Here is a 114,310-nt window from a genome sequence, read left to right as displayed (position 1 = left end):
GTGAGGTCATGGTGCCCTTCGTCGAGGCCATCGTGCCCACGGTCGATGTCCCCGGCGGGCGCGTCGTCGTCACCCCGCCGGCGGGGCTCTTCGAAGAGCTCCCACCCGCAGACGCCCCCGGCGCCGAGTGACGCTCGTTAGCATCGAGCAATGAGAATCGATGTCGTCTCGATCTTCCCGTCGTACTTCGACGGGCTGACCCTCTCGCTGCTGGGCAGGGCCCGCGACTCGGGCATCCTCGATCTGCACGTGCACGATCTTCGCGACTGGACGCACGACCGGCACCGCACCGTCGACGACACGCCCTATGGCGGGGGCGCGGGCATGGTCATGAAACCCGAGCCCTGGGGCCTCGCGCTCGATGAGCTGACCTCGAACGACACGCGTCCCACCATCATCTTCCCGTCGCCGGCCGGCGAGGTCTTCACCCAGGCGACCGCGCGCGAACTCGCGAACCGCGAGCACCTGATCTTCGGATGCGGACGGTACGAGGGCATCGACGAGCGCGTCTTCGAGTACGCCGCCGCGCTCGGCGAGGTGCGCCTGATCAGCCTGGGTGACTACGTGCTGAACGGGGGAGAGGTCGCCGTCATGGCGATGACCGAGGCGATCGGCCGGCTCATCCCCGGGGTCGTCGGCAACCCCGAGAGCCTCGTCGAGGAATCGCACGAGGACGGGTTGCTCGAGTACCCGTCGTACACGAAGCCCGCGGTCTGGCGCGATCATGAGGTGCCGCCGATCCTGCTCAGCGGCAACCACGGCGCGATCGCGACGTGGCGCCGCGAACAGCAGCTCGAGCGCACCCGCGCCCGGCGCCCCGACCTTCTCGAGGGCTGAGCCGCCCAGCATCCGCTCCACATTCCTGCACGCGCACCATCGTTCGATGGCGCGTATGCAGGAACCTGGCGCCGATACGCTGAATACATGGCAGATCAGACGCTGGCGAGTTCCTTTCTGAACGCAGGGGAGGACTACGAGCGCTTCCGTCCCGGCTTTCCCGAGGCGGCGGCGGATGCCATCGTGCCGACGCCCGTGAGCGCAGCGCTCGACCTCGGGGCGGGCACGGGGAAGTTCACGGAGCGGCTGATCGACCGCGCATCGCGGGTGATCGCGGTGGAGCCCTCTGAGCAGATGCTCGCGGTGCTGCGCACGAAGCTGCCGCAGGTCGAGGCGCACATCGGCACGGCGGAGGGCATCCCGGCATCCGATCACTTGGTCGATGTCGTGACGGTGGCGCAGGCGTTCCACTGGTTCGACCGCGACCCCGCCTGCGCCGAGATCCACCGCGTGCTCGTCCCCGGCGGCACGCTCGGCCTGCTGTGGAACCACTCCGACGCGACGTGCAGCTGGGACCGCGCGTGCACGCGGGTGGCGCATCCGGCACTGCGTGAGGGGCTGACCGCTTCCTCTGAGGCCACGCACGAGCTGCCCGGCTTCGAGGCACCCTCCTTCGTTCAGGTGCCGTGGTCGGAGACGATCTCACGCTCCGACTACATCGCGCGCTGGCTCACCGTCAGCAGCTTCATCGCGGCATCCGAAAGCGAGCGCGCCGACATGGTCGCCGAACTGGAGCGCATCCTCGACGCCGATCCGGCGACCGCAGGCCGCAGCGAGTTCGAGCTGCCCCAGGTCACCGATGTCTACGTCTACCGCGCGGCATGAGGCTCTGGTCGGTGCATCCGCGCTACCTCGACCGCCAGGCACTGGTGGCGTGCTGGCGGGAGGCGCTCCTCGCGCAGGCGGTGCTCGCGGGCGCCACGAAGGGTTACCGCAATCATCCTCAGCTGATCCGCTTCCGTGCCGCCGCCGATCCGCTGGCGGCCGTGGGCGGCTTCCTGCGCGGGATCGCGGACGAGGCTGATGCTCGCGTCTATCGCTTCGACCGGTCGCGCATCCTGCACGACGGCGACCGACTGGACGGGATCGCAGTGACCCGCGGTCAGCTGGACGTCGAGTGGCGGCACCTCATGGTCAAGCTCACTCAGCGCAGTCCCGAACTCGCCGAGCGCTGGCACGATGTCACGGCACCCGATCCGCATCCGCTCTTCACCGTTGTTCCCGGCGATGTGGCGGAGTGGGAGCGGGCGCGCTGAGGTCGACTCAGTCCACGCCGAGGAAACTGCGGTCGGTCAGCACGATCGGGCCATCCTTCGTGACGGCGACGGTGTGCTCGGAGTGCGAGCCGCGGGACCCGTCGGCGCTGCGCAGCGTCCAGCCGTCGGCATCCGTGATCAGCTCGTCGGTGGTCGCCAGCAGCCACGGCTCGAGTGCGAAGACGAGTCCCTCACGCAGCGGGACACCGCGACCGGCGCGGCCGTCGTTGGGGATGTGCGGGTCGCCGTGCATGATCCGGCCGACACCGTGCCCACCGAAATCGGTGTTGATCGAGTACCCCTCGCCATGCGACACGGCGGCGATCGCGGCCGAGATGTCACCGGTCTTGTTGCCGACCACGGCCGCGGCGATCGCCGCCTCGAGTGCGCGCTCGGTGGTGCCGATCAGGCGCAGGTCCTCGTCGCGCGCGGACCCGACGACGAACGAGATCGCAGAGTCGGCCACCCAGCCGTCGACGGAGACGGCGAAGTCGAGCGAGACCAGGTCGCCGTCGCGCAGGACGTAGTCGTGGGGGAGGCCGTGCAGCACGGCATCGTTGACCGAGGTGCAGATCACCTTGCCGAACGGGCCGTTGCCGAAAGAGGGCGCGTAGTCGATGTAGCAGGACTCGGCTCCGGCGCTGCGGATCAGATCGTGCGCCCTGCGGTCGATCGAGAGCAGGTTCGTGCCGACCTTGGTCTCGTCGCGCAGCGTCGCCAGGGTCTCTGCGACGAAGCGTCCTGCGGCGCGCATCTCGTCGATCTCGGCAGGTGTGCGCAGTTCGATCATGGAAGTTCCTCTCGTCAGCATCCATTGTCGCCGATGCGCGCTGTCCGGATGCCCACAGCGAACGCACGCCCACGCGCCCGCCGGCCGACGTACCATCGAAGGATGGTGTTGCGACGGGCATTCTTCCGCTGGCTGCTGCCGGCCGCATTCGTGCTGCCGCTGTGGATGATCGTCGGCTGGGCGATCTTCGGACAGTCCGGCTGGGGGTTGCTGTGGGTGCTGCTGATGGCCGTGCCGTCGGTGTTCATCGGGCAGCTCGTGCTGACGCTGCTGACCAGATCCCGTCCCTCGGTGCGTGCGGAGCGGGCTGTGTCGTGGTGGGACGTGGCCGGTTTCACCGTCTGGCACGGCCTCACGATCGCCGTCGCGTGCTTCATCGACGGAGCCTTCCCCTGGCTGCTCACCGGCGCGATCATCGCGGTGCTGGGGCTGTTCTGGCTGCAGCTGTGGCAGCTGTGGAGCGAGGCGCGCGGCTCGGGGGCGCGCATCCGCGAGACGATCACGTGGTCGAGCATGTCGTCGCACGACCGCACCTCGCCGTCATCGACGCCCGCTGAGGTGATCATCGTCGAAGAGCACCGCTTGCGCGACTGACCGTTCGGCGGCACCGCGCGTTTTGAGAGGCGATGCGGTTCATGGCAGAATAGATTCTTGTGCCGCGAACCGGCTCTGCCTCAGGGGAGCTGCGGACGCCTTGCGCGCCGCTCGGCACACATCCATTCTTGAACCTTTGAAATCATGCACCCGACCTGTGGCGAGTGCAGAGAGAGACGATCATGCAGATCCTCGACGCCGTCGACGCGGCTTCGCTCCGTTCCGACATCCCAGTCTTCCACCCCGGTGACACCGTCAAGGTGCACGTCAACATCACCGAGGGCAGCCGCTCGCGTATCCAGGTGTTCCAGGGCGTCGTCCTCGGCCGCCAGGGAGACGGGGTTCGCGAGACCTTCACCGTCCGCAAGATCAGCTTCCAGGTGGGCGTGGAGCGCACCTTCCCGGTGCACTCCCCGGTGATCGACCACATCGAGGTCGTCTCGCGCGGTGACGTGCGCCGCGCCAAGCTGTACTACCTGCGCAACCTGCGCGGCAAGAAGGCGAAGATCCGCGAGAAGCGCGAGAACTGACGCACAGCGACACGCACAGAACCCCGGGACACGTCCCGGGGTTCTGTCGTTGTGGCCAGGGTGTGGGAACCTGGTAACTGCCGTCACGCGCGGCGAGCCCGATCACGAAGGAAGCACATGACTGACGCCGCTGAGGCAGCACCACGGCCATCGCGACGCAGGGGTGCACTGGTCTTCGTCCGCGACGTGCTGGTCATCATCCTGATCGCGGCGCTGGTCTCGTTCGTGGTGAAGACCTTCGTGGTGCGCTCTTTCTACATCCCGTCCGGTTCGATGGAGCGCACGTTGATGATCGACGACCGCATCCTGGTCGACGAGCTGACCCCGCGCTGGACCGGATACGACCACGGTGACGTCGTCGTCTTCGAGGATCCGGGCGGCTGGCTTCCGCCCGCTCCGCAGCGCCCCTCGCGTCCGGCGCTCATCGAGGCGGTCGACTGGGTGCTCACCTTCGTGGGCATCTCCACCTCCGACACACAGGATCACCTCGTCAAGCGGGTGATCGGGATGCCGGGCGATCACGTCGTGTGCTGCAACGCGCTCGGCCAGATCACCATCAACGGCACGCCGGTCAACGAGCTGTCGTACCTCAACCTTCCCGAGGGCGACACCGCCGCATCCAACACCGACTTCGACGTGACCGTCCCGGAGGGGACGATCTGGGTCATGGGTGACAACCGCGACCGCTCGCAGGACTCGCGCGCGCACCAGGAGCTGCCCGGCGGTGGCTTCGTGCCCCTCGAGAACGTCGTGGGGCGTGCCTTCCTCACCACGTGGCCCCTGGACAGGCTCGGGCTCATCGACACGCACGATGAGGTCTTCCAGGCGGTGCCGGAGCCGGAATGACCGTCGTCGCGCCCACACTGACCCTCGAGCGCAGGCTGCTCAGGGATTTCGACCTCATCATCGCGCTCGACGAGGTCGGGCGCGGTGCGCTGGCGGGACCGGTCGCGGTCGGGGCGGCGGTGATGGATGCCGCCGGCTCGCGGCGACGGGTTCCGGAGGGCCTGCGTGATTCGAAGCTGATCACCGAGCGACGCCGCCCGCAGATGGCAGAGCGCGCGCGTGGCTGGGTGCCGGCGTCGGGCGTCGGGTGGTCGAGTGCCGCCGAGGTCGACGAGGTGGGCATCATGCGGGCGCTGGGCCTTGCGGCCTCGCGTGCGGTGCAGGCCGTCGTCGAACAGGGCGTGTCGCTGGAGCGCACGCTCGTGATCCTCGACGGCAATCACGACTACATCTCGCGGGTGCATCCCGAGGTGCTGACCGTGCGCACGGTGGTCAAGGGCGACCGGGACTGCGCATCGGTGTCCGCCGCCTCGGTGATCGCGAAGGTCGCACGCGACACGCTGATGATGACCCTGCACGCCGACCATCCCGTCTATCAATGGGAACGCAACAAGGGGTACGCGAGCCTCGAGCATCGACAGGCCATCCGCGAGCAGGGGCTGTCGCCGTTCCACCGGGCATCGTGGGCGATCGCCGACGCGCCGACGCTGTTCTGAACGATGCGGCTGCGTGCGCGCTGTTCCGCCGTCCGCTCTCGCCTAGGATGGAGGCACCATGGATGAGGACGCCTTCGACGACTACGACCGCGAGCTCGAACTCGCGCTGTTCCGCGAGTACCGCGACGTCGTCATGCAGTTCCAGTACGTCGTCGAGACCGAGCGGCGGTTCTACCTCGCGAACGAGGTGAACGTCGTGCGCCGCGACACGGAGCACGACTTCTACTTCGAGATCTCGATGTCGGACGTCTGGGTCTGGGACATCTACCGCGCCGATCGCTTCGTGAAGGCGGTGCGGGTCCTGACGTTCAAGGACGTGAACGTCGAAGAGCTGCAGCGGCGCGAATTCGAGATCCCCGACGAGTTGTCGCTCGACGGGCAGTGACCGCACTCCTGTCCACAACTCGCACCTTGCACTGACCTTTCCACACCTGCCGGGATAAGGTGCATCGGGCGTCCGCGCCACGCACCAGGCTGTCGTCATGGCAGCGAAAGACGACTTCGGACGAGCGGGTGAAGAGCGGGCCGCATCGCATCTGCGTGCAAGCGGTTACGCGATCCTCGAGCGCAACTGGCGGTGCGCGCAGGGCGAGATCGACATCGTCGCCGCGCACGGCGAGATGCTCTGCATCGTCGAGGTGAAGGCCCGGCGCAGTGACGCCTTCGGGCATCCCTTCGAGGCGATCGACGAGCGAAAGCGTCGCCGGCTGTGGCGGCTCGCGTACGCATGGGCGGCAGAGCACCCTGACGCCGCGCGGCGGCGCACGATCCGACTCGAGGTCGTCGGCCTGACGGGGGCGGATGCTGATTCCGCCCTTCTCGAGCACCTGGTGGACCTGCGATGAGCACGGCGCGCACCTGGGCGGTCGCCCTGACCGGGGTCGACGGGCACCTCGTCGAGGTCGAGGCCGACCTCAGCAACCAGACGCCGGGATTCCAGATCATCGGTCTTCCCGACAAGGCGCTCGGCGAGGCGGCACAGCGCGTCCGCAACGCCTGTGTCAACGCGGGTCTGGACTTCCCCCGACGCCGCGTGACCGTGAACCTCTCGCCGGCCAGTCTGCCCAAGCACGGATCGGGCTTCGACGTCAGCATCGCCGTGGCGACCCTCGCGACCGAGGGGGTGGTGCCGCCGCGTGCGATCCGCTCCGCCGTGCACATCGGCGAACTGGGTCTGGACGGACGCCTGCGTCCTGTTCCCGGCGTGCTGCCCGCGGTGTTCGCCGCCGCACGCGCGGGCTTCGAGCGCGTCATCGTGCCGCACGGCAACGCCGAGGAGGCGCGCTTGGTGCCGGGCATCGAGGTGCACGCCGCGATCTCGCTGGCCGAGGTCGCGGCGGTACACGGCGCCGACGTCGAGGTCGCCGACCTGGAGCCGGTCGCCATGCCGTCGGACGATCAGGTCGCCGCCGCGTCTCTCGACCTCGCTGATGTTGTCGGACAGGACGAGGCCGTGGAGGCCCTGGTCGTCGCGGCGGCCGGCGGGCATCACATGATGCTGAGCGGACCGCCGGGGGCGGGCAAGACCATGCTGGCGCGTCGGCTGCCCGGCATCCTCCCGCCGCTGAGCGACGCAGAGGCGCTGGAGGTGGCGGCGATCCGCTCTCTCACCGGGCGGTCCGTCACACGCCTCGACTCCGTCGCACCCTTCGAAGCGCCGCACCACAGCGCATCGGCCGCCGCGTTGGTCGGCGGCGGCTCGCGCGTAGCGAGACCCGGCGCGATCGTGCGTGCGCATCGCGGTGTGCTGTTCCTCGACGAGACACCGGAGTTCCAGAGGGTTGCGCTCGACGCCCTGCGCCAGCCACTGGAATCCGGGCGAATCGAGCTGATCCGCTCGGGATTCACCGCCACCTTCCCAGCACGGTTCCAGCTGATTTTGGCGATGAATCCGTGCCCGTGCGGGCAGTACGGCGTGCGCGGTGAGGAGTGCACCTGCCCGCCCATGATGATCCGCCGCTACGCGGGCAGGCTCTCGGGCCCGCTGCGCGACCGGATCGACATCGACCTGCGCGTGGCCAGGGTGGCCGCGTCGCGTGCGACGTCGGGGGAGCGATCGACACTGACCTCGGATGCTGCGAGGGCGCGCGTGCTGGCTGCGCGAGGCGCCGCGCAGGAGCGCTGGCACGGTTCGCCGTGGCGCGTGAATGGCGACGTGCCCGGCGAGCGCCTGCGGCAGGGGACGATGCGTCTTCCCGCGGCCGTGCGCGCGCCCCTGGACCGTGCGCTCGAACGCGGCGCGGTGACGCTGCGCGCCTACGACCGCGTGCTCCGGATCGCCTGGACTCTCGCGGACCTCGCCGGGAGCGGGATGCCCGGAGTCGACGAGCTCGGCAGAGCACTGTTCCTCAAGAAAGGACTGCTGGCATGACCACCACAGTGACAGGACGGATCACGGTGATCGACGATGATGTGCGGCGCGCCGCTGAGCGGCTGAGGCCCGATGCCGAAGTGGCCGAGACCGCCGCGCGTGCTGCCTGGTCGGTGCTCGTCGAGCCCGGAGACGGCGTCGCGGGGGCATTGATCGGCGCGCTCGGGGCGAACAGAGCGCTGCGTCTTGCGATGGACGACGAGGAACTGCTGCCCCCGGGACTGTTCGAGCCGAGGGCGTTCACCGAGGCGCAGGCGCGGTGGCGTCCGCGTGCACACGCACGCGCAGTGCGCGACGCCCTGGAGTCGTGTCTGGACGTCGGCGGCAGCCTGCTGCTGCCGGGCGATGAGCACTGGCCGCTCGGGCTCGACGACTTGGGACCGCACGCGCCGCTGGCCCTGTGGGCGCGTGGCGACCTGAACGTGCTGAACGGCAGCACGACGGCGTCGATCGTGGGTGCCCGCGCCGCCACTCCGTACGGCGAGGCGGTCGCCGCCGAGATCGCCGGTGACCTCGCAGCCGGCGGGACGGTCATCATCTCCGGGGGAGCGTACGGCATCGACGGAGCGGCCCACCGCGCCGCACTGGGAGCGGGCGGCGCCACCGTCGCCTTCCTCGCGGGCGGCATCGACCGCGCCTACCCGATCGGACATCAGCAGCTGTTCGATCGGATCCGCCGTTCGGGGGCCGTGCTCAGCGAGGTGCCGTGCGGATCCGCCCCGACGAAATGGCGCTTTCTGAGCCGCAACCGCGCGATCGCCGCCGCCGGCATGGCCACCGTGGTCGTCGAGGCCGGCTGGCGCAGCGGCTCACTCAACACGGCTGGGCACGCCGCCGACCTCGGCAGGCCACTCGGTGCCGTGCCGGGACCTGTCAGCTCCGCCGCATCCGCCGGATGTCACCGTCTGCTGCGCGAGTACGACGCGGTGTGCGTGACGAGCGCGCGGGAGGTGCGGGAGCTGTGGGGCGAGTCGGATCAGACACCCGCTCCGTCCACCAAGGAACATCCCGATCACGTGCGTCTGCGAGACGCGCTGAGCACCCGCACACCGCGGGAGCCGCTCGACATCGCTCGCAGGAGCGGGCTGTCGATCGACCGCGTGCGCAGTCTGCTCGGGCTGCTGGCACTGGACGGCACCGTCGTCCAGCGCGACGACGGATGGCAGCGGAGCGGGTGAGGGCCGCCACCTGCGAGCCGCCCTCTGTGGGCCTTCCGCGATCCAGACCGACCGCGGCGCGGCAGCACGGTGGGCGCGGAGGACGGGGCATGCTGGAGCAGTGCGGTACTCCGAAGCGATCGCGACCTTCGCCACGCACCTCGAGCGGGTGCGGCGGCTCTCGCCGGCGACGGTGCGCGCGTACCGTTCGGACCTCGCCGACCTCGGGCGCAGCCTCGCCGCCGACGATCTCGGGGCGATCGATCTCGAGACGCTGCGCGATTGGCTCTGGCAGGCCACGCAGCGGGGTGACGCGCGCTCGACCCTGGCCCGCCGTGCCGCGTCTATACGGTCCTTCTTCGGGTGGGCCCACGAGAGCGAGCTGATCAACACCGACCCCAGTCTCCGGCTGATCACACCCAAGCGCGCCAAGACGCTCCCCGTGGTCGCGTCCAAGGACGGGATCCGTGATCTGCTCGACGCACAGCGCAGCGCAGCATCCGATGGCGACCCGATCGCGCTGCGCGACCATGCGGTCCTGGAGATGCTCTACGGAACCGGTGTGCGTGTCTCAGAACTGTGCGGCATCGACGTCGATGACCTCGACCTGCAGCGAGGAACGGTGCGGGTACTCGGCAAGGGGGCGAAGGAGCGTGTGGTGCCGTTCGGACGTCCGGCCGCCGATGCTGTCGGCGCGTACCTAACGCGCGCCCGAGTCACGCTGCACGCACGTGCATCGCGACCGACCGCCGCGGTCTTCCTCGGCGCCCGCGGGGGACGCATCGCACCCCGCACCGTGTACGGCCTCGTGGCCAGGGTGCTCGGCCCCATCGTCGGCACCGACCACGTCGGGCCGCACGCACTGCGACACTCCGCCGCGACGCACCTGCTCGATGGGGGAGCCGACCTGCGCGCGGTACAGGAGATCCTCGGTCACGCCAGCCTCGGCACCACGCAGATCTACACCCACGTCTCCGCGGAGCGGCTCACCGCGAGCTACCGGCTCGCACACCCCCGCGCGTGAGGTCCCGCGTGGACGTCACTCGCAGCATGGCAGCAGGACCGCGCGCGGCACCTCGCCGAACAGCGGTCGCGGATTGATGTAGGCGCCGTCCATCCGCACACCCACGTGCATCGCGCCGCGCACCGAGTGCCCGCCCGCGGCGACCGTGCCGATCACCTCGCCGGCCGTGACCACGCCACCGGCCACCAACGACGAGATGACAGGTTCCCAGGTCGTCACGTACCCGCCGCCGTGATCGATGGTCAGCAGCGGCCGATCGACGACGGTCCCGCGGAACGCGACGACACCGTCGGCGGGTGCCCGCACCTCGGCTCCCGGCGCCGATGCGATATCCATGCCGCGGTGTCCGGGGCCGTACTCGTGCGCGGGCGCGCGGAACGGGGCCACGACCCGTCGCGCCCCGTTCACCGGCCATGCCCACGGGTAGCCGGGCGCATCTGATCCGGGCGCCTCGTGCACGGCGGGTGTCGCGCCGAGGCCAGGTACGGCAGTGGGCGAGTCCGCCGGCACGGCCACCGCGGGTGAGGTGCCGTTCAGCACCAGCGTCAGCAGCAGGGAAGTCGCAGCGGCCGTGACGATCCGGTGCCGACGCCCACCGCGCGTCGGCACCGGGATGGCAGAAGGTCGAGGCACCATCCGCCCAGCCTGCCCTCTCGGCACCGCTGCCCACCGCCTCGAACCCACGGACCGGGGATAACCTGCGGCCAGAGCAGCGCTGGGGACAACGGTCGATCGGCGGCTCTCACGTCAGCCGGTACCCCACGCCCCGCACGGTCTCGATCAGGTCGGCTCCGAGCTTCTGCCGCAGGTACCCGATGTACACATCGGCGACATTCGAGCCCGGGTCGAAGTCGTATCCCCAGACGCGGCTGAGCAGCTGCTCGCGACTCAGCACCTGTCCCGCATGTCTCACGAGCTCCTCGGCCAGCGCGAACTCGCGTGCCGACAGCTCCACCGCGCGGTCGCCGACGCGTGCTCGCCTGCTGCGCACATCGAGGTGCAGGTCGCCATGGCTCAGGTCGAGAGCCGCGTCCGGCACCTCGCGGCGCATGCGCAGGCGGATCCGCGCCAGCAGCTCGTCGAACCGGAAGGGCTTGCCGAGGTAGTCGTCGGCACCGCCCTCGAGTCCCGCGATCGTGTCGCGCAGCTCGACGCGTGCAGTGAGCATGATCACGGGCAGGGTCGATCCCGATCCGCGCAGCTGCTCGAGCACGTGGAACCCGTCGAAGCCCGGCAGGTTCACGTCGAGCACCAGCAGGTCGAACTCATCGGTGAGCGCGAGCTCCAGAGCTTCGGGACCGGTGGCGGCGATGCGCGTGGCGAACCCCGCCGAGCGCAGGCCCTTGTCGATGAATCCCGAGATGCGGGGCTCGTCGTCGGCGATGAGGATGGATGCCATCATCACTCCTTCTCAGTGCGCGGCGAGCCACCGGGGCTCTCGTCCGAGGTCGGCGTGGCGGGGCCGTCCGCCGGCCTGGCCGACAGCGTGATCGTGAACAGGGCACCGCCGCCGGCGGCGTCGTCGACGCGCACGGACCCGCCGTGGGCGCGGGCGATCAGCTGCACGATGTTCAGTCCGAGTCCGCTGCCGTGCACGCCTTCGGCGGTGGTCCCGCGGCGGAAGCGATCGAAGATGGTCTCCTTGGCGTCATCGGGAACCCCCGGACCGAAGTCACGGACAGACAGCTGGAGCCAGCGGCCGCTCAGTCGGCTGCTGATCACGATGCGTCCACCGCCGTAGGCGACGGCGTTCTGAGCCAGCTGCAGCATCGCCTGCGTGATGCGGTTCGCATCCAGGGCGACGACGCCTTCGGCTGTCTTGCCGCGCTCGACCTCGGCGCCGGCGATGCCCTGTGCCTTGCGGGCGATCTGCTTGATCAGGTCACCGATGTCGACGGGCTCGAGATGCACGGGCGCCGAGCCGTGCAGGGCTGCGGCATCGGAGAGATCCTGAACGAGCCTGCCCATGCGATCCAGCTCGTCGAGGGTGAGCGCCTGCGTGCTGCGCACATCGTCGACGTCGGCGGGATCCATCACCTCGAGGTGACCGTGCACGATGGTGATCGGGGTCTTCAGCTCATGACCGACGTCGCTGAGCAGGCGCCGCTGCGAGTCGAGCGCGTCATCGAGGCGGTCGAGCATCGCGTTCATGGTGCGGGCGAGGTCGGCGACGTCGTCCTTGCCGACGACCGGGATGCGCTCGTCGAGCGATCTCGCCGACACTCGGGTGGCGATCTCGCGCATGTGGCGCAGCGGTCGCAGCAGGCGTGTGGCGACGATGATCCCGACCAGGGCCACGATCGCCAGCGTGATCAGCGACGCGACGACGAACACCCTGGCGGTGCCGTTGAACTCGGCCAGCTCGGCATCGATGTCGTAGACCATCACGAACATCGCCGGCGTGGAGACGGTCGTCGTGCCGTCCTCGACGACGAGCGGCGCCGCGAGGTATCGCCACGCGACACCGTCTTCGGCGTAGGTGCCGATGATGGGCTCACCGCCCGCGGTCTGGTCGAGCAGATAGGCCGCGAACTCGTGCGCACCGCTGAGGTCGACGTCCAGCCGTACACCGGGCACCAGGCTGATCTCGTCGGCCACCATTCCCATCACCCCGGTGTTGTCATCGGGGCTCATCCGCTCGACGACAGCGCGGAGCGCCTCGGGGGCCGAATCCCACGGCCGCCGGTCCGCAGTGTCGTCGGCGGCCTCGCCTTCGGAGACGATGAACCGTGCTGACTCGAGGTTGGCCCGCAGGCGGTCGTCCATCTGATCGAGGTCGGATTGGCGTTCGACGATGTAAACGGCGGTGCCGACCGCGAGCAGACCGATCGCCAGGGTCGCCGTGATGGCCGCGACGATGCGCGTGCGCACGGACACCAGCTGCGGACGCAGAGCATCCGCGATGCGGCTGCGGCGGTTCGCAGAGGACGAGGGGTCGGTCACCCCATCAGTATCCCCGGAGTCGTGCGCCTTCGAAGGCTGTGTAAGAGATGTCTCATCGAACGCGGCTCGCACTCGTGATGCAATGAGGGCATGCCCGACGAGCCTGACGCCGCATTCGCACCCGCACCCGCACACGAGTCCGACCTGGCGATGCTGCGCGATGCGCTCGGATACGACGACACCGACTCGGATGATCACGCTCTCCCGGAGCCCGGCCTGCGCAGTCGGGAGCCGCTGGGGCCGGGAGCCGTAACCGGCTTCGATCTCGACCACGCCGGCGGCATGCAGACCTGGTTCGTCGACACGTCCCGTCTCGCGGTGCAGGCGGAGACCGGTATGAGCACGGGGGAGGACCCCGTGCATCCTGACGCGCGCATCTGGCTGCACCCCGCGGATCCCCACCTGCCCGCACTGGCGGCTGCGGCATTCGGGCATTCGGCGGCGGCTCTGCTCGCGCGACTGGGCATGACCGCGACCGGCGACATCGCGATGATCGGGTACCGACCCGGCCGTCGTGCGGTGCTGCGGGTGGCGACGAATGCCGGGGACGCGTGGATCAAGGTGGTCCGCCCGAGTCGGGTCGACAGGCTGGTGTCGGCGCATCGCGCGTGCGCCGACGGCGGACTCCCGGTGCCGACGCTGCTCGGCTGGGCATCGGAGGGACTGATCGTGCTGGACTCGGCCATCGGGACGCCGGCCGCGGAGGTGCCCTGGCGGCCCGGGCAGCTGCTCGATGAGGTGGATGCGCTGCGCGAGCGGATCGCCCACGTGGCGTGGGACCGGCCGGCGAAGTCGATCGCCGACCGTCTCGACTGGTACGCCGGCCATGCCGGCGACGATGCGGATGCTGCTCGGCTGGTGCGCGGGGTGCGTGCGCTGCTCGCCGGCGCCCCGCAGGCACCGCGCAGCATCGTGCACGGTGACCTGCACTTCGGGCAGGTCTTCCTCGACGAGTCGCACCGGGTCAGCGGGGTCATCGACGTGGACACATTCGGGGTCGGAGTCCCCGCAGAGGATTCGGCCGCGTTCATCGCGCATGCGGTCGCCAGCGCCCGGCTGACCGGCGCGATCGACTCCGCGCGGGTGTGGCGGCTCGCGGATCACGCGCTGCGGCGGTGGGATGCCGCTGATGTGCGCGCCTTCACGGGCATCCATCTGCTGGGTCAGGCCAACGCGGCTCGCGACAACGGCGACGTCATCGGAGCGCGAGAGCTGAGCGCGGCAGCCCTGCGGATCGTCGACGGCGACGGCGCATCACCTTTATAAGAACAGCCTCATGATTCCTTTCGATCCCGCTTAGGACCGCTCGGGAGGATGGAATCACACGCGGATCGGCGACAGGCTGATCCCACGACAGCGAAGGACTGGACGATGACCAAGAAGAAGTGGATCGCGTACGGCGTCGGCGGACTTGTGGGCCTCAGTGTGATCGCGGGTGCCGCGACGGCCGCAGCCGACACGATGAAGCTGCGCACGACGGACGGCGCCGTGGTGCCCGGTGGAGCAGTGTCCGAGCGCAATGGAGTGCTCGACGTGCCCACCGTCCACCTGCAGCAGGCGAACTCGTCGGTGACCGTCGTCAGCGCACCGACCGCGGCGACCGTCGCGTCGGCGGCGTCGGCCGCATCGGCGCCCAGCGCGGCGTCCGCCCCGAGCGCCGCGTCAGCGCCCAGCCCGGCATCCGCTCCGAGCCCTGCCTCGGCACCCAGCCCGGCATCCGCTCCGAGCCCTGCCTCAGCCCCCAGCCCGGCATCCGCTCCCTCAGCGGCGTCGGCCCCGTCGGCCGGATCGGTGGCATCCGCTGCCTCCGACTGAGTCGATTCTGCCTGCGCGGGTCCCGGGTCATCCCGGGGCCCGCGCTCTGCGTGCGAACGGTGAGCACGAGGCGATCCTGTACACTGGGAGAGCACCTCGATCTCGAGGTGACTACGCGTGCCCACAGCGACTTCGGTCGTGGCATCCACATCCACAGGTCCCGCCTCTGCGCGGGTGGGTGTGCGCCGGGCGCCAGGATCATCGGCCACTCGGCCGAGGATGACAACCTCAACGGCGCCCAGGCGCCAGAACCAGGAGACGACCATGGCTGTGGTCACCATCCGCCAGCTGCTCGACAGCGGCGTGCACTTCGGACACCAGACCCGCCGGTGGAACCCGAAGGTCAAGCGCTTCATCCTCACCGAGCGCAGCGGCATCCACATCATCGACCTGCAGCAGTCGCTGGCGTACATCGACAACGCCTACGACTTCGTGAAGGAGACGGTCGCACGTGGCGGCACGATCCTCTTCGTCGGCACCAAGAAGCAGGCGCAGGAGATCCTCGCCGAGCAGGCCGACCGCGTCGGCCAGCCGTACGTCAACCAGCGCTGGCTCGGTGGACTGCTGACCAACTTCTCGACCATCGCGAAGCGCCTCGCCCGCATGAAGGAGCTCGAGGAGCTCGACTACGAGAACCCCGCCGCCTCGGGCTTCACCAAGAAGGAGCTGCTGCTCAAGAAGCGCGAGCTCGACAAGCTGCACAAGTCGCTCGGCGGCATCCGCAACCTCTCGAAGACCCCGTCGGCCCTGTGGGTCGTCGACGCCAAGCGCGAGCACCTCGCGATCGACGAGGCGAAGAAGCTGGGCATCCCCGTCATCGGCATCCTCGACACCAACGCCGACCCCGACGACTTCCAGTACCCGATCCCCGGCAACGACGACGCGATCCGTTCGGTCTCGCTGCTGACGCGCATCATCGCCGACGCTGCCGCCGAGGGCCTGCAGCAGAAGCACAACCCCGACGCCGGCGCGGCTGAGCCGCTCGCCGAATGGGAGCGCGAGCTGCTCGAGGGCGGTGCCGAGGCTCCGGCCGCCGAAGAGGCTCCGGCCGCTGAAGCTCCCGCTGCCGAAGAGGCTCCCGCTGCCGAAGAGGCTCCCGCCGCCGAGGCTCCCGCCGCTGACGAGGCTCCCGCCGAGCCCGTCGCCGACGCCGACGCCAAGTAAGTCACCCCTACACGCACAGACACGAAGCAAGGAGCCACCACACATGGCCAACTTCACCATCGCCGACATCAAGGCGCTGCGCGAGCAGCTCGGCACCGGAATGGTCGACACCAAGAAGGCGCTCGAGGAGGCTGGCGGAGACGTCGAGAAGGCCACCGAGATCCTGCGCCTGAAGGGTGCCAAGGGCAACGCGAAGCGCGCTGACCGCTCCACCAGCGAGGGCCTGGTCGCCGCGCGTGAGATCGACGGCGGCGTGACGCTGATCGAGCTCGCCTGCGAGACCGACTTCGTCGCGAAGAACGAGCGCTTCATCGCGCTGGCAGACAAGGTCGCCGACGCCGTCTCGGCCGCAGGCGCCGACTCGCTGGAGGCCGCACTGGCCGCTCCGGCAGGCGACGTCACGGTCGAGCAGCTGATCTCCGACGAGGCTGCGATCATCGGCGAGAAGGTCGAGCTGCGTCGCGTCCGCACCCTCAAGGGTGACGCGTTCTCGGTGTACCTGCACCGCACCAGCAAGGACCTGCCGCCGCAGATCGGCGTCGTCGTCGCCTACACGGGTGACGACGCCGAGACCGCTCGCAGCATCGCGCAGCACATCTCATTCGCGAACCCGTCGTACCTCACCCGTGAGGACGTCCCGGCAGCCGACGTCGAGAAGGAGCGCGAGATCGTCACCGAGATCTCGCGCAACGAGGGCAAGCCCGAGGCCGCCCTGCCGAAGATCGTCGAGGGTCGTGTGACCGCTTACTTCAAGCAGGTCGCGCTTCTCGAGCAGGACTACGTGAAGGACAACAAGCAGTCCGTGGCCCAGGTGACGAAGGATGCCGGCATCGCCGTCACCGACTTCGCCCGGTTCAAGGTCGGCGCGTAACACCTCAGAGGGGGTTCGGATCCGTGTGATCCGGACCCCCTTCTTCATGCCCACGAGGCACTATCTTGAGACGGGATGAGAGGACACTCCCCATGACCGAACACACCGGACGCCGTCGCGTCCTCCTGAAGCTCTCCGGAGAGGCATTCGGCGCAGGTCAGCTCGGCGTCAACCCCGATGTGGTCAGCCAGATCGCCCGCGACATCGCAGCCGCGGTGGATCGCGTCGAGATCGCCATCGTCGTCGGGGGCGGCAACTTCTTCCGCGGGGCGGAACTGAGCCAGCGCGGCATGGATCGCGGACGCGCCGACTACATGGGAATGCTCGGCACCGTGATGAACGCCCTCGCCCTGCAGGACTTCCTCGAGCAGGCGGGTGCGGCGACACGCGTGCAGTCCGCGATCTCGATGACCCAGGTCGCCGAGCCCTACATCCCGCTGCGCGCGGAACGTCACATGGAGAAGGGGCGCGTGGTCATCTTCGGTGCCGGCGCCGGCCTGCCGTACTTCTCGACCGACACGGTGGCCGCACAGCGTGCGCTGGAGATCGGCGCCGACGAAGTGCTCGTCGCCAAGAACGGCGTCGACGCGATCTACACCGCCGATCCGCACAAGGACGCCAACGCCGAGCGCATCGAGCGCGTCACCTATCGCGACGCGCTGCAGCGGGGACTGAAGGTGGTCGATTCGACGGCATTCAGCCTGTGCATGGACAACAACATGGACATGCGCGTGTTCGGCATGGAACCGGCCGGCAACGTCACGCGCGCTCTGCTCGGCGAGCAGATCGGTACGCTCGTGACGTCCTGACCACCGTCGCTCCCCGTCCGGAGCGACCGCGCCGGATAGAATTGCTGAAACCCTCGACGTAAGGAGACACCGTGATCGCGGACGTCCTCACTGACACCACTGCACGAATGGGGCGCGCTGTCGACGCCGCCAAGGACGATTTCGCCACGGTCCGCACCGGCAGGGCCAACCCGCAGCTCTTCCAGAAGCTGATGGTGGAGTACTACGGCACACCTACGCCGATCGCTCAGCTCGCGTCGATGGCCAACCCCGAGGCACGCACGCTGATCGTCACCCCGTACGACAAGAGCGCGCTCAAGGCGATCGAGCAGGCGATCCGCGACATGCCGAACCTCGGCGCGAACCCGACGAACGACGGCAACATCGTCCGCGTCACGATGCCCGAGCTGACCGAGGAGCGCCGCAAGGAGTACGTCAAGCTGGTGCGCTCGAAGGGTGAGGACGCGAAGGTGCAGCTGCGCGGCATCCGCCGCAAGGCGAAGGACCAGCTGGACGCTCTGAAAGCCGACGTCGGCGAAGACGAGATCGCGCGTGGCGAGAAGGAGCTCGACGCTCTGACCCGTCAGCACGTCGACGCCATCGACGAGGCGCTCAAGCGCAAAGAGGCCGAGCTTCTCGAGGTCTGAACCGAATGTCTGACGACAGCGAATCCGGGGATCGCCCGCTCACGCGGCGCGAGGCGCGCATGGCCGAGCAGGCCAGGGCATCCGCCGCCTCGGATGCGGGTGCGGCGGATGCCGACGGCGGTGTGATCCCGTCCCCGCCGGCGACGGATGCGACTCCGGTGACGGGTCCGACGCCGGCTTCGGCGGTGCCGCTCACGGATGCAGCGTTCCCGTCGTTCGACGCGGCCAGCGTCCCGCCGCGCCCGCCGATGCCCGCAGAGCCAGCGCCGGGGGTGCACCCTGGCAGGCCCGACACCGGCGACCACAGTGCGATCCGCGACCAGTGGCGCGCTGCGCGCGATGAGCTGGAATCCCAGGTATCGCAGGCACGTGAGCAGTTCGATCAGGCGAATGAGCGGATCAAGCAGCGCACCGGCCGTGACCTCATCGTCGCGATCCTGATCGGCGTCGCGATCGGCGCCGTGCTGTTGGCATCGCTGCTGTTCGTCAAGGCGCTGTTCATCCCGTTCGCCGTCGCCGCCGGCCTGCTGGGCACCTATGAGCTCTGCCGTGCGCTCCGTGGCGGAGGTCGGCGCATCGACATCGTTCCGCAGATGATCGGCGGCCTGGCGATCCTGCTGGTGGGCTACTTCGCCGACCTCTGGCTCAGCTGGGTCGTGCTGTTCGCCGCCGTGGTGTTCGTCATCGTGTGGCGGATGGTCGCGCAGATGATCGCGCAGGACGGTCGCACCTACGGTGACGTCCTCGCCGACGTTCTCGTCGGTGCCTTCGTGCAGGTGTACGTGCCCTTCCTCACGTCGGTCGCGCTCATGCTGCTCAGTCGCGAGAACGGCGAGTTGTGGGTGCTGTCGTTCATCGGGATCGCCGTCGCCGCCGACACCTGTGCCTATGCGGCGGGGCTCGCGTTCGGCAAGCATCCGATGGCGCCGCGGATCAGCCCGAAGAAGACCTGGGAGGGCTTCGGCGGCGCCGTGGCCGGTGTGCTGATCGTCGGGGTGCTCCTGGCGGTCTTCCTGCTGCAGCTGCCATGGTGGGCAGGGCTCATCCTCGGCGCGTCCGTACTCATCTCCGCGACCCTCGGTGATCTGGGCGAGTCGATGCTCAAGCGCGACCTCGGCATCAAGGACATGAGTTCATGGCTGCCGGGCCACGGCGGACTGCTCGACCGGCTCGACAGCATCCTGCCCTCGACGGTGCCTGCCCTCGCACTCTCGTTCCTGCTCGCCCCCTGGATCGGATCGTGATGACTGACAGTGACCTCGACGCGCTTACCGCAGATGACGATGAGCAGACGCCGCCCGCGTTCCCGCTGACCAGCGGACGCCGCCGCGGCTACCACCGCGCCGCCGTCGACGCGTTCCTCGAGTCCGCCCGTGCGGCGTTCGAGGATGACCGCGGCGACTTCGGCGCAGAGGACGTGCGCTTCGCGTCATTCCCTCTCGTCAAGCACGGCTATGTCGTCTCGGATGTCGACGCCGCGCTGTCGCGCGTGGAGGATGCCTTCGCATCGAGATCACGGGAGCGGGCGGTGCGCACGCTGGGCGTCGACGCCTGGGTGGCGCAGGCGCGCGAGGAGGCGCAGCGGGTGCTCGATCACCTGACCCGCCCAGCTCGGCACCGCTTCGCCCGCACGGGCATCCTCACCTTCGGCTATCGTCTCGACGAGGTCGACCACGTCGCCGATCGCATCTCGGCCTATCTCCGTGAAGGAGAGGCGCTGACGGTGGAGCAGGTGCGCGGAGCCGCGTTCCGGATGCAGCGCGGTGGCTACCGCGAAGAGCAGGTGGATGCCCTGCTGGATGCGACCGTCGAGGTGATGCTCGCTGTTCGCTGATATTCTCATGAATGTCTCAGACAGCTGTGCATAGACTGATGCCCATCGTGACTCCCGATAACGAACTGATCTCGACGCGCCCGTCGGCACCGCGGCCGCAGAAGCGCACGTCGACGCGCCGACGCGGCAGCGCCGTGCTCGCCGGACTCGCGGTGATCGGCTTCTCCGCGGCGATGATCGCCCCGACCGGGATGGCGATGGCTGATCCCGCGGTGACGGAAGACACCCAGACGGCATTCTCGCTGGCTGCCGGTGAGACTCAGAGCATCACGGTGAGCGTCGAGGGCTCCAAGATCGAGCCCATCGTGCGCAGCGGCTTCGACGTATACGTCAAGCCGAAGCCCAAGCCCAAGCCGAAGCCGGTCGTGGCCTCGTCCGACTCCGATTCGGGTGGCAGCGGTGGCGGCAGCGCTCCGCCGCCACGGTACTCGGGCGGTGGCTCCAAGGAGGACTGGATGTCGGCCGCCGGCATCGCGCAGAGCGACTGGGGCTACGTCGACTACATCGTCTCGCGGGAGAGCGGCTGGAACCCGAACGCGACGAACTCGTCGTCCGGAGCGTGCGGTCTCGTGCAGGCTCTGCCCTGCAGCAAGGTTCCCGGCAACGGCTACAACCCCGTCGACAACCTGCGCTGGGGCAACGGCTATGCCGTGGGCCGTTACGGCAGCTGGGCGAGCGCGTACGACTTCTGGACGCGCAACCACTGGTGGTAGACCACCGGCATGGCACGATCACGATCACGATCACGCAGACGGGAGCCTGACCGCTCCGGCGGCGAGGACTCCTTCCAGAGGCTGCTCGCGGGGTGGAAGCGCAGCGAGACCAGGGGCGGTCGAGAATGGACCGTTCAGCCCGTGTCGACGGTGCAGGCGGTGAAGGAGTACACCTGTCCGGGGTGCCACCGCACGATCGCGCCACAGACCGCTCATGTCGTGGTGTGGCGCGCCGACGGCGTGCTGGGGGAGTCCGCCGATCTGGCGGCCCGGCGTCACTGGCACTCGCACTGCTGGCGCATCGCCTGATCGTGCGGAGGAGCGGGATGTCGGCTAGCGCTGGTCCATCCGCGGGATCAGCACCTGACGATAGATGATGAGGATGCTGGCGGCGACCGGGATCGCGATGAGGGCGCCGAGCAGACCGAGCAGTGCACCGCCGGAGAGGGCTGCGATCACGACGACGGCGCCGGGCACCGAGACGGCACGACTCATGATGCGCGGAGCGAGGAAGTACGCCTCGACCTGCATGTAGATCAGGTAGTAGATCGCGGCGGCGAGTGCCGTGGCGGGGGAGCCGACTCCCGGCAGAAGACACGCGAGCACGATGATCGTCGATCCGGTGAGCGTGCCGACCAGCGGGATCAGCGAGAAGAAGAACGCGATGACCGCGAGCACCGCCGTGAACGGCGCGTTGATGATCGACAGGAAGATCGCACTGAGGATGCCGTTGATGACCCCGAGTGAGACCTGGCCCATCACGTAGTGGCCGACGGAGTCGGTGATCTGATCGGCGATGTCGATGAAGCGCTCGCGCTTCGACGCCGGCACCAGCTGGTACGCGGAGCGCTTGAGAGACGGCGTCGAGGCGGTGAGGTAGATCGTCAGCACGAGCACGATGAACGCGCCGAACAGACCTGCCAGTACGGCACCGCCGATGACCAGCACGCCCTGTCCGATCGTCTCGGTCCACCCGGCGACGTTGTTCTGCCAGTCCTCCTTCGCCATCCAATCCGTGACATACGCGAACACGTCGTCGACGGCGAGGTTGGGGAAGGTCTCGGTCATCCACCCCTTGAGCGACTCGATCGTCTGCTCGCCGTTCTGCACGAGCGGGGTGATCTGATCGACCAGTTCGGAGATCTGCTCGATCAGCACGGGCAGCACGATCAGCACGACCGCCGCGAAGATGCTGAGCACGGCCAGGATGGTGATCAGCACCGCGGCCCAGCGGGGAAGCCCGCGACGCTCAAGCATCGTGACCACGGGGTCGAGACCGAGACTCAGGAACAGGGCGGTGCCGATGTACAGGATCACGGTCGACAGCGTCTGTATGCTCGTGATCATCAGGATGCCGAGGCCCACCCCGAGCGTCGCCACCAGCGCAGTGCGGAACGGATTGTGGATCTTCATTGCTCTCCTGATCGACCTCAGAAGAGCCTAATGGCTCGCGTTCCCAGCTTCGTGCGAACTGCCGCAAAGGCGCCGTGCATGTCGCTCGTGGTCAACGCACAGGTGGTTTCGCTAGTGTCGAATGTCGAGCGGAGACCGTCGGGGAGGGCCCGAGGGCGCGTAAGGAGCTGATTCGTGCGTTTCGTATGGGCCGTCGTGGCCTTCGTGCTGGCCACGGTTCTGATCGGAGCCGGGATCGCCCAGCGCACCATCTTCATGGGACCGTCCGAGCAGCGGATGGAGCTGAGCATCGACGAGTCGGCACCCTTCGTGCTCGTCGACGCCGATGTTCTGGCCGCCCACGACGGGCTGCAGACCCTGCTCGTGCGGGGCGATGGCGACATCTTCGTCGCCTACGGCAGAACTGCAGACATGGAGGCGTGGCTCGCCGACGCGGAGTACACCCACGTGACGCTGACTGACGAGGCGGAGCCCAAGTCGACCGCCGTCGACGCGCAGCAGGCGCCTGCCGAGGGCGGCGAGACCGCGGGACGCAACCCGGCCGGCTCCGATCTCTGGCTGGACTCGTTCAGCGAGACGGACTCGCTTGTCGCGGGCCTCGAGCTCACTGAAGGGCTCAGCGTGCTCATCGCACGCGATGGCGTGCAGCCGGCACCCACTGACATCCTGATCTCGTGGCCGCTCGACACCCGCACCCCGTTCGCCGGCCCGCTCATGGCCGCCGGCGGCCTGCTGCTGCTGGTCGGACTGGTCCTGTATGTGCTGGCGATCCGTCATCAGCGCCGAGGGCGCGGACCTCGGCGCAAGGGCACCGGACCGCTTCCCGAGACCCAGCCGATCGGGATCGACGAGGTGCATGCCGCCGAGGCGATTGACGGTGGTATGCCGGCATCCGACGCTCAGGGCCGCCGCGGGACCGACGGCGGGCCGGAGTCCGGCGCGGAGCCCGGGCGCGCGCAGCGCAGCACCGGCGCGCGCCGCCTCGCCGTCGGACTTCCCGCTCTGGCACTGACGGCGGTGCTCGCCACCGGTTGCTCGGCCGAGTCGTGGCCGCAGTTCGGCGGCGACACGCCATCGCCTACCCCGACGCCGACCGTGGTCGCTCCCGAGGACCAGAAGCCGCCGGTGGTGACCCAGAAGCAGGGGCAGCGCATCGTCTCCGAGATCGCCGAGACGGTCGCACAGGCCGACACCGACCTCGACATCGATCTCGCGGCGACCCGACTCACCGGCGCAGCCCTGGAGGGCCGCCGCACCGAGTACACCCTGCGCAGCAAGATCGCCGAGCGCGAGGGCGCGCTGACCGCTCCGCGCGACAAGGTCAAGGTGCTGCTGCCCGAAGCCACCGACAGCTGGCCGCGCACCGTCATGGTGCTCACCGTGTCCGAGAACGATGACACGGTGCCGCCGGTCCTGCTCACCATGACGCAGGCCGACCCGTGGGCCGACTACAAAATCGCCGAGATGGCGGACATGCCGGCGTCGTCGGAGTTCCCCGACGTGGCTCCGGCGTGGCTCGGCGCCACGCGCGTGCCCACGGAGTCGCCGTTCCTTTCGCTGCCGCCGGCGGAGCTCGCCGCAGCCTTCGCGGACTTCGTCGATGCGGGCGACAAGAGCGAGTACGCCGGCAGCTTCGATGAGATGGCGCAGCAGCTCGCTCAGACGGTGCGTGACAGCCGCGCGGCGGTGGTGCAGGGACTGAAGGACAAGAACGCCGACAAGACGTCGAAGGCCGCGTTCGACATGACCGCGGCCGATGCGGATCCGCTGGCCATGGCGACCCTTGACAGCGGAGCTGTCGTCGCGGTCAGCGTGCTCGACTCCGAGACGATCACGCCAACCAGCAAGGACGCCGTGATCAGGATCGGCGACAATGAAGAGGCCAAGGTGCTCACCGGCGCCAAGGAATCGGCCAAGGGCTTCCAGACGACCTACTCGATCCAGTTGTTCTTCGCTGTTCCGGCACAGGGTTCGAACGAGCAGATCCGTCTGCTCGCGTACCACCAGGACCTCCTCAGTGTGAAGGTGATCAAGTGACTGAAATCTCCCCCACGGCACTTCGCGGTGCCGTCGACCTCTCGTCCCTCCGCGGTCGTGACTCGCAGCACGCGCCGGCGCCCGCCGGTGCCGCAGCAGCGGGAGCGCCTGCGGGCGGAGTCGTCGTGGATGTGACCGACGCCTCCTTCGGCGAGATCCTCGAGCTCTCCCGCAGCGTGCCGGTCGTCGTCGATCTCTGGGCCGAATGGTGCGGACCGTGCAAGCAGCTGAGCCCGATCATCGAGAAGGTCACTCGCGAGCAGAACGGTCGCGTCGTGCTGGCGAAGGTCGATGTCGACGCCAACCCTCAGATCGCCCAGGCGTTCCGCGCGCAGTCGATCCCCATGGTCGTCGCCCTCATCGGCGGACAGCCGGTGCCGATGTTCACCGGCGCCGTGCCCGAAGAGCAGGTGCGCGAGGTCTTCGCCCGGCTCCTTGAGGTCGCAGCACAGAACGGCGTCACCGGCAGCGTCCCCACCGATGGCGCCGAGCCCGAGGGCCAGGGCGCCGACGAGCCGGAGGAGGCGCCACTGCCGCCGCTGCACGCCGAGGCCTTCGAGGCGATCGAGGCGGGCGACTACGCGCGTGCGGTCACCGCATACGAGAAGGCGCTGGCCGAGAACCCTCGTGACGAGGACGCGAAGGCGGGCCTCGGGCAGGTGCGTCTGCTCGACCGGGTGCAGGGGCTCGACCTGCAGCAGGTGCGGACGGCCGCGGCCGCGGCGCCGCACGACATCGATGTGCAGTTCCAGGTCGCCGACCTCGACGTCGCGGGCGGGCACGTCGACGATGCGTTCGGTCGGCTGCTCGACCTGTTCACCGAGGTCGAACCTGACGAGCGCCCCCGAGTGCGTGAGCGGCTCGTCGAGCTGTTCGACCTGGTCGGTTCCGCCGATCCGCGGGTTGCATCGGCGCGGACGCGCCTGGCATCCCTGCTCTTCTGAGCACCGCGCCGCGCTGATGGCGCGCGGGTGTTCGCGGCGCGCCGCAGGTCACCACTGGCTGGGCGTCGGCAGGTGCGGATCCGACTGATGGCGGAACCACAGGGTTGACAGCGCCGGCAGCGTGACGGACGCGATCGCCGGTGAGTCGTCGGCGTCCCGGTGGGCGGCGATCATGCCGAGGTTGCCGGTGTCACTGCCGCCGTACTCCGCGGCATCGGTGTTCAGCACCTCCTGCCATGCCCCCTCGACGGGCAGTGCGAGCCGATACCCGGTGCGCGTCGCGCCGGCGAAGTTCGTGACGACGACCAGGCGTCCTCCGTGGGCGTCACGCCGCTCGAACGCGATCACGCTCGGGTCCCAGGTCGGCGCGCCGAGGCGCGAGAAGGACGTGCTGTCGTTGTCGCGCTCCCACAGCGGCGATTGTGCGCGGTACACCGTGTTCAGCGCACCGACGAACCGCTGCAGCTGCGCGTGCGATGGCTGATCGAGCAGCCACCAGTCCAACTCGCGATCGACCGACCACTCGGCGATCTGCCCGAACTCCTGCCCCATGAACAGCAGCTTCTTGCCCGGATGACCCCACATGTGGCCCAGGTAGGCGCGGATGTTGGCGAGCTTGTGGCCGTGGTCGCCGGGCATCCGCGAGACGAGGCTGCCCTTTCCGTGCACGACTTCGTCGTGACTGATCGGCAGCATGTAGTTCTCGCCGAAGGCGTACACGAACGAGAACGTGATCTCACCCTCGTGGTGCGAGCGGTGCACGGGATCGCGCTGCATGTACTGCAGCGAATCGTTCATCCACCCCATGTTCCACTTGAACCCGAACCCGAGGCCGGCGTGGTCGGTCGGAGCGGTGACTCCGGGGAAGGCCGTCGACTCCTCGGCGATCATGACGACGCCCTTGTGCAGGCGGTACGCCGTGGCGTTGACCTCCTGCAGGAAGCGGATCGCCTCGAGGTTCTCGCGCCCGCCGTGGACGTTCGGCTCCCACTCGCCGTCGCTGCGCGAGTAGTCGAGGTACAGCATCGACGCGACCGCGTCGACCCGCAGCCCGTCGACGTGGAACTCGCTCAGCCAGAACAGGGCGTTGGCGACGAGGAAGTTGCGCACTTCGTTGCGTCCGTAGTCGAAGATCAGCGTGCCCCAGTCCTGGTGCTCGCCGCGCCGGGGGTCGGGGTGCTCGTAGAGATGCCGCCCGTCGAAACGCGCGAGAGCGAAACCGTCCTTGGGGAAGTGCCCCGGGACCCAGTCCATGATCACGCCGATCCCGGCCTGATGCAGCTGGTCGATCAGGTACCGCAGGTCGTCGGGGGTGCCGTAGCGGCTGGTCGCCGCGTAGTAGCCGGTGACCTGGTATCCCCACGACCCTCCAAAGGGGTGCTCGGCGAGGGGCAGGAACTCCACGTGCGTGAAGCCTGTGGCCTTGACATGCTCGATCAGCGGCCCCGCGGCGTCGCGGTAGCCGAGTCCTCCGCGCCACGAGCCCAGATGCACCTCGTACACCGACAGCGGCTGCGCGACGGCGTGCGTCGCGGCGCGGCGGGTGAGCCAGGCATGATCTCCCCATTGATATGTGCTGCGGGCGACCACCGAGGCCGTGGCCGGCGGGATCTCGGCCTGCTGGGCCATCGGATCGGCCTTGAGCACCCACCGGTCATCGGGGGTGAGCAACTCGTACTTGTACCTGCTGCCGACCGCGACGTCGGGGATGAACAGCTCCCAGACGCCGCTCGCGCCCATCGAGCGCATGGCATGACCGGCACCGTTCCAGTCATTCCAGTCGCCGCAGACGCGCACGGCCTGCGCGTTCGGCGCCCACACCGCGAACTCCACGCCGACGTCTCCGTCGAAGACGCGCGGGTGCGCGCCGAGCACTTCCCAGAGTCGTTCGTGCCTGCCCTCGCCGATCAGATGCAGGTCGAGGTCGCCGATGGCCGGCAGATGCCGGTAGGGGTCGCCGGCGAGCGTCTCGTCGTGTCCGGCGTACACGGTGGCGAGCTGATAGGGCACCGGAGGCCCGGCGTGCGTGCCCTCCCAGATGCCGTGAGCCACATGCGTGAGATCCAGACGATCGCCGTCGACGAAGACCGCCTTGACCGACTCGGCCAGCGGTCGTCGCGTGCGGATCACGGTGGTGGTCCGACCGACGGCATCCGTGGTCGGATGAGCGCCCAACAGCATATGCGGGTTGTGGTGCGCGCCGCCTGCGGCGCTGCGCCACTCGTCGGAAACCGAGACATCATCAGTACGGCTCATGATCGCTCCTTCACCCTCAGGATGTGCACGGGCTCGGCGAACGCGTCGAGTCGCACATAGTTGTGGTCACGCCAGGTCCACGTCGCTCCGGTGAGCAGGTCCTCGACCTCGAACTCGTCGCCAGGGGCGACCCCCCAGATGCGGGTGTCGAGGTGCACCGTGGTCTCCCGCACCGAATGCGGGTCGACGTTCGCGACGACGATCAGCGTGTCGGCCCGTCCGGTGCCGGTGAACGCGGCGTCAAGATGTTTCGAGTAGACCAGCACCGCGTCGTCATCGCTCCAGTGCACGGACAGGTTGCGAAGCTGCCCCAGCGCCGGATGCGCATCGCGGATGGCGTTCAGCCGGCGCAGCAGCGGCGCCAGCGACTCGCCGCTCTCCTCGGCTCCGGCCCAGTCGCGCAACTTGTACTCGTACTTCTCGTTGTCGATGTTCTCCTCGGAGCCGGGTCGGGCGACGTTCTCGATCAGCTCGTAGCCCGCGTACACCCCCCACACCGGGGCCGCGGTCGCCGCGATGCAGGCGCGGACGCGGTAGGCCGCCCTGCCACCGAACTGCAGGTACTCCGTGAGGATGTCGTGCGTGTTCACGAACAGGTTGGGCCGCATGTAGTCGCTGGTGTCGTGCGCGACCGAGGTGAGGAACTCCTCGAGCTCGGCCTTGGTGTTGCGCCACGTGAAGTACGAGTAGCTCTGCTGGAAACCCACGGCGGCGAGTGCGCGCATCACAGCCGGGCGGGTGAACGCCTCGGCGAGGAAGATGACGTCGGGATCACGCCTGTTCACCTCGGCGATCAGCCACTCCCAGAAGCGCAGCGGCTTCGTGTGCGGATTGTCCACCCGGAACAGCTTCACGCCGAGGTCGACCCAGTGCATGACCACGCGCAGCATCTCGGCGTAGATCCCCGCCGGGTCGTTGTCGAAGTTCAGGGGATAGATGTCCTGGTACTTCTTCGGCGGGTTCTCCGCGTAGGCGATGGTGCCGTCGGGCAGCGTGGTGAACCATTCGGGGTGATCGGTGACCCAGGGGTGGTCGGGCGAGGCCTGCAGCGCGAGGTCGAGCGCCACTTCCAGCCCCTCCTTCCGCGCGGCGCGCACGAAGGCGCGGAAGTCCTTCTCGGTGCCGAGGTCGGGGTGTATGGCGTCGTGTCCGCCGTCGGGCGAACCGATCGCGTAGGGCGATCCGGGGTCGCCGGGCTCCGCGGTGAGCGTGTTGTTCCGCCCCTTGCGGTTGGTGGTGCCGATGGGGTGGATGGGGACGAGGTAGATCACGTCGAAACCCATGCCGGCCACCCCGGGCAGCCGCTTTGCCGCTGTGCGCAGCGTTCCGCTCTGTACGGTTCCGTCCTTGCGGCGCACGGCTCCCTCGGATCGCGGGAAGAATTCGTACCAGGCCCCGACGCCGGCCAGTCGCCGTTCGACGCGCAGGGCCAGCTGCTCGGTCGTCGAGCCGAGGGATGCGATCGGTCGGGCGCCCAGCGCCGCCACCAGCAGCGGGTCGGCCGCTACCGCCGCCAGCTCATCGGCATCCGCTGCGCGCAGCCGCTTGGCGGCCGCTTTCAGCATCCGACTCTCCGCCGCCGGGCGATCGCGCTGCGCCGCGGCAGCGGTCAGCAGACCGCGACCGAGTGCGCTCATGACGGCGATGTCCACCCCGGCGACAGCCTTGACCCCGGCATCGTGAGCCCAGGTGGCGAAGTCGTCGGCGAACGCCTCGAAGCGAAAGCTCCAGTCGCCCTGCCTGTCGATCGCGATCGTCGTGCGCCAGCGGTCGGTGCCGTCGGTCAGGGGTGAGAGCCGGTGCAGGGTCTCTTGGCCGGCGGGGTCGATCAGCCGCAGATGCACGCCGATGCGGTCATGTCCCTCCCGGAACGCGACCACATCGAAGGGGACGGCCTCGCCGACGAAAGCCTTCGCCGGGTGGCCGTGCGGAACGCGCGGGGTCGGGTCGAACAGCGGGATCCGGCCGACCAGCGTGTCGCCGACCGCGTCGCTGACGACGGCCGGGCGTGCGGGGATCAGAGCGGGGCTTCTCAGCCCCGCGGATTCCCCTGCCGTCGGTGCCGCCACACTCCGAATGTACCGCTACCGGCGGGAGGAGTCACTCCACCTCGCGGCCGCGTCACTCGACCCGGAAAAGACGCATCGAGGTGCCCGCGACCGGCAGCGCCTCGCCGGGCAGATAGCGGCGCGCGTCGGTGCCCGGCGACTCGTCGGCGCTGGACCAGAGCGATACGAACCCGGTGGCGTTCTCGATGCTGTCCGGCAGTCGCACATCGATCGGCGTCTCGGTGCCGTGCACGATGAGCAGGATACGATTGCTCGCGCCGTCATGGGGCACGCTGGCGGCGACGTACTGCAGGGTGCGGTTGCGGGGATCGTTCCACTGCTCGACCGCCATGGTCTGGCCGTGCTGGTCGTACCAGTCCATCTCGGACGCCTCCGGCACGTGCTCGCCGAGGCGGGCGTAGCGCGAAGGGCGCAGCGCCGGGTTCTCGGCGCGGAGGCGGGTGAGCAGCGACACGTGCGCGGTCAGATCGCGCTGCCAGGGCTCGTGCTCCCAGCTCAGCCAGGTGAGGGCCGAATCGTGGCAGTACGCGTTGTTGTTGCCCCGTTGCGTGCGCCCGAACTCGTCGCCCGCGGTGATCATCGGGATGCCAGCCGACAGCAGCAGCGTCCCCATCAGATTGCGCATCGCCTTGCGGCGGGCGGCCAGCACGGCGGGGCGATCGGTGTCGCCCTCGACCCCGTGGTTGAACGAGCGGTTCACATCCGCGCCGTCTCTGTTGTGCTCCCCGTTCGCCTCATTGTGCTTCACGTCGTACGACACGAGGTCGTGCAGGGTGAACCCGTCGTGGGCGGTGACGAAGTTGACGCTGGCCAGCGGGCCGCGCTCCTCGCTGTAGGTGTTCGCCGAACCCGCGAGACGATTGGCGAAGCCGCCGATGCCGACCGGCGCCGTGGCGCGCCGCGCGTAGTCGATGTCGCTGAGCCAGAAGTTGCGCACCCGATCGCGGTAGCGGTCGTTCCACTCGCTCCATCCGGTGGGGAAGTTCCCGGTCTGCCAGCCCCCCATCCCGACGTCCCAGGGCTCGGCGATGATCTTCGTGCCCTCCAGGGCGGGGTCGTCGCGGATCGCGAGCAGTAGCGGATGCTGCGGATCGAACTCGTGTCCGGCAGTGCGGCCGAGGGCTGCGGCGAGGTCGAACCGGAAGCCGTCGATCTGCATCTCGTGCGACCAGTAGCGCAGCGAGTCGAGCACGAGCCGCGCCGCGGCGTCGGTGGCGGTGTTGAGGGTGTTGCCGACCCCGGTGGTGTCGATGTACGCGCCGTCGGGCTGCTGTCGGTAGTAGTGGGCGTTGTCGATGCCGCGCAGACTCGATCGCGGCCCGCCGATGCCTTCTTCGCTGGTGTGGTTGTAGACGACGTCGAGGATGACCTCGAGCCCCGCCTCGTGCAGCAGCTTGACCATGCCCTTGAACTCGGCGAGCACGGCCTCGGGTCCGGCGTTGCGCGCGGCTTCGGTCGCGTAGGCGGTGTGCGGGGTGAAGAAGTTGAGGGTGTTGTACCCCCAGTAGTTGGTCAGGCTCCGCTCGAGCAGGCGCGGCTCCGGCACGAACGCGTGCACCGGCAGCAGCTCGACCGAGGTCACGCCGAGGGCGCGCAGATAGTCGATCATGGCGGGGTGCGCGAGACCCGCGTAGGTGCCGTGCAGCGCCGCGGGCACGTCGGGATGGCGCTTGGTCAGTCCCTTGATGTGCCCTTCGTAGATGACGGTCTCGTCGAGGGGGATGCGGGGCTTGACGACGCCGTCCCAATCGAAGCCGTCGACGATGACGACCGAGCGCCATTCCTCGTAGCCGTCGCCCTGCGCGAGGCCGCGCGCGTACGGATCGAGCAGCAGCGTCTCGGGGTTGAACGTGTTGCCAGGGCCGTGCGGGCCGTCCACGCGCAGCGCGTAGCGGATGCCGGGCTGCAGCAGCTCGGTGGTGACCTCCCAGACGCCCCCCGCGCGACGCGCAAGCGGCAGGGTCGCGGTCTCCCAGTCGAGGTCGTCCTCGTCGAAGATGACCAGCTCGACGGAGGCGGCGTTCTGCGACCAGACCCGCAGCGTCCCGACCCCGTCGTGCAGGCGGATACCGAGGTCGTCGAGAGCGGAGCCCCCGAGGGGGTGCGTGGTCGGCGCGGGCATGAGGAACAGCCTAAATGCCCCGGGTGTGAATCCGCGTATCACCGTGAGTGAACCCGGGTCTCGTGCCGTGTGGTGGTGGGAGGATGGATGCATGCGCTTCTACCTCGACCACGCGGCGACCGCGCCGCTGCGCACGGAGGCGCGCGATGCGTGGCTGGCGGCCACCGAGGTGGTCGGCAACGCGTCGTCGACGCACGGTGCCGGTCAGGATGCCCGTCGCCTGCTCGAGGAGTCGCGCGAGCGCGCCGCCGCCGTGCTCGGCTGCGAGCCGATCGAGGTGGTGTTCACCTCGGGGGGCACCGAGTCGGTGAACACCGCGCTGCACGGCCTGTGGGCCTCCCGCCGGGAGGGATCGGATGCCATCGTGCTGCCCGATGCCGAGCATCACGCCACCATGGACACCGTCACCGCGCTGGGCTCGGCGGGGGCCGTCGTGCGCCATGTGCCGGTGGACGGTCTCGCGCGGATCCGTGTCGGCGACTTCGCGGAGGCGCTTCCCGGTGCAGCCCTGGCGACGGCGCTGGTGGCGAGCAACGAGGTCGGCACGATCAACGATGCGGCGGCCCTCACTGCGGCGGCCGCGGCAGCGGAGGTGCCGCTGCACCTGGACTCCGTGGCCGCGTGGGGGCACCTTCCGCTGTCGTTCCGCTCTCTGCGGGGTGATGCACCGGCGGGGGCGGGCCTGGTGACGCTGAGCGTGGCCGGGCACAAGCTCGGCGCGCCGGTGGGCACCGGCGCGCTCATCGTCGCGCGCAGCGCCCGGTTGGCGCCGCTGCTGCACGGCGGTGCGCAGCAGCGCGGTCTGCGCGCGGGGACGCAGGATGTCGCGGGTGCGGCCGCGTTCGCCACCGCGCTCGAGGTGGCCGAGGCGCAGCGCGAGCACGAGTCCGAACGACTCGGGATGCTGCGGGACAGGCTCGTCTCGGGCATCCGATCCGCCGTCCCGACCGCCGAGCTCCTCGGTGATCCGTTGGACCGGCTGCCGGGCAATGCCCACCTGCTCTTCCCCGGGGCGGTGGGGGAGAGCCTGCTGTTCCTGCTCGATATGGCCGGCATCGCAGCATCCACCGGCTCAGCGTGCCAGGCCGGCGTCGCCGAGCCTTCCCATGTCGTCATGGCGATGGGCCGCAGCGAGAACGACGCGCGCAGCGTGCTGCGGTTCACGCTCGGATGGACCACGACCGATGCCGATGTCGACGCGGTGATCGCGGCGATCGCCGACGTCGTACACCGCGCCTCCCCAGCAAGTCGCTCGTAGACTGGAGAACATGCGAGTTCTGGCGGCGATGAGCGGTGGGGTCGACTCCGCGGTGGCGGCGGCCCGCGCCGTCGACGCCGGACACGACGTCGTCGGGGTGCATCTCGCGCTCTCCCGTGCCGGCGGCACCCTGCGCACCGGGAGTCGTGGCTGCTGCACGATCGAGGACGCGATGGATGCCCGTCGCACGGCCGATCTGCTCGGCATCCCCTTCTACGTGTGGGACTTCTCCGAGAGGTTCCGCGAGGACGTCATCGAGGACTTCATCTCGGAGTATCAGGCGGGCCGCACGCCCAACCCGTGCCTGCGTTGCAACGAGAAGATCAAGTTCGCAGCGCTGCTGGAGCGGGCGATCGAACTCGGCTTCGACGCCGTGTGCACGGGCCACTACGCGACGCTCGTCGACGGCGCAGACGGGCTCGAGCTGCACCGGGCATCCGACTCCGCGAAGGATCAGTCGTACGTGCTCGGCGTGCTCGACGCCGAGCAGATCGCGCACACCTACTTCCCGCTGGGCGACACGCCGTCGAAGGCGCTGGTGCGCGCCGAGGCCGCCGAGCGCGGCATCACGGTGGCGCAGAAGCCCGACAGCCACGACATCTGCTTCATCCCCGACGGCGACACGCGCGGCTGGCTGGCTGAGAAGGTCGGCACCGCAACGGGCGACGTGGTCGACCGCGCCGGCGACGTGGTGGGTTCGCACGAGGGCGCGCACGCCTTCACGGTCGGCCAGCGGCGTGGACTCCGCCTCGGCGTTCCCGCCCCCGACGGCAAGCCGCGGTTCGTGCTCGAGGTGCGTCCGGTGTCGAACACTGTCGTGGTCGGACCCAAGGAGGCGCTGGCGATCGCCGAGATCTCGGGGGAGCGGTTCTCATGGGCGGGCGCGGCACCGGTGGCATCGGAGTTCGCCTGCGAGGTGCAGATCCGCGCGCACGCCGATCCGGTGCCCGCGCGCGCGTTCGTGTCGGATGCCGGCGTGCGCGTGGTGCCCGATGAGCCGCTGAACGGCGTCGCCCCAGGGCAGAGCGCGGTGGTCTACATCAGCACCCGGGTGCTGGGTCAGTTCACGATCGACACGACCGTCTCGGCGGTGCCGGTCGACGCCTGAGGTCCCTGTCTGCCGAACCCGGCCATTCGATGTCGGCGGGCGCTCGTAGACTCGTTCTGTGCCGGAGAACATCTCGCTGGAAGACGCCCGCGTCGAAGCCGAAGAGCTGACCACACGCATCCTCGATGCGAAGGACGCGTACTACGGGCGCGACACCTCGCTGGTCGACGACGCCACCTACGACGGGTGGATGCGGCGTCTGGAAGAGCTCGAGCGGCTGTACCCCGAACTGCAGGGGCAGGATTCGCCGACTCAGATGGTCGGGTCCGCCGAGGCCACCGGGCTGGCGACCATCGAGCACGCCGAGCGCATGCTGAGTCTCGACAACGTCTTCTCCCTCGACGAGCTGCGCGACTGGCAGCTCAAGACGACGGCAGCCGCAGGGCGCGAGGTGGCCTGGCTGACCGAGCTGAAGATCGACGGTCTGGCCATCAACCTCCGCTACGAGAAGGGCATTCTGACCTCGGCCGCCACGCGTGGCGACGGGCGAGTCGGCGAGATCGTCACGGAGAACGCTCTGCGTCTGGCCGACATCCCTGAGCGGTTGACCGGCGAAGGGCATCCCGACATCGTCGAGGTTCGAGGTGAGGTCTTCATCCCCGTGGCCGCGTTCGAGAAGCTCAACGCCGCGCAAGCGGCGTTCCGCGACAGGGCCTATGCCGACGCACGGGAGCGCTGGGAGGGGCGCGCCGGCGCCAAGCGTGCCTTCGACGAGGAGAAGGCCCGCACGGCCGCGGCCCGACGCTTCCCCGCCTTCGCGAATCCCCGCAACGCCGCCAGCGGGGGTCTGCGGCAGCAGATCGACAAGAAGAGCGGGCTCGAACTCGAAGCCGGGCTCCTGCGGGTCGAATCGCTGTCGCTCTATGTGCACGGCATCGGCGCCTGGCCTGATCCGCCGGTGGCCGCGCAGAGCGAGGTGTACAACCTGCTCGCCGGGTGGGGCCTGCCGACGAGCCCGCACACACGGGTGTGTCAGAGCATCGAAGAGGTCGCCGATTTCGTGGCGCACTTCGGCGAGCACCGTCACGACGTCGAGCACGAGCTCGATGGCATCGTCGTGAAGGTCGACGAACTTGCGCTGCACGACGAGCTGGGCATCACCAGTCGTGCACCCCGCTGGGCGATCGCGTACAAGTACCCGCCCGAGGAGGTGCAGACGACCCTGCTCGACATCGTGGTGTCGGTGGGCCGCACAGGGCGCGCGACGCCGTTCGCCGTGATGGCTCCGGCGCACGTGGCGGGCTCGGTCGTGCGTCAGGCGACGCTGCACAACAGAGACGTCGTCAAGGCCAAGGGCGTGCTCATCGGCGACACGGTCGTGCTGCGCAAGGCCGGCGATGTGATCCCCGAGGTGCTCGGCCCGGTGGTCGAGCGGCGCGACGGCACCGAGCGCGAATTCGTCATGCCCGAGCGGTGCCCGGAGTGCGACACCCCGCTGCGGCCGATGAAGGAGGGCGATATCGATCTGCGCTGCCCGAATGCGCGGTCGTGCCCGGCACAGGTACGGGGACGCGTCGAGCACATCGGCTCCCGTGGCGCGCTCGACATCGAGGCACTCGGTGAGGTGACCGCCGCGGCGCTGACACAGCCGAGCCATCCGGCGCAGCCGCCTCTCGATACCGAGGCCGGGCTGTTCTCGCTGCGCCTCGAGCAGCTCGTGCCGATCTCGGTGATCGTGCGCGACTCCGAGACCGGGCTGCCCAAGGAGGACGACGGCGTGGTCAAGACCCGCGCGCCGTTCCGCCGCAACCCGACCGCCGCAGAGAAGAAGCAGGGGCTCGAGGGGCCGCAGCCGTCCTCACAGGCGGTCAAACTCCTCGCCGAGCTCGAGAAGGCCAAGACGAAGGAGCTCTGGCGCCTTCTCGTGTCGCTCAACATCCGTCACGTCGGACCGGTCGCCGCGCGAGCGCTGGCGCAGTGGTTCGGGTCGCTGGACGCCATCCGCGCAGCATCCCGCGAGGAGCTCGCCGCGGTCGAGGGCGTCGGCGGCATCATCGCCGACTCGCTCCTGGATTGGTTCGCCGTCGACTGGCACACCGACATCATCGAGCAGTGGACCGCCGCCGGCGTGCAGTGGGCGACACCAGGACATCCGGGACCCGGCGCCGCGGCCGCAGCCGGCGGGGTGCTCGACGGACTCACCGTCGTCGCGACCGGCAGCCTCGACGGGTACACCCGCGAGGGCGCACAGGAGGCCATCATCAACGCCGGTGGCAAGGCGGCTTCCAGCGTCTCGAAGAAGACCGACTTCGTGGCCGCAGGCCCGGGCGCCGGATCGAAGCTGGCGAAGGCCGAGGACCTGGGCATCCGCATCCTCGACGCCGCCCAGTTCCACCTGCTCGTGACCGAGGGCCCGGAGGCGCTGGATGCCTGAACATGCTCGCATGACGGACCTCGAGGTTGACGTACTGGTCATCGGCTGGGGCAAGGGCGGTAAGACGCTCGCAGGAGCCATGGGCAGGAAAGGCCGGACGGTCGCACTCGTCGAGCAGTCCACGGCGATGTACGGGGGCAGCTGCATCAACATCGCCTGCGTTCCCACGAAGGACCTCGTGCACAGCGCGTCGGCGCGCCGCGAGCACGACGACCCGCAGACGTACTTCGCCGGTGCTCTCGCCGGGCGCGATTCACTCACCGACAAGCTCCGCGCCCGCAACAGGGCGATGCTCGCCGAGGTCGATGCGGTCACACTCATCGACGGTCGCGCACGGTTCATCGGGACGCACGAGGTCGAGGTGACCGGCGGCACGGACACGCTCGCGATCCGCGCCGACCACATCATCATCAACACCGGCACCGAGCCGGCACGGCCCGCGTTTCCGATCGAGAGCGCACGGCTCCATGACTCGACGACCATCCAGCACGTCGACCCGCTGCCCGAGCGACTCGTCGTCATCGGCGGCGGCTATGTGGGGCTGGAGTTCGCGCAGATGTTCGCCAAGTTCGGGTCGCAGGTGACCGTGCTCGACCACGGCGTGGAGTTCATGCGGCGTGAGGACCGCGAGGTGGCTGCCACCGTGCGCGCGCTGCTCGAGGAGTCCGGAGTGCAGATCGTGCTCGACGCGGACGTGCGTGGCGTCCGCGACCGTGCGGAGTCGGCGATCGTCGAGGCGCGCGTGGGGGAGGAGAACCGGGAGTTCGAGGCAGATGCGGTGCTCGTCGCCATCGGACGGCGTGCGGTCACCGGCGAGCTCGATCTTGACGCTGCCGGTGTCGCACAGGACGAACGGGGATTCGTGCGTGTCGATGAGCGGCTGCGCACCTCAGCCCGGCACATCTTCGCGGTCGGAGACGTCAACGGCGGCCCGCAGTTCACATTCATCTCGCTGGACGACAATCGCATCGTGCTGGATCAGCTCGACGGTGAGGGCGCGCGTTCGACCGACGACCGCGTCGCCGTGCCGTACACGGTGTTCCTCACGCCGCCGCTCGCCCGGGTCGGCATCTCCGAGCACGAAGCGCGCGCCCTCGGCCGACGGGTGCTGGTCACCTCGAAGGCCGTCGCTGACATCGCGGCGATGCCGCGTCCCAAGATCGTGGGCGAGACGCACGGTCTGATCACGGTGCTGATCGATGCCGACAGCGACCTGATCCTCGGCGCCACCGTGTTCTCGATCGACGCACAGGAGGTGATCAATCTGATCGCCCTCGCCATGCGCCACGACATCACCGCGAGCGATCTGCGGGACGGGATCTGGACGCACCCGTCGAGCACCGAGGCGCTCAACGAGGTGCTCGCAGCACTGCGGCCGCTGTGACAGCGATCAGCCCTTGTGACGGGGCTTGTGGGCCGGGCGCTCGTCGCGCTGATAGCCGCCACGGTCGCGCTGGTGACCACCGTCGCGCGGACCCTTCGAGTAACCGCCGCGACGGTCGTCGTCGCGAGGACCGCGCCGGTTCGGCACGCCACGGTCGGGCTTGATCTCGATGAGCTGACCCGAGATGCGGGTGTCACGCAGCTTGTCGAGCACCGACGGGTCGAGGTTCACCGGCAACTCGACGATCGAGAAGTCCGGCTTGATCGAGATCGCCCCGAAGTCGTCACGACCCAGGCCGCCCTCGTTCGCCAGCGCTCCCACGATCTGGCGGGGCTCGACTCGCTGACGGCGACCCACCTCGATCCGGTACGGCGTGTAGTCGCCGCGACCGCGCCGCTCGCGCGGGGCACGGTCCGCGCGGTCCTGGCGCTCACGCGGCGGACGGTTGTCGCGCTCGACCGCCCGTGACAGCGGGTCGTCGGTGGGGTCGAGCAGCAGCGGCGCATCGCCCTGAGCCACCACGGCGAGTGCGGCGGCCACGTCGGTCTCGGGCACGTCGTTGTTGCGCACGTAGTGCGCGATGATGTCGCGGAAGGCCTCGATGCGCGTGCTCTCCTGCAGCGCGGCGGTGATGGCGTCGTCGAAGCGTGCGAGGCGCGTGGTGTTGACGTCCTCCGTGGTGGGCAGCTGCATCTGCGTCGGCTGCTGACGCGTCGCCTTCTCGATGTGCTTGAGCAGATAGCGCTCGCGCGGGGTGATGAAGCTGATCGCGTCGCCGCTGCGGCCGGCGCGACCCGTGCGTCCGATGCGGTGCACGTACGACTCGGTGTCGGTGGGGATGTCGAAGTTCACCACGTGGCTGATGCGCTCGACATCGAGCCCCCGGGCGGCGACGTCTGTGGCCACGAGGATGTCGAGCTTGCCGTCCTTGAGCTGGTTCACCGACCGCTCGCGCTGCACCTGCGGCACGTCGCCGTTGATCGCGGCGGCGGAGTACCCTCGGGCGCGGAGCTTCTCGGCCAGCGTCTCGGTCTCGTTCTTGGTGCGCACGAACACGATCATGCCGTCGAAGTTCTCGACCTCGAGGATGCGCGTCAGGGCATCCACCTTCTGCGCGTACGAGACGATCAGATAGCGCTGGGTGATGTTCTGGTTAGTGGTGGTCTTCGCCTTGATGGCGACCTCTTCGGGCACGTTGAGGTACTGCTGCGCGAGACGGCGGATCGCGGCGGGCATCGTCGCCGAGAACAGCGCCACCTGCTTGTCGGACGGCGTCTGCGCGAGGATCTGCTCGACGTCCTCGGCGAAGCCCATCTTCAGCATCTCGTCGGCCTCGTCGAGGACGAGGTACTTCAGCTCCGACAGGTCGAGCGTGCCCTTGGCTTGATGGTCCATGATGCGACCGGGCGTGCCGACGACGATGTGCACGCCGCGACGCAGCGCGGAGAGCTGCACGCCGTAGCCCTGACCGCCGTAGACCGGCAGCACCCGCACGTCCTTCATCCGCGACGAGTAGGACTCGAAGGCCTCACACACCTGCAGTGCGAGCTCGCGGGTCGGCGCGAGCACCAGGGCCTGCGGGGTCTTCTGGCTGAAGTCGAGGTTCTCGAGCACGGGCAGCGCGAACGCCGCGGTCTTGCCGGTGCCGGTCTGGGCGGTGCCGAGCACGTCACGTCCCTGCAGCAGCAGGGGGATGGTCGCGGCCTGGATCGGCGAGGGCGTCTCGTAACCGAGGTCCTTGATGGCCTTGAGAACAGGTCCGGTGATGCCGAGGTCGTCGAAGCCTGGCTTCGCGGTCTCCTCGGCGGTGGGCTGAGCGGTCTCAGCGGGGGCGTCGAGGGCAGGCTCAGCGGCAGCAGTATCGTCAGCAGTCACCTGCCAACGATAGTCCCTGGAAATGTGAGAGTGCTGGCGGATCAGCTGCCGCTGGTCAGCTCGAGCAGTCGTTCCTTGACCTGTCGGCGCAGCACCTTGCCGATCAGCGACTTCGGCAGCTCGTCGACGACGAACACGCGCCGGGGGACCTTGTACGGGGTGAGGATGCTGCGGGCGAACTCCCGGATCGCCTCGACATCGGGGTCGACGCCGACCTCGATCACGACCGCGGCGACGACCTCTTCACCGGAGTGTTCGCTCGGCAGACCGACGACCGCCGCGTCGACGACGTCAGGATGCTGGCGCAGGGCGACCTCCACCTCGGTGGGAGCGACGTTGAAGCCGCCGGTGATGATCAGCTCCTTGATGCGGTCGACGATCCGCACGAAGCCGGCCTCATCGATCGTGACGATGTCGCCGGTGCGGAACCATCCGTCCACGAACACGGCCTCGGTGGCCTCCGGCTTGCCGTAGTAACCCGAGAACACCTGCGGACCGCGCACGATCAGTTCGCCGGCCGTCCCGGTGGGAACATCGACCGTCGGGTTCTCGGGATCGACGACGCGGCACTCGGTGCCGGGCAGCGGCAGACCGATGGTTCCGGCCACGCGGTTCTCGGCGACGGGGTTCGCCATCAGCACCGGAGAGCACTCGCTGAGTCCGTAGCCCTCGACGAGATAGCCGCCGGTCGCCTCCTCGAACGGCACGACAAGCTCGTGGGGGAGCGCCATGGCACCGGAGATCGCGACCTCGGTGCCGGCCAGCGATACGCCCTTCTGCTTCGCGGCCGTCAGCAGCCGCTCGGCGATCGGCGGCACCAGCGGCAGGAACGTGGCCGGGTGCTTCTTGGCGACGTCGAGCACCAGGTCGGGGTCGAACTTCGGGAAGAGCACCAGTCGCGCGCCCATTGACATGGCGAAGGTGAGGCACAGGGTGAGCCCGTACGCGTGGAACATCGGCAGCACCGCGTAGACGACGCACCCGTCGCCGCGCGTGATCGACGGCACCCAGGCCTGCGCCTGGGCGGCGTTGGCGAGCAGGTTGCGGTGCGTGAGCGCCGCGCCCTTGGGGGTGCCCGTGGTGCCCGAGGTGTACTGGATGATCGCGAGGTCGTCGGTCTGCGGACGCGGGTGCGTCGCGGGGAGGGGATCGGATGCCACGAGCCGGTTCCACTCGATCGCGCCGCGCACCTTCGCGGTGAGCGCATCCCGCGACTCGCGTGCCTTCGCGACGGGCAGCTTCAGCGCCAGCCGGGTGAAGAACGGCATCGCCGTGGTGACGTCCACTGAGATCAGGCTGGTCACCCTCAGGTCCTCGGGGAACTGCTGCACAGTCTCGACGACCTTGCTCCACACGATCGCGTGCTTCGCGCCGTGGTCCTCGAACTGCTTGCGCAGCTCTCGTGCGGTGTACAGCGGGTTGTGCTCGACGACGACAGCCCCCAGACGCAGCACCGCGTAGAACGCGATGATGTGCTGCGGGCAGTTGGGCAGCACGATCGCGACGGGGTCGCCCGGCCCGACGCCGAGATCGCGCAGTCCGGTGGCGGCGCGCTCGATGGCATCCTGCATGTCACGGTATGAGGTCTCGCGACCGAAGAACTGCAGAGCCGGCGCCTCAGGATAATCGCGTGCCGATGCCTCGACGATGTCGATGAGGGAGCCCGAGACCGGCGAGAGGTCCTCGGGCACGCCCTCGGCGTAGCTGGCGGTCCACGGGCGCGGGGGAACGAATGTCGTCACGGGTTCAGCTTACGTGCACGCCGGTCCGGCTCTCGTAGACTGTGGTGGTGTCTGAAATCACCCCCGATCTCGTGCGCCATCTCGGCGTGCTCGCGCGCATCAAGCTCACCGACGACGAGGTGACGCAGCTGACCGGTCAGCTGGACGCCATCGTCGACAACATCGCCAAGGTCTCGGAGGTGGCGACGGCCGATGTCGCGGCCACCAGTCATCCGATCCCGCTGAGCAACGTCTTCCGTCCCGACGAGGTCGGGCAGACGCTCACGCTCGAGCAGACCCTGCAGAACGCACCGGATGCCGCCGACGGCCGCTTCCGCGTCACGGCCATCCTGGGAGAAGAACAGTGACCGACATCACCCGCCTGACCGCGGCCGAGCTCGGCGAGAAGCTCAGTGCGGGAGAGGTCTCCAGCGTCGAGGCGACGCAGGCGCACCTCGATCGGATCGCGGCCGTGGACGGCGACGTCCACGCCTTCCTGCATGTCAACGAGCACGCTCTCGAGGCGGCAGCGGCCGTCGACGCGCAGCGCGCGGCCGGTGAACGGCTCGGTCCGATCGCCGGTGTCCCGCTGGCGGTCAAGGACGTGCTGGTCACCACCGACCAGCCGTCGACCAGCGGCTCGAAGATCCTCGAGGGCTACATGTCGCCGTTCGACGCCACCGTCGTGGCGCGGTCGCGTGCCGCCGGCCTCATCGCCCTCGGCAAGACCAACATGGACGAGTTCGCGATGGGCTCCTCGACGGAGCACTCCGCGTACGGCCCGACCCGCAACCCGTGGGACCTCGACCGCATCCCCGGAGGCTCAGGCGGTGGCTCGGCGGCCGCGGTCGCCGCCTTCGAGGCTCCGCTCGCGCTCGGCTCCGACACCGGCGGATCGATCCGGCAGCCGGCGCACGTCACCGGCACCGTCGGTGTCAAGCCCACCTACGGTGGGGTCAGCCGCTATGGTTCGATCGCGCTGGCATCCAGCCTCGACCAGGTCGGTCCCGTGACGCGTACCGTGCTCGACGCAGGACTGCTGCACGATGTGATCGGCGGGCACGACCCGAAGGACTCCACCTCGCTCACCGACGCATGGCCCTCGTTCGCCGCCGCCGCACGTGAGGGTGCCACCGGCCAGGTGCTCAAGGGTCTCAAGGTGGGCGTCGTCCAGGAATTGCCCGACTCCGGGTTCCAGGCCGGTGTGGCCTCGTCGTTCCGTGAGTCGCTGGCTCTTATGGAGCAGCAGGGTGCGGAGATCGTCGAGATCTCCGCCCCGCACTTCGAGTACGGCGTCGCGGCGTACTACCTGATCCTGCCTGCCGAGGCATCCAGCAACCTCGCCAAGTTCGACTCGGTGCGCTTCGGTCTTCGCGTCACCCCGGAGGGGAACCCCACCGTCGAGGACGTGATGTCGGCCACCCGCGAGGCCGGGTTCGGCCCCGAGGTGAAGCGCCGCATCATCCTCGGCACCTACGCGCTGTCGGCGGGCTACTACGACGCGTACTACGGCAGCGCCCAGAAGGTGCGCACGCTGATCCAGCAGGATTTCGACGCCGCCTTCGCGCAGGTCGACGTCATCGCCACGCCGTCGGCGCCGACCACCGCGTTCAAGATCGGCGAGAAGATCGACGATCCGCTGCAGATGTACCTCAACGACCTGACGACGATCCCGGCGAACCTCGCCGGCGTGGCCGGCATCTCGATCCCGTCCGGTCTCGCCGCCGAGGACGGTCTGCCCGTCGGCATCCAGTTCCTCGCTCCGGCACGCGAGGACGCCCGCCTGTACCGGGTCGGCGCCGCCCTTGAGGCCGTGCTGCTGGATTCATGGGGTGCGCCCCTGCTCGAGAAGGCGCCCGTCCTTCGTCAGGCTCAGGGAGGAACCCGCTGATGGCCGCTGTCAAGCTGATGGATTACGACAAGGCCCTCGAGCTGTTCGAGCCGGTGCTCGGCTTCGAGGTGCACGTCGAGTTGAACACGCGCACGAAGATGTTCTCCGACGCGCCGAACCCCGCGAACGAGGAGTTCCACGGCGCCGAGCCGAACACCCTCATCGCACCGGTCGACCTGGGGCTTCCCGGCTCGCTGCCGGTGGTGAACGAGACCGCGATCCGCTCGTCGATCAGCCTGGGCCTCGCGCTGGGCTGCTCGATCGCCGAATCGAGCCGGTTCGCCCGCAAGAACTACTTCTACCCCGACCTCGGCAAGAACTACCAGATCTCGCAGTACGACGAGCCGATCGCTTTCGAGGGATCGGTCGAGGTCGAGCTCGAGGACGGCACCCTGGTGACCATTCCGATCGAGCGCGCGCACATGGAGGAGGACGCCGGCAAGCTCACCCATATGGGCGGCGCGACCGGGCGCATCCAGGGCGCCGAGTACTCGCTCGTCGACTACAACCGCGCCGGCGTTCCGCTGGTCGAGATCGTCACGAAGGTGATCTTCGGCGCCGAGCACCGTGCTCCCGAGTACGCAGCGGCGTACGTCGCGGCGATCCGCGACATCGTGCGCGGACTCGGCATCTCCGAGGCACGTCTCGAGCGCGGCAACCTGCGCTGCGACGCGAACGTCTCGCTGCGTCCGCGCGCGGCCGAAGGCGAGCCTGCTGCACCGCTCGGCACCCGCACCGAGACGAAGAACGTCAACTCGATGCGCTCCGTCGAGCGCGCGGTCAAGTACGAGATCCAGCGTCAGGCGCAGATCCTCGCCGACGGCGGCACGATCATCCAGGAGACCCGGCACTGGCACGAGGACACCGGCACAACCTCGCCGGGGCGCCCGAAGTCGGATGCTGATGACTACCGATACTTCCCGGAGCCCGACCTGCTGCCCGTGCAGCCGGCTGCGGAGCTGGTCGACGAACTGCGTGCCGCGCTGCCCGAGCAGCCGATCGCCCGCCGCCGCCGTCTGAAGGCGGACTGGGGCTTCACCGACCTGGAGTTCCAGGACGTGCGCAACGGCGGATTGCTCGACGAGGTCGAGGCCACGATCGCCGCCGGTGCGTCGCCCGCGGCCGCCCGCAAGTGGTGGACCGGCGAGATCAGCCGCGTCGCGAACGCGCAGGAGCGCGAGGCGGCGACGCTCGTCTCGCCCGCCGACGTCGCCGCGCTGCAGGGGCTTGTGGATGCCGGTACCCTCACCGACAAGCTCGCGCGGCAGGTGCTGGAGGGCGTGATCGCCGGTGAGGGTTCGCCGCAGGAGGTCGTGGATGCCCGCGGCCTGGCCGTCGTGTCGGACGACGGTGCACTGATCGCGGCCATCGACGACGCACTGGCCGCGCAGCCGGATGTGCTCGCCAAGATCAAGGACGGCAAGGTGCAGGCAGCCGGCGCCATCATCGGCGCGGTGATGAAGGCGATGAAGGGTCAGGCCGACGCCGCGCGCGTGCGCGAACTCGTGCTGGAGCGCGCAGCGCAGTAGTCGTTCTCGCCGTGGGCGCCGATGTCGGCGCCCACGGCGACAATAGATACATGGGACGCGGTGACGGCTCGGGACGCATCGTCTCGCGGGAGGGTGCCGACGACAGCGGCACCGGCATCCTGCATGTCGACATGGATGCCTTCTACGCTGCCGTCGAGGTGCTGCACGATCCGTCCCTGCGCGGGCTGCCCCTGATCATCGGCGGCCGCGAGGGCCGGTCGGTGGTGTCGAGCGCCTCGTACGAGGCGCGTCGCTTCGGGGTGCGCAGCGCCATGCCCGTGTCGCAGGCGCTGCGGCTGTGTCCTTCGGCACGTGTGGTCCCACCCGACTTCACGCGCTATCGCGCCGCGTCCGAGCAGGTGATGGCCATCTTCGAGAGCATCACGCCTCTGGTCGAACCATTGTCGATCGACGAGGCGTTCCTCGACGTGCGCGGCGTGCGACGCCTCTGGGGGAGTCCCGGTGAGATCGCCGCGCTCATCCGGCGACGCGTGCAGGCAGAGGTCGGCATCACCTGCAGCGTGGGCGTCGCCGCGACCAAGCACGTGGCGAAGATGGCATCCACCGTCTCCAAACCCAACGGTCTGCTGATCGTCCCCGCTGACCGCACCCAGGAGTTCCTCGACCCCCGTCCGGTCGGATCGATGTGGGGCGTCGGACCCAAGGCCGCCGACGCCCTCCAGCGACGGGGGATCAGGCTGATCCGCGACGTGCGAGAGTCACCCCCGCAGGCCCTGGAGCGCGCGCTGGGTCCCGCGCTGGGGCGCAGGGTGCGTGAACTGGCCGAAGGCCGCGATGCTCGCACGGTCGAGACCGAGCGCATCGAGAAGAGCATCGGCCATGAGGAGACCTTCGACCGCGACATCGACGATCTCGACCTGCTGCGCTCCGAACTGCTGCGCCTCGCCGATCGAGTGGGGGCGCGGCTGCGCGCGTCCGGCTGGCAGGCGGGTGCGGTCGCCATCAAGATCCGCTTCGCGGACTTCACCACCCTCAGCCGCTCGATCTCGCTGCCCGAGGCCACCGACGTCGGCCAGCGCCTCGGCGAGACCGCGGTGACGCTCTTCGAGCAGATCGACCGGCGCGATCCGGTGAGACTGGTCGGTGTGCGTGCAGAGCGGCTGAAGCCGGCGGGCCTGGGGGCCGCAGCACTCTGGGACGACGATGAGGAGCAGCGTCGCCTCGAGGGCATGCTCGACGATGCCCGGGCGAAGTTCGGCGTCGGGATGATCACGCGAGCCCGGCACGTGGGCCGCGGTTCAGCGGTCGGACCGCGACTGTTCAGCAAGGACTGACCTCTGGGGGCGGCGCGGGGACGTCTGGTCGACTAGCGTTGGGGCATGCCGAACATTGCACTGGAGCTGGGAAAGCAGGCCGCGTCCTTCGGGGTGAAGAGCGCCTACGGTGAGACGGTCGACGTCGACGGGGTCGGCGTGACACCTGTCGCGCTGGCGATCACCGGATTCGCCGGCGGGGGAGCGGAGCAGGGCGAGCGCGGCACCGGCGGCGGCGTCGCCGTGCCGTTGGGCGTCTACGTGCGGCGTGAGGAGGGGCTGCGCTTCGAGCCCAACCTCGTCACGCTCCTCGCAGTTGCCGTGCCCTTCGTCTGGGTCGCCGGGCGCGCCCTCACCCGCATCATCCGTGCGCTCAAGAAGTAGCGACCCGCTCGACCTCGTCCTCACCGCCGCCGTGGAGCGCATCCGCACCGCGGTGGTGGAGGTCGCCGCGTCCAACCCGGTGGTGCTGATCGATGGACGCAGCGGCGCGGGCAAGAGCAGTCTCGCGGCTCGGCTGATCGCGTCGTGGCCCCTGCACGCCCCCGTTCAGCTGCTCGCATTGGACTCGGTGTACCCGGGCTGGGACGGGTTGGAGCGCGGATCTGAGCTCGTGCGCACCGAAGTGCTCGTCCCGCACGGTCGCGACCGGATCGGCATCTGGCGGCGCTGGGACTGGGAGCATCACACCGAAGCCGAGGCGCATGCCGTGGATCCGGCGCTCGGGCTGATCGTCGAGGGCTGTGGGGCGCTGACCCCGGCATCCGCCGCTCTTGCCGACGTCACCGTGTGGGTCGACGGTCCGGCGGGCTCCCGGCGCAATCGTGCCCTCGAACGCGACGGCGAGGTCTTCCGTGCGAACTGGGACCGCTGGGCGGCCCAGGAGGAGGCGCACATCGACCGTCACGACCCGCAGGGGCTGGCGACCGTGACGGTCACGACCCCCTGAGCAAGCCGACCCACCGGCGACTCGTCAGGAGGGGTTTGCCCCATCACCCATCGCGTCACGCTCATCGGCGATCAGCACGATCTGGTCGAGACGGTAGGCGAGCCAGTCGTACACGTGGAACCGCGCGTCGCGCGGATCGTGGGGATCGCTCGTGTCGATGCCGAGGCGTGCCGCCACCACGAGCCGTATCGCCGAGAGCGTGCGCAGCCAGGAGTCGGTGTCCTCGATGGGGATCACCACGTCGTGCGGGGCGATCGCCGCCTCCGTACCCGGCTCGACGTCGTCGAGGTCGAACGCCGACAGTGCGGAGCGCACCTCGAGGGCATCCGACACTCGCCGATCCAGCAGGTCGATGCGCGTCGCGGAACGGAAGTCCTCGGCAGCGGCTTCGTCTTCCGGATACGGTGTCGGTGTGAGTCGATCGAGGCCGGCATCGGTCGTGTCGCGCCCGTCGACCAGCAGATCGATGAACTCGTCGATGAGGCGCAGCAGGTTCTGCCCCTCGATCATCGACACGCTCAGCCGCAGGTCGGCGCTCACTGCGGCACCCTCCGCACGGTCGCCCACAGTCCGAAGTCGTGCATCGCGTGTGCGTGCACCTCCATCGTCTCGCGAGGGCCGGTGGCGACGACGGCATGGCCCTCGTTGTGCACGGCCAGCATCAGCGCGGTGGCGTGGTCCTGCGGGTAGCCGAAGTAGGTGCGGAACACCCGCACGACGTAGCTCATCAGGTTGACCGGGTCGTCCCAGACGACCAGCTGCCACGGCACCAGCGGCGCCGCCGTCAGCTGCGCGTCGAGCTGCTCATCGAGCTGCTCGTCGATCACGGGAGTGGATGCCGGCGTGCTCATGCCCACCCCAGTTCGTGCAGCTGCGCGTCGTCGATGCCATAGAAGTGCGCGATCTCGTGCACCAGGGTTGTGTGCACTTCGGCGCGCAGCTGCTCGATGTCGGCGCACGCCGCCAGGTGGGCGTGCCGGTAGACCACGATGCGGTCGGGCAGTTCGCCCATGCCGTACTGTCCGCGCTCGGTGATGGCGAATCCCTCGTACACGCCGAACAGGTCATCGCCGCTCTCCGGTGCGTCCTCTACCACGAACACCACATTGTCGAGCCCGTCGACCATATCGTCGGGCAGCTTGTCGAGCTCTTCGATGACGAGCGCCTCGAATGCGTCCGCATCCATGTCGATGGCGTCGTGCATGGCGATGCTCATCGCGATCCTTCGACCGTGTGACGACAATGCGACGGCATCTTCGGCGGCCAGGAGTGCACGGTGGAAGTCATCATCGGGCGATGGCACCTCGTCGAACCCGAGCGCGGTGTAGAACGGTGCATTCCACGGCACGTCGGCGAACGTCCGCAGCGTCATGCGGCTCGCGCCGCGCTGATGCGCCTCGTCGAGCGCCGCGTCGACGAGAGCGGCCCCGTGACCACGGCGAGTGTGGGTGGGCAGCACGGCGAGCTGCTCGAGGTGGGCCTCACCGTCGTGCTCGATCACGTGGACGAATCCGATCGGCGAACCGCCCTCGCTCTCGGCAGCGACGAGGATGAAACCCGGATGCTGCAGCCTCGCCGCCCCCGTGGGCGGGGCGCCCCAATCCACAGAGCCGAAGACCGCATCGAACGCGGTGTCGGCTGCGGCCTCGATGCCGGCGACCGACTCGAGGTCGGAGTCGGTCGCGATGCGGATGTGCGAGGCCATGATTCGATGCTATCGAGCCACGGCGGGAGAGATCCCCGCGTGCGTGGCGGTTGCGCGGGTGTGACTCAGACGAACCCCTCTTCGACGAGCACGCACCCACCTTCGGTGATGACGTGCGCCTGACCGGAGCCGCCGACGACCCGCGACCAGCTCTCGACGAACAGTCGGTCCCTGTGGATCGACATGCCGAATCCGCCGTACATCCCCGGGTACCGGAACCACAGCGTGTCGAGCGGCTCGACAGCGATGACCTCGGTGGGCACCGCCCGGAAGCTCACCGGATCGAGCCGCTCGGTGCGCGTCGCGATCAGCTCGGCCAGATGCCGGTCCCATGTGGCGAACATCTGCTGCTGACGATCCGACGCCGGTCGTACGTTCAAAGGCTCCAGCAGGTGGTGGTGGCCGCGCCTTTCGGCGATTTCGATCGGGCGCTCACCTTCAGCGTTTCTGAGCGACCGCCAGGCGCCGCGTCGGACGAGCTCATCGACGACCTCGCTCGACGCACCCAGCCAGGCGGCCTGATGAAGAGGGGTGAACCACGACGTTCCGCTGATGCGCCATTGATTGGGGCTGAGCTGATCGTGTGCCTCCAGGAGTATCAGCACCTCAGCCCAGCTGCCGGTCTTCGCTGCATCGGCGAGTCGATCGACATCGGCCACATGGCTTTCCTTGAATGCCCCGGTGTCGGTCACTCCCGGCCACTCGCTGCTCATGGTGCCTCCTGTGCGGTCAGTCGGTCTGCGGCGACGAAAAAGGCGAGGTTCAAACCGAACGAGGAGCCGAGGCTCTCGTCGAGGGTTTGAACCTCGCCTGTCTGGGTGAGTAACGGGGCTTGAACCCGCGACCCCCGCGACCACAACGCGGTGCTCTACCAGCTGAGCTATACCCACCATGTGCCCACCGGAGCAGGCAACCCCTCGAGTCTATTACATGTTTGGAGTGAACGATGACACGGTGCGCGTCGAGATGACCTTCGCCTCGTCGGAGGTCGGTCCGGGCTCGGCCACGAACACCGCCTGACGGTAGTAGTGCAGCTCGCGGATGGACTCGAGGATGTCGGCCAGGGCCCGATGACCGCCGTGCTTCTCGGGGGCCTGGAAGAACACGCGGGGGTACCAGCGGCGGGAGAGCTCCTTGACGCTGGAGACGTCGACGTTCCGGTAGTGCAGGTACTGATCCACCTGCGGCATGTACTTCGCCAGGAACATGCGATCGGTGCCGATCGTGTTGCCGGCGAGGGGAGCTTTGCGCTCGATCGGCACGAAGCGCTTGATGTAGGCGAGCGTCTGGGACTCGGCCTCGGCGAGGGTCACGCCGTGCGGGATCTGCTCGAGCAGACCGGATGTGCGATGCATCTCGGTGACGAACTCGCCCATGTGCGACAGGGCGGGCTCACTCGCCTTGATCACGATCTGGAACCCGGGATCGAGCGGCTGCAGCTCGAAATCGGTGATCACCACGGCGATCTCGACCAGTTCGTCGATCGCCGGGTCGAGACCCGTCATCTCGCAGTCGATCCAGACGAGGCGATCGTTCTCAGACGCAGAAACCATGTCCTGATCCTATCGGCGGGGCCCGACACGGTAATCTTGGTGTACCCGCCTCCTTAGCTCAGAGGAAGAGCATCGGCTTTCTAATCCGTTGGTCGCAGGTTCGAATCCTGCAGGGGGCACCAGACCGGTTCGACCCGCCCATCCCGGCTCAGAACCGCAGTGCCGCGACGGCGTCGTCGGCATCCCAGAACTCGCCGACGAGTTGGAAGACTCCCGCCGCCAGCTGCAGTCGCTCCGCGCGGAATCGGATGCCCAGGGGATCGGCGACGACGCGCAAATGGCCGCGGATGCTGCCGCGCGCGTCGAGCACGCGCCACAGGCGCTCACCGGCCCGCTCGAGGTGCTCGGCGCGCGAGCGGATGCGCGGTGTCGGCCAGTGCAGCGCGGGGAAGGTGTCGGTGTGGGTCTGCATGGCGTCTCCTCTCGTCTGCATTCGAACATACGGACGGCCACCGACATCGCTCGCGTAGACTCGGGCGCATGCCCGCAGCCTCTCCGTATGCCGCCCGACTCGGTGAGATCCCCGTCGCGCGACACCAGGTGCAGGTGCGCGGCTCCACGACCGCGTACTGGGTGTACGGACCCGCACCGGACGATCCGGAGGCCTCGGATGTGCCCACCGTGCTGGCCGTGCACGGGTTCCGCGGCGAGCACCACGGACTCGAGCCGATCATCGCGTATCTGCCGGGCGTGCGGATCGTCTCGCCCGACCTGCCCGGGTTCGGTGAGACGCCTCCGATCCCGAAGCACCAGCACGACCTCGAGCTGTATGCCGAGTGGCTCCGTCAGTTCGCCAGCGCCGTCGCTCCGGGCGCCGTCGTGCTCGGCCACTCGTTCGGATCGATCGTCGCGTCGGCGGCCGTCGCCGGCGGGCTGCAGACCCCGCGGCTGATCCTCATCAACCCGATCGGCGCTCCCGCCCTCGAAGGCCCCAAGGGGCTGCTGACCAGACTCGCCGTGCTCTACTACGCACTCGGAGCGCGCCTTCCCGAAGCTCTCGGCACCGCCCTGCTGCGCAGCCCGCTGATCGTGCGTGTCGCCAGCATCGCGATGGCGACGACCTCCGATCCCGTCCTGCGCCGGTTCATCCACGATCAGCACGACACCTACTTCTCGAGTTTCGCCGATCGCGACGTGCTGCATCAGGCGTTCGTCACCAGTGTGTCGCACGACGTGCGGGCATCAGCGGGCAGCATCCGCGTTCCCACACTGCTGATCGCCGCGCAGCAGGATCAGATCACGCCGATCCGCGCCGAGCGCGAGCTCGCGGCGATGTTCCCGCAGGCCGAGCTGGTCGAGATCGCCGACGTCGGGCACCTGATCCACTACGAGGCCCCGGCCGAGGCTGCCGGCGCGATTCGGCGGTTCCTCAGGCTTCCCGTCGCGCCAGCCCGATGAGCCCGGCCACCCGGAACGGGATCACCTCACCCATCGCCAGCGACGTCTCGGTGCGCTCCACGCCCTCGATCGAGAGAATCCGGGCGTCGGTGTCGAAGAGGTGACGGGCGTCGCGGCACGCGACGCGCGCCAGCAGATCGATCGATCCGCTCAGACCGTGCGCCTGCACGACCTCGGGCACTCGCGCGAGCTCGGCGATGATGCGGGGCAGCTCCGTCTGGCGCAGCCCGATGCTGATGAACGCCTGCAGCGGGAAGCCCAGCACCTCGGTCGACAGCGAGCGCTCGTACGACTCGAACACCCCGCTCTGATCCAAGCGGGCCATGCGGGCCTGGATGGTGTTGCGGGACAGGCGCAGGCGCTCGGCGAGAGCGACCACGGTCATGCGCGGATCCTCCGACAGGGCGGTGAGCAGTTCGAGGTCCACACGATCCAGAGCAGGCATAGTGCCACACGATAGCAGGGCTGACCGGGCCGTCGGTGCGCAACATGCTCAACGCGTCCAGACATGCTTGAGCGACGTGTCATGTCGACGTACCCTTCAGGTAGGCCCGACGAAGCCGTCGGTACAGCCGTGAACGCCCCACAAGGGCCACACGTCAGGAGGACGCCGATGTCACCGCACACCACACCGATCGTCGACACCGAGAACGATCTCGAATTGACCGAGCGCATCATCTCGCCGGACGGCACGCGGGTGGGTAACCCGCAGCTCGACCGCTATGTCGAAGACGTCGACTTCCAGACGCTGCGCGACCTGCATCGTGACATGGTCGTCGTGCGCCGCATCGACGCCGAAGGCGTCGCCCTGCAGCGTCAGGGCCAGCTCGGGCTCTGGGCCCCGTGCAACGGCCAGGAGGCCGCGCAGGTGGGCACCGCACGTGCACTCGCCTCGCACGACTACGTCTTCCCCAGCTACCGCGAGACCGGGGTGATGTACGTCCGCGGTGCCGAGCCCGGCGACTACGCGCGCATGTGGCGCGGCGAGGAGGGGGCCGCCTATGATCCTGACGCGCTGCGCATAGCCCCGCTGCAGATCATCATCGGCGCGCAGACGCTGCATGCCGTCGGCTACGGCCTCGGCATCCTGCACGACGGCGCGGATGACGTCGCGGTGTCGTACTTCGGCGACGGCGCGACCAGCCAGGGCGACGTCAACGAGGCGATGGTGTTCGCGGCGTCGTACGGCGCGCCCGTCGTGTTCGTGTGCCAGAACAACCACTGGGCCATCTCCGAGCCGGTCGGCCTGCAGTCGCAGTATCCGCTCGCCGGCCGGGCGCCCGGTTTCGGCATCCCGAGTCTCCGCGTCGACGGCAACGACGTTCTCGCCTCCCTCGCCGCCATGCGCTGGGCCCTTGAGCACGCGCGGTCCGGCAAGGGCCCCGCGTACCTCGAGATGGTCACCTACCGCATGGGACCGCACACCACCGCCGACGACCCGAAGCGCTACCGTGACGACGCCGAACTGGCGAAGTGGCGTGAGCGCGATCCGATCGCCCGGCTCGAGGCGCATCTCTCCGCGGCGGGGGAACTCCCGCACGAGCATCTGGACGCCGTACAGGTGCAGGCGGATGCCGTCGCGCGCGACATGCGCGCGGCCACCATCGGGATGGTGACGCGACCGGCGCTCGCGGTGTTCGACGGCGTGTACGCCGAGCCGCACTCGGGGCTGGAGCGGCAGCGTGCCGAGTACGCCGCGTACCTCGCGACCTACGAGGAGGTGTGAGATGGTGACGATGACGATGGGCAAGGCCCTGAACGCCGGCCTGCGCCAGGCCATGCGCGACGACGACAAGGTCGTGCTGATGGGCGAGGACATCGGTGCGCTCGGCGGGGTGTTCCGCATCACGGACGGTCTGCTCGACGAGTTCGGCGCGAAGCGTGTGATCGACACGCCGCTGGCCGAGTCCGGCATCGTCGGCACCGCGGTCGGCCTGGCCTTCCGCGGCTACCGTCCTGTCGTCGAGATCCAGTTCGACGGCTTCATCTATCCCGCGTTCGACCAGATCGTCTCGCAGGTCGCGAAGCTGCACTACCGCACGCAGGGCCGCGTGAAGATGCCGATCACCATCCGCGTGCCGTGGGCGGGAGGCATCGGCGCGGCCGAGCACCACTCCGAGTCCAACGAGGCGTACTTCGTGCACACCGCGGGGCTGCGCGTCATCGCGGTCTCCGACCCGCAGGACGCGTATCGCTGTCTGCAGCAGGCGATCGCCAGCGACGATCCGGTCGTGTTCTTCGAGCCGAAGCGGCTCTACCACCACAAGGGCGAGGTCGATCTCGAGGCGCCGCTCGCGGACGCGCCGCCGATGGGGCTGGCGCGGGTGGTGCGACCGGGCACGGATGCCACCGTGATCACCTACGGTGCGATGGTGCGCACCGCACTCGATGCGGCCGACGCCGCCGAGGATGAGGGCATCTCGCTCGAGGTGATCGATCTGCGGTCGCTGTCGCCGGTCGACTACGACACCGTCGCCGCAGCCGTGCGCCGCACCGGCCGGGTCGTGGTCGCGCACGAGGGCTCTCGCGAGGCCGGGGTCGCCGCCGAGGTGATCGCGAGCATCACCGAGCTCTGCTTCGAGTACCTCGAGTCCGCACCGGTGCGCGTCACGGGACACGACATCCCGTACCCGCCGGCGAAGCTGGAGAAGTTCCACCTGCCCGACCTCGACCGCATTCTGGATGCCGTGGATCGGGTGATGGATCGTCCGAACAGCCTGAGCGGTTCGATCGACGCGAAGGGAGGAGCCCGGTGATCTCCGAATTCCGACTCCCCGATCTCGGCGAGGGACTCACCGAGGCCGAGGTCGTGCAGTGGCTGGTGCAACCCGGCGACACCGTCACGCTCAATCAGACGCTCGCCGAGGTCGAGACGGCCAAGGCCGTCGTCGAGCTGCCGTCGCCGTACGCGGGCACCGTCGCGTCCCTGCACGCCGGGGCGGGCGAGACGGTGGCGGTCGGCGCGCCTCTGATCGCCTTCGACGTCGACGGCGAAGACAGCCCGTCCGGCGACGATCTCGCGGCGGCCGCCGGCGCGGCATCGGCTGCTGACGACCGCGCGGATGGCGAGGTGAAGGCGGATGCCGGGGAGAAGGCCCAGCCGAATCTGGTCGGCTACGGCGCCGCACCCTCCTCGGGTGCTCGTCCCGCGCGCCGCGCGCGCCGGAGTGTCGCCGCGGCGACGATCGACGTGACGACCGAGGCCGCCGTGAACGCGGCTGCGCCGCACGACGCGCTTCCCCCGGCGGCGGCCGAGCCGATCGTGGGGGAGCGTCCGCGCTCGACGCCGCCGGTGCGCGCCCATGCCAAGCGCCGGGGTGTGGACCTGGTGCTGGTCGCCGCGGAGGTCGGCGACCGCGTCATCACGCGTGCCGATGTGGATGCGTACGCCGACCGGATCGGCGCAGCACCCGCAGCGCCTGCACCGGACGAGGCGCCCGCGCCGGCATCCGTCCCGCAGCCTCGGGGTGAGCGAGCACAGACGCGGACCCCGATCAAGGGCGTGCGCAAGCACACGGCGCAGGCCATGGTGCGCAGTGCCTTCACCGCGCCGCACGTGACCACCTTCCACACGGTCGACGTGACCGCGACGATGGAGCTCATCGAGCAGCTGCGTGCCGATCGGTCGCTGACCGAGCATCGGATCGGGCCGCTCGTCGTCGTGGCCAGGGCGGTGTGCCTCGCGCTCGGACGCAACCCGTCGCTGAACGCGACCTGGGACGAGGATGCCGGTGAGATCGTCGAGAATCACTTCGTCGATCTCGGCATCGCCGCCGCCACCGAGCGTGGGCTGATCGTGCCGATCATCCGCGACGCCGAGCGGCTGTCTCTGACGGGCATGGCCGACGCCCTCGGCGAGCTGACGCAGACGGCCCGGTCGGGCAAGACGAGCCCCGCCGAGCTCGCCGGCGGCACCTTCTCGATCACGAACATCGGCGTCTTCGGCATCGATGCGGGTACGCCGATCCTGCCTCCCGGGCAGTCGGGAATCCTCGCCGTCGGCGCGGTGCGACGTCAGCCGTGGGAGTACAAGGGCGAGATCGCGCTTCGCCAGCTGATGACCCTGAGCGTCTCGTTCGACCACCGCCTGGTCGACGGCGCCGAGGGCGCGCGCTTCCTGAAGGACGTCGCCGACCTGCTCGAGCAGCCCGGCAGGGCGATGCTCTTCTGACCTCGGACCGGCGCTGCTCAGCCCGCGGGGGTGAGCAGCGCCGCCAGCGCCATGGTCGTGAGCAGTTCGGCCGTGTCCCGGCGTGAGCGGATCGCCGCGCTGGTGCTGTGCGGGGTGGAGTTGAGCAGGCCGAAGCACGCCTGCACCCGCAGGCGCAACTCATCGCGGGACGCGCCGATCAGCTCGTCGAGACCGGCGATCCACAGCTCGATGTAGGCGCGCTGCAGTCGCCGCACGTCGGAGCGCGCGTCGGGGGAGAGGTGGGCCAGGTCTCGGTCCTGCACGCGGATCACGTCGGCGTTGCCGAGGGCGAAGTCGACGTGGAAGTCCACCAGTTCCCGCATCCGTTGCAGAGGCGCGGTGTGTGACGCCGACACCGTCTCGCCGCCGGAGACGAGGCGCTCGCTCACGCCGATGAGCAGCGCGGCCAGCAGCGCCTGCTTGCCCGCGAAGTGGCGATACACGGCGGGTCCTGAGATGCCGACGGCGGCTCCGATGTCCTCGAGGCTGGTGCCGGAGTATCCGCGATGTGCGAACAGGCGCGCGGCCGCGGCCAGGATGGCATCGGTGCGCTCGGCCTTGGCCCGATCACGGGCCGTGATAGGCGTTGTCATTTCGGTTAATCCTCGCTAACCTGAATTGTCGGGTTAGTGAACACTAACCAATCCGGTGCGAAATATCAGCAGATCGCTGAAACATCTCATCCGCCGTGAGTCGAGGAGGACACACGATGGCCGTTACCCAGCAGACGCTTGCCGAAGAACTGCGCGGGCGCCTCGCCGAGGTCGCGCTCGGGGGACCGCAGCGCTCACGCGAACGTCACGTGTCCCGCGGCAAGATGCTGCCCCGCGATCGGATCGCGCGCCTGCTCGACGAGAACAGTCCGTTCATCGAGGTCGCGCCCCTCGCCGCGCACGGGCTGTACGACGACCAGGCACCGGCGGCCGGAGTGATCGCCGGCATCGGCCTGGTGCACGGGCGACACGTGATGGTCGTCTGCAACGACCCGACCGTCAAGGGCGGCACGTACTATCCGCTCACGGTCAAGAAGCATCTGCGCGCGCAGGAGATCGCACTCGAGAACCGGCTGCCCTGTCTGTATCTCGTCGACTCCGGTGGGGCCTTCCTGCCCAAGCAGGATGAGGTCTTCCCCGACCGTGATCACTTCGGGCGGATCTTCTTCAACCAGGCGCGCATGTCGGCGGAGGGCATCCCGCAGCTGGCGGCCGTGCTGGGATCGTGCACCGCAGGTGGCGCCTACGTGCCGGCGATGAGCGATGAGACCGTGATCGTGCGTGGTCAGGGCACGATCTTCCTCGGTGGGCCGCCCCTGGTGAAGGCCGCGATCGGCGAGGTCGTCACCGCCGAGGAGCTCGGCGGCGGTGAGCTGCACGCCCGTCGCTCCGGTGTCGTGGACCACCTCGCCGAGGACGACGAGCACGCTCTCGAGATCCTGCGCGACATCGTGGCGACGCTGCCTGCACCGGCAGAGCCCGCATGGTCGGTCGTGCCGAGTGCCGAGCCGAGCAAGAGCGGCAGCATGTACGACGTCGTCCCCGTCGACGTGAACGCCGCGTACGACGTCCACGAGGTGATCGGTCGCCTGGTCGATGCCGACAGCTTCCACGAGTTCAAGCGCGAGTACGGCGCGACGCTCGTCACCGGGTTCGCCGTGCTGCACGGGCATCCGATCGGCATCGTCGCGAACAACGGCGTGCTGTTCAGCGAATCCGCACTCAAGGGCGCCCATTTCATCGAGCTGTGCGACCAGCGCGGCATCCCGCTGCTGTTCCTGCAGAACATCACCGGCTTCATGGTGGGCACCGACGCCGAGGCGGGCGGCATCGCCAAGGACGGCGCCAAGATGGTCACCGCGGTCGCCACGACGCGCGTGCCGAAGCTCACCGTGATCATCGGCGGCTCATTCGGCGCCGGCAACTACTCGATGTGCGGACGCGCCTACTCACCGCGCTTCCTGTGGAGCTGGCCTGCCAGCCGCATCTCGGTGATGGGCGGCGCACAGGCGGCGTCCGTGCTGGCCACCGTCAAGGAGGACCAGCTCGAAGCCGCCGGCACGCCGTGGTCGTCCGACGATCGCACCGCGTTCGAGGCGCCGATCCGCAGCCAGTACGAGGCGCAGGGTGAGCCGTACTACGCCACCGCGCGTCTCTGGGACGACGGCATCGTCGATCCTGACCAGACCCGCGATCTGCTGGGCCTCGCCCTCGACGTCGTCTCCCGCGCGCCGCTTCCCGAGCCGCGCTTCGGCCTCTTCCGGATGTGATGCACATGACCACGCCTGAGACCACCTTCGATACCGTGCTCGTCGCCAACCGCGGCGAGATCGCCCGCCGCATCATCCGGACGCTGCGCGGGCTCGGCATCCGCAGCGTCGCGGTCTACAGCGACGCCGACGCCCACGCGCCGCATGTGCGCGAGGCCGATGAGGCCGTGCGCATCGGCGCGGCGCCGGCGGCCGAGTCGTACCTCGACGTGGAGGCCATCATCGCCGCAGCTCAGGCGACCGGAGCTGACGGGATCCATCCCGGCTACGGGTTCCTCTCGGAGAGCGTCGCCCTTGCCGAAGCCTGTGTGGGCAACGGCGTGGTCTTCATCGGGCCCGCAGTCGGCGCGCTGCAGATCATGGGCGACAAGGCCCGCGCCCGTGCGCACGTCGCCGAGCACGGGGTTCCCGTGGTGCCCGGCTTCGACGCGACCGGCCTCGACGACGCGCAGATACGCGCCCGCGCGGACGAGGTCGGCTACCCGCTGCTCGTCAAGCCCAGCGCAGGCGGTGGTGGCAAGGGCATGGAGGTCGTGCGCTCCGGCGACGACCTGACGGCGGCGCTCACCAGCGCGCGACGCATCGCGACGGCCGCCTTCGGCGACGACTCCCTCGTGCTCGAGCGCCTCGTGCGCCGTCCGCGCCACATCGAGGTGCAGGTCTTCGGCGACCGGCACGGCAAGGTCATCGCCCTGGGCGAGCGCGAGTGCACCCTGCAGCGCCGCCACCAGAAGGTGATCGAAGAGGCGCCGGCGGCCCATCTGCCCGACGCTGTGCGTCAGCGTCTGCTCGACGCGGCCGTCGCCGCGGCCGGCAGCGTCGACTACGTCGGCGCCGGCACGGTGGAATTCCTCGTGGAAGCGGATGCCGTCGACGAGATCTTCTTCATCGAGATGAACACCCGCCTGCAGGTGGAGCACCCGGTCACCGAAGAGGTCACGGGTCTCGACCTGGTGGCCCTGCAGCTGCGGGTCGCCGCCGGGGGAGCGCTCGATGATCCGCCACAGGTCCGCGGGCACGCGATCGAGGCCAGGGTGTACGCCGAGTCGCCAGAGCGCGGCTTCCTGCCCTCGACCGGTCGGGTGCTGCGGTTCACCGCGCCGGACGGGGTGCGCGTCGACGCCGCCGTCGAGACAGGATCCGAGGTCACGGGATTCTACGACCCCATGATCGCCAAGGTGATCGCAGTCGCCGACGATCGTGCGACGGCGCTGCGCCGGCTGGACGCGGCGCTCGCCCGCACCGTCGTGCTGGGCGTCGAGACCAACATCGCCTTCCTGCGTGCGCTGTGCCGCAGCGAACGCGTCGTCGACGGTGACCTCGACACCGGCCTGATCGAGACGTTGCTGCCGCTTGCACCCGCGGAGCCGACCGCCCGGATGCTGGCGTCCGCGGCATCCGTCATCGCCACGCCGAATGCCCCCGGGGCCGGATCCCTGTGGCAGCGCAGGCCCGGCTGGCGACTGGGGCCGGCCGCGCCACCATCGGCGGCGGAGTTCCTGACCGACGACGACCGCGTCGTGGTCGTGCCGACCGACGCGGCGACCGGCGCTGCCGTCGCCCGCGACGACACCGGTGCCATCTGGGCGTCGGAGCAGGGGCTCACGATGCGTCTGCGCCCGCTCACCCGCCGCGCGCGCATGCAGCGACGCCTCGGTGAGCGGATGCCCGACGCCGGTCCCCGAGAACCGGAGGGTCGTGCCCCCATGCCTGGCAGCATCGTCGCCGTGCATGTCGCCGACGGTGCCGTCGTGCACGCCGGAGACCCCCTCGTCTCGATCGAGGCGATGAAGATGGAGCACCCCGTGCTCGCGCCGCACGACGGCACGGTGCACCTGCTGGTCGCGCTCGGCGATCAGGTGCGGCGCGATCAGCCGGTCGCCCGCGTCAGTGAACAGGAGACAGCATGACCGACGAATTGGGCTACGCCGACCTGGACGAGGATCAGCGCGAACTCGCAGCGATGGTGCGCGACTTCGCCGAGCAGGTCGTCGCACCGCAGGCGTACGAGGCGTACCGCACGCACACACTCAACCTCGACGTGGTGCGGCAGATGGGCGAGATGGGCCTCTTCGGCCTGCCGTTCTCGGAGGAGTACGGCGGACAGGGCGGCGACTACCTTGCGCTCGGTCTCGCCATCGAGGCGCTCGCGCGCGTCGATCAGTCGATCGCGATCACCCTCGAGGCGGGCGTCAGTCTCGGTGCGATGCCGATCTACCGCTTCGGCACTGAGGAGCAGAAGCGCGAGTACCTGCCGACGCTGCTCGAGGGGACCGCGCTGGCGGGCTTCGGCCTCACCGAGCCGGAGGCCGGCAGCGATGCCGGAGCGACCCGCACCACCGCGCGCCTCGACGGCGATGAGTGGGTGATCAACGGCACCAAGCAGTTCATCACCAACTCGGGGACCGACATCACGCGGTTCGTCACGGTGACCGCGGTCACCGGTGAGAGGGACGGCCGCAAGGAGATCTCGACGATCATCGTGCCGAACGGCACTCCCGGCTTCACCGTCGAACCCGCGTACGACAAGGTCGGCTGGAACGCCTCCGACACGCACCCGCTCACGCTCGCCGACGCGCGCGTGCCCGCCGGCAATCTGCTCGGCGAGCGGGGGACGGGCTTCCGCAACTTCCTCAGCATCCTCGACGAGGGGCGGATCGCGATCGCCGCTCTCGCCACCGGTGCCGCGGAAGGCTGCCTGGAGGCGGCCGTCGACTACGCCCGCCAGCGCACCGTCTTCGGGGCGCCGCTCAGCACCCGGCAGAACGCGCAGTTCACCCTGGCGCGCATGCGGGCACGCGTGCACACCGCACGCCTCGCCTGGCACCACGCGGCGCGGCTGCGCAACGCCGGTCGCCCCTTCGCCGAAGAGGCGGCCATCGCGAAACTCGTCTCCGGCGAAGCCGCGATGGACAATGCCCGTGACGCGACCCAGATCCTCGGCGGTAACGGGTTCATGAACGAGTACTCGGTCGCGCGGCACTACCGCGACTCCAAGATCCTCGAGATCGGCGAGGGCACCTCCGAGGTGCAGCTGCTCGTCATCGCCCGCGCGCTGGGCCTGGCGGGGTAGCGTGACGACATGACCGACATCGTCCAGCGCGGCCTGTACTACGAGGAGTTCGAGGTCGGCGCACGCTATCTGCACCGTCCCGGCCGCACCGCCACCGAGGCCGACAACGTGCTGTTCACCACGCTCACGATGAACGACCAGGCTCTGCACCTGGATGCGGCCTTCGCCGAGACGCAGCAGCCCTTCGGGCAGAGGCTGATGAATTCGATGTGGACTCTGTCGACCATGGTCGGCGCGTCGGTCGGGCAGCTCACCCAGGGCACACTGGTCGCGCAGCTCGGCCTCGGCGACATCTCGTTCCCGCATCCGCTGTTCCACGGCGACACCCTGTACACCGAGAGCGTGATCGTCGACAAGCGGCTCTCATCGTCACGTCCAGGACAGGGCATCTGCACGATCGCGCACACCGGACGCAACCAGGACGACACCGTCGTCGCGACCGCGAGCCGCACGGTGCTGGTGCACTGTATGCCGGAAGGGGAATAGATGTCTCTCACACTCGGTCCCGCGCTGCTGTTCTGTCCGGCCGACCGCCCCGAGCGCTTCGCGGGGGCGCTGCAGAAGGCCGACGCCGTGATCCTCGACCTCGAGGATGCGGTGCTGCCCGCCGGCAAGGCGGCAGCCCGCGAGAACATCATCGACGCCGATCTTGACCCTGCCCGCGTGATCGTGCGGGTGAACGCGCCCGACAGCGCGGAGTTCGGCAAGGATCTCGAAGCGCTTGCACGCACGCCGTTCCGCACCGTGATGGTGGCCAAGAGCGAGGACCCGTCCGCGCTGGACGTCTTCGGGTCCGAGTACGCACTGGTCGCGCTGTGCGAAACCGCGCTCGGCGTGCACCGTGCGGGTGACATCGCCGCGCATCACCGCACGGTCGCGCTGATGTGGGGCGCCGAAGACCTGGTCGCCTCGCTGCGAGGCATGTCCAGCAGGTTCGCCGATGGACGCTACCGCGATGTCGCCCGTCAGGCGCGTGCTCAAGTGCTGCTGGCCGCGGGTGCGCACGGACGCGCCGCCATCGACGCGGTGCACCTCGACATCGACGACCTCGATGGCCTCGCCGCCGAGGCGGCCGACGCAGTGGCATCCGGATTCAGCGCGACCGCCTGCATCCACCCCAAGCAGGTCGCCGTGATCCGCGACGCCTACCGGCCCGATCCCGCCAGCGTCGAATGGGCGCGGGCCGTGCTCGTCGCCGCCGAGGGGGAGCGGGGCGTGTTCCGGTACGAGGGGCGCATGATCGACGAGCCGGTGCTGCGGCATGCGCGCGCGATCGTCTCGCGCGGCTGACCAGCGCCTTCGCCGGGGGCAGTCGCCGGCACGCTCAGACGCTGATCGACTCCAGCAGCCGCAGCGTGCCGCGTTCGGCCACGAAGCGGTGCACCGACCCGTTGCGCAGCACGTCGCCCGCACGGGGCAGCGTACCGCCGGAGACGTGCATCAGCAGCGCGCGCAGCACACCGCCGTGGCTGACGACGATGATCGATTCCGCACGCGGGGCGGAGCGTCGGCGGGATGCACGCGCAATGCGCTCCAGCGAGTCGAGGGCGCGCTCACGCACCTGCTCGAGGGACTCGGCGCCGGGTACCGGCGTCGTCCAGTCGCCCCACCGCTCGAGGTACTCCTCGACCTTCAAGCCCTCGCCCTCACCGAACTCGCGCTCGCGCATGCCCCGGGTGGTCAGCGGTGCTGCCAGCCCGAGCTCATCGGCGATGATCCGTGCCGTCTCGTGCGCGCGCACCAGGGGACTCGCGTACACGGCGTCGTAGTCCACTCCGGCCAGAGCCGCGGCCGCCGTCCTGGCGTCGGTGCGCCCGGTGTCGTTCAGGGGGATGTCGGTGGTGCCCTGGATACGACGATCGAGGTTCCAGTCGGTCTGGCCGTGGCGCACGAGGGTGAGGAGGGTCACGACGTCGAGCCTATGCGAGACGGCCTCAGAGTGCGCCGAGACGGGTGGCCAGTGCGGTGAGGACGGGCGTCGTACCGCCTCCGATCACCTCGTCGGCCCAGGGGTCGGCGCGCGTTGCCTCGTGATTGACGATCACCAGCGGCATGCCGCGGCGCCGTGCGCGTTCGATCACGCGGATGCCCGAGTTCACCATCAGCGACGTCCCCGCCACCAGCAGGGCATCGGAGCCGTGCACGAGTGCTTCCGACAGTCGGAACCGATCGGCCGGCACGAACTCGCCGAAGTACACCACCTCGGGCTTGAGCATGCCTCCGCACACCGTGCACGGCGGGATCACGAAACCCTCGGAGCTCTCCGGGGTGACATCGCCATCGGGGTTGAGCACGATGTTCTCGGGCACGGTCACCCAGGGGTTCAGCGCATCGATCTGCTCGGCGATCGCGCGCCGGTCGAACACCTGCCCGCAGTCCAGGCAGTGCACGCGGTGCATCGTGCCGTGCAGTTCCACGACGCGGCGACTGCCGACGCGCAGGTGCAGTCCATCGACGTTCTGGGTGACGACGCCGGTGACATCGCCGTGCCGCTCCATCGCGGCGAGTGCTCGATGCCCGTCGTTGGGATCGGGTGAGCTGAATCGGCGGTAGCCGAGGTGTCCGCCCATCCAGTACCGACGTCGCGCGGCTTCATCGCCCAGGTACGTCTGGATCGTCATCGGGTTCACCCGTGATGGGGCCCCGGCCCCTCGGTAGGCGGGGATGCCCGAGTCGGTGGAGATGCCGGCCCCGGTCAGCACCGCTGTGCGACGTCCCCGCAGCAGAGCGGCGGCTCGCTCGATCGCCTCTGGATCGTGGGCGGGGAGTTCGATCGACGACACGGGGGCAGTCTATGCCGGGTGGGTGCACCAGGGCTCGGCCTGCGAGCATGGAGACATGCAGCTGATCCCCGTGGCCGATCATCGCGACCCCGTGCTCGACGACTATCGCGCTCTCACCGATTCCGCACTGCGGCGCGTGCAGGAGCCCGCGGGTGGACTGTACATCGCCGAGTCGGCGAAGGTGATCGAGCGGGCGCTGGCTGCCGGTCACCGGCCGCGTTCGGTGCTCACACAGCAGCGCTGGGTGGACGAGGTGGGCGCGCTGCTGAGCGCGAGTGATGTGCCGGTGTTTGTCGTGTCGGATGCTGTCGCCGAGCAGCTGACCGGGTTCGCGGTGCACCGCGGTGTCATGGCTGCCATGCACCGACCGGAGCTTCCGTCACTGACCGAGGTGCTCATGGGCGCCCGTCGCGTGCTCGTGCTGGAGGACATCGCCGATCCCACGAACATCGGTGCCGCCATCCGGGTCGCCGCGGGTCTGGGCGCCGATGCGGTGCTGGTGACGCCCCGGTGCGGCGACCCGCTGTACCGACGCAGCGTGCGGGTCAGCATGGGCACGGTGTTCCAGGTGCCGTGGACCCGCATCGGCGAATGGAGCGAGGCCGCACGGCAACTGCACGCTCACGGCTTCGAGATCGCCGCGTTGGCCCTGAGTGAGGATGCTGTCACCCTGGACGCCTACGCGGCGAGCGCGCCTGAGCGTGTCGCCCTGGTGATGGGCACCGAGGGGGAAGGGCTGTCGGATGCCGCACTCAAGGCCGCCGATCGGATCGTGACGATCCCGATGGCGGGCGGCGTCGATTCGCTCAACATCGCGTCGGCCGCTGCGGTCGCCGTCTGGGCGATCACGCGCTGACCGCTGGACGCGCTACCCGTCGGCCCGCTGGATCGGCGTCGCGTCGGGCCGCTTGGCCGCGATGTGGTCACCCGATGACTGGTGGCGCAGGCGGCGCAGCACCCACGGCATCAGATGCTCACGCGCCCAGCCGATGTCCTCGGCGCGTGCCTCTCGCCAGGTGCGGGTCGGTAGCGGCTCGGGCTGCATCGCCTGCAGATCGTTGGGCACGTTGAGCGCGCGCAGCACCATGCGGGCCACCTCGTGGTGGCCGAGGGCGTTCAGGTGCAGGCGGTCGTCGTCGAAGAATCGCATGTCCTGGATCGACTTCAGCGCCCACTGGTCGGCGATGATGCAGTCGTGACGGTCGGCGATCGCACGGACATTCTCGTTGTAGATCGCGACCTTGCCGCGGAACGGGCGGAACACCGGAGTGAATCCCGTGTCGATGCCGGTGAACAGCACGACCGCCGCTCCGGTCGATGAGAGGCGCGCGACGGCATCCTCGAGCTGGGCCGCGATCTCATCGGGGTCGGTGCCCGGACGGATCACGTCGTTGCCGCCGGCGCAGATCGAAACCAGGTCGGGGCTGAGCGCGATCGCGGGCTCGATCTGGCCGGACGCGATCTGCGCGATGAGCTTGCCGCGCACGGCGAGGTTCGCGTACGCGAAGTCATCGACGTCCTGTGCGAGCACCTCGGCGACGCGGTCGGCCCATCCGCGGTGGCTGCCGGGCACCGCGGGGTCCGGGTCGCCGATGCCCTCGGTGAACGAGTCGCCGACGGCGACGAAGCGACGCCAGGGGTGCGGCTGGTCGTTCGGGATGTACGGGGTGCGCGATGAGTCCTGGTCGGACACGTCTCCTCCTTCAGCACTGCGCCACGGGGTGCCGATGGCGCGGGTCAGAGCCTACCGCGCGATGTCGGCGGGCTGGCATATCGTAGTCAGGATGCTCTCTCCGTCCTTCCCTCAGCGCGCCCCGTGGGGAACCGCCGACAAGCTGAGGGCATGGCAGCGTGAGGCCCTCGACCGGTATTTCACCGCTGATCAGCGTGACTTCCTGGTCGCCGCGACCCCGGGCGCCGGTAAGACCACCTTCGCGCTCACACTCGCCGTCGAACTGCTGCGCATGGGCGAGGTGAACCGGGTGATCGTCGTCGCGCCCACCGAGCATCTGAAGACGCAGTGGGCAGACGCGGCGGCGCGCGTCAGCATCCGACTCGATCCGCGCTTCCGCAACAGTCACTGGGCGCCGTCGCGGCAGTATCACGGCGTCGTCGTCACCTATGCGCAGGTGGCCGCGCGCTCTTCAGTGCACCGGCATCTCACCGAAGACGCGAAGACGCTCGTGATCCTCGACGAGGTGCACCACGGCGGCGATGCACTCAGCTGGGGCGATGCGATCCGCGACGCGTACGGCCCGGCCAGGCGCCGGCTGCTGCTGTCGGGCACACCGTTTCGCAGCGACACCGCGCCGATTCCGTTCGTGGAGTACGTGCCCGACGAGTCCGGTGCGCGGGTGTCGAGCACCGACTACGCCTACGGGTACGGGCGGGCGCTCGAAGACGGCGTCGTGCGACCGGTGCTGTTCCACATGTACGCCGGGAAGATGCGGTGGCGCACCAGCGCCGGTGACGAGCTCGAGGCACATCTCGGTCAGGACAACACCAAGGACGTCACCTCGCAGGCCTGGCGCACAGCACTGGATCCGGAGGGCGAGTGGATGCCGGCCGTGCTGTCGGCCGCTGATCGCCGCCTCAGCGAGATCCGTCACCATCTGCCCGACGCCGGTGGTCTGGTGCTCGCGACCGATCAGACCGTGGCCCGCGCGTATGCGAAGATCCTGCACGGCATCACCGGCGAGCAGGCGACCGTCGTGCTCTCCGACGACGCGACGGCGTCGGAGCGCATCGAGCAGTTCGCGGGCAACACGCGGCGTTGGATGGTGGCGGTGCGGATGGTGTCGGAGGGCGTGGACGTCCCGCGACTCGCCGTGGGTGTGTACGCCACATCGTCATCGACGCCGCTGTTCTTCGCGCAGGCGATCGGTCGGTTCGTGCGGGCTCGTCGTCGTGGCGAGGCGGCGAGCGTGTTCCTGCCGAACGTCCCCGTGCTGATGACGCTCGCGAACGAGATGGAGAAGCAGCGCGACCACGCTCTCGATCGCCAGACCAAGGACGACGATGGCCTCGAGGACTCGCTGCTGGAGAGCGCGAACCGTGAGGAGGATGCCTCGGATGCCCTCACCCAGGAGTTCAGCTACCAGGCGATCTCGTCGCTGGCGCACTTCGACCGCGTCGTGTTCGACGGCAAGGAGTTCGGGCAGCTCGCCGAGCCGGGCACGCCCGAGGAGGAGGAGTTCATCGGCATCCCGGGGCTGCTCGAACCCGAGCACGTGCACGAGCTGCTGATGCACCGTCAGGCGCGGCAGAGCCGGCTGCGTGAGGCGCGTGAAGCGTCGGCGCCGCCCGAGGCGACCACGACCCTGCCGGCGCCGCTGCATCGCACGCTGCGCGAGCAGCGACAGCTGCTGAACAGCCTCGTCGGTCTGTACGCGCGGCAGAGCGGCGAGCCGCACGGGTCGGTGCACGCCGAGCTGCGGCGGCTCTGCGGCGGTCCGGCGGTCGCGCAGGCGACGGTCACCCAGCTGCAGTCGCGCATCGATCTGCTGCGCAAGCGCGTACGCACCTGAGCCTGGTCTGGTTTCCGAGCCTGGTCGGATCCCTGAGCCCGGCGACGGGTTCGGGCATCCGAAATCCTGTCAATACCTGCCCAGGCGCGGGTTCGTCGACGCGTGATCGATAGCGTGGAGTGTTCGCCCCGAGCCCGGAGGAAGCATGACCGCGCCCGTTCAGCCCACGCCAGCCGACCGCAAGCGGTGGGCACGCTATCTCGCCGAGGAGCGGGCCGAGGGGGCCGTGTACGGTCGCCTCGCCGCCCGCAAGCAGGGAGAGGAACGCGAGATCCTGCTCTCACTCGCCGACGCCGAGCGACGGCACGCCGAGCACTGGCTGGAGCTGCTCGGCCGTGAGCCCACGCGCATGCCCCGCGCCGGGCTGCGCTCTCGGATGCTGGGATGGATGGCGGGGCGCTTCGGATCGATCTTCGTGCTCGCCCTCGCGCAGAGCGCCGAGGCCCGGTCACCCTACGATGCGGAGAAGTACGCCACGCCGGCGATGCGCGCCGACGAGAAGGTGCACTACGAGGTGGTGCGGGGACTCGCCGCACGCGGGCGTCGCCGACTGTCGGGCTCGTTCAGGGCAGCGGTGTTCGGGGCGAATGACGGGCTGGTCTCGAATCTCGCGCTGGTGCTCGGCATCGGTGCCACTGGCGTCGCACCGTCGTTCGTGCTGTTCAGCGGCATCGCGGGACTCCTGGCCGGCGCGCTGTCGATGGGCGCGGGGGAGTTCGTCTCCGTGCGCTCGCAGCGCGAGCTGCTGGCGGCCACCGAGGTCAATGACGACGCGGACGCCACCGCCGGCGACCTCGATATCGACGCGAACGAGCTCGCACTGGTCTACCGCGCCCGCGGGGTCGGTGAGACCGAGGCCCTGGCGCGGGCGGAGCGGGTCGTGAGGGCGGCCAGGGCGGGAGCGCGCCGGGCGAACACGGGGCCGATCGGCACGCACGCCGGTCACAGCGATCATGAGATCGTCGGCAGCGACTGGACGGCCGCGCTCTCGAGCTTCCTGCTGTTCGCCTCCGGGGCGATCGTGCCGGTGCTGCCGTGGATCTTCGGACTCACGGGCGCGACGGCGATCCTCGTCGCACTCGGCCTGGTCGGGGTCGCCCTGCTCATCACCGGCGCGATGGTCGGCATCCTCTCGGGCGGACCGCCGCTGCGGCGCGCACTGCGCCAGCTCGCGATCGGCTTCGGCGCCGCGGCGATCACCTATGTGCTCGGGCTCGTCTTCGGAGTGGGCGCGGTCTGAGCGGCAGGCACCGGTCGGGACCGTGCCCGTCAACCCCCTGCCGGAATCGTGTCGGATGCGAATGACTGGACTCCCACTCACACAACGAGGAGTACAGCATGACCAAGATCATCGAGACCGTCGAGGTCGACGTCCCCGTCGCCGTGGCCTACAACCAGTGGACGCAGTTCGAGAGCTTTCCGCACTTCCTCGAGGAGGTGGTTTCGATCACCCAGACCGATGACACCCGCAATCACTGGGTCGTCAACGTCGCGGGCGCCGAACGCGAGTTCGACACCGTGATCACCGAGCAGCACCCCGACGAGCGGGTTGCCTGGCGCAGCACCGGCGGTGAGACCGCGCACGCGGGCGTGGTGACCTTCCACAAGCTGTCGGACACATCGACCCGCGTGACCGTGCAGATCGACTGGGAGCCGGAGGGGATGCTCGAGAAGCTCGGCGCACTGGCAGGCGCCGCGGGGCACGCGGTGCGCAAGGACCTCGACAACTTCAAGGAGTTCATCGAAGGGCGCGGGTCGGCCACAGGCGGCTGGCGGGGCGACGTGGAGGCCTGATCGCCGAGAAGACGATCGAGGCCCTGGATCCGATGGATCCGGGGCCTCGATACATGTGTGCGCGAGGGGGGACTTGAACCCCCACGCCCTATGCGGGCACTAGCACCTCAAGCTAGCGCGTCTACCTATTCCGCCACCCGCGCAGGTGATGAGAAGTCGTTGCCGACCGAAGAACGACATTAGCACGATCACGAGGCACGCACGAAACCGCGCGACGCCCGGGCGTGGCTGAGCGTTTCGGTAGCCTGGGAGCATGTCCGACCCGACCGTTCCCGAGGTCGCGCAGATCGCGCGCGACCTGATCCGCATCGACACGTCCAACTTCGGGGGCGGCAACGCCCGTGGCGAGCGGGAAGCAGCGGAGTACGTCGGCGCGTACCTGACCGAGCTCAGCCTCAAGCCGGAGTACTACGAGCCGATCCCGCGGCGCACGAACGTGATGGCGCGCGTGCGCGGGCGCAACCCCGACCGTCCCGCACTCGTGGTGCACGGACACCTCGACGTCGTCCCCGCCGTCGCGGAGGACTGGACCGTCGACCCGTTCGAGGGCGTCATCAGCGACGGGATGCTGTGGGGGCGGGGCGCTGTCGACATGAAGAACATGGACGCCATGATCCTCACCGCCGTGGCCGATCTGCTGCGTGCGGGGGAGCAGCCCGACCGTGACCTGATCCTGGCCTTCTTCGCCGACGAGGAGAACGGCGGCGTCGAGGGCTCAGCGCTGGTCGTGCGCGACAGGCCGGAGTGGTTCGCCGGCGCCACCGAGGCGATCAGCGAGGTCGGCGGCTACTCGATCACCGTCGATGACCATCGCGCGTACCTGCTGCAGGTCGGTGAGAAGGCCCTGATGTGGCTGCGACTGGTCGCCAAGGGCCGCGCGGGTCACGGCAGCCGCTACCACGAGGACAACGCGGTCACCCGGCTCTCCGAGGCCGTCGCCGCGATCGGGCGCACCCGCTGGCCGATTCGACTCACCCCGACCACCCAGGCGCTTCTGCAGGGCCTCAGCGACCTCACCGGGCGGCCCGTCGACGATCCGGATGCCCTCGCCGCCGCAGCCGGCCCCGCCGAGGCGTTCCTGCGCTCCACGTTCCGCACCACCACCAACCCGACGGCACTCACCGCCGGCTACAAGCACAACGTGATCCCCGAGACCGCCGAGGCCCTGATCGACGTCCGCGTGATCCCCGGCACCGAGGACGACGTCCTCGCCGAACTGCAGCACATCGTCGGCGACGACATCGAGATCCAGACCGTCGTCCGCGACATCGGGATGGAGACGCCGTTCACCGGAGACCTCGTCGAGCACATGGTCTCGGCTCTGGGACGGCACGATCCCGGCGTGCCGGTGATCCCCTACCTGCTGGGCGCCGGCACCGACAACAAGGCACTCGCGTCGATCGGGATCACCGGATACGGCTTCGCGCCGCTGCAGCTGCCGGCCGACCTCGACTTCACAGGGATGTTCCACGGAGTCGACGAGCGCGTGCCCGTAGAATCGCTTGTCTTCGGTCAGCGGGTGCTGGCCGATCTGCTGCGCGTGTGCTGACCAGCATCCGACCGCTTCCCCACCACATCTCGAAAGCACTGCATGAACCTGCTCGAAGCCCTCATCCTGGGCATCGTCCAGGGACTCACCGAGTTCCTGCCCATCTCGTCCAGCGCGCATCTGCGCATCGTCGGCACGTTCCTGCCGTCCGGCGAAGACCCGGGTGCTGCCTTCACGGCGATCACGCAAATCGGCACCGAAGCCGCAGTCGTGGTGTTCTTCTGGCGCGACATCGTGCGCATCATCGGGCAGTGGTTCCGATCGCTGACCGGACGCGTCCCGCGGGACGATCCGGATGCCAGGATGGGGTGGCTGATCATCATCGGCAGCATCCCGATCGTCGTGCTCGGGCTGCTCTTCCAGGACAAGATCGAGACCGTGCTGCGGTCGCTGTGGCTCGTCGCCATCATGCTGATCGGCTTCGGGTTGCTACTCGGCATCGCCGACTACATCGGCGCCAAGAAGCGTCGACTCAATCAGCTCACGTACCCGCACGGCGTCGCGTTCGGGTTCGCGCAGGCGCTGGCGCTGGTACCGGGCGTCTCGCGATCGGGCGGCACGATCACCATGGGACTGTTCCTCGGCTACGAGCGCGCGGCCGCCGCGCGGTACGCCTTCCTGCTGGCGATCCCCGCCGTCTTCGGAAGCGGCTTCTACCAGCTGGTCAAGCACTGGGATGACCCCAACCCGCACTTCGGTCTCGGCGAGACGTTCGCAGCCACCGGCATCGCGTTCGTGGTCGCGCTGGGCGTGATCGCGTTCTTCATGAACTGGATCTCGAAGCGCAGCTTCCTGCCGTTCGTGATCTATCGGGTGCTGCTCGGCGTGGCGATCATCGTGCTGCTCTCGACGGGTGCCATCCCGGCGCTGTGATCGCTCAGCGCTTGTCGCGCCCGTCGCCCCGGCGGCGCAGGTAGCGTTCGAACGCCTGGGCGATGGCGTCGCCCGATGCATCCGGTGAGTCCCAGGTGTCACGGGTTCGCTCGAGTTGGCGGATGTACTCCGTCATGTCGTCGTCCTCGGCGGCAGCGGCGTCGATCGAGGCCTCCCACGCCGCGGCTTCGGTGCGCAGGTGCTCGCGCGCCGGCCCGACGCCCGTGAGCTCCTCGAGCCGGTCGAGCAGCGCGAGCGTCGCCTTGGGTGAGGGTGCGGCGGAGGCGACGTAGTGGGGGACACTGGCCCACAGCGTCGCCGTGGGGATGTCGGCCTGAGTGGCGAAGTGCTCGAAGACGCTGAGGATGCCCACCGGCCCCTCGTACGTCGTCTTGTCGAGCCCGTGTGCCTCACGCACGCGCTCCTCGGTGCTCGCAGCGAACACCGAGATGGGGCGCGTGTGCGGAACGTCGGAGAGCATCGCGCCGAGGGTGACGAAGCCGGTCACGTCGTCGCGCAGGGCCACATCGATGAACTCGCTGGCGAATGCCTGCCACGCCCTGGCCGGCTCTGCGCCGGTGAGCAGCCACAGCTCGGGGCCCTCGCCGGTGGAGGTCGGTCGCCACAGCGTCGCTTCTGGCCAGACGAGTTCGCGGCGTCCGCTGGCATCCATCCGGGTCGACGGGCGGGTGTACTGGTAGTCGAAGTACAGCTCGGGGTCGGCCGAGTGCACCCGTTCGTAATCGGTGGATTCGCGCAGTGCCGCGATGGCGCCGCTGGCCGCCTCGCCCGCGTCGTTCCAGCCGTCGAACGCGGCGATGATGATACGAGAGCCGAGGACGTCCACCGAGCTCCTCTCCGTCGGCCGTGGATATCCCTCCAGCGTAGTCGCGCCCCGCGCGGCCGGGGTGGGGACACGGCTAGCATGGGTTCAGTGAGCATCAAGCCCATCAGCACCGACAAGCCCAGCGCCGTCCTGTGGGACATGGACGGAACCCTCGTCGACACCGAACCGTACTGGATCGCGGTCGAGACCGAACTCGTGGAGTCATTCGGCGGCACCTGGACCTCTGAGGACGCGCTGCAGCTGGTGGGCAACGCCCTGATCGACAGCGCGAAGATCCTGCGCGCCGCCGGGGTCGACATGGAGCCTGACGCCATCGTGCAGCTGCTCACCGATCGCGTCGCCGAGCGGCTGCGCAGCGAGGGCGTGCCGTTTCGCCCTGGCGCGCGCGAACTGCTCGCCGACCTCCGCGCGCAGGGCATCCCCACGGCGCTGGTGACCATGTCGCTGCGGCGGATGGCGCTCGACGTGGTGAGCCTGATCGACTTCGCGGCGTTCGACTTCGTGGTCGCCGGCGACGACGTGAGCAACCCCAAACCGCATCCCGACCCCTACCTGCAGGCCGCCGGGCTTCTCGGCGTCGACATCGCCGACGCCATCGTGATCGAGGACTCGCCCACCGGGCTCGCTGCAGGACTGGCATCCGGGGCGACCACACTCGGCGTCCCGCACATCGTCGCACTCGACGGACTCGGCGCACACGAGCTGTGGGCGACGCTCGACGGTCGCACCGCCGCCGACCTCGCCGACCTTCGCGCGCGTGTCATGAGCGGGGCGACCCGATGAGCGCGGCACGCCCCAGCGGACCGTTCCGCGAGGGTGACCGCGTGCAGCTGACCGGCCCGAAGGCTCGGATGCACACCATCACGCTGCGCTCCGACGGCGAGCTGCACACGCACCATGGGGTGCTGTTCCACCGCGACCTGATCGGGCAGCCCGACGGCTCCGTCGTGACCAACAGCTCAGGACACGACTATCTCGCGCTGCGGCCGCTGCTGCGCGATTTCGCACTGTCGATGCCGCGCGGCGCGGCGATCGTGTATCCCAAGGATTCGGCGCAGATCGTCATGCAGGCCGACATCTTCCCCGGTGCGGTCGTGGTCGAGGCCGGGGTGGGCTCCGGCGCCCTCTCGCTCGCCCTGCTGCGCGCGATCGGACCCGATGGTGCTCTGACGTCGTTCGAGCGTCGCGAGGACTTCGCCGAGGTCGCGAAGGCGAACGTGGAGACCTTCTTCGGTGAGATGCCCGCTACGTGGGACGTCGTCGTCGGTGATCTCGCCGACGAGCTGCCGCAGCGATTCGAGCCCGGAACGGTCGACCGGGTGGTGCTCGACATGCTCGCGCCCTGGGACTGCATGGACGCCGTCGCCGACGCGCTGACGCCCGGTGGCGTGGTGATCTGCTACATCGCCACGGCCACGCAGCTGTCCCGAGTAGCCGAGTACATCCGCGGAACCGGTCTGTTCACCGAGCCCGACGCCTCGGAGACGATGGTGCGCGGCTGGCACGTCGAGGGGCTCGCCGTGCGGCCCGACCACCGCATGGTGGCGCACACGGGCTTCCTGCTGACCGCGCGGCGGCTCGCGCCGGGCGCTGTGCCACCGGAGGTGCGCCGTCGCGCCTCGAAGTCGAGTTACGGCGATGAGGACGTCGAGCTGTGGACCCCTGGTGCCGTCGGGGATCGCGAGATCACCGACAAGAATCTCCGCAAGCGTGTGCGTGAAGCGCAGAAGGCCGCCGCCGGTGCACGCATCGCGGCCACGTCGCGCGAGGTGCCGCCCGCTTCGGAATAGACTGGGGCGCGTGCGTAAATCGACCGCTGCTCTCTCGGCCCTCGCCCTCTCCGCCCTCGCGCTGACCGGATGCTCGCCCGCGCCGAGCTTCGACGGCGCCGCCTGTGAACGCTCCAGCTCGGCAGGACTGGAGGCGTCCGTCGAAGTGACGGGCTCGTTCGGCACCCCGCAGGTGTCGGTGGACCTTCCGGTCCGGGCATCCGAGGTCAAATACGCCGACCTCATCGTCGGCGACGGCGCACCCATAGCCTCCGCGACGCAGAACGCGATCATGACGCTGATGCTCGTCAACGGCACCACCGGCGAGCCGATCCAGTCGGGACTCAGCGTCTGGAGTCCCGAATCCGCATCGGCGCAGTTCCCGGGCGTCGACGAGGCACTCGCATGCGCTACCGAGGGCAGTCGTGTGGTCGTGGCCATTCCGTCCGGTCAGCTGCCCGAGGGGATGGCCGCACAGGTCGGCCTCGGCGCCGATGACAGCATGCTCGCCGTCTACGACATCCGCTACACGCTGCTGCCGAAGGCCGAGGGCGATGACGTCTTCAACACGACCCGCGGACTGCCGTCGGTCGTTCGCGCGCCCGACGGTCGCCCCGGCATCATCGTGCCCGATAGCGCAGCACCGAAGGAGACGGTCACCGAGACCCTCATCGAGGGTCGAGGCGAAGAGGTCGGCGACGGCGCGGCGATGTTCCACTACACCGCCGTCTCGTGGGCCGACCGATCCGTGACCGGCACCTCGTGGGACGGTGCCGTCATGCTGAACGCCGACTCGCTGCCCGAAGAGGTCGGTACGGCGATCGCCGAGGCTCACATCGGCTCGCAGATCATGGTCATCGTGCCCGGCGATTCGGGTGATGCCGGCATCTACGTGGTCGACGTCCTCGGTGTGATCCCGGAGGAGATGACTCAGGGATGAGCGCAGCCACGATCCCCGCGGAGGAGCGCCTGACGAACCTCGTCGTGGCGCTGATGGCCACGGAGATCGGCCTCACAAAGCAGCAGATCCTCGAGAACGTGTCGGGCTACCGCCAGCGCGTCGAGGCCGGCGCGAAGTCCGATTCGCTCGAGAAGATGTTCGAGCGCGACAAGGACGAGCTCCGCGCCCTGGGGATGCCGATCGAGACGATCGGCGACCCGACCGATCCGCAGGATCTGCGCGAGGCGCGCTACCGGATCCCACTTGCCGAGTACGACCTGCCCAGTGACATCGAGTTCACCGCCGCGGAGCTCGCCGTGCTGCGCCTGGCGGGCAGCGTGTGGAGCGCCGAATCGGTGTCGGGCGACGCACAGTCGGGGGTGCGCAAGATCCGCGCCCTCGGCATCGACGGCGATGAGCAGATCATCGGATTCGCGCCGCGGATCACCGCGCGCGATGCCGCGTTCCCGAAGGTTCAGGAGGGCATCGAACGCAGTCGCGTCGTCGTCTTCGAGTACCTGAAGCCGGGGGAGCAGGCGCCCACCCGGCGCCGCATCCGCCCGCTCGCGCTGGTCGAGTACGAGGCGCGCTGGCACCTGTACGGCATCGATGTGGATGCGGGCGCCGAGCGCACCTTCCTGCTCAGCCGCATCGTCAGCGATGTCAAGGTGACGGCGCAGACCTTCGATCCGTCGCTCCGCGAGGGTGCTGCCGATCGCGCACTGGCGGGGCTCGTCGAGGTGGCGGCATCCCAGAGCGCGCTCCTCGAGGTGACCCCGGGAACGGAGGCCGCCCTGCGACTGGGGCGCCGTTCGACGCCCGCGCCCCAGGGCATCCGCGTGCCCTACGTGGATCGCCATGTGTTCGCCGACGAGCTCGCGGCCTTCGGTCCCGAGGTGCGCGTCGTCGAGCCGGTATCGCTGCGTGAGGCCGTGATCACGCGCCTGCAGGCGATCATGCGCATCCACGACGATGGAGGCCGCATATGAGCGCTTCGCGCGCACCCCTGCTGGCCGCGGATCGCGTCAGGCTCTATCTGACGCTGGTGCCCTACCTGCTCGAGCGCGGGCAGGTGACTCTCGACGAAGCCGCCGCTGATTTCGGTGTGACGGCCGCCGAGATGCGCACGATGGTCGAGAAGCTCACGGTGATCGGCCTGCCCGGTGACTCCGGCTACTGGCAGCTGCCACAGGAGATGTTCGACATCGACTGGGATCTGCTCGACGATCACGGCGTGATCGAGATCACGAACGACGTCGCACTGCGGCGCGTGCCGCGCTTCACGGCGCGGGAGGCCGCGGCGCTGCTGGCCGGACTGCAGATGGTGGCGGCGGTGCCCGCTGTCGCGGATTCCGGGCTCGTGGCGGGCCTGATGGCGAAGCTGTCGCGCGGATCCGCCGATGCACCGCCCGACCTGATCATCGCGCCCGTCGCCGTCAGCGAGGTGCAGGATGTCGTCTCGCGCGCGCTGCATGACGGCGTAGCGGTGTCGTTCCGCTATCAGGCACCCGATGCGGCAGTCACCACGCGCACCGTCGACCCGATGCAGATCCTCATCACCAACGGCCAGTGGTATCTGCAGGGCTGGTGCCACCTGCGCACGGCGATGCGCACCTTCCACCTCGACCGCGTCAGCGAGCCCCAGCTCACCGATATCGCGATCACGCACAGCGACGCGCCCGTGCCGGCCGTGTTCGGCCAGGACGGGGATGCCGGCGGAGTGACCGTTCGCCTTCCCGAACGTCTGGTGCCGCTGTTGGGCGCATTCGCCCACGAAGAGGTCGACCGTGCCGACGGCCAGGTGACCCTGCGGTTCCGCATGGCTGATCCGCGTGTCGTCAAGCGGATCGCAGGGCGTTTCGGCGGCATGATGGAAGTGCTCGACCCGCCGCAGGCGAAGGTCGCCACCCGTGATTGGGCGGCTGCCGCGCTCGCACTGTACGACGTACCCGGCACGGGTTCGCGACGGGTAGACTGAACCGACCTTGACCCATCCCAGAGGAGACATTCCATGGGCAATCTTTTCGCAGGACCACACCTGTGGATCATCCTGATCATCATCCTGCTTCTGTTCGGTGCGGCGAAGCTGCCGGCGCTGGCGAAGAGCCTCGGCCAGTCGGCCCGCGTCTTCAAGGGTGAGATGAAGGCCATGAAGTCCGACGACGCCGAACCGGCTCCGACCGACGGCACCGACGCCGCGTCGACGGGCACCACGGCGCCCGCAGCGCCTCCGGTCGATCGTCCTGCCGATCAGGACACGCCACCTCGCGCTTCATAGGCTGTGACTGAACTGAACGTCGAAGCGCAGCCCGAAGGCGGCAAGCGCGATCGGCGTATGTCGCTCGGCGAGCATCTGCGCGAGGCACGCAAGCGCCTGGTCATCGGCGTGATCGGCCTGGCCGCGGGAATGGTGATCGCCTTCATCATCACCGATCCCGTGATCAACTTCCTCACCGAGCCGATCCGCGTGATCGATGAGAAGCGCGGGGGCGACTTCGCGGAGCTGATGTTCACGGGAATCGCATCTGGCTTCAACCTGCGGATCAGGATGGCGCTGTCCATCGGTCTGCTTCTTTCAGCACCCGTCTGGCTGTGGCAGATCTGGGCGTTCATCATGCCCGGGCTCACGCGCAAGGAGATCAAGTACACGGTGGCGTTCGTCGCCGCCGCGGTGCCGCTGTTCTTCGCCGGAGGCTACGTGGCAGTGCTGGTCGCACCGCATGTCATCGAGGTGATGTCGAACTTCGTGCCCGAGATCGGCGTGAACTTCTTCGACTCCGACTACTACTACGACTTCATCCTGAAGTTCGTGCTGGTGATCGGCGTATCGTTCGTGCTGCCCGTGTTCATGGTCGCATTGAACCTCGCCGGGATCATGACCGGCAAGGCGATGCTCAAGGGGTGGCGCGTCGCGATCCTGGTCGCCTCGCTGTTCGCCGCCGTCGCCACCCCCGCCGCCGACATCGGCTCGATGCTGATGCTCGCGGGCATCCTGATCGTGCTGTACTTCGCGGCGGCGTTCCTGTCGCTCTTCTTCGACCGGGGGAAGCGAAAGCGCGAGCTCGCCGCGGGACTCGATCCAGACAACCCGGTGGCATGACCTCGCCCGCCGAGCGCTACGCGGCCGCCCGGTCTGCGGCCGATCATCCGCAGACGCAGGCTTTCGCCGCACGGCAGCGCTTCGATCTGGATCCGTTCCAGATCGAGGCGTGTCAGGCGCTCGAGCGCGGTCGCAGCGTTCTGGTAGCCGCCCCCACGGGGGCCGGAAAGACTATCGTGGGCAAGTTCGCGATCCACCTCGCGATGCAGTCTCCGAACGAGAAGGCGTTCTACACCACGCCGATGAAGGCGCTGTCGAACCAGAAGTTCCGCGAACTCGTCGATGTCTACGGGCCCGACGACGTCGGCCTGCTCACCGGTGACACGAACATCAACGGTAACGCGCGCATCGTGGTGATGACCACCGAGGTGCTGCGTAACATGCTCTATGCCGACTCCGATGCGCTGCGCGGGCTGCGGTACGTCGTCATGGACGAGGTGCACTACCTCGCCGATCGGTTCCGGGGACCGGTGTGGGAAGAGGTGATCCTGCACCTGCCGCAGCAGGTGCGCCTCATCTCGCTGAGCGCCACGGTCTCCAACGCCGAGGAGTTCGGCGACTGGCTCGACACTGTGCGCGGCGACACCGACGTGATCGTGTCCGAGATCCGCCCGGTGCCGTTGGAACAGCATGTGCTGGTGCGCGACGACCTGCTTCCGCTGTTCGACGACCGTGCGGGCGTCGCCACTGCGCAGGTCAATCAGGAGCTGTTCCGCATCCGCTCGTTCACCGGTTCCCGCCATGAGAGCAACCGCCGCGCGCAGGAGTACATCAGCAATCGGCACGCCGGTCGGCAGGCCCAGCGTCCGCCGCGCGGGGGCAAGCGGCCGGTGCGCGCGTCGAACATGCGGCGCATCGAGCGGATGGATCGTGCCGATGTGGTGCGGCTGCTCGAGCGGTTGAGCCTGCTGCCGGCGATCTTCTTCATCTTCAGCCGGGTCGGCTGTGATGCGGCGGTGCAGCAGGTGCGTCGTGCCGGGGTGCGGCTGACCTCGCAGGACGAGCGCAGCCTGATCCGCGAGATCGTCGAGGAGCGCACGAGATCGCTGCAGGACGAGGATCTCGACGTGCTCGGATTCTGGGAGTGGCGCGACAACCTCGAGCGTGGCGTGGCGGCCCACCATGCCGGGCTGCTGCCCGCCTTCAAGGAGGTCGTCGAGGAGCTCTTCCAGCGCAAGCTCGTGAAGGTGGTCTTCGCCACTGAGACGCTCGCGCTCGGCATCAACATGCCGGCGCGCACCGTGGTGCTCGAGAAGATGGAGAAGTTCAACGGCGAGGCGCGCGTCGCCATCACCTCGGGGGAGTACACCCAGCTCACCGGGCGCGCAGGTCGCCGGGGGATCGACGTCGAGGGCCACGCGGTCGTGCAGTGGACGGAGGGCATGGATCCCCAGGCCGTCGCAGCACTGGCATCCCGACGCACCTACCCGCTCAACTCCAGCTTCCGTCCCACGTACAACATGGCGGTCAACCTCATCGACCGGTTCGGGCGTGAGCGGGCGAGGGAGATCCTCGAATCGTCGTTCGCGCAGTTCCAGGCAGATCGGGCCGTCGTCGGCCTCGCGCGCAAGGTGAAGGATGCCGAGGAGTCCCTCCAGGGCTATCTGAAGGCCATGGAGTGCGACCGCGGTGACTTCCTCGACTACGCGGCGATCCGCCGCGAACTCAGCGACCTCGAGAAGAAGAACCGCAAGGACTCCGCAGGCCCCCGCGCCGCACGCGAGAAGCGGATGAAGAAGATCCAGTCACTGCGCACGCGGATGCAGCGGCACTCCTGTCACAGTTGTCCCGATCGCGAGGCGCACGCCCGATGGGCGGAGCGCTACTACTCCCTCAAGCGCGATACCGATCGCATCCGCCGTCAGATCGAGAACCGCACGGGCACGGTAGCGCGCATCTTCGACCGCGTGATCGACGTGCTGCAGGTGGTGGACTACCTCGAGACCGATGGTGACGACCTGCGGCTCACCGATGCGGGACGCACCATGCGCCGCATCTATGGCGAGCGCGACCTGCTCGTGGCCGAGGCGCTGCGGCTGAACCTGTGGCGCAACCTCGACGCGCCGTCGCTGGCGGCGATGGCGAGCTGCCTGGTGTATGAGCCTCGCCGCGGTGAGCAGTCGATGGGGGAGCGGGGGCTGCCGCGAGGGGCGTTCCGCATCGCGTATGATGCGACTATGCGGCTGTGGGCTGAACTCGACGAACTCGAGCACGATTACTCGCTGCCACGCACCGAGCCGCTCGCCCCCGGGCTGGCCGCGGCGATGCACGGCTGGACCCGCGGGGGCCCGCTCGAGCGCGTGCTGATCGATGCCGACATGGCGGCCGGCGACTTCGTGCGCTGGGCGAAGCAGACCATCGACCTGCTCGATCAGCTGTCGATCGTCGCCGAGGACGACGAGCTCGCGCGCACAGCGCGCCGGGCCCTCGACGGGGTGCGACGCGGCATCGTCGCCTATTCGGCGGTGTGATCGGATGTCCGAAGAATCGACCGATGCGCGAGCGCGCCCGCTGATCCCGCTGTGGCTGGCGGTGCCGATGGCCGGGGTGGCCGGCGTGCTGATGAACCTGGCGTTCCCGTCGCTCGCTGCCTGGCCGCTGGCGTTCGTCGCGCTGGCTCTGCTGCTGCCCACTTTGATCGGCCGCCGCGTCGGTGGCGCGATGCTGGTCTCCGGTGTGTACGGGGTCGCGCTCTTCTCGCTGCTCGTCTCGTGGACCGCCCGGTATCTCGGGCCCGTCCCGTGGGCGGCGCTGTTCGTGCTGCAGGCCGCACTGACGGCCGTCGCACTCGTGCCGATCGCGCTGGCGTACCGCTGGCTGCCGCGTGCCTGGCCTGGCGGCCGCAGCGTGGTGCTCCCGCTCCTCGTGGCCGCGCTGTGGACGCTGTACGAGCTGTTCCTCGGCAACTGGCCCTATGGAGGGTTCCCGTGGGCCAGACTCGGCATGACGCAGGCCGAGGGGCCGTTCGCCCCGGTGGCCTCGTGGCTCGGCGTCAGTGGGCTCACGTTCTTGATGGTGGCCGCTGTGGCGCTGCTGATCGAGGTGGTGCGGACGCGCGCGTGGCGGCGCCCAGTGCAGTGGATCGCCCCGGCCCTGACGGTGCTGGTACTGGTCTTCACCCCGCTGTTCCCGACCACGCCGTCGGGCACCATGCGCATCGCGGCTGTGCAGGGGAACGGCGCGACCGGATACTTCGACGACCGCGAGCCGTACGGGGTGATCACCGCGCAGAAGAAGGCGACCGATGCGCTGCGCGGCGAAGACATCGACCTGATCGTGTGGCCCGAGGGCGGCGTCGATTACGACCCGTTCCGCGACGAAGCCACGGCGCGCCGTCTGACACGCGTCGTCACCGCCTTCGATGCGCCGCTGCTGGCCAACACCGCCACGCAGCGCGGTGACGAGTACTTCAACACGTCGTTCCTCTGGACCGCGGACGGCACGGCTGCGCAGACGCACGACAAGCGGCATCCGGTGCCCTTCGGCGAGTATGTGCCCGACCGCGAGTTCTACTTCGCGATAGCGCCGGACCTGATCGGCCTGATCGGCCGCGAATACACGCCGGGATCCAACCCGCCGATCGTCGAGGTCGACGGCGTCGGCGTCGGCCTGGCCATCTGCTTCGACGTGATCTATGACGAGGTGATCCGTGAGGCTGTCACGGGCGGCTCCGAGGTGCTGGTGTTCCAGACCAACAACGCCGACTTCCGCGGCACCGACGAGAATCTGCAGCAGCTGGCCTTCGCGCGGATGCGCGCGATCGAGACCGGACGCAGCGTCGTGAACGTGTCCACGGTCGGCACCAGTCAGATCATCCGTCCCGACGGATCGACCGTGTCGTCGCTGGACGCAGATGAGGCCGGAGCGCTGCTCGAGGATGTCGAACTGCGTTCCGGCCTCACGGCGGGAGTCGTGCTGGGACCCTGGATTCAGCTGGGGATCATCATCTCAGGGTCCCTGGTGCTGCTGGCTGCGGGCGTGCACGCTCGGCGGCGGCGCTGAATCAGGCGCCGATGCGCTCGCGGTTGGGGTCGTCGCCGGCGCCACGGCGGGCACGGACGTACGCGAGACGGTCGGCGAGGAGCTCTTCGAGCTCATCGCGCGTGCGACGCTCCAGCAGCATGTCCCAGTGGGTACGGGCCGCCTTCTCGTCGCTCTCCTCGAGCTTGACCGATGCTCCATCGATCTGCAGCACCGCCTCAGCGCCGCAACCGCGGCACTCCCAGGTCTGCGGCGGCTCTGCGTCCGCCGCGAACATCAGGGTCGTCTCCTGCCCACACGACTCGCACTTGTATGCGGTCGCGCGTCGCTCCATGAAAACGACGCCCTCTTCGCTCTGAAGGCTCTGCGCACCCAGTCGGATGCCGCGAAGGCTGCGATCTGCCATTGTGTGGTCCTCTCGTCGCTGTCAGGTATAACGCTCGCGCCTGTGCGCTTCATCCACAGCGGCGAGTTCAGCGAAGAACTCACAGGTGAATCCCAGGTCAATGGGCCGGTTTTGGGTGTATCAGGAGATACCCAGGGTCGCGACCGCGAGATCGGCTCGATCGGTCACGATGCCGTCCGCGCCCGCCGCGATGAGACGGCGCATGTCATCCGCGTCGTTGACAGTCCAGACATGCACCTCCACACCGTGCGCGTGGGCGGCTCTGACCAGCGAAGGAGTGAACAGGCGCACCCCATTGTGGCGTTCCGGGATCTGCACGGCATCCACATCGCGCAGTGCGCGTGCGGAGGAGAGCCGGATGCCCGAGAGCGCGCGGAGCGCGCCGATCACCCTGGTGCCGCCCGAGGTCGCGGGAGACATGGCGGCGCCTGCCCGGCGAACGGATGCCAGGGCTGTGGTCCTGATGCGGTCGGAGAAGCTCGTGAGCAGCACCCGGTGCGCGTGGGGCGCGATCAGCGGACCGATCGGCTCTGCCCCGGTGGCGGACTTCACATCTATGTTGAATCGCGAGCGCGGGAACGCCTCGAGGGCATCGCCGACCGTCAGCAGACCGCCGTGCTCTGAGAAGAGCTCGGCCAGTTCGGCGGTGCGCACCTCGGCGATCGCCCGCGGATCGCCGGCGACACGCTCGAGGGTGGCGTCGTGGAAGAGCACCACGTCGCCGTCGGCGGTCACCTGGCAGTCGGTCTCGATGTATTCAGCGCCGGCGGCGTGCGCGGCGGCGAAAGCGGCCGCCGTGTTCTCCCACAGTGACGGATCCTGTCCGGGGGCGGAGGAGAGTCCGCGATGGGCGAGGATGCGGGGCTCACTCGCACCCTGGAAGTACGGGTGGGTCACGCGTCGCGCTGCAGATCCGTGCCTGGCCGGGGCGTGAACGCCGTGCCGATGCCCTTCAGCGCCTCGGTCAGCTCGCTGGGGATGATCCAGAGCTTGCTCGACTCGCTCTCACTGATCTTCGGCAGCATCTGCAGGTACTGGTAGGCGAGCAGCTTGTCGTCGGGACGGCCCTGGTGGATCGCGCTGAACACGTTCTGGATGGCCTCGGCCTCACCCTGCGCGCGCAGTACCGCGGCCTGCTTGTCGCCCTCGGCCTGCAGGATCGCCGCCTGCCGCTGTCCCTCGGCCTCGAGGATCTGCGACTGCTTCGAGCCCTCCGCCGTGAGGATCGCTGCGCGGCGGTCTCGCTCGGCGCGCATCTGCTTCTCCATCGAGTCCTGGATCGAGACGGGCGGGTCGATCGCCTTGAGCTCGACGCGGGAGACGCGGATGCCCCATTTGCCGGTGGCCTCGTCGAGCACGACGCGCAGCTGCCCGTTGATCTCGTCGCGGCTGGTCAGCGCCTCTTCGAGGTTGAGTCCGCCGACGACGTTGCGCAGGGTCGTCGTCGTGAGCTGCTCGACGGCACCGAGGTAGTTGGCGATCTCATAGGTGGCCGCTCTGGCGTCGGTCACCTGGAAGTACACGACGGTGTCGATCGAGACGACGAGGTTGTCCTCGGTGATCACCGGCTGCGGGGGGAACGACACCACCTGCTCGCGCATGTCGATCAGCGGGCGCAGCCGATCGATGAACGGCACGAGCAGGTTCAGTCCTGGGCTGAGGGTCTTGTGGTAGCGCCCGAGTCGTTCGACGATGCCGGCGGTGGCCTGCGGGATGATGCGGATCGCGCGCGCCAGGGTCACCAGGACGAAGATGATGACGGCGATGGCCAGGACCCAGGCGATCGCGGCGGGAATGATCGAACTGTCCATCAGAGTTCCTCTTCGGTCACGGGGTGGACGATTGCGGTGGCACCGGTGATCTCGGCGACGGCGATGTGGTGCCCGCGGGGGATCGGTGCGCCGTCGAAGCTGCGGGCGGTCCAGGTGTCGCCGTTGCTGAGCTTCACGAGGCCGCTGGCCTGGGTGACATCCTCGAGCACGACTCCGCCCAGGTCGATCAGCGCGTCCATGTTCGACGGAGTGGGATCCTCATCCCGGCTGAGCCGCTGCAGCAGCGGCGGTCTCAGGAAGAGCACGAACGCAGACGCCGCGACGCCGGCGACGATCACCTGCGCCCAGATCGGGAACCCGATCAGGTCGGTCAGCAGGCCGACGGCGCCGCCGAAGGCGAGCATCAGGAAGGTGAGGTCGAGCGTGAGCATCTCGATCACGAGGAACAGTGCGATCAGCACGAGCCAGCCGATCCACGCCCATTCCTCGATGACCGTGATGAATGTCGTGAAGCCGTCCATGGGCCCTCCTGGGCACAACCTACCACGTGGCCGCGGCATGGGTCCTCGCTACAGGGGTTGTAGTGTGGGTTGTCGCAGAACGTGCGAAATCCGCGCCCACGAGGAGTCGAAATGACCCAGGTCCTCCCCGCCGGATCCCTCGACGGGAAGGTGGCGCTCGTCACCGGATCGTCGCGAGGAATCGGCGCAGACACGATCCGCTACTTCGCCGAGGCCGGCGCAGATGTCGTGATCAACTTCCGCAACAAGGCACCGCGCGCCGAGAAGCTCGCGAACGAGCTGCGCGCTCTCGGGCGCCGAGCGCTGGTCGTCGGCGCCGACCTCACCGATGCCGATTCGGTGGCGTCGATGTTCGAGCAGGTGCGTGAGGAGTTCGGGCGTCTCGACATCCTGGTGCTGAACGCCTCGGGTGGTATGGAGTCCGGCATGGCCGAGGACTATGCCCTCAAGCTCAACCGTGACGCGCAGGTGGGCGTGCTCACGGCCGCAGAGCCGCTTCTCGGTGAAGGCTCGCGGGTCGTGTTCGTGACCAGCCACCAGGCGCATTTCATCCGCACCACGCCGACCATGACCGAGTACGAGCCTGTGGCCAAGTCGAAGCGCGCGGGAGAAGATGCCCTGCGCGAGCTGATCCCCGGCCTTGCCGAGAAGGGCATCGGGTTCACCGTCGTGTCCGGCGACATGATCGAGGGCACCATCACCGCGACCCTGCTCGAGCGTGCGAATCCCGGTGCGATCGCCGGGCGCCGTGAGTCGGCCGGCAAGCTCTACAACGTCTCGGAGTTCGCCGCCGAGGTCGCGCAGGCGGCCGTCGACCCGGTGCCGGCGGACAACACCCGTCTGATCGGCGACACTTCCGACTTCCAGCCCGAGTGAGCCGGCTGCACGGGGAGTGAGCCCGCTCTACGACCGCGGGGCCCGTCCGGGTCGGACGGGACCCGCGGTCTTCTGGACGTGCTCAGGCCACACCGTCGGCCTTCAGCGTGTCCTCGATCTCGCGCGAGTCCTTGCCGAGCGTGATCGCGCGGATGATCTGCACGACGCCGAGGACGATCAGCGAGATGCCGAGCACGAGCCACAGCACGGCGGCCGCGTACAGCGGCGAGAACAGCACGATGATTCCGGCGATGATGCCGAGCAGGGCATACAGCAGGGTCCACACCTTCGACGTCTTCTGGCCCATCAGCGACAGGGCGACCACCCCGTCGACGATCCAGCTGATTCCGATGAAGATCGCGACGACGATCGCGAGCGTCACGGTCGCCGTCGCGATGTTCGCGAAGGCGATGACACCGGCCACGATGTACAGAAGGCCCAGCAGGATGTGGCCGACTCGCGCCCAGCCGCCGCCCTTGCCGGAGAAGATGCCGAGGCCGACGTACACGAGACCGCCGATGATGAGGTAGGACGCGAAGATGGCCGTGACGATGACCGCGGATTTCATCGGCCAGACCAGCATCACGATTCCAGCGAGAAGGGCGATGATGCCCGAGATCACCAGGAACGTACGGACGGACTTCACGAAGCTCTTCGCTTCGGAGAGTGCATCGGTCATGAGAGAACCTTTCCGTGAGCCTCCTATGAGGATGCCCTCAGCGTAGTGCTGTAGGGCGTGTCGCGGGAGGATTGCTCACCGGATGAGGGTGGCGCCGTGTCGGGGGTGGATGCAAGGATCGGACGGGCCCATCTGCGCGGACGACGAGAGGATTCGGAGTGACCCAGGGACATCCGGCGGACAATCACGACATCATCCGCGTCGAGGGCGCACGCGAGAACAATCTGAAGGACGTCAGCGTCAGCATCCCCAAACGCCGCCTCACGGTCTTCACCGGCGTCTCGGGCTCGGGCAAGAGCTCGCTCGTCTTCGACACGGTGGCGGCCGAGTCACGACGGATGATCGATGAGACCTACAGCGCGTTCGTGCAGGGATTCATGCCTTCGGTCCCACGGCCTGACGTCGATGTGCTCGAGGGACTGACCACGGCGATCATCGTCGACCAGGAGCGGCTGGGGGCGAACCCGCGTTCCACGGTCGGCACGGTGACCGACGCGAATGCGATGCTGCGCATCCTGTTCTCGAAGTTCGGCACGCCCTACATCGGCGGGCCAACGGCGTTCTCGTTCAACATCCCCACGCAGAAGGCCAGTGGCGTGATGACGGGCCCCGGCGGTGAGAAGAAGATCGTCAAGGACGCCATCTACCTCGGGGGGATGTGCCCGCGCTGCGAGGGCAGGGGAGCGGTGTCGGATCTCGACCTCGCCCAGGTCGTCGACGAGTCGAAGTCTCTCGATGAGGGGGCGATCATGGTGCCCGGGTACACCGCCGACGGGTGGATGGTGAGGCAGTTCGCCGGCTCGGGCTTCTATCCGGCCGACAAGCCGATCGCGGAGTTCACCGAGAAGCAGCGCCGCCTTTTCCTGTACGGCGAGGTGACTAAGGTGAAGATCAACGACATCAACATCACCTACGAGGGGCTGATCCCCAAGATCACGAAGTCGATGCTGTCGAAGGATCTCGATGCGCTGCAGCCGCATATCCGCGCGTTCGTCGAACGGGTCGCCACCTTCGCGACCTGCCCCGAGTGCGATGGGACCCGATTGACCGAAGGTGCGCGGTCATCGAAGATCGACGGTGTCAGCATCGCCGATGCGTGTCGCATGCAGGTGACCGACCTCGCCGCCTGGGTGCGAGCGCTGGAACTGTCGGGGGCGGGACCGCTGCTGGACGCGCTGCGCGCGAACCTCGACTCCTTCGTCACCCTCGGGCTCGGCTACCTCAGCCTCGAGCGACCGTCCGGCACATTGAGCGGGGGAGAGGCGCAGCGCATCAAGCTGCTGCGCCACCTCGGCTCATCGCTCACCGATGTGACCTACGTGTTCGACGAGCCGACCATCGGTCTGCATCCGCACGACATCCAGCAGATGAACTCACTGCTTCTGCGGCTGCGTGACAAGGGCAATACGGTGCTCGTGGTCGAGCACAAGCCCGAGACGATCGCGATCGCCGATCACGTCGTCGACCTCGGGCCGGGAGCGGGCAGCGTCGGTGGCGAGATCGGGTTCGAGGGCACGGTCGACGGGCTGGCGAGCAGCGACACCGTCACGGGCCGCCACCTGAACGACCGTGCGCAGCTCAAGGATGCTGTACGCGAGCGCACGGGCGTGCTCGAGGTGCGCGGTGCCGACGCGAACAACCTGCAGCGTGTGGATGTCGACGTGCCCACTGGCGTGCTCACCGTGATCACCGGTGTCGCCGGGTCGGGTAAGAGTTCGCTCGTGCACGGATCGATCTCGCCGCAGCCCGGCGTGGTCGCCATCGACCAGACGGCGATCAAGGGATCACGACGCAGCAATCCCGCCACGTACACCGGCATGCTCGAGCCGATCCGCAAGGCGTTCGCCAAGGCCAACGGTGTCAAGCCGGCACTGTTCAGCGCCAACAGCGAGGGTGCGTGCCCGAGTTGCAAGGGGTCCGGCGTGATCATCACCGAGTTGGGTTTCATGGACACGATCGAGACGCCCTGCGAGGACTGTGGTGGCAAGAGATTCCAAGCCGCAGTGCTCGAGTACAAGCTCGGTGGCAGGGACATCACCGAGGTGCTCGACCTTCCGGTCGCCGAGGCGCGCACGTTCTTCGCATCCGACGAGGCGAAGATCCCGGCTGTCGTGAAGATCCTCAGTCGCATGGACGATGTCGGTCTCGGCTACCTGACGCTCGGGCAGCCGCTGTCGACGCTGTCGGGCGGTGAGCGGCAACGGCTGAAGCTGGCGATCCAAATGGGGGAGCAGGGTGACACCTACGTGCTCGACGAACCCACGACCGGCCTGCACCTCGCCGACGTCGACAACCTGCTCGGACTGCTCGACCGGCTCGTCGACTCGGGCAAGACCGTGATCGTGATCGAACATCATCAGGCCGTGATGGCGCACGCCGACTGGGTCATCGACATCGGTCCCGGAGCCGGGCATGACGGCGGCCGCGTGGTGTTCGAGGGAACACCGGCAGACCTCGTGGCTGCGAAGTCGACGCTCACGGGCGAGCACCTCGCCGAGTACGTCGGCGCCGCAGCCCGTTGAGCGCCCCCGGTCGTCGAGCGACGAGCGCAGCGATACCCCCCGGTCGTTGAGCGACGAGCGCAGCGAGGAGACGAAACGTGAATCAGCAGGACATCGACACCCGCATCCAGTCGTACTACGGCGAGATCTTCGACGAGAACGTGCGGCTCACGACGCGCTCCGCACAGGGGCCGCTCGAGTTCGCCCGCACGCAGGAGATCATCCGTGCTCGGGTGGCGAGCGGGAGCGTGCTCGACATCGGCGGCGGTGCCGGCGTGCATGCGCGAGCGCTGGCGGATGCGGGCTTCTCGGTCGAACTGATCGATCCGGTTCCGCGTCACGTGGAGCAGGCGCGTGGCGTCGGTCTCTCGGCGCACGTGGCGGATGCCCGTGATCTGCCGTTCGCCGATGCGAGCTTCGACTCCGCGATCATGCTGGGGCCGCTTTATCACCTGGCCACCCCGGACGCTCGGCTGCTCGCGCTGCGCGAAGCGAAGCGAGTAGTTCGGCCCCGAGGGTATGTCTTCGCCGCGGCACTATCGCGCTATATCGCGTTCGGCAAGGCAACGCTGGGGCGACCCGTGCCTGACCCGTATCCGGGGGAGTGGCTCAGGCTCGCGGCGACCGGAGCACCTTCCGATGGCATGCGATTTCCGGCGGGCCACTTCCATACGGCCGAGGAACTCGAAGCCGAGGTGGGAGCCGCGGGACTCGACGTGCTCGAGGTCGTCGGTGTCGAGGGGCCGGCGGGTGCCCTCTTGGAATCGCTGCAGAATGCGGGGGAGCAGGTGGCGGATGCCGCGCTGACGATCGCCAAGACTGCATCTTCGCTGCCCGGCATCCGCGACATGAGCGCGCATCTGCTCGCCATCGCCCGCGTGCCGGACTGACGAGGCGGACGACCCCACGCCGGATTGTGGCTATAATCACAGAAAGCGCCACAATTCGGGGAGGGACTGGATGAACATCGGCATCCGAGAGCTCAGAGACGGTCTCAGCAGGTATCTGGCAGCCGTGCGTGGGGGCGATGTCGTGACGGTCACTGACCACGGAAAGCCGGTTGCGCGCTTGGTGCCCTATGCGGCGGAAAGCGGCCTGGAGCACTGGTTGGCGCCGACCGTCTTCCGCGAAGTCCAGGCTCGGGCGACAGCGCGGGGGATCTCCGCGGAACGTGTGCTTTCCGAGCTCGCTGCACTCGGTATCGAGCGTTCTGAGGATGCGGCACCACGCATTCGCAGCGGGATTCCTGTGCTGCGGGGCGCGCCGGGGCATGTTGTCACCGACGAGCTCGTGGCCGAGTATCGGGATGACCCGTGAACCGTCCGCGGCTGTTGGATGTGAACGTCCTGCTGGCGCTCAGCTGGGACGGTCATGTCCATCACGAGCGCGCGCACGAGCGGTTCGGGTCGATCGACGCGTGGAGCACGACGCCGATCACCGAGCTCGGGCTGCTCAGGCTGTTGTTGACGGAGAACGTCGTGGGCAGACCGGTCACCGCAGCGGAAGCCATGGGGCAGCTGCGCGCGCTGCGACGCGCTGAGGGCTGGTCCTGGGTCGCTGATGACGCGTCGCCTGTGACGTGGACGGTCGCCGGCGATGATCTGCGAGGACGACGGCAGGTCACGGACCTGCAGCTCGTGAACATCGCGGCCTCGAGCGACCGCGTGCTCGCGACATTCGATGCCGGCATCGTGCGTGCACTGCGTCCGAACGAGCGTCACCTGGTTGAGATCTGGGACTGAACGGCTAAGTCAGCACTGCACACGGAATAGCCGATAATGCACATTATGTCAGAACATGAAGGGATAGGCGCCAGGCCCGGCTCCAGTGTGGCGGCCATCCGATCGTGCCGCCCAGCCAGACGATGTCTGGGTACCGTGCGTCGTCATCCCCCGCGTCGCCCCGCAGCAGCGCCTCGCACCAGTCGATGACAACTCCACGGCGTTGCGCGCATTCGTCGCCGGGCCCAGTCGACGGTCAGGAACTCGATCCATGACTCGACCGCAGTGTGCAGTCGCGCGCGACGCCGCTCCCCGCGTCACATCCGGCCGCGCACAGGCGTTCGCTCGACAGCGTCATCTTCCGGCGGCGGGGTCATCTCTGCGCGCACGCCCAGCAGCCTCACCTCCCGGTCACCGTCCAGGGCGGATGCCAGTGCGAGAACCGCATCGATCACGTCCGCGCTGCGCTCGGTGGGCTCCGCGAGCTTGCGGCCGAACGTTCGTGTCTCGAACGGCGCGTAGCGCACCTTCAGGTGCACCCGTATCACCGGTCGTCCCTCGGCCGCACAGTCATCGAACGCCTGCTGGGACAGTTCGCGCAGCGCCGACTCGATCTGCGCGGGGTCGGTCAGATTCTGCTGGAACGTCGTCTCGCGGCTGTGGCTGCGGGCGACCCAGGGTGTGTCATCGACGACAGCCGGCCCGCGCCCGAACCCGAGTCCGTGGTACCAGAGGCCCATCTTGGGGCCGAATTCCTCGACCATCTCGGCTTCATTCGCATCGGCGAGTTCCCGCACCATGTGGATGCCATGCTCCGCCAGGCGCTTCTGCACCCGTGGGCCGATGCCCCACAGATCGCGAGTGGGCCGCTCCCCCATCACCACGAACCAGTTCTGCTCGGTGAGTCGGAACGATCCGCGCGGCTTTCCGAAGTCAGTGGCGATCTTGGCGCGTACCTTGTTGTCGCCGATCCCGACCGAGCAGTGCAGCCCGGTCGCATCGAACACCGCCTGCTGCGCCTTCCGAGCGATCATCTCGGGGTCATCCGTCGTGATCCCGAGGAAGCATTCATCCCAGCCGATGATCTCGACGATGACGTCGGGCATCGCACGCAGGGTCTGCATCACGAGGGCGGATGCCTGCTCGTACGCGGCATGGTCGACGGGCAGGAACACGGCGTCGGGCGGTGCTTTACGGGCCGCGATCTTCAACGGCATCCCCGACCCGATGCCGTGCGCTCGAGCCTCGTACGACGCGGTGGAGACCACCGCCCGCTGCGTCGGATCTCCGCTGCCACCCACGATGACGGGGCGTCCGGCCAGCTCGGGGCGGCGCAGCACCTCGACGGCGGCGATGAACTGATCCATGTCGACGTGCAGCACCCACGGCACCGGACTCATAGCTCGAGTCTGAGCCACATAGCGCCCCGTTGTCACCTGGAACGGCAACCACGCGAGGATCGCGACGCGCCCGACTCCGTCAGCGCGCGGCGGCCGACCAGATGTAGCCGTCGGGATCGGTGAATTCGCCATCGGCGTGCACCGCCAACCGGTGCGACCCGCTGCCCGTGGCATCCGACAGCCCCACCTGCTTCGCCAGCCCAGCCCGCTTGTACAGAGCGAGCGTCACGGGGCCGGTCGAGAACTCCGCATAGGTGCCGCCGAAGCTCTTCGCCACGCTTGCGCCGTGCTGCTCGTAGAACTTCCTGCTCGCCTTGACGTCGGCCACTCCCAGCAGCAGCACCAGACTCGTGATCTCACCCGTCGCCGGCGCGGTGTTCTTCTTGCTCTCGCTCGAGAGCTGCCAGATGGTCCCGTCGGGTGCGCGCAGAGAGCCGCCGTAGCCCCAGATGCCCTTCGCGACGGGTTTGAGAGCCTGAGCACCGGCGTTGATCGCTCGATCGAAGTGTGCGTCGACGTCGGCCGGCTGAGCGAATCCCAGCGAGGGAGCGAACCCTCGGAACCCGCTGCTCGGAGACGAACCCGGCGGACCCGCACACGTTCGCCGACCTGCAGCGCGTCCCGGTAGAACCGCTCGGTGGGCTCGATCAGATCGGTGTTGTCGACTTCCAGAGTGATGCTGTTGATGTCCATACCTCGAACATAAGTCGCGCGCTGCGGGCATCCTTCTCGATTCCTGATCGATGTGCCGAGCGGTACCGACAGCGGGACTAACCTTGAGTGGTGACCACGGCTCCCCCACCCACGACATCTCCCGGGTGGCGGGCCTGGTTCGTCTGGGGCGTCGCCGTCGCCGCGTACATCCTCGCCATCACCAACCGCAACTCTCTCAGCGCGGTCGGCGTCGACACGGCGGAGCGCTTCAGCGCCGATGCCGCCACGCTGTCGATGTTCGCGGTCGTGCAGCTCGCCGTCTACGGCGGAATGCAGATCCCCATCGGCGTGCTCCTCGACCGGTACGGCTCGCGCCCGATCATGGTCATCGGGATGCTGCTGATGGCCCTCGGGCAGTTCGTGATGGCGATCTCGCCCAGCATCGGCGTCGCGCTGGTCGCGCGCGTACTGCTCGGCGCCGGAGACGCCGCGATCTTCCCCGCGGTGCTGCGCCTGGTGGCCACCTGGTTCCCCGCCCAGCGCGGCCCGGTGATGGTGCAGCTGACCGGACTGGTGGGTCAGACCGGTCAGCTCGCCGCGCTGCTCCCCCTTGCCGCTCTGCTGCACGCCACCACCTGGAGCATCACCTTCGGCAGCGTCGCCGGGCTCGGTCTGCTGTTCGCTGTGCTGGTCTGGGCGATCGTGCGCAACCACCCGCCCGAGCGGCCGGCCGACGTGAGCGTCAACACCGAGACCGGCGCCGTGCGCGTCGTCACCTCCGCCATCGACACCGGCGTCGGCATCCGCGCCGCATGGGCGCACCCGGGCACGCGGCTGGCATTCTGGTCGCACTTCACCACGCCGTTCGCGAGCACGGCCTTCCTGCTGCTGTGGGGAATGCCGTACCTCACCGCGGGCGAGGGCCTCTCCCCCGCCGCCGCGGCGGGACTGCTGTCGCTCAACGTGGTCGTGGCGATGACGCTCGGACCTCTGCTCGGGATCCTGTCGCGCCGCATCCCGACGCGACGTTCCCTCGCGCTGGTCCTGCCCAGCATCGGTGTTCAGGTGACCGCGTGGCTCGCCGTCGCCCTGTGGCCGGGGCCCGCACCGATCTGGCTGCTCACGGTGCTCGTGATCTGCCTGGCCGCCGGCGGACCGGCATCCATGATCGCCTTCGACCACGCGCGCACGCACAACCCCGCCCACCGGCTCAGCACCGCCACAGGAGTGACGAACTCGGGCGGATTCCTCGCCGCGCTGGTCGCGATCTTCTTGATCGGCCTGACGCTCGACCTGCAGGGCGCCGGCACGCCCGACACGTACTCGCTCGAGGCGTTCCGCTGGGCGTTCCTGACGCACGTGCCGCTGTGGGTGCTCGGCACCGCCTTCATCGTCCACGAACGCAAGAGCACCCGCATCCGCATGGGACTCGACCCCGAGAGAAGAAGACACCGATGACCGACGAGTACCGATTCTCCGCAGACCTCATCGACATCGATCGCGAGCGTGTGCACGCGTGGCTCAGCGAGCAGTCCTACTGGGCCGCCGGGCGAGCGCGTGAAGTGCAGGATGCTGCGATCGACGCCTCCCGCAACTATGCCGTCGTCGACGGCGACGGCCGACAGGTCGCCTATGCCCGTGTCGTGACCGACGCGGTGACCTTCGCCTGGCTGTGCGATGTGTTCGTCGATCAGGACGAACGCGGGCACGGCATCGGCAAGCTCCTGATCGAAGGCGTCGTCGCCGACATCGAGCGGATGTCTGTCACCCGCATCCTCCTGGCCACCGCTGACGCGCACGGTCTGTACGCTCAGTACGGCTTCGCGCCCTCGGAGGACCCGACCCGGTACATGATCCGCCCGATGGTCTGACTCAACCGCGCGGGGTCCAGCCGATCGGCCGCGCACCCCCGCGCCCGCCGCGCTCGACGTCGGCCCGTGCGGACCAGCCCTGCGCAGCATCCACCGCATCGACGCCGCCGCGCGCGAGCCGCAAGCCGACATCGTCATGGTGCATGCGCGGCGCGCCGCCGCGCCGAACCCCGGCGCGCACACTCCATGCATCGTCGGCGAAGCCGCCGCCGCGGAACACCCGATAGTCGTCGTACCGTTCGGGATCGAGGAAGTCCCAGCACCACTCCCAGACATTGCCGAGCGTGTCGAACAGCCCGTTCAGGTTGGGCAGCTTCAGCCCGACGTCCTGCGGGGCCGACGTGCCGTCGGCCGCGGTCCACGCGACGTCGGCGAGCGGACCGAAATGCGGCCCGGTCGAGCCCGCACGGCACGCGTACTCCCACTCGGCTTCTGTCGGCAGGCGGTAGCCGTCGCTGTCGACATGCCAGGTGACCTCCTCGCCGTCGAACGCGTAGGCCCGGTCGAGACCCTCCCACTCCGAGGCGGCGTTGCAGAAGCGGATCGCGCGCATCCAGCTGAGATCGCGCGCAGGGCGGCGGGGATGCTGCGCAGCAATGCCCAGAACCTCGGCGAACTGCTCCTCGGTGACCGCGAACACACCGATCTCGAACGGCTCCAGCGCCACCGTGCGCTGCGTCTTGCGCCGAGCGTCGTGCAGCGTCACTGTTCCGGCCGGCAGCGCGCGCAGCTCCCACAGGTCCATGTCAGCCCGTCACCGGGACAGGACCGGGACGCGTGTCGGAGTGACGGCCGGGGTCCTCTCCCCCGGCGGGTCGCACAGCGAAGACGCGCATGAAGAATTGGCACAGCGGGCCCACCAGCAGGGCGAACGCCACCGTGCCGACTCCGACGTTGCCGCCCAGCGCCCAGCCGATGATCACGACCGTGACCTCCAGCGCGGTGCGCACCACCCAGATCGGCCACCCGAGACGCTGATGCAAGCCGGTCATCAGCCCATCGCGCGGCCCCGGACCGAAATGCGCACCGATGTACATCCCGGTCGCCGCCGCGAGCACGGTGAGACCGATGATGAAGAACAGCACCCGAGCCCAGAGCATCTCCGGCTGCGGCAGCACCAGGAAGGTGGCGTCGGCCGCCGGACCGACGCCCAGTGCGTTCACGATGGTGCCGAAGCCGGGCTTCTGCCGGATCGGGATCCACAGCAGCAGCACGATGACGCTGACGACGATCGTGACCGTCCCGAACGAGAGCGGCACGTGGTTGGTGATGCCCTGTGTCAGCACATCCCAGGGCGCGGCGCCGATCGCACCGCGGATGATGAACGCGATCCCGACGCCGTAGAGGAACACGCCGACGAACAGCTGCGCGAAGCGTCGAGGCAGGCGGCGACCGGTGAAGCGGCTCACTGCGGCATCCGCTCCACCCATTCGGCGTACTTCGCCGCGCGACCGTCGCCGGACGACGTGCGCGTCACGCGGCGCTTGATCCACGGGCCGACGAACTCCCGGTAGTACGCCAGGCCCGCAGGGCTCGCGGGCAGCTCGTTGCCCGGTGACCACCACTCCGCCGGCGGCTCGACGCCCACGGCCCGCAGCACGCGCGCAGCGACGCGATGATGCCCGTTGGCATTCATGTGCAGACGATCCGGTGACCAGTAGCGCGGTCGTGACAGTTCCGCGTCCGGCCAGTTCCACGCGCGGATCACATCGGGGCGGTCGTCGATGCGGGTCTGGACCGCGGCCGAGAGCAGGTCTCCGCGACGCTGGAAGACATCGCCCATCGGCAGCTGCCCACTCGGATTCGCCCCTGAGAGCAGGATGAGCTGCACGCCCTGTTCGTCACAGCGCCGCAGCACCCGGCTGAACGCGTCGGCGATGTGCTCGATGTCGGCGTTCGGGCGCAGGATGTCGTTGCCGCCGCCGTTGAACGACAGATGCGTCGGATGCAGGGCGAGCGCCGCCTCGAGCTGCTCGTCGACGATCGGCCAGACCAGCCGTCCGCGGATCGCGAGGTTCGCGTACTCGACCGCCTCGCCGGTGGCATCCGCCCATCCCTGCGCGGCAAGGTCCGCCCACCCGCGTACGGTGCCGTCGGGGAGCTCGTCGCCGACACCCTCGGTGAACGAGTCGCCGATCGCCACGAAGCGCACTTCTGCCATCGCTCCAGCCTATTGCCGTCCGCGACGGGCGGACGACGCCGTCAGTCGGCGAGCAGCCGCTTGACCCGCGGGACGACCTCTGTGCCGTACAGCTCGATGCTGCGCATCATCGCCTCGTGCGTGAGAGTGCCCGTGGCGTACTTCAGATCGAAGCGCCCGATGCCGAGCGTGCGGATGGTGTCGGCGATCTTGGCGGCGACACGATCCGGCGAGCCGCTGTAGACAGCGCCGGCCGGGCCGACGTCGTTCTGGAAGCGTGCGCGGCTGTACTCTGGCCAGCCCCGCTCGCGTCCGATGGCGTTGTGCATCGCCTCGAATCCCGGGAACGCCTCTTCCCACGCCTGCTCATCGGTGTCGCCGATGTGGCCGGGCGAGTGCACGGCGATCGGATGCTGCTGTGTGCCGAAACTGTTCACCGATCGGTGGTACAGCTCGACGAACGGGGCGAACCGCGCGGCGGGCCCTCCGATGATCGCCAGCATGAGGCCGACCCCGTGCCGAGCGACCCGCACGACCGACTCGGGACTGCCGCCCACACCCACCCACACCGGCATGCCGTTCGCGGTCTTCGGGAACACGTCGGCGTCGGCCAGTGGCGCGCGCATCGTGCCCGACCAGGTCACGGGCTGCTCCTTGACCAGCTCGACGAGCAGGTCGAGCTTCTCCTCGAACAGCGCCTCGTAGTCGCGCAGGTCGTAGCCGAACAGGGGGAAGGACTCGATGAACGATCCGCGCCCGACGACGATCTCGGCGCGGCCGTCGGAGACCGCATCCAGGGTGGCGAAGCGCTCGTACACCCGCACCGGATCATCGGACGACAGCACGGTCACCGCTGTGCCCAGCCGCATGCGCTCGGTGCGAGAGGCGATCGCGGCCAGAACCATCTCCGGTGCTGAGACGGCGAACTCGGGGCGGTGGTGCTCCCCCACCCCGAAGAAGTCCACGCCGACCCGGTCGGCGAGTTCCGCCTGTGCGACCACGTTGCGGATCGTCTGTGCCTGGCTGAGCAGCTCGCCGTCGGGTCCACGGGTGACGTCGCCGAAGGTGTCGAGGCCGAATTCGATGGTCATGCCGGTCCTTTCGTATGCACCTGCATGAACCACGTCGGGGCGTGCGACATTCCCGGTCAGCGGATCAGCGCACTGCGCAGTGTGTCGAGTCCGACGCCGCCGAGGTCGAGCGCGCGCTTGTGGAAGTCCTTGAAATTGAACGACTCGCCCTGCTGCTCGCGCACCGCGTCGCGCACCTGCTCCCAGATGCGCTGACCCACCTTGTACGACGGTGCCTGTCCCGGCCAGCCGAGGTATCGATTGACCTCGAACTGCCGGAACTCGTCGGGCATGTTCACGTTGCGGCGCATCTGCTCGAGTGCGTAGTCGTGGTCCCAGATGCCATCGCCGTCGAGAGTGGGCTTCTTCAGGTGCACGCCGATGTCGAGCACCACCCGCAGTGCGCGCATGCGCTGGCCGTCGAGCATGCCCAGACGGTCGGCCGGGTCATCGAGGTACCCCAGCTGCTGCATCAGCCGCTCGGCGTAAAGGGCCCAGCCCTCGGCGTGACCTGACGTGCCTGCGAGCACCCGTCGCCAGGTGTTCAGCTCGGCGCGGTTGTATGTCGCCTGGGCGATCTGCAGGTGGTGACCGGGAACGCCCTCGTGGTATACGGTGGTCAGCTCACGCCACGTGTCGAACTCGGTGACGCCGGCGGGCACCGACCACCACATGCGGCCCGGACGCGAGAAGTCGTCGGTAGGACCGGTGTAGTAGATGCCGCCCTCCTGCGTGGGGGCGATCATGCACTCCAGCTCGCGGATCTGCTCGGGGATGTCGAAGTGCGAAGCGCCGAGCTCGGCGATCGCGCGGTCACTGGTCTGCTGCATCCACTGCTGCAGCGCCTCGGTGCCGTGCAGCTTGCGTGCGGGATCTGCCTCGAGATGAGCGACGGCCTCCTCGACCGTCGCTCCGGGCAGGATCTCGTCGGCGATCGCCTCCTGTTCGGAGATCATCCGCGCCAGCTCTTCACGACCCCATTCGTAGGTCTCGTCGAGGTCGATCGTGGCACCGAGGAAACGACGGGAGTTCAGCGTATACAGGTCGCGGCCGACGGCATCCTCCTCCCCCGCCACCGGCGCGAGCTCGCCGGTCAGGAACGCGCCGAGCGCGTCATAGGCGACGCGAGCGGCGTTCGCGTGGTCGGCGAGGTCGCGGGCGAGGGATGCCGGCAGCTGCCCCTCTTCGGGTGCCGCACCGGCGACGAAGGCCGTGAAGAAGCCGTCGTCGGCGCTGTAGCGGGCGATCTGCGTCGCGACCTCGCGCACCTGTCGGCGCGCGGGCACGACGCCGTGTCGGATGCCCTCGCGCAGCGTCTGCATGTAGCCCTTCAGCGCCGCGGGCACGGCGGCGAGGCGCTCCGACACGACCGACCAGTCATCAGCGGTGCTCGTGGGCATCAGGTCGAAGGCCTGGCGGAAATCCTGCGCGGCCGACGCGATCACGTTCAGATCGCGCAGGTGCCACTGCGCATCGTGCAGCTCGGACTGCAGCCGCAGCTCAGCGGAGAGATCGGTCTTCGTCACCTCGTCGACGGCGTCGATCGGCTCGAGTGCCTCGAGCTCCGCGAGAGCTGCGCGGGCGGCTGAGACCGCGTGCTCGTGCCCCTCGGGGCTGACGTCGTCCAGGCGGCCATTGGCCTCGTTGCGGCCGATGTACGTCGCCAGAACCGGCGAGAGGTCGACGAGTGTGTCGACCCAGCGCTCCGCGACCTGGTCGATCGCGGTGGGGATGCGAGGTTCAGAAGTCATGCAGACGAGCCTAGTGCGCGGCCTCGTTCCAGTCGCGGCCGGCGCCGACCTGCACGTCCAGCGGCACCGACAGATCGGCGGCCCCGGCCATCTGGGTGCGCACGATCTGCTCGACACGATCCCATTCGCCGGGCGCGATCTCCACGACGAGTTCGTCGTGGATCTGCAACAGCACGCGAGAGCCCAGCCCGCCCTTCCGCAGGTCGGCGTGGATGCGGTTCAGGGCGATCTTCATGATGTCGGCCGCGCTGCCCTGGATCGGTGCGTTCAGCGCGGCGCGCTCGGCGTTCTCGCGCAGCACGCGGTTGGGGCTGCTCAGGTCGGGGAACGGGCGTCGACGGCCGAAGATCGTCTCGGTGTATCCGTCTTCCTTCGCCTGCAGCACCGAGGCGCGCAGATAATCGCGCACCGCACCGAAGCGTGCGAAGTACTCGAGCATGAGCTTCTTGGCCTCGGCCTGCTCGATGCGCAGCTGCTTGGACAGTCCGAACGCGCTCAGCCCGTAGACGAGCCCGTACGACATGGCCTTGACCTTGGTGCGCATCGCCGAGGTGACTTCCTCGGGCTCGACGCCGAAGACCCTGGCCCCGACGAAGCGGTGCAGGTCCTCCCCCGAGTTGAACGCCTCGATCAGTCCGGCGTCGCCCGAGAGATGCGCCATGATGCGCATCTCGATCTGGGAGTAGTCCGCCGTCAGCAGGGTCTCATAGCCTTCGCCGACCTCGAACGCGCTGCGGATGCGCCGTGACTCCTCGGTGCGCACCGGGATGTTCTGCAGGTTGGGATCGGTGCTCGAGAGCCGGCCGGTCTGGCTGCCGGTCTGCACGTACGTGGTGTGGATGCGGTGGTCGTCGGGGATCGCCCCGTTCTTGCCGATGGCGCTGTCGAGCGATTCGATGATCTGACGCAGCTTCGTGGCCTCGCGATGCTGCAGCAGCAGGGCGAGGAAGGGATGCGGATGGGACTCCTGCAGATCCGCGAGCACGGCGGCATCCGTCGAGTAGCCGGTCTTGGTCTTGCGGGTCTTGGGCAGCTGCAGGTCTTCGAACAGCACCTCCTGCAGCTGCTTGGGTGAACCGAGGTTGAACTCGCGGCCGACGAGCGCGAACGCCTCAGCGGCGAGACCATCGGTGCGCGTGAGCAGCTCGCCGGAGAACGTCGAGAGCACGTCGTGCGAGACCGCGACTCCGGCGGCCTCCATATCGGCCAGCACCAGCAGCGCGGGCAGCTCGATGTCGGTGAGCACCGCGGTCACCGACTCGGGCATGGCCTCGCGCAGCGCCACGGCCGCGCGGAGGGTGAACCATGCTTCCTGAGCGGGCGTGGCGCCATCGGTCTCGGGCACCAGCTGCGAGGGGTCGGCTTCGGGGAGCTTCTCGCCCAGGTAACGGTCGACGAGATGGGCGAGGGTCTTGTCGGGGAAGCTCGGGCGCATCAGCCAGCCGGCCAGCAGGGTGTCGTACCTGAGGCCGCCGAGGCGGATGCGTTCGCGCAGCAGCGCCTTCACCTGCTTCTTCGCGTCGTTGAGCACCTTCCCGGCATCCGATTCGAGCCATGCGCGCAGCGCATCGGCCATCTCGTCGCTCCAGTCCCCCTCACGCAGCTCGGTCTCGCCGGCGACACCGATCCGGGTGACCCGGCCTCCCGCGGTGACCAGCGTGAGACCGAGCTCGCCGGTCTGCGCCGGCAGCCACGCGGCGAACTCGGCGGGTGCCGACTCCACGGGCACGGGAACCTGCACGGCCGGCTCGTCGTGCACCGGCTCATCGGTCGCGCCGACGGCTTCGAACACGCGCGGCAGCAGCGTGCGGAACTCCAGGCGGGCGAAGATGTCGCGCACGGCCTGCGCGTCGATCGGCGCGACGGCGAGGTCTGCCGGCCCCACCGGCAACTCGACGTCGATGAGCAGGCGGTTCAGCTTGCGGTTGCGGCGCACATCGTCCATGTGCTCGCGCAGATTGCCGCCGACGACGCCCTTGATCTCCTCTGCCCGCTCGAGCAGCTCGTCGAGGCTGCCGAACTGAGTCAGCCACTTCACGGCGGTCTTCTCGCCCACCTTCGGCACGCCGGGGAGGTTGTCGCTGGTCTCGCCGACCAGAGCGGCGATGTCGGGGTACTGCTCGGGCCGCACACCGTAGCGCTCCTGGACCGCGACCGGGTCGTAGCGCTTCAGCTGCGACACGCCCTGCACCGACGGATACAGCAGCGTGACCTCGTCGTTCACCAGCTGGATCGTGTCGCGATCGCCGGATACGAGCAGCACGTCGTAGCCCTGCGCCGATCCCTGCACCGACAGAGTGGCCAGGATGTCGTCGGCCTCGATCCCCTCCTTGGTGAGCACAGGGATCGACATGGCAGCCAGGCAGTCGTGCAGCAGCGGGATCTGACCCTTGAACTCGGACGGCGTCTCGGATCGCGTCGCCTTGTACTCGGGATACTCGTCGGTGCGGAACGAGTGCCTGGAGGTGTCGAAGGCGATCGCCATGTGGGTCGGCCGCTCGGCCTTGATGAGGTTGACCAGCATCGACAGGAAGCCGTAGATGGCGTTCGTGTGCTGATTGTCCTTCGTCGTGAAGTTCTCCACGGGGAGGGCGAAGAACGCCCGATAGGCGAGCGAGTGGCCGTCGACGACCATGAGGGTAGGCTTTGCGGAGTCCGTCACCCTGCAAGCCTAACGAGAGCGACGGACACTCGCTGAGGAGGACACGTGACACAGCAGACCGACATGTCGGGACTCGAATGGGCCACTCGCCGGGGTATGGGCGCCCTGGCCGAGAAGATGGGCATCGAGTTCACCGAGTTCTCGATCGAGCGCAGCGTCGCCACGATGCCCGTCGAGGGCAACACCCAGCCGGTCGGCCTGCTGCACGGCGGCGCCTACGTGGTGCTCGGCGAATCGCTCGGATCGATGTCGGCGAATCTGCACGCCGGTGCCGGGCGGCTGGCCGTGGGCATCGACATCAATGCCACGCACACGCGCTCGGCGACATCGGGGGTCGTCACCGGGGTGTGCACCCCGATCCATCTCGGCCGCAGCATGACCGTGCACGAGATCGTCGTCTCCGATGATCAGGGCCGGCGCTGCTCGACCATCCGCATCACGAACATGATCCGGGATCGCGACTGATACTCGAGGCCACGCGGACGGGCCCGAGACACGAGACGGCCCCGCGCGCGATGCACGCGGGGCCGTCTCGGTGAGACTCGGGTCAGGACTTCTTCGGAGCGAGCTGCTCGATGATCGCCTTGGCGACGTCCTGCATGGTCAGGCGGCGGTCCATGGACGCCTTCTGAATCCAGCGGAACGCCTCCGGCTCACTGAGGCCCATCTTCTCGTTGAGAAGTCCCTTGGCGCGGTCGACGAGCTTGCGGGTCTCGAAGCGCTCGACCATGTCGGCGACCTCGGCCTCGAGCGTGATGATCTGCTCGTGCCGGGCCAGGGCGATCTCGATCGCGGGCAGCAGGTCGTTCGGGGTGAACGGCTTGACCACGTAGGCCAATGCACCGGCCTCGCTGGCGCGCTCGACGAGCTCCTTCTGGCTGAACGCGGTCAGCAGCACGACGGGGGCGATGTTGGCCTTGTGCAGCTTCTCAGCTGCGCTGATGCCGTCGAGCTGCGGCATCTTGACATCCATCACGACGAGGTCGGGACGCAGCTCGGTGGCCAGCTGCACGGCGGTCTCGCCGTCACCGGCCTCGCCGACGACATCGAAGCCGTTGTCACGCAGGATCTCGACGATGTCGAGGCGGATCAGCGACTCATCCTCGGCGACGACGACGCGTCGCGGTGCGGATGTCGAGGGCTGCTCGGGCTGTTCTTGCTCAGTCACAGATGAATCCTATCGGAACGGGTGCAGAATCTGTTGTGCCGGCGGTGGGGGTCGAACCCACACGTCCTCTCGGACAAAGCATTTTGAGTGCTCCGCGTCTGCCATTCCGCCACGCCGGCCCGGATCGACTTTAGCGCACGAAAAGGGGCGCGGCCCGCAGGCCCCGCCCCCGTTTCGATGCTCAGACCCCGGCTTTGTAGACCGGAGCGGCGCCGCCCACGGCGTCTCCGACCTTGTGCACCCGGATGTCGTTCGTCGAGCCGATGATCCCGGGAGGGGAACCGGAGATCACGACGACCTTGTCGCCCTCTGTCGCCAACTCCGTGCGCAGCAGGTACTCGTCGACCTGGCGGTACATCGAGTCGGTGTGCTGCACCGACTCGACCAGCGTCGATCGCAGACCCCAGGTGAGGGCCATGCGGCGTCGGATGCCCGGCTCGGGTGTGAACGCGAGCATCGGGATCCGCGAGCGGAGCCGCGACAGGCGACGCGCCGAGTCACCGGACTGGGTGAAGACGCACAGGAACTTCGCCTCGACGAACTCCGCCACCTCGAGTGCGGCGAGCGTGATCGCACCGCCCTGGGTACGCGGCTTCGTGGTCAGCGGCAGGATGCGCTCCAGGCCGTGCTCCTCGGTCGACTCGATGATGCGCGCCATCGTCTCGACGACCACGACGGGGTAATCGCCCACGCTCGTCTCACCCGAGAGCATCACCGCGTCAGCGCCGTCGAGCACCGCGTTGGCCACGTCGGAGGTCTCGGCACGCGTCGGCACCGGGCTCTCGATCATCGACTCGAGCATCTGCGTCGCCACGATGACGGGTTTCGCCATCCGGCGGGCGAGCTCGACGGCGCGCTTCTGCACGATCGGCACGGCTTCCAGCGGAAGCTCGACGCCCAGGTCACCGCGGGCTACCATGATGCCGTCGAACGCGTCGACGATCTCCTCGAGAGCGTCCACGGCCTGCGGCTTCTCGATCTTGGCGATCACGGGGATGCGAACACCCTCCTCCGCCATGATCTCGTGCACCCGGGTGACGTCCTCCGCGTTGCGCACGAAGGACAGGGCGATGACGTCCGCGCCGGTGCGCAGGCCCCAGCGCAGGTCGTCCTCGTCCTTCTCGCTCAGGGCGGGGACGTTGACCGCGACACCGGGCAGGTTGATGCCCTTGTTGTTGGACACGGTGCCGGCCACGATGACCTTGGTGGTCACGACGGTGCCGTCGGTCTCGACGACCTCGACGCGCACCTTGCCGTCGTCGATCAGCAGGAAGTCACCGGGCTTGACGTCCTGCGGCAGACCCTTGAAGGTCGTGCCGCAGATCTCACGGGTGCCGAGGATGTCTTCCGTCGTGATCTTGAAGATGTCGCCTTCGGCGAGCTCGTGGGGTCCGTCCGCGAACCTGCCGAGGCGGATCTTCGGCCCCTGAAGGTCGACGAGCACGGCCACGGCACGGCCGGCGTCGTCGGCCGCTCGGCGCACGTTGGCGTAATTGGCCTCGTGCACCGAGTAGTCGCCGTGGCTGAGGTTCAGCCGGGCGACGTCCACGCCGGCATCGATCAGGGCACGGACGGTCTCATAGGTCGACGTGGCGGGTCCCAGGGTGGCGACGATCTTCGCGCGTCTCAAGTCTTCTCCAGGGTCAGAAGCGGATACAGGGATGGCGTCGTTGCCGCACTCAGCCTACGCGGGCTGGACGCTCAAAGCGACGTCTGTTGCCGCCACGGGGGCGGGCAGCACGGTCGTGCCCATCAGGTGACCGTCGATGGCGGCCGCCGCAGCGCGACCCTCCGCGATCGCCCACACGATGAGCGACTGTCCACGCCCGGCATCTCCCGCGACGTACACGCCAGGGAGCGCGGTCGCGTAGCCGGCATCCCGCTGCAGCGCACCGCGCTCGGTGACATGCAGGTGGCTGTCACCGTCGAACGAGTCGGTCTCCGGACCGGTGAAGCCCATCGCGATCAGCACGAGGTCGGCGGGGATCTCACGTTCGGTGCCGCTCTTCGGCACCCGCCGACCGTCGATGAACTCGGTTTCGGCCACGCGCACGGCGCGCACCTCGCCCGCGGCATTCGAGAGGAACTCGACGGTGGATGCCAGATAGCTGCGCTCCCCGCCCTCCTCGTGGGCGGACTGCACCTCGAACAGCGTCGGCATCGTCGGCCACGGCTGGTGGTCGGGACGCTCCACGCCCGGCTGGCGACCGATCGCGAGATTCGTGACGCTCAGCGCGCCCTGGCGGTGCGCGGTGCCGATGCAGTCGGCGCCGGTGTCACCGCCGCCGATCACGACGACGTGCTTGCCACCCGCGGTGATCTGATCGGTCACATCGTCGCCGGCGTTCGCGTGGTTCGACTCGACGAGGTACTCCATCGCGAAGTGCACCCCGGCGAGATCGCGACCGGGGATGGGCAGATCACGCGGCACGGTCGCGCCCGTCGCGATGAGCACGGCGTCATACCGGGCGCGCAGCTCGTCCCAGGTGATGTCGACGCCGATCTCGACGCCGGCGCGGAACCGCGTGCCCTCCTCCTGCATCTGCCGGAGACGGGTCTCGAGATGGCGCTTCTCCATCTTGAAATCAGGGATGCCGTAGCGAAGCAGTCCGCCGATCCGGTCGTCGCGCTCGAAGACGACGACCGTGTGCCCGGCGCGGGTCAGCTGCTGGGCGGCGGCCAGACCCGCCGGCCCCGAGCCGACCACGGCGACGGTCTTGCCGGTGAGTCGCTGCGGCGGCTCGGGCTGCACCCAGCCCTGTGCGACCGCCTCATCGATGATCGAGACCTCGATCTGCTTGATCGTCACGGCGGGCTGATTGATGCCGAGCACACACGCGCTCTCGCAGGGCGCCGGGCACAGCCGTCCGGTGAACTCGGGGAAGTTGTTCGTCGCGTGCAGTCGCTCGATCGCCGCGCGTCCCTCCTCCCGCCACGTCAGGTCGTTCCATTCCGGGATGAGGTTGCCCAGCGGGCATCCGGAGTGGCAGAACGGCACACCGCAGTCCATGCACCGCCCGGCCTGACGCTTGAGCACGTGGCGGTCGCCGGGCTCGTAGACCTCTTTCCAGTCCATGATGCGCACCGGCACGGGTCGGCGAGCGGGCAGCTCGCGCTCGGTCGTCTTCAGAAAGCCCTTGGGGTCAGCCACCGGTCACCTCCAGGATCCGGTTCCAGATCGCATCGCCATCGGGATCGATCCCGGCGGCCTCCGCCTCCTGGCGCATGGTCTGCACCGCCGCGAAGTCCCGCGGCAGCACCTTGATGAATTCGGACTGGACGCGATCGAAGTCGTCCAGGATGAGTGCGGCCAGAGGCGAACCGGTCGACTCCACGTGCTCGATGAGCAGGGCCCGCAGCACCTCGATGTCGGCGCGGTCCAGCGTCTCGAGGCGCAGTTCGCCCGAGGCGAGGGCCTCGGTGTTCACCCGCGCTGAATGCAGGCCGCGCACGTAGGCGACGCCACCGGACATGCCCGCACCGAGGTTCCGGCCGGTCTCGCCGAGGATCACGGCCGTGCCGCCGGTCATGTACTCGAGCGCATGGTCGCCCACGCCCTCGACCACGGCCGTGGCTCCCGAGTTGCGCACGAGGAACCTCTCCCCCACGACGCCCGAGATGAACATCGTCCCGCTCGTGGCACCGTACCCGATCACGTTGCCCGCGATGACGTTGTGGTGCGGATCGAACGTCGCGCCACGCGCCGGACGGATCGTGATGTCACCTCCGGACAGGCCCTTGCCGACGTAGTCGTTGGCGTCGCCCTCCAATCGCAGTGTGATTCCGGACGGGAGGAACGCGCCGAGTGATTGCCCGGCCGTGCCGCGCAGGGTGATGTCGATCGTGCCGCGGGGCAGACCGTCCGCACCGTGGCGGGCGGTCAGGCGATGGCCCAGCATGGTGCCTACCGCGCGCTCGGTGTTGCGGATCGGCAGTTCGATGACTGCCGGCTCCCCCGACTCGAGGGCATCCGAGGCGTGCGCGATCAGCGCGACATCGAAGTGCCTGTCGAGTTCGTGGTCCTGTGGACGTCCGCTGCGACGCGGCTCGCCGGCCGGGAAGACCGGGCCGTTGAGGATCGGTGCGAGGTCGAGCCCTTCGGTCTTCCAGTGCCGCACCGCACGGTCGATGCGGAGCAGCTCGGTGCGTCCGATGATCTCGTCCAGTGTGCGGTAGCCGAGCTCGGCGAGCAACTCGCGCACCTCTTCGGCGATGAACTCCATGAAGTTCACGACGAACTCGGGCTTGCCGGTGAACCGCTGCCGCAGGACGGGGTTCTGCGTCGCGACCCCCACCGGGCAGGTGTCGAGGTGGCAGACGCGCATCATGATGCATCCGCTGACCACGAGGGGGGCTGTGGCGAAGCCGAACTCCTCCGCACCCAGCAGCGCGCCGATGATGACGTCGCGGCCGGTCTTGAGCTGACCGTCGACCTGCACCACGACCCGGTCGCGCATGCCATTGAGCATCAGCGTCTGCTGCGTCTCGGCGAGACCCAGCTCCCACGGCGTGCCGGCGTGCTTGAGCGAGTTCAGCGGGCTCGCGCCCGTGCCGCCATCGTGCCCCGAGACCAGCACGACGTCGCTGAGCGCCTTCGCGACACCGGCCGCGACCGCCCCGATCCCCGACTGGCTCACCAGCTTCGTGTGGATGCGCGCCGCGGGATTGGCCCGCTTGAGGTCGAAGATCAGCTGCTTGAGATCCTCGATCGAGTAGATGTCGTGGTGCGGGGGTGGCGAGATCAGGCCCACGCCCGGCGTCGCGTGACGCGTGCGCGCCACCCACGGGTAGACCTTCTGCGGCGGCAGCTGGCCGCCCTCACCGGGCTTGGCGCCCTGGGCGAGCTTGATCTGCAGATCATCGGCCTCGGTCAGGTACTGGCTTGTGACCCCGAAGCGCCCCGACGCGACCTGCTTGATCGCGCTGCGACGCTCAGGGTCGACGAGGCGGTCCGGGTCCTCGCCGCCCTCGCCGGTGTTCGACTTGGCGCCCAGCCGGTTCATGGCGATCGCGAGGGTCTCGTGCGCCTCCTGTGAGATCGACCCGTAGCTCATCGCACCGGTCGAGAAGCGCTTCACGATCGAGCTGACGGGCTCGACCTCGTCGAGCGGCACGGGCGGCCGCTCCCCCGTGCGCAGCTCGAACAGGCCACGCAGCGTCTTCAGTTCGGCGGCCTGGTCGTCGACCAGTCGCGTGTACTCGCGGAAGATGTCGTAGCGCCGGGTGCGGGTGGAGTGCTGCAGCCGGAAGACGGTCTCCGGATTGAACAGGTGCGGCGATCCGTCGCGGCGCCACTGGTACTCGCCACCGGTCCAGAGCCGCTCGTGGGCACGCGCCGCCTCATCCTCGGGGTAGGCGAAGTCGTGCCGCGCCTGGTTCTCGGCGAAGACATCTTCGATCCCGATCCCGCCGAGCTTCGTCTCGGTGCCGGTGAAGTACGCGTCGACGAACTCCTGGCTCAGCCCGATGGCTTCGAACACCTGGGCTCCGGCGTACGACGACACGGTCGAGATGCCCATCTTCGACATGATCTTCAGCACGCCCTTGCCGAGGGCGTAGATCAGATTGCGCACCGCTTTCTCCGGCGTGATGCCGGTGATGTATCCCGTGCGCACCAGATGCTCGACGCTCTCCATCGCGAGGTACGGGTTCACGGCCGAGGCGCCGTAGCCGATCAGCGTCGCGACGTGATGCACCTCGCGCACGTCACCCGCCTCGACGACCAGGCCGACCTTCATGCGGTTCTCGCGCCGGATGAGGTGGTGGTGCACGGCGGCGACCATGAGCAGTGACGGGATCGGCACCAGGTCCTTGTTCGAGTCGCGGTCCGACAGGATCAGCAGCTCCGCGCCGCGTTCGATCGCAGCATCCGCCTCGGCGCACATCTCCGCCAGACGCTCCTGCATGGTGTGCGGGCCGGCGTCGAAGTGGTACAGACCGCGGATCGTCGCGCTGGAGTGCCCGGGCAGGGCCTTCTCGATGTGGCGGATCTTCGCCAGCTCGTCGTTGTCGATCACCGGGAAGTCCAGCGTGACGGTGCGTGCGTGATCCGGGCCCCAGTCGAGCAGGTTGCGCTCGGGACCGAGACCGAGGCGCAGGCTGGTGACGACCTCTTCGCGGATGGCGTCCAGCGGCGGATTGGTCACCTGCGCGAACTGCTGCACGAAGTAGTCGAACAGCAGTCGCGGGCGCTCGCTGAGAGCGGCGATGGGCGTGTCGCTGCCCATGGCACCGAGCGGTTCGGCGCCGTTCTGCCCCATCGGCATGAGCAGCAGTCGCACCTCCTCCTCGGTGTAGCCGAAGGTGCGCTGACGGCGGGTGATGGACGCCGCCGGATGCACGATGTGCTCGCGCTCCGGCAGATCTGCCAATCGCACGGCGCCCTCGTCGAGCCACTCGCGCCAGGGGTGCATGGCGGCGAGGTCGCGCTTGATCTCGTCGTCCTCGATGATCCGCCCTGCGGCGGTGTCGACCAGGAACATGCGCCCGGGGCGCAGACGACCGCGCCGCTTGATGCGCTCGGGGGCGAACTCGAGCACGCCCGTCTCGCTGCCGATGACCACCAGTCCATCGGTGGTCTCGGTCCAGCGCCCGGGGCGCAGCCCGTTGCGGTCGAGGGTCGCACCGACCTGGGTGCCGTCGGTGAAGATCAGCGCGGCCGGACCGTCCCATGGCTCCATCTGGTTCGCGTGGTACTCGTAGAACGCCCGCAGGTCGGGATCGATCTCGGACTGCTTCTCCCAGGCCTCCGGCACCATCATCATCACCGCGTGCGGCAGGCTGCGTCCCGTGAGCGTGAGCAGCTCGAGGACCTCGTCGAACGAGGCGGAGTCGCTGGCGCCCTCGGAGCAGATCGGCAGCAGCGGACCGATGTCACCCAGCAGCTCGGACTCGAGCTGCGACTGGCGGGCGCGCATCCAGTTGCGGTTGCCGCCGACGGTGTTGATCTCGCCGTTGTGGGCCAGCATGCGCAGCGGCTGTGCCAGCGGCCACGACGGGAAGGTGTTGGTGGAGTACCGGGAGTGCACCACGGCCAGCTCCGAGGTGAAGCGCTCGTCTTGCAGATCGGGGTAGAACGGCTCGAGCTGCAGCGTGGTGACCATGCCCTTGTAGCCCAGCGTGCGGCACGAGAGCGAGACGAAGTACGCCCCCAGCTCGTGACCGGCGCGCTTGCGCAGGCGGTAGGCGATGCGGTCCAGCGCGAGTCCAGAGGCGGGTGCGCCATCGGCGCGACCGTGGAGTGAGACGAAGAGCTGCTCGAAGGCGGGGCGGGCCTCGTCGGCGAGTTTGCCGAGGTGCTCGTTGGCCGTGGGCACGATGCGCCAGCCGAGGACGCTGAGGCCCTCTTCAGCGGCGATGCGCTCGATGCCGGCCTTCTGCTCACGCCGGGCGCTCGACTCCCTGGGGAGGAACGCGAGTCCGGCGGCGTACGAGCCTGCGGGAGGGAGTTCGAAGGGGGTTACTGCGCGGAGGAACGCGTCCGGCATCTGGGTGAGGATGCCCGCCCCGTCTCCGGTGCCGGCATCAGAGCCGATCGCACCGCGGTGCTCCAGATTGCGCAGCGCCTCAAGCGCCAGCGCGATGATGTCGTGGCCTGGCTCCCCGCGGAGTGTCGCGACCATGGCCAGGCCGCAGGCATCCTTCTCGTGGGCGGGGTTGTAGAGACCCTGCTTCGGGGGGTAGGCGCCGGAGGCACCGTAGGGAGGCTGGAAGTACACCAGTCACCGTCCTCAGTTCTCGGTGAACCCGGGGACGTCATCGGCCCGCTCGTTCAGTGCGATCTCTCGCGTGAAGAGGAGACTCCGACGGAGCATCCTCGCTGACGGGAGCGGTGCTTGTGGCGTTCGCTCCTATTCGACTTCCACTGTCGCCGGAGGCTCGCTCACGTCGACGAAGTCGGAGGGGTAGTCCTGCGATTGTACATCCGCCGAGGCGGGCTCCCGTCCCGGGACGTACGGCGAGAGTTCCACGCCGGGGTGACGACGCGTCTGCACGATCATGATGACGATGCCGACGACGACGCCGATGATCGCCGCCCAGACGTTGCTGCGCAGGCCCAGGATGATCTCGCTCGGGTCGATCCGGATCGACTCCCACACGATGCGCCCTGCGCTGTACCAGACCAGGTAGAGGGCGAACAGCTTGCCCCACTGCAGGCGCAGTTTGGCACCGGCCCACAGCAGTACGATCACGCCGAGACCGTTCCACAGCACCTCGTACAGGAACGTCGGGTGGAAGAGCGTGCCTTCGGCGAGTCCAGGGGGGAACGCGGGGTTGTCCGACTCGATCTCCAGTCCCCACGGCAGGTCGGTGGGCAGCCCGAAGAGCTCGTGGTTGAACCAGTTGCCGAACCGGCCCATGGCCTGTGCGAGCAGCAGGCCGGGCGCGAGCGCGTCGGCGAACGTCCAGAATCGGATGCCCGTCCACTTGCATCCGAGCCATGCTCCGACCGCGCCGCCCAGCAGCGCACCGAAGATCGCGATGCCGCCCTCCCAGATGGCCCAGACCGAGCCGGGCTCGAAGGGGTTCCAGGTGTTCTTGCCCGGACCGAAGTAGAAGTCGGGGTGGGTGAGCACGTGGAAGATGCGCGCGCCGATGATGCCGAGGGGCACGGCGATGATCGCGATGTCGATGACGACCCACTTCTCAGCACCCCGCTTGGTGAGGCGGTGGTTGGTGAGCAGCACCGCCGCGACGATCCCCGCGATGATGCACAGCGCGTAGAAGCGGATCGTCAGCGGTCCGATCTGGAAGTAGCTGACCGGCGGGCTGGGGATGCTCGCGGGCACGGTCGTGAGAGTGCTGAGGGGCGCGAAGGGCATGAGAACGATCCTAGTATCGCGTCGTCGGCGTGCCGCCGGCGAGGGTTCTGGTGGTTTCCGCGAGGGCGTCGAGGCCGCCGTCGCGCAGCGCCTTGACGAGCGCGGTGCCGACGATGGCGCCGTCGGCGTATTCGATGACACCGGCGACCTGCTCCGCGTTGGAGATGCCGATGCCCACACACGCGAGGACATCGCCTCGGGAGCGCATCCGCTCGACGAGGGTGCGGGCCGCTCGGTCCAGCGCCGCGCGCTCACCCGTGATGCCCATCGTCGATACCGTGTAGACGAACCCGGTGGAGGACGAGAGCACCAGGTCGAGGCGTTCGTCACTCGATGTCGGCGCGGCGAGGAAGATGCGGTCGAGCCCGGTGCGCGTGCTCGCCGAGATCCACTCCTCCGCAGCCTCGGGCGTGATGTCGGGCGTGATCAGCCCTGCACCGCCGGCTGCGAGCAGATCGTCCGCGTAGCGCTCGACGCCGTACTGCATCACGGGGTTCCAGTACGTCATGACGACGACGGGCACATCGGTCTCGGCGGTGATGCGCGAGACCGCGGTGAACAGGTCGCGCATCCGGAATCCGCCAGCGAGAGCGTGCTGCGTAGCCTCCTGGATCACGGCGCCGTCCATCACCGGGTCGGAATAGGGCGGGCCGAGTTCGATGACGTCCACGCCGTTGCGGGCCAGCGTGATCGCCGCCTGGATGCTGGTCTCGAGGTCGGGATAGCCGACGGGCAGATAGCCGATGAAGGCGCCGCGTCCCGCCTCGTGCGCTCGGCGGACGGCGGCCTCGACGCGGCTCACTGTGCCCCGCCTTCTCGGTCGTACAGATCGAAGTACCGCGCGGCGGTGTCCATGTCCTTGTCCCCCCGGCCGGAGAGGCAGACGGCGATCAGACCGTCGGGCCCCAGCTCACGGCCCAGGCGCAGAGCCCCTGCGAGAGCATGCGCCGACTCGATTGCGGGGATGATGCCCTCGGTGCGGCTCAGCAGGCGCAGAGCCTGCATCGCCTCATCGTCGGTCGCGGGGATGTACTCCGCGCGACCGAGATCGCTCAGCCAGGCGTGCTCCGGTCCGACGCCGGGGTAATCGAGTCCTGCCGAGATCGAGTGCGACTCGATGGTCTGCCCGTCGTCGTCCTGCAGCACGTAGGTCTTCGCGCCGTGCAGCACTCCGGGGCGGCCGCGTTCGATCGAGGCGGCATGGCGTGGCGTGTCGACGCCGTCGCCGGCCGCCTCGACGCCGTAGAGCTTCACGCCCTCATCGTCGAGGAAGGCATCGAACATGCCGATGGCGTTCGATCCGCCGCCGACGCAGGCGATGACGGCATCCGGCAGGCGCCCCGCCTCGTCGATCAGCTGTGCGCGCGCCTCTTCGCCGATGATCTTCTGGAAGTCGCGCACCATCGCCGGGAACGGGTGCGGGCCGGCGGCCGTGCCGAAGATGTAGTTGGTCGTCTCGACCGTGGCCACCCAGTCGCGGTAGGCGTCGTTGATGGCGTCCTTCAGCGTGCGCGAGCCGGTCTTCACCGCAACCACCTCGGCACCCAGCAGACGCATGCGTGCGACGTTCAGCGCCTGGCGCTCGGTGTCGACCTCGCCCATGTAGATCGTGCAGTCCAGCCCGAACAGCGCGGCCGCGGTGGCCGTGGCGACGCCGTGCTGACCGGCGCCGGTCTCGGCGATGACGCGGGTCTTGCCCAGGCGCCGGGTGAGCAGCGCCTGACCCAGCACGTTGTTGATCTTGTGCGATCCGGTGTGGTTGAGATCCTCGCGCTTGAGGAAGACACGCGCTCCCCCGGCATGCTCGGCGAATCGCGGCACCTCGGTGATCGGCGAGGGGCGACCGGCATAGGAGTGCAGCAGGCTCGCCAGCTCCGCGCGGAACTCGGGATCGGCGATCGCGGCTTCG

108 protein-coding genes, 4 tRNA genes and 2 pseudogenes (2 of these 114 cut by a window edge) are annotated in these 114,310 nt (G+C 68.8%); 68 read left to right on the top strand and 46 right to left on the bottom strand.

The genetic code is table 11. From position 1 onward, the window contains the following. From rimM to WDU99_RS04875, 4 genes are all read left to right on the top strand, one after another. Window positions 1-131 carry the 3' portion of a ribosome maturation factor RimM gene (rimM, locus tag WDU99_RS04890; protein ID WP_337331317.1) on the top strand. The gene continues 424 nt to the left of window position 1, outside the view, so the window shows 131 of its 555 coding nt (coding positions 425-555); the start codon falls outside the window, past its left edge; its stop codon occupies window positions 129-131. 19 nt (window positions 132-150) lie between these two features. After that, window positions 151-837: a tRNA (guanosine(37)-N1)-methyltransferase TrmD gene (gene trmD / locus WDU99_RS04885; RefSeq protein WP_337331316.1), complete on the top strand. Its 687-nt coding sequence runs from the start codon at window positions 151-153 to the stop codon at window positions 835-837. A gap of 87 nt (window positions 838-924) precedes the next feature. Continuing rightward, complete coding sequence (locus WDU99_RS04880) at window positions 925-1,662, top strand: class I SAM-dependent methyltransferase (protein WP_337331315.1); 738 nt, start codon at window positions 925-927, stop codon at window positions 1,660-1,662. Next, window positions 1,659-2,093, top strand: coding sequence for a pyrimidine dimer DNA glycosylase/endonuclease V (locus tag WDU99_RS04875; RefSeq protein WP_337331314.1), 435 nt, complete (start codon window positions 1,659-1,661; stop codon window positions 2,091-2,093). Before WDU99_RS04880 ends, WDU99_RS04875 begins: the two co-directional genes overlap by 4 nt. A gap of 7 nt (window positions 2,094-2,100) precedes the next feature. Here WDU99_RS04875 and map read toward each other — a convergent pair whose 3' ends face one another. Further along, on the bottom strand, window positions 2,101-2,883 hold the full coding sequence (map, locus tag WDU99_RS04870; RefSeq protein WP_337331313.1) for a type I methionyl aminopeptidase: 783 nt from the start codon (window positions 2,881-2,883) through the stop codon (window positions 2,101-2,103). A 102-nt stretch (window positions 2,884-2,985) separates the two neighbouring features. On the opposite strand from map, the gene WDU99_RS04865 reads away from it, so the two are divergent. From WDU99_RS04865 to WDU99_RS04825, 9 genes are all read left to right on the top strand, one after another. Then, window positions 2,986-3,477 (top strand): MFS transporter permease, encoded by a 492-nt coding sequence (locus tag WDU99_RS04865; RefSeq protein ID WP_337331312.1) that lies wholly within the window; start codon window positions 2,986-2,988, stop codon window positions 3,475-3,477. A gap of 182 nt (window positions 3,478-3,659) precedes the next feature. Continuing rightward, window positions 3,660-4,007, top strand: a complete 348-nt coding sequence (rplS, locus tag WDU99_RS04860) for a 50S ribosomal protein L19 (RefSeq protein ID WP_337331311.1) — start codon at window positions 3,660-3,662, stop codon at window positions 4,005-4,007. A gap of 117 nt (window positions 4,008-4,124) precedes the next feature. After that, window positions 4,125-4,853 (top strand): signal peptidase I, encoded by a 729-nt coding sequence (gene lepB / locus WDU99_RS04855; protein ID WP_337331310.1) that lies wholly within the window; start codon window positions 4,125-4,127, stop codon window positions 4,851-4,853. Then, on the top strand, window positions 4,850-5,509 hold the full coding sequence (locus tag WDU99_RS04850) for a ribonuclease HII (RefSeq protein WP_337331309.1): 660 nt from the start codon (window positions 4,850-4,852) through the stop codon (window positions 5,507-5,509). The genes lepB and WDU99_RS04850 overlap by 4 nt, the downstream gene beginning before the upstream one ends. Before the next feature lie 58 nt (window positions 5,510-5,567). Beyond that, on the top strand, window positions 5,568-5,894 hold the full coding sequence (locus tag WDU99_RS04845) for a DUF2469 family protein (RefSeq protein ID WP_337331308.1): 327 nt from the start codon (window positions 5,568-5,570) through the stop codon (window positions 5,892-5,894). 97 nt (window positions 5,895-5,991) lie between these two features. Beyond that, window positions 5,992-6,354: a YraN family protein gene (locus WDU99_RS04840; RefSeq protein ID WP_337331307.1), complete on the top strand. Its 363-nt coding sequence runs from the start codon at window positions 5,992-5,994 to the stop codon at window positions 6,352-6,354. Continuing rightward, complete coding sequence (locus tag WDU99_RS04835) at window positions 6,351-7,880, top strand: YifB family Mg chelatase-like AAA ATPase (RefSeq protein WP_337331306.1); 1,530 nt, start codon at window positions 6,351-6,353, stop codon at window positions 7,878-7,880. Before WDU99_RS04840 ends, WDU99_RS04835 begins: the two co-directional genes overlap by 4 nt. Next, a complete protein-coding gene (locus tag WDU99_RS04830) occupies window positions 7,877-9,058 on the top strand; it encodes a DNA-processing protein DprA (RefSeq protein ID WP_337331305.1) in 1,182 nt (393 codons plus the stop codon). Before WDU99_RS04835 ends, WDU99_RS04830 begins: the two co-directional genes overlap by 4 nt. A 100-nt stretch (window positions 9,059-9,158) precedes the next feature. Then, the gene (locus WDU99_RS04825; RefSeq protein ID WP_337331304.1) at window positions 9,159-10,061 is read left to right on the top strand and encodes a tyrosine recombinase XerC; all 903 of its coding nucleotides are present in this window, start codon (window positions 9,159-9,161) and stop codon (window positions 10,059-10,061) included. 15 nt (window positions 10,062-10,076) lie between these two features. On the opposite strand, the gene WDU99_RS04820 is transcribed toward WDU99_RS04825, so the two are convergent. The 3 genes from WDU99_RS04820 to WDU99_RS04810 form a co-directional block, all read right to left on the bottom strand. Next, the gene (locus tag WDU99_RS04820) at window positions 10,077-10,697 is read right to left on the bottom strand and encodes a murein hydrolase activator EnvC family protein (protein ID WP_337331303.1); all 621 of its coding nucleotides are present in this window, start codon (window positions 10,695-10,697) and stop codon (window positions 10,077-10,079) included. 106 nt (window positions 10,698-10,803) lie between these two features. Continuing rightward, entirely contained in the window at window positions 10,804-11,460 is a 657-nt protein-coding gene (locus tag WDU99_RS04815) for a response regulator transcription factor (protein WP_337331302.1), read from the bottom strand. 2 nt (window positions 11,461-11,462) lie between these two features. Then, window positions 11,463-13,004, bottom strand: coding sequence for a sensor histidine kinase (locus WDU99_RS04810; protein WP_337331301.1), 1,542 nt, complete (start codon window positions 13,002-13,004; stop codon window positions 11,463-11,465). A 90-nt stretch (window positions 13,005-13,094) separates the two neighbouring features. Here WDU99_RS04810 and WDU99_RS04805 point away from each other — a divergent pair, with 90 nt between their 5' ends. The 10 genes from WDU99_RS04805 (at window position 13,095) to WDU99_RS04760 (ending at window position 21,145) form a co-directional block, all read left to right on the top strand. Continuing rightward, complete coding sequence (locus WDU99_RS04805; RefSeq protein WP_337331300.1) at window positions 13,095-14,270, top strand: phosphotransferase; 1,176 nt, start codon at window positions 13,095-13,097, stop codon at window positions 14,268-14,270. 105 nt (window positions 14,271-14,375) lie between these two features. Beyond that, window positions 14,376-14,819 carry a hypothetical protein gene (locus WDU99_RS04800; protein WP_337331299.1) on the top strand — a complete coding sequence of 148 codons (444 nt, stop codon included), beginning with the start codon at window positions 14,376-14,378 and terminating at the stop codon, window positions 14,817-14,819. Window positions 14,820-15,083: 264 nt separating this feature from the next. Continuing rightward, window positions 15,084-15,983, top strand: coding sequence for a 30S ribosomal protein S2 (gene rpsB, locus WDU99_RS04795; protein ID WP_337331298.1), 900 nt, complete (start codon window positions 15,084-15,086; stop codon window positions 15,981-15,983). A 43-nt stretch (window positions 15,984-16,026) separates the two neighbouring features. Next, window positions 16,027-16,854, top strand: a complete 828-nt coding sequence (gene tsf / locus WDU99_RS04790; protein ID WP_337331297.1) for a translation elongation factor Ts — start codon at window positions 16,027-16,029, stop codon at window positions 16,852-16,854. A 92-nt stretch (window positions 16,855-16,946) separates the two neighbouring features. Next, window positions 16,947-17,663 carry a UMP kinase gene (gene pyrH / locus WDU99_RS04785; protein WP_337331296.1) on the top strand — a complete coding sequence of 239 codons (717 nt, stop codon included), beginning with the start codon at window positions 16,947-16,949 and terminating at the stop codon, window positions 17,661-17,663. Between the two features lie 71 nt (window positions 17,664-17,734). Beyond that, a complete protein-coding gene (gene frr, locus WDU99_RS04780; protein ID WP_337331295.1) occupies window positions 17,735-18,289 on the top strand; it encodes a ribosome recycling factor in 555 nt (184 codons plus the stop codon). Window positions 18,290-18,537: 248 nt separating this feature from the next. Beyond that, entirely contained in the window at window positions 18,538-19,533 is a 996-nt protein-coding gene (locus WDU99_RS04775) for a phosphatidate cytidylyltransferase (RefSeq protein ID WP_420063986.1), read from the top strand. Beyond that, window positions 19,533-20,123, top strand: a complete 591-nt coding sequence (locus tag WDU99_RS04770) for a DivIVA domain-containing protein (RefSeq protein WP_337331293.1) — start codon at window positions 19,533-19,535, stop codon at window positions 20,121-20,123. Before WDU99_RS04775 ends, WDU99_RS04770 begins: the two co-directional genes overlap by 1 nt. 38 nt (window positions 20,124-20,161) lie before the next feature. Then, the gene (locus WDU99_RS04765) at window positions 20,162-20,836 is read left to right on the top strand and encodes an aggregation-promoting factor C-terminal-like domain-containing protein (RefSeq protein ID WP_337331292.1); all 675 of its coding nucleotides are present in this window, start codon (window positions 20,162-20,164) and stop codon (window positions 20,834-20,836) included. Window positions 20,837-20,845: 9 nt separating this feature from the next. After that, window positions 20,846-21,145: a hypothetical protein gene (locus WDU99_RS04760; protein WP_337331291.1), complete on the top strand. Its 300-nt coding sequence runs from the start codon at window positions 20,846-20,848 to the stop codon at window positions 21,143-21,145. A gap of 24 nt (window positions 21,146-21,169) precedes the next feature. Here WDU99_RS04760 and WDU99_RS04755 read toward each other — a convergent pair whose 3' ends face one another. Further along, window positions 21,170-22,249 (bottom strand): AI-2E family transporter, encoded by a 1,080-nt coding sequence (locus WDU99_RS04755; RefSeq protein ID WP_337331290.1) that lies wholly within the window; start codon window positions 22,247-22,249, stop codon window positions 21,170-21,172. A 174-nt stretch (window positions 22,250-22,423) separates the two neighbouring features. Between WDU99_RS04755 and WDU99_RS04750 the strand changes: the two genes are divergently transcribed. Continuing rightward, window positions 22,424-24,286, top strand: coding sequence for a DUF8094 domain-containing protein (locus tag WDU99_RS04750; RefSeq protein ID WP_337331289.1), 1,863 nt, complete (start codon window positions 22,424-22,426; stop codon window positions 24,284-24,286). Next, window positions 24,283-25,230, top strand: a complete 948-nt coding sequence (locus tag WDU99_RS04745) for a tetratricopeptide repeat protein (RefSeq protein WP_337331288.1) — start codon at window positions 24,283-24,285, stop codon at window positions 25,228-25,230. The genes WDU99_RS04750 and WDU99_RS04745 overlap by 4 nt, the downstream gene beginning before the upstream one ends. Before the next feature lie 48 nt (window positions 25,231-25,278). Here the strand turns inward: WDU99_RS04745 and glgB are convergent, their stop codons facing one another. The 3 genes from glgB to glgX are packed head-to-tail and all read right to left on the bottom strand — an operon-like array spanning window position 25,279 to window position 31,677. Next, on the bottom strand, window positions 25,279-27,486 hold the full coding sequence (gene glgB, locus WDU99_RS04740; RefSeq protein ID WP_337331287.1) for a 1,4-alpha-glucan branching protein GlgB: 2,208 nt from the start codon (window positions 27,484-27,486) through the stop codon (window positions 25,279-25,281). Then, window positions 27,483-29,555 carry an alpha-1,4-glucan--maltose-1-phosphate maltosyltransferase gene (locus WDU99_RS04735; RefSeq protein WP_337331286.1) on the bottom strand — a complete coding sequence of 691 codons (2,073 nt, stop codon included), beginning with the start codon at window positions 29,553-29,555 and terminating at the stop codon, window positions 27,483-27,485. Before WDU99_RS04735 ends, glgB begins: the two co-directional genes overlap by 4 nt. 52 nt (window positions 29,556-29,607) lie before the next feature. Beyond that, complete coding sequence (gene glgX, locus WDU99_RS04730) at window positions 29,608-31,677, bottom strand: glycogen debranching protein GlgX (protein WP_337331285.1); 2,070 nt, start codon at window positions 31,675-31,677, stop codon at window positions 29,608-29,610. Between the two features lie 91 nt (window positions 31,678-31,768). Here glgX and WDU99_RS04725 point away from each other — a divergent pair, with 91 nt between their 5' ends. From WDU99_RS04725 to WDU99_RS04710, 4 genes are read left to right on the top strand one after another with little or no spacing between them, the layout of a single operon-like run. Next, the gene (locus WDU99_RS04725) at window positions 31,769-32,935 is read left to right on the top strand and encodes a cysteine desulfurase family protein (protein ID WP_337331284.1); all 1,167 of its coding nucleotides are present in this window, start codon (window positions 31,769-31,771) and stop codon (window positions 32,933-32,935) included. Window positions 32,936-32,945: 10 nt separating this feature from the next. Beyond that, complete coding sequence (gene mnmA / locus WDU99_RS04720) at window positions 32,946-34,043, top strand: tRNA 2-thiouridine(34) synthase MnmA (RefSeq protein WP_337331283.1); 1,098 nt, start codon at window positions 32,946-32,948, stop codon at window positions 34,041-34,043. 58 nt (window positions 34,044-34,101) lie between these two features. Continuing rightward, a complete protein-coding gene (gene ligA, locus WDU99_RS04715; protein WP_337331282.1) occupies window positions 34,102-36,417 on the top strand; it encodes an NAD-dependent DNA ligase LigA in 2,316 nt (771 codons plus the stop codon). A gap of 10 nt (window positions 36,418-36,427) precedes the next feature. Further along, window positions 36,428-37,801 carry an FAD-dependent oxidoreductase gene (locus WDU99_RS04710; protein WP_337331281.1) on the top strand — a complete coding sequence of 458 codons (1,374 nt, stop codon included), beginning with the start codon at window positions 36,428-36,430 and terminating at the stop codon, window positions 37,799-37,801. A gap of 6 nt (window positions 37,802-37,807) precedes the next feature. Here WDU99_RS04710 and WDU99_RS04705 read toward each other — a convergent pair whose 3' ends face one another. Next, window positions 37,808-39,676 carry a DEAD/DEAH box helicase gene (locus tag WDU99_RS04705; RefSeq protein ID WP_420063983.1) on the bottom strand — a complete coding sequence of 623 codons (1,869 nt, stop codon included), beginning with the start codon at window positions 39,674-39,676 and terminating at the stop codon, window positions 37,808-37,810. A 41-nt stretch (window positions 39,677-39,717) separates the two neighbouring features. Then, complete coding sequence (locus tag WDU99_RS04700; RefSeq protein ID WP_337331280.1) at window positions 39,718-41,418, bottom strand: long-chain-fatty-acid--CoA ligase; 1,701 nt, start codon at window positions 41,416-41,418, stop codon at window positions 39,718-39,720. A gap of 47 nt (window positions 41,419-41,465) precedes the next feature. Here WDU99_RS04700 and gatC point away from each other — a divergent pair, with 47 nt between their 5' ends. The 6 genes from gatC to WDU99_RS04670 are packed head-to-tail and all read left to right on the top strand — an operon-like array spanning window position 41,466 to window position 47,040. After that, window positions 41,466-41,765 (top strand): Asp-tRNA(Asn)/Glu-tRNA(Gln) amidotransferase subunit GatC, encoded by a 300-nt coding sequence (gene gatC / locus WDU99_RS04695; RefSeq protein ID WP_337331279.1) that lies wholly within the window; start codon window positions 41,466-41,468, stop codon window positions 41,763-41,765. After that, window positions 41,762-43,288 (top strand): Asp-tRNA(Asn)/Glu-tRNA(Gln) amidotransferase subunit GatA, encoded by a 1,527-nt coding sequence (gene gatA / locus WDU99_RS04690; RefSeq protein WP_337331278.1) that lies wholly within the window; start codon window positions 41,762-41,764, stop codon window positions 43,286-43,288. Before gatC ends, gatA begins: the two co-directional genes overlap by 4 nt. Beyond that, complete coding sequence (gene gatB / locus WDU99_RS04685; protein WP_337331277.1) at window positions 43,288-44,817, top strand: Asp-tRNA(Asn)/Glu-tRNA(Gln) amidotransferase subunit GatB; 1,530 nt, start codon at window positions 43,288-43,290, stop codon at window positions 44,815-44,817. Before gatA ends, gatB begins: the two co-directional genes overlap by 1 nt. 50 nt (window positions 44,818-44,867) lie before the next feature. Then, entirely contained in the window at window positions 44,868-46,112 is a 1,245-nt protein-coding gene (gene dinB, locus WDU99_RS04680; RefSeq protein WP_337331276.1) for a DNA polymerase IV, read from the top strand. Between the two features lie 45 nt (window positions 46,113-46,157). Next, window positions 46,158-46,475, top strand: a complete 318-nt coding sequence (locus WDU99_RS04675; protein WP_337331275.1) for a hypothetical protein — start codon at window positions 46,158-46,160, stop codon at window positions 46,473-46,475. Then, the gene (locus WDU99_RS04670; protein WP_337331274.1) at window positions 46,459-47,040 is read left to right on the top strand and encodes a nucleoside/nucleotide kinase family protein; all 582 of its coding nucleotides are present in this window, start codon (window positions 46,459-46,461) and stop codon (window positions 47,038-47,040) included. Before WDU99_RS04675 ends, WDU99_RS04670 begins: the two co-directional genes overlap by 17 nt. A 24-nt stretch (window positions 47,041-47,064) precedes the next feature. Here WDU99_RS04670 and WDU99_RS04665 read toward each other — a convergent pair whose 3' ends face one another. The 7 genes and pseudogenes from WDU99_RS04665 to orn all read right to left on the bottom strand — a co-directional run bounded on the left by WDU99_RS04665 (window position 47,065) and on the right by orn (window position 50,298). After that, window positions 47,065-47,580: a DUF2017 family protein gene (locus tag WDU99_RS04665; RefSeq protein ID WP_337331273.1), complete on the bottom strand. Its 516-nt coding sequence runs from the start codon at window positions 47,578-47,580 to the stop codon at window positions 47,065-47,067. After that, a complete protein-coding gene (gene clpS, locus WDU99_RS04660; protein ID WP_337331272.1) occupies window positions 47,577-47,891 on the bottom strand; it encodes an ATP-dependent Clp protease adapter ClpS in 315 nt (104 codons plus the stop codon). The genes WDU99_RS04665 and clpS overlap by 4 nt, the downstream gene beginning before the upstream one ends. Continuing rightward, entirely contained in the window at window positions 47,888-48,244 is a 357-nt protein-coding gene (locus tag WDU99_RS04655; protein WP_337331429.1) for a metallopeptidase family protein, read from the bottom strand. Before WDU99_RS04655 ends, clpS begins: the two co-directional genes overlap by 4 nt. Before the next feature lie 102 nt (window positions 48,245-48,346). Then, window positions 48,347-48,745, bottom strand: a pseudogene (locus tag WDU99_RS04650) (GNAT family N-acetyltransferase); the annotation flags it as partial. A 65-nt stretch (window positions 48,746-48,810) separates the two neighbouring features. Then, on the bottom strand, window positions 48,811-49,458 hold the full coding sequence (locus tag WDU99_RS04645; protein ID WP_337331271.1) for an ankyrin repeat domain-containing protein: 648 nt from the start codon (window positions 49,456-49,458) through the stop codon (window positions 48,811-48,813). Window positions 49,459-49,562: 104 nt separating this feature from the next. After that, a tRNA-His gene (locus WDU99_RS04640) sits at window positions 49,563-49,635 on the bottom strand. A gap of 36 nt (window positions 49,636-49,671) precedes the next feature. Continuing rightward, the gene (orn, locus tag WDU99_RS04635) at window positions 49,672-50,298 is read right to left on the bottom strand and encodes an oligoribonuclease (protein WP_337331270.1); all 627 of its coding nucleotides are present in this window, start codon (window positions 50,296-50,298) and stop codon (window positions 49,672-49,674) included. Window positions 50,299-50,345: 47 nt separating this feature from the next. On the opposite strand from orn, the gene WDU99_RS04630 reads away from it, so the two are divergent. Further along, window positions 50,346-50,420, top strand: a tRNA-Arg gene (locus WDU99_RS04630). A gap of 26 nt (window positions 50,421-50,446) precedes the next feature. On the opposite strand, the gene WDU99_RS04625 is transcribed toward WDU99_RS04630, so the two are convergent. Then, window positions 50,447-50,710, bottom strand: a complete 264-nt coding sequence (locus WDU99_RS04625; RefSeq protein WP_337331269.1) for a hypothetical protein — start codon at window positions 50,708-50,710, stop codon at window positions 50,447-50,449. Window positions 50,711-50,778: 68 nt separating this feature from the next. Here WDU99_RS04625 and WDU99_RS04620 point away from each other — a divergent pair, with 68 nt between their 5' ends. After that, window positions 50,779-51,696, top strand: coding sequence for an alpha/beta fold hydrolase (locus WDU99_RS04620; RefSeq protein WP_337331268.1), 918 nt, complete (start codon window positions 50,779-50,781; stop codon window positions 51,694-51,696). Here WDU99_RS04620 and WDU99_RS04615 read toward each other — a convergent pair. After that, on the bottom strand, window positions 51,668-52,141 hold the full coding sequence (locus WDU99_RS04615) for an Lrp/AsnC family transcriptional regulator (RefSeq protein WP_337331267.1): 474 nt from the start codon (window positions 52,139-52,141) through the stop codon (window positions 51,668-51,670). The two genes, WDU99_RS04620 and WDU99_RS04615, sit on opposite strands and share 29 nt — an antisense overlap. 168 nt (window positions 52,142-52,309) lie before the next feature. Between WDU99_RS04615 and WDU99_RS04610 the strand changes: the two genes are divergently transcribed. Genes WDU99_RS04610 through WDU99_RS04600 form a run of 3 tightly spaced genes read left to right on the top strand, consistent with a single transcriptional unit; the run spans window position 52,310 to window position 55,867 of the window. Then, a complete protein-coding gene (locus WDU99_RS04610) occupies window positions 52,310-53,422 on the top strand; it encodes a thiamine pyrophosphate-dependent dehydrogenase E1 component subunit alpha (protein WP_337331266.1) in 1,113 nt (370 codons plus the stop codon). Between the two features lies 1 nt (window position 53,423). Continuing rightward, complete coding sequence (locus WDU99_RS04605; RefSeq protein WP_337331265.1) at window positions 53,424-54,452, top strand: alpha-ketoacid dehydrogenase subunit beta; 1,029 nt, start codon at window positions 53,424-53,426, stop codon at window positions 54,450-54,452. Beyond that, on the top strand, window positions 54,449-55,867 hold the full coding sequence (locus WDU99_RS04600) for a dihydrolipoamide acetyltransferase family protein (RefSeq protein ID WP_337331264.1): 1,419 nt from the start codon (window positions 54,449-54,451) through the stop codon (window positions 55,865-55,867). The genes WDU99_RS04605 and WDU99_RS04600 overlap by 4 nt, the downstream gene beginning before the upstream one ends. 17 nt (window positions 55,868-55,884) lie before the next feature. On the opposite strand, the gene WDU99_RS04595 is transcribed toward WDU99_RS04600, so the two are convergent. Next, on the bottom strand, window positions 55,885-56,481 hold the full coding sequence (locus WDU99_RS04595; protein WP_337331263.1) for a TetR/AcrR family transcriptional regulator: 597 nt from the start codon (window positions 56,479-56,481) through the stop codon (window positions 55,885-55,887). 116 nt (window positions 56,482-56,597) lie between these two features. Between WDU99_RS04595 and WDU99_RS04590 the strand changes: the two genes are divergently transcribed. From WDU99_RS04590 to WDU99_RS04570, 5 genes are read left to right on the top strand one after another with little or no spacing between them, the layout of a single operon-like run. Then, window positions 56,598-58,151: a carboxyl transferase domain-containing protein gene (locus tag WDU99_RS04590; protein WP_337331262.1), complete on the top strand. Its 1,554-nt coding sequence runs from the start codon at window positions 56,598-56,600 to the stop codon at window positions 58,149-58,151. Between the two features lie 5 nt (window positions 58,152-58,156). Then, the gene (locus WDU99_RS04585; protein WP_337331261.1) at window positions 58,157-60,061 is read left to right on the top strand and encodes an acetyl/propionyl/methylcrotonyl-CoA carboxylase subunit alpha; all 1,905 of its coding nucleotides are present in this window, start codon (window positions 58,157-58,159) and stop codon (window positions 60,059-60,061) included. Beyond that, entirely contained in the window at window positions 60,058-61,224 is a 1,167-nt protein-coding gene (locus WDU99_RS04580; RefSeq protein WP_337331260.1) for an acyl-CoA dehydrogenase family protein, read from the top strand. Before WDU99_RS04585 ends, WDU99_RS04580 begins: the two co-directional genes overlap by 4 nt. 9 nt (window positions 61,225-61,233) lie before the next feature. Continuing rightward, window positions 61,234-61,710, top strand: a complete 477-nt coding sequence (locus WDU99_RS04575) for a MaoC family dehydratase (protein ID WP_337331259.1) — start codon at window positions 61,234-61,236, stop codon at window positions 61,708-61,710. After that, complete coding sequence (locus tag WDU99_RS04570) at window positions 61,711-62,514, top strand: HpcH/HpaI aldolase/citrate lyase family protein (protein ID WP_337331258.1); 804 nt, start codon at window positions 61,711-61,713, stop codon at window positions 62,512-62,514. Window positions 62,515-62,548: 34 nt separating this feature from the next. Here the strand turns inward: WDU99_RS04570 and WDU99_RS04565 are convergent, their stop codons facing one another. Then, a complete protein-coding gene (locus tag WDU99_RS04565; RefSeq protein ID WP_337331257.1) occupies window positions 62,549-63,133 on the bottom strand; it encodes a histidine phosphatase family protein in 585 nt (194 codons plus the stop codon). Between the two features lie 25 nt (window positions 63,134-63,158). After that, window positions 63,159-64,007, bottom strand: coding sequence for a Sir2 family NAD-dependent protein deacetylase (locus WDU99_RS04560; protein ID WP_337331256.1), 849 nt, complete (start codon window positions 64,005-64,007; stop codon window positions 63,159-63,161). 55 nt (window positions 64,008-64,062) lie between these two features. On the opposite strand from WDU99_RS04560, the gene WDU99_RS04555 reads away from it, so the two are divergent. After that, the gene (locus tag WDU99_RS04555; protein WP_337331255.1) at window positions 64,063-64,863 is read left to right on the top strand and encodes a TrmH family RNA methyltransferase; all 801 of its coding nucleotides are present in this window, start codon (window positions 64,063-64,065) and stop codon (window positions 64,861-64,863) included. A 12-nt stretch (window positions 64,864-64,875) separates the two neighbouring features. Here WDU99_RS04555 and WDU99_RS04550 read toward each other — a convergent pair whose 3' ends face one another. After that, the gene (locus WDU99_RS04550) at window positions 64,876-65,700 is read right to left on the bottom strand and encodes an SGNH/GDSL hydrolase family protein (RefSeq protein WP_337331254.1); all 825 of its coding nucleotides are present in this window, start codon (window positions 65,698-65,700) and stop codon (window positions 64,876-64,878) included. A gap of 91 nt (window positions 65,701-65,791) precedes the next feature. Between WDU99_RS04550 and WDU99_RS04545 the strand changes: the two genes are divergently transcribed. The 3 genes from WDU99_RS04545 to WDU99_RS04535 all read left to right on the top strand — a co-directional run bounded on the left by WDU99_RS04545 (window position 65,792) and on the right by WDU99_RS04535 (window position 69,328). Continuing rightward, window positions 65,792-67,534 (top strand): DEAD/DEAH box helicase, encoded by a 1,743-nt coding sequence (locus WDU99_RS04545; RefSeq protein ID WP_337331253.1) that lies wholly within the window; start codon window positions 65,792-65,794, stop codon window positions 67,532-67,534. 145 nt (window positions 67,535-67,679) lie between these two features. Next, complete coding sequence (locus WDU99_RS04540; RefSeq protein WP_337331252.1) at window positions 67,680-68,774, top strand: VIT1/CCC1 transporter family protein; 1,095 nt, start codon at window positions 67,680-67,682, stop codon at window positions 68,772-68,774. Window positions 68,775-68,872: 98 nt separating this feature from the next. Next, window positions 68,873-69,328: an SRPBCC family protein gene (locus tag WDU99_RS04535; protein ID WP_337331251.1), complete on the top strand. Its 456-nt coding sequence runs from the start codon at window positions 68,873-68,875 to the stop codon at window positions 69,326-69,328. 58 nt (window positions 69,329-69,386) lie between these two features. Here WDU99_RS04535 and WDU99_RS04530 read toward each other — a convergent pair. After that, window positions 69,387-69,471: transfer RNA gene (locus WDU99_RS04530), tRNA-Leu, on the bottom strand. Between the two features lie 110 nt (window positions 69,472-69,581). Here WDU99_RS04530 and WDU99_RS04525 point away from each other — a divergent pair. Both WDU99_RS04525 and WDU99_RS04520 read left to right on the top strand, forming a co-directional pair. Beyond that, entirely contained in the window at window positions 69,582-70,877 is a 1,296-nt protein-coding gene (locus WDU99_RS04525) for a M20/M25/M40 family metallo-hydrolase (protein ID WP_337331250.1), read from the top strand. Window positions 70,878-70,919: 42 nt separating this feature from the next. Further along, a complete protein-coding gene (locus WDU99_RS04520; RefSeq protein WP_337331249.1) occupies window positions 70,920-71,750 on the top strand; it encodes an undecaprenyl-diphosphate phosphatase in 831 nt (276 codons plus the stop codon). A 4-nt stretch (window positions 71,751-71,754) separates the two neighbouring features. On the opposite strand, the gene WDU99_RS04515 is transcribed toward WDU99_RS04520, so the two are convergent. Continuing rightward, window positions 71,755-72,597, bottom strand: coding sequence for a PAC2 family protein (locus WDU99_RS04515; RefSeq protein WP_337331248.1), 843 nt, complete (start codon window positions 72,595-72,597; stop codon window positions 71,755-71,757). Between the two features lie 102 nt (window positions 72,598-72,699). Here WDU99_RS04515 and WDU99_RS04510 point away from each other — a divergent pair, with 102 nt between their 5' ends. The 9 genes from WDU99_RS04510 to lnt are packed head-to-tail and all read left to right on the top strand — an operon-like array spanning window position 72,700 to window position 82,408. Next, window positions 72,700-73,380, top strand: a complete 681-nt coding sequence (locus WDU99_RS04510; RefSeq protein WP_337331428.1) for an HAD family hydrolase — start codon at window positions 72,700-72,702, stop codon at window positions 73,378-73,380. Next, a complete protein-coding gene (locus WDU99_RS04505; protein ID WP_337331247.1) occupies window positions 73,377-74,387 on the top strand; it encodes a tRNA (adenine-N1)-methyltransferase in 1,011 nt (336 codons plus the stop codon). The genes WDU99_RS04510 and WDU99_RS04505 overlap by 4 nt, the downstream gene beginning before the upstream one ends. A gap of 10 nt (window positions 74,388-74,397) precedes the next feature. Continuing rightward, window positions 74,398-75,306, top strand: coding sequence for an FKBP-type peptidyl-prolyl cis-trans isomerase (locus tag WDU99_RS04500; RefSeq protein WP_337331246.1), 909 nt, complete (start codon window positions 74,398-74,400; stop codon window positions 75,304-75,306). Continuing rightward, a complete protein-coding gene (locus WDU99_RS04495; protein ID WP_337331245.1) occupies window positions 75,303-76,295 on the top strand; it encodes a helix-turn-helix transcriptional regulator in 993 nt (330 codons plus the stop codon). The genes WDU99_RS04500 and WDU99_RS04495 overlap by 4 nt, the downstream gene beginning before the upstream one ends. Continuing rightward, window positions 76,292-77,284 (top strand): helix-turn-helix transcriptional regulator, encoded by a 993-nt coding sequence (locus WDU99_RS04490; RefSeq protein WP_337331244.1) that lies wholly within the window; start codon window positions 76,292-76,294, stop codon window positions 77,282-77,284. The genes WDU99_RS04495 and WDU99_RS04490 overlap by 4 nt, the downstream gene beginning before the upstream one ends. A gap of 33 nt (window positions 77,285-77,317) precedes the next feature. Then, on the top strand, window positions 77,318-77,584 hold the full coding sequence (locus tag WDU99_RS04485) for a twin-arginine translocase TatA/TatE family subunit (protein ID WP_337331243.1): 267 nt from the start codon (window positions 77,318-77,320) through the stop codon (window positions 77,582-77,584). Between the two features lie 57 nt (window positions 77,585-77,641). Next, a complete protein-coding gene (gene tatC / locus WDU99_RS04480) occupies window positions 77,642-78,406 on the top strand; it encodes a twin-arginine translocase subunit TatC (protein WP_337331427.1) in 765 nt (254 codons plus the stop codon). Further along, on the top strand, window positions 78,403-80,877 hold the full coding sequence (locus tag WDU99_RS04475) for a DEAD/DEAH box helicase (protein WP_337331242.1): 2,475 nt from the start codon (window positions 78,403-78,405) through the stop codon (window positions 80,875-80,877). Before tatC ends, WDU99_RS04475 begins: the two co-directional genes overlap by 4 nt. 4 nt (window positions 80,878-80,881) lie before the next feature. Then, window positions 80,882-82,408 carry an apolipoprotein N-acyltransferase gene (gene lnt, locus WDU99_RS04470; RefSeq protein WP_337331241.1) on the top strand — a complete coding sequence of 509 codons (1,527 nt, stop codon included), beginning with the start codon at window positions 80,882-80,884 and terminating at the stop codon, window positions 82,406-82,408. Between the two features lies 1 nt (window position 82,409). On the opposite strand, the gene WDU99_RS04465 is transcribed toward lnt, so the two are convergent. From WDU99_RS04465 to WDU99_RS04450, 4 genes are all read right to left on the bottom strand, one after another. After that, a complete protein-coding gene (locus WDU99_RS04465; RefSeq protein ID WP_337331240.1) occupies window positions 82,410-82,793 on the bottom strand; it encodes an RNA polymerase-binding protein RbpA in 384 nt (127 codons plus the stop codon). A gap of 120 nt (window positions 82,794-82,913) precedes the next feature. Further along, window positions 82,914-83,690: a glycerophosphodiester phosphodiesterase family protein gene (locus tag WDU99_RS04460; RefSeq protein ID WP_337331239.1), complete on the bottom strand. Its 777-nt coding sequence runs from the start codon at window positions 83,688-83,690 to the stop codon at window positions 82,914-82,916. Continuing rightward, window positions 83,687-84,604: an SPFH domain-containing protein gene (locus WDU99_RS04455; RefSeq protein WP_337331238.1), complete on the bottom strand. Its 918-nt coding sequence runs from the start codon at window positions 84,602-84,604 to the stop codon at window positions 83,687-83,689. Before WDU99_RS04455 ends, WDU99_RS04460 begins: the two co-directional genes overlap by 4 nt. Beyond that, window positions 84,604-85,086 carry an NfeD family protein gene (locus WDU99_RS04450; protein WP_337331237.1) on the bottom strand — a complete coding sequence of 161 codons (483 nt, stop codon included), beginning with the start codon at window positions 85,084-85,086 and terminating at the stop codon, window positions 84,604-84,606. The genes WDU99_RS04455 and WDU99_RS04450 overlap by 1 nt, the downstream gene beginning before the upstream one ends. A 111-nt stretch (window positions 85,087-85,197) precedes the next feature. Here WDU99_RS04450 and WDU99_RS04445 point away from each other — a divergent pair, with 111 nt between their 5' ends. Then, window positions 85,198-85,962 (top strand): SDR family oxidoreductase, encoded by a 765-nt coding sequence (locus tag WDU99_RS04445; RefSeq protein ID WP_337331236.1) that lies wholly within the window; start codon window positions 85,198-85,200, stop codon window positions 85,960-85,962. Window positions 85,963-86,044: 82 nt separating this feature from the next. Here the strand turns inward: WDU99_RS04445 and WDU99_RS04440 are convergent, their stop codons facing one another. Beyond that, entirely contained in the window at window positions 86,045-86,641 is a 597-nt protein-coding gene (locus tag WDU99_RS04440) for an HdeD family acid-resistance protein (protein ID WP_337331235.1), read from the bottom strand. Window positions 86,642-86,799: 158 nt separating this feature from the next. Here WDU99_RS04440 and WDU99_RS04435 point away from each other — a divergent pair, with 158 nt between their 5' ends. The 4 genes from WDU99_RS04435 (at window position 86,800) to WDU99_RS04420 (ending at window position 90,884) form a co-directional block, all read left to right on the top strand. Next, window positions 86,800-89,163 carry an excinuclease ABC subunit UvrA gene (locus tag WDU99_RS04435; RefSeq protein WP_337331234.1) on the top strand — a complete coding sequence of 788 codons (2,364 nt, stop codon included), beginning with the start codon at window positions 86,800-86,802 and terminating at the stop codon, window positions 89,161-89,163. Window positions 89,164-89,240: 77 nt separating this feature from the next. After that, entirely contained in the window at window positions 89,241-90,032 is a 792-nt protein-coding gene (locus WDU99_RS04430) for a class I SAM-dependent methyltransferase (RefSeq protein ID WP_337331233.1), read from the top strand. A 70-nt stretch (window positions 90,033-90,102) separates the two neighbouring features. Continuing rightward, a complete protein-coding gene (locus tag WDU99_RS04425) occupies window positions 90,103-90,459 on the top strand; it encodes a type II toxin-antitoxin system Phd/YefM family antitoxin (RefSeq protein WP_337331232.1) in 357 nt (118 codons plus the stop codon). After that, entirely contained in the window at window positions 90,456-90,884 is a 429-nt protein-coding gene (locus WDU99_RS04420; protein WP_337331231.1) for a TA system VapC family ribonuclease toxin, read from the top strand. Before WDU99_RS04425 ends, WDU99_RS04420 begins: the two co-directional genes overlap by 4 nt. 296 nt (window positions 90,885-91,180) lie before the next feature. On the opposite strand, the gene WDU99_RS04415 is transcribed toward WDU99_RS04420, so the two are convergent. Next, on the bottom strand, window positions 91,181-92,263 hold the full coding sequence (locus WDU99_RS04415; RefSeq protein ID WP_337331230.1) for a DNA polymerase IV: 1,083 nt from the start codon (window positions 92,261-92,263) through the stop codon (window positions 91,181-91,183). Window positions 92,264-92,342: 79 nt separating this feature from the next. Further along, entirely contained in the window at window positions 92,343-92,606 is a 264-nt protein-coding gene (locus tag WDU99_RS04410) for a VOC family protein (protein WP_337331229.1), read from the bottom strand. Window positions 92,607-93,046: 440 nt separating this feature from the next. On the opposite strand from WDU99_RS04410, the gene WDU99_RS04405 reads away from it, so the two are divergent. Further along, a complete protein-coding gene (locus tag WDU99_RS04405; protein WP_337331228.1) occupies window positions 93,047-94,375 on the top strand; it encodes an MFS transporter in 1,329 nt (442 codons plus the stop codon). After that, window positions 94,372-94,788, top strand: a complete 417-nt coding sequence (locus tag WDU99_RS04400) for a GNAT family N-acetyltransferase (RefSeq protein WP_337331227.1) — start codon at window positions 94,372-94,374, stop codon at window positions 94,786-94,788. The genes WDU99_RS04405 and WDU99_RS04400 overlap by 4 nt, the downstream gene beginning before the upstream one ends. Window position 94,789: 1 nt before the next feature. Here the strand turns inward: WDU99_RS04400 and WDU99_RS04395 are convergent, their stop codons facing one another. The 6 genes from WDU99_RS04395 to polA are packed head-to-tail and all read right to left on the bottom strand — an operon-like array spanning window position 94,790 to window position 102,411. Then, the gene (locus tag WDU99_RS04395) at window positions 94,790-95,533 is read right to left on the bottom strand and encodes a formylglycine-generating enzyme family protein (RefSeq protein WP_337331226.1); all 744 of its coding nucleotides are present in this window, start codon (window positions 95,531-95,533) and stop codon (window positions 94,790-94,792) included. Between the two features lies 1 nt (window position 95,534). Continuing rightward, complete coding sequence (gene yczE, locus WDU99_RS04390) at window positions 95,535-96,197, bottom strand: membrane protein YczE (protein WP_337331225.1); 663 nt, start codon at window positions 96,195-96,197, stop codon at window positions 95,535-95,537. After that, on the bottom strand, window positions 96,194-96,949 hold the full coding sequence (locus tag WDU99_RS04385) for an SGNH/GDSL hydrolase family protein (RefSeq protein ID WP_337331224.1): 756 nt from the start codon (window positions 96,947-96,949) through the stop codon (window positions 96,194-96,196). Before WDU99_RS04385 ends, yczE begins: the two co-directional genes overlap by 4 nt. A gap of 41 nt (window positions 96,950-96,990) precedes the next feature. After that, window positions 96,991-98,019: an LLM class flavin-dependent oxidoreductase gene (locus WDU99_RS04380; protein WP_337331223.1), complete on the bottom strand. Its 1,029-nt coding sequence runs from the start codon at window positions 98,017-98,019 to the stop codon at window positions 96,991-96,993. Window positions 98,020-98,075: 56 nt separating this feature from the next. Then, a complete protein-coding gene (locus WDU99_RS04375; RefSeq protein ID WP_337331222.1) occupies window positions 98,076-99,749 on the bottom strand; it encodes a DUF885 domain-containing protein in 1,674 nt (557 codons plus the stop codon). Between the two features lie 10 nt (window positions 99,750-99,759). Next, on the bottom strand, window positions 99,760-102,411 hold the full coding sequence (polA, locus tag WDU99_RS04370) for a DNA polymerase I (protein WP_337331221.1): 2,652 nt from the start codon (window positions 102,409-102,411) through the stop codon (window positions 99,760-99,762). A 63-nt stretch (window positions 102,412-102,474) separates the two neighbouring features. On the opposite strand from polA, the gene WDU99_RS04365 reads away from it, so the two are divergent. After that, window positions 102,475-102,876 carry a hotdog fold thioesterase gene (locus WDU99_RS04365; RefSeq protein WP_337331426.1) on the top strand — a complete coding sequence of 134 codons (402 nt, stop codon included), beginning with the start codon at window positions 102,475-102,477 and terminating at the stop codon, window positions 102,874-102,876. 82 nt (window positions 102,877-102,958) lie between these two features. On the opposite strand, the gene WDU99_RS04360 is transcribed toward WDU99_RS04365, so the two are convergent. The 8 genes and pseudogenes from WDU99_RS04360 to trpB all read right to left on the bottom strand — a co-directional run. Continuing rightward, complete coding sequence (locus WDU99_RS04360; RefSeq protein WP_337331220.1) at window positions 102,959-103,579, bottom strand: ANTAR domain-containing response regulator; 621 nt, start codon at window positions 103,577-103,579, stop codon at window positions 102,959-102,961. A gap of 36 nt (window positions 103,580-103,615) precedes the next feature. After that, a tRNA-Leu gene (locus WDU99_RS04355) sits at window positions 103,616-103,698 on the bottom strand. A 62-nt stretch (window positions 103,699-103,760) separates the two neighbouring features. After that, a complete protein-coding gene (pyk, locus tag WDU99_RS04350; protein ID WP_337331219.1) occupies window positions 103,761-105,209 on the bottom strand; it encodes a pyruvate kinase in 1,449 nt (482 codons plus the stop codon). Between the two features lie 54 nt (window positions 105,210-105,263). After that, complete coding sequence (locus tag WDU99_RS04345) at window positions 105,264-106,730, bottom strand: glutamate synthase subunit beta (protein ID WP_337331218.1); 1,467 nt, start codon at window positions 106,728-106,730, stop codon at window positions 105,264-105,266. Next, window positions 106,723-111,297, bottom strand: coding sequence for a glutamate synthase large subunit (gene gltB, locus WDU99_RS04340; protein WP_337331217.1), 4,575 nt, complete (start codon window positions 111,295-111,297; stop codon window positions 106,723-106,725). Before gltB ends, WDU99_RS04345 begins: the two co-directional genes overlap by 8 nt. A gap of 37 nt (window positions 111,298-111,334) precedes the next feature. After that, a pseudogene (gene lgt, locus WDU99_RS04335) lies at window positions 111,335-112,401 on the bottom strand (prolipoprotein diacylglyceryl transferase). Window positions 112,402-112,411: 10 nt separating this feature from the next. Next, the gene (gene trpA, locus WDU99_RS04330) at window positions 112,412-113,203 is read right to left on the bottom strand and encodes a tryptophan synthase subunit alpha (protein ID WP_337331215.1); all 792 of its coding nucleotides are present in this window, start codon (window positions 113,201-113,203) and stop codon (window positions 112,412-112,414) included. Further along, window positions 113,200-114,310, bottom strand: partial view of a tryptophan synthase subunit beta gene (gene trpB, locus WDU99_RS04325; protein ID WP_420063985.1) — the 3' portion only. It continues 47 nt past the right edge of the window; the window shows 1,111 of its 1,158 coding nt (coding positions 48-1,158); the start codon falls outside the window, past its right edge — the gene reads right to left on this strand; the stop codon is at window positions 113,200-113,202. The genes trpA and trpB overlap by 4 nt, the downstream gene beginning before the upstream one ends.

The sequence above is a fragment of the Microbacterium bandirmense genome, assembly GCF_037204185.1.
Classification (GTDB): Bacteria; Actinomycetota; Actinomycetes; order Actinomycetales; family Microbacteriaceae; genus Microbacterium; species Microbacterium bandirmense.
This window is presented reverse-complemented; position numbering and strand designations above follow the sequence as displayed.

Coding starts and splice junctions, on each gene's coding strand:
- trmD (WP_337331316.1), top strand. CDS start 151: ATGAGAATCGATGTCGTCTCGATCTTCCCGTCGTACTTCGACGGGCTG.
- WDU99_RS04880 (WP_337331315.1), top strand. CDS start 925: ATGGCAGATCAGACGCTGGCGAGTTCCTTTCTGAACGCAGGGGAGGAC.
- WDU99_RS04875 (WP_337331314.1), top strand. CDS start 1,659: ATGAGGCTCTGGTCGGTGCATCCGCGCTACCTCGACCGCCAGGCACTG.
- map (WP_337331313.1), bottom strand. CDS start 2,883: ATGATCGAACTGCGCACACCTGCCGAGATCGACGAGATGCGCGCCGCA.
- WDU99_RS04865 (WP_337331312.1), top strand. CDS start 2,986: ATGGTGTTGCGACGGGCATTCTTCCGCTGGCTGCTGCCGGCCGCATTC.
- rplS (WP_337331311.1), top strand. CDS start 3,660: ATGCAGATCCTCGACGCCGTCGACGCGGCTTCGCTCCGTTCCGACATC.
- lepB (WP_337331310.1), top strand. CDS start 4,125: ATGACTGACGCCGCTGAGGCAGCACCACGGCCATCGCGACGCAGGGGT.
- WDU99_RS04850 (WP_337331309.1), top strand. CDS start 4,850: ATGACCGTCGTCGCGCCCACACTGACCCTCGAGCGCAGGCTGCTCAGG.
- WDU99_RS04845 (WP_337331308.1), top strand. CDS start 5,568: ATGGATGAGGACGCCTTCGACGACTACGACCGCGAGCTCGAACTCGCG.
- WDU99_RS04840 (WP_337331307.1), top strand. CDS start 5,992: ATGGCAGCGAAAGACGACTTCGGACGAGCGGGTGAAGAGCGGGCCGCA.
- WDU99_RS04835 (WP_337331306.1), top strand. CDS start 6,351: ATGAGCACGGCGCGCACCTGGGCGGTCGCCCTGACCGGGGTCGACGGG.
- WDU99_RS04830 (WP_337331305.1), top strand. CDS start 7,877: ATGACCACCACAGTGACAGGACGGATCACGGTGATCGACGATGATGTG.
- WDU99_RS04820 (WP_337331303.1), bottom strand. CDS start 10,697: ATGGTGCCTCGACCTTCTGCCATCCCGGTGCCGACGCGCGGTGGGCGT.
- WDU99_RS04815 (WP_337331302.1), bottom strand. CDS start 11,460: ATGGCATCCATCCTCATCGCCGACGACGAGCCCCGCATCTCGGGATTC.
- WDU99_RS04805 (WP_337331300.1), top strand. CDS start 13,095: ATGCCCGACGAGCCTGACGCCGCATTCGCACCCGCACCCGCACACGAG.
- WDU99_RS04800 (WP_337331299.1), top strand. CDS start 14,376: ATGACCAAGAAGAAGTGGATCGCGTACGGCGTCGGCGGACTTGTGGGC.
- rpsB (WP_337331298.1), top strand. CDS start 15,084: ATGGCTGTGGTCACCATCCGCCAGCTGCTCGACAGCGGCGTGCACTTC.
- tsf (WP_337331297.1), top strand. CDS start 16,027: ATGGCCAACTTCACCATCGCCGACATCAAGGCGCTGCGCGAGCAGCTC.
- pyrH (WP_337331296.1), top strand. CDS start 16,947: ATGACCGAACACACCGGACGCCGTCGCGTCCTCCTGAAGCTCTCCGGA.
- WDU99_RS04775 (WP_420063986.1), top strand. CDS start 18,538: ATGCCCGCAGAGCCAGCGCCGGGGGTGCACCCTGGCAGGCCCGACACC.
- WDU99_RS04770 (WP_337331293.1), top strand. CDS start 19,533: ATGACTGACAGTGACCTCGACGCGCTTACCGCAGATGACGATGAGCAG.
- WDU99_RS04765 (WP_337331292.1), top strand. CDS start 20,162: ATGCCCATCGTGACTCCCGATAACGAACTGATCTCGACGCGCCCGTCG.
- WDU99_RS04760 (WP_337331291.1), top strand. CDS start 20,846: ATGGCACGATCACGATCACGATCACGCAGACGGGAGCCTGACCGCTCC.
- WDU99_RS04755 (WP_337331290.1), bottom strand. CDS start 22,249: ATGAAGATCCACAATCCGTTCCGCACTGCGCTGGTGGCGACGCTCGGG.
- glgB (WP_337331287.1), bottom strand. CDS start 27,486: ATGAGCCGTACTGATGATGTCTCGGTTTCCGACGAGTGGCGCAGCGCC.
- glgX (WP_337331285.1), bottom strand. CDS start 31,677: ATGCCCGCGCCGACCACGCACCCCCTCGGGGGCTCCGCTCTCGACGAC.
- WDU99_RS04725 (WP_337331284.1), top strand. CDS start 31,769: ATGCGCTTCTACCTCGACCACGCGGCGACCGCGCCGCTGCGCACGGAG.
- mnmA (WP_337331283.1), top strand. CDS start 32,946: ATGCGAGTTCTGGCGGCGATGAGCGGTGGGGTCGACTCCGCGGTGGCG.
- WDU99_RS04710 (WP_337331281.1), top strand. CDS start 36,428: ATGACGGACCTCGAGGTTGACGTACTGGTCATCGGCTGGGGCAAGGGC.
- gatB (WP_337331277.1), top strand. CDS start 43,288: ATGGCCGCTGTCAAGCTGATGGATTACGACAAGGCCCTCGAGCTGTTC.
- dinB (WP_337331276.1), top strand. CDS start 44,868: ATGGGACGCGGTGACGGCTCGGGACGCATCGTCTCGCGGGAGGGTGCC.
- WDU99_RS04675 (WP_337331275.1), top strand. CDS start 46,158: ATGCCGAACATTGCACTGGAGCTGGGAAAGCAGGCCGCGTCCTTCGGG.
- clpS (WP_337331272.1), bottom strand. CDS start 47,891: ATGAGCACGCCGGCATCCACTCCCGTGATCGACGAGCAGCTCGATGAG.
- WDU99_RS04655 (WP_337331429.1), bottom strand. CDS start 48,244: ATGCACGACGCCATCGACATGGATGCGGACGCATTCGAGGCGCTCGTC.
- WDU99_RS04645 (WP_337331271.1), bottom strand. CDS start 49,458: ATGAGCAGCGAGTGGCCGGGAGTGACCGACACCGGGGCATTCAAGGAA.
- orn (WP_337331270.1), bottom strand. CDS start 50,298: ATGGTTTCTGCGTCTGAGAACGATCGCCTCGTCTGGATCGACTGCGAG.
- WDU99_RS04625 (WP_337331269.1), bottom strand. CDS start 50,710: ATGCAGACCCACACCGACACCTTCCCCGCGCTGCACTGGCCGACACCG.
- WDU99_RS04620 (WP_337331268.1), top strand. CDS start 50,779: ATGCCCGCAGCCTCTCCGTATGCCGCCCGACTCGGTGAGATCCCCGTC.
- WDU99_RS04615 (WP_337331267.1), bottom strand. CDS start 52,141: ATGCCTGCTCTGGATCGTGTGGACCTCGAACTGCTCACCGCCCTGTCG.
- WDU99_RS04610 (WP_337331266.1), top strand. CDS start 52,310: ATGTCACCGCACACCACACCGATCGTCGACACCGAGAACGATCTCGAA.
- WDU99_RS04605 (WP_337331265.1), top strand. CDS start 53,424: ATGGTGACGATGACGATGGGCAAGGCCCTGAACGCCGGCCTGCGCCAG.
- WDU99_RS04595 (WP_337331263.1), bottom strand. CDS start 56,481: ATGACAACGCCTATCACGGCCCGTGATCGGGCCAAGGCCGAGCGCACC.
- WDU99_RS04590 (WP_337331262.1), top strand. CDS start 56,598: ATGGCCGTTACCCAGCAGACGCTTGCCGAAGAACTGCGCGGGCGCCTC.
- WDU99_RS04585 (WP_337331261.1), top strand. CDS start 58,157: ATGACCACGCCTGAGACCACCTTCGATACCGTGCTCGTCGCCAACCGC.
- WDU99_RS04580 (WP_337331260.1), top strand. CDS start 60,058: ATGACCGACGAATTGGGCTACGCCGACCTGGACGAGGATCAGCGCGAA.
- WDU99_RS04575 (WP_337331259.1), top strand. CDS start 61,234: ATGACCGACATCGTCCAGCGCGGCCTGTACTACGAGGAGTTCGAGGTC.
- WDU99_RS04570 (WP_337331258.1), top strand. CDS start 61,711: ATGTCTCTCACACTCGGTCCCGCGCTGCTGTTCTGTCCGGCCGACCGC.
- WDU99_RS04555 (WP_337331255.1), top strand. CDS start 64,063: ATGCAGCTGATCCCCGTGGCCGATCATCGCGACCCCGTGCTCGACGAC.
- WDU99_RS04545 (WP_337331253.1), top strand. CDS start 65,792: ATGCTCTCTCCGTCCTTCCCTCAGCGCGCCCCGTGGGGAACCGCCGAC.
- WDU99_RS04540 (WP_337331252.1), top strand. CDS start 67,680: ATGACCGCGCCCGTTCAGCCCACGCCAGCCGACCGCAAGCGGTGGGCA.
- WDU99_RS04535 (WP_337331251.1), top strand. CDS start 68,873: ATGACCAAGATCATCGAGACCGTCGAGGTCGACGTCCCCGTCGCCGTG.
- WDU99_RS04525 (WP_337331250.1), top strand. CDS start 69,582: ATGTCCGACCCGACCGTTCCCGAGGTCGCGCAGATCGCGCGCGACCTG.
- WDU99_RS04520 (WP_337331249.1), top strand. CDS start 70,920: ATGAACCTGCTCGAAGCCCTCATCCTGGGCATCGTCCAGGGACTCACC.
- WDU99_RS04505 (WP_337331247.1), top strand. CDS start 73,377: ATGAGCGCGGCACGCCCCAGCGGACCGTTCCGCGAGGGTGACCGCGTG.
- WDU99_RS04495 (WP_337331245.1), top strand. CDS start 75,303: ATGAGCGCAGCCACGATCCCCGCGGAGGAGCGCCTGACGAACCTCGTC.
- WDU99_RS04490 (WP_337331244.1), top strand. CDS start 76,292: ATGAGCGCTTCGCGCGCACCCCTGCTGGCCGCGGATCGCGTCAGGCTC.
- WDU99_RS04485 (WP_337331243.1), top strand. CDS start 77,318: ATGGGCAATCTTTTCGCAGGACCACACCTGTGGATCATCCTGATCATC.
- tatC (WP_337331427.1), top strand. CDS start 77,642: ATGTCGCTCGGCGAGCATCTGCGCGAGGCACGCAAGCGCCTGGTCATC.
- WDU99_RS04475 (WP_337331242.1), top strand. CDS start 78,403: ATGACCTCGCCCGCCGAGCGCTACGCGGCCGCCCGGTCTGCGGCCGAT.
- lnt (WP_337331241.1), top strand. CDS start 80,882: ATGTCCGAAGAATCGACCGATGCGCGAGCGCGCCCGCTGATCCCGCTG.
- WDU99_RS04465 (WP_337331240.1), bottom strand. CDS start 82,793: ATGGCAGATCGCAGCCTTCGCGGCATCCGACTGGGTGCGCAGAGCCTT.
- WDU99_RS04455 (WP_337331238.1), bottom strand. CDS start 84,604: ATGGACAGTTCGATCATTCCCGCCGCGATCGCCTGGGTCCTGGCCATC.
- WDU99_RS04450 (WP_337331237.1), bottom strand. CDS start 85,086: ATGGACGGCTTCACGACATTCATCACGGTCATCGAGGAATGGGCGTGG.
- WDU99_RS04445 (WP_337331236.1), top strand. CDS start 85,198: ATGACCCAGGTCCTCCCCGCCGGATCCCTCGACGGGAAGGTGGCGCTC.
- WDU99_RS04440 (WP_337331235.1), bottom strand. CDS start 86,641: ATGACCGATGCACTCTCCGAAGCGAAGAGCTTCGTGAAGTCCGTCCGT.
- WDU99_RS04425 (WP_337331232.1), top strand. CDS start 90,103: ATGAACATCGGCATCCGAGAGCTCAGAGACGGTCTCAGCAGGTATCTG.
- WDU99_RS04415 (WP_337331230.1), bottom strand. CDS start 92,263: ATGAGTCCGGTGCCGTGGGTGCTGCACGTCGACATGGATCAGTTCATC.
- WDU99_RS04400 (WP_337331227.1), top strand. CDS start 94,372: ATGACCGACGAGTACCGATTCTCCGCAGACCTCATCGACATCGATCGC.
- WDU99_RS04395 (WP_337331226.1), bottom strand. CDS start 95,533: ATGGACCTGTGGGAGCTGCGCGCGCTGCCGGCCGGAACAGTGACGCTG.
- WDU99_RS04385 (WP_337331224.1), bottom strand. CDS start 96,949: ATGGCAGAAGTGCGCTTCGTGGCGATCGGCGACTCGTTCACCGAGGGT.
- WDU99_RS04380 (WP_337331223.1), bottom strand. CDS start 98,019: ATGACCATCGAATTCGGCCTCGACACCTTCGGCGACGTCACCCGTGGA.
- WDU99_RS04375 (WP_337331222.1), bottom strand. CDS start 99,749: ATGACTTCTGAACCTCGCATCCCCACCGCGATCGACCAGGTCGCGGAG.
- WDU99_RS04365 (WP_337331426.1), top strand. CDS start 102,475: ATGTCGGGACTCGAATGGGCCACTCGCCGGGGTATGGGCGCCCTGGCC.